This is a genomic window from Nocardia caishijiensis NBRC 108228 (assembly GCF_001612825.1).
Lineage (GTDB): Bacteria > Actinomycetota > Actinomycetes > Mycobacteriales > Mycobacteriaceae > Nocardia > Nocardia caishijiensis.
Genome location: NZ_BDBE01000012.1, coordinates 1 through 115,343, shown reverse-complemented (window position 1 = coordinate 115,343; position 115,343 = coordinate 1). Strand labels below are relative to the sequence as shown.

Here is a 115,343-nt window from a genome sequence, read left to right as displayed (position 1 = left end):
GACCGTGGTCCCCGGTGATGGTCCGCTGGTCACCGATGCTCTTGCTCCGTTGGATGCGATGGTCCTCGAAGTTGTCGGTGGACACCTCAGTTGGAGCATTCTCGACGACCGCCGACTACCCGCGGCTGTGCTCGATGATCCAGAGGGCGCGCTGGACTGGCTGTGGGCGGTCTACGGGGAGAGTGCCGCGCTCGCGGTGGCCGACGGTGTGGACGGGGAGCACGCTGCCGAACCTGCGCGGCCCGATCTGGTTGCTTCTCTGCGGCGACTCGCCTATGCGCACTGGGCTTCTCGCTGGTGGCCTGCCTCGATGGTCGACGGCATACCTGCGCTCGACACGTCCCTGTTGGACGAGGAGATCCGGCAACTCACCGCGATATGCGAGATGGTGCTCGCGGATTCGGAGCTGGTCGGACTCGCGCCTGTCGACCTCGGCCAGGGAGATCCGTCTGCTCGACAGGCCGGTTCAGACCCTGGCGCAGACCAGGCCGACTCAGGTTCCGCAACGAGCCGTCGGCCGGATCAATTCCGGGGTGACTCCTCCGCTCGTGCAGAGGATTACGCCCTCGCCGCAGGCGGGGAACGGCCCGGTGACGGGCTGATCGTCGCACACGGTAGCGGTGACTGGGACTGGCGGCGTTGTCCACCTGGCCTTCTCGACACGGGGGCCGACGCGCTGTCCTGGACGGTCACCCGGACCTCGGGTGTTTCGACGGCGCGGGTCACGGTGGTCGCCGCGCCGAACTGTCCACGGCACGTTCCCGAGCACCTTCGCCCACATGTCCGGCTCGAGGTGGACAACCGAACCGCCGTCACAGCCGAGCTGCAGCTACGGATGGACAACTGGTCGACGGAGGTACAGCTGCCCGGGAGCTCCGAAACCTTCACCGCCCTTTCGATTTTCGTTCCCGGAGTCGGCCCCTCGATCCCATACCCGGACGAGTCCGCCCTGCGTGCACACATCCGCGACTTCGCCCGCGGCCGACTCACCGGTCAGGCGGGCGACCACCTGCTGGCCGCTGAATCCGCAGCCGCCGACTCCGACGACGACTTCTGATGCGCGCAAGCATCCGGGACCACAAGGAGCCGTGACAGTGGCAGCAACCGGTAGAACGTCGGACGGCGACGACGACCAGCTCGCCGCGGGCTACGCCGCCTACCAGCGAGGTGACGTGCTCGGTGCGCTGGAAACCTTCGAGCGCGCCGCCGAGGACGCGCCGCCGAGGCTGCGCAGCGCGGCGCTGATCAATGCCGCCAGCATGGCCGACGAACTGGGTGAGCACAGACGGTCGGTGAGTCTGATGCGGACCGCACTGGCCGTGATGCCACCCGACGCCGCGCATCAGCGACCGGCGGCGCTGGTGAATCTGTCGCAGGCCTACCAGCACCTGGGCGAGCTGGACTCGGCGCAGGAAACGCTGGAAGAGGCCCGGTTGCTGCTCGCCGACGGCACCGAGCAGGGCTTGTTGCCGGTGGCCTGCCTGCTCTCGCTGACGGCTGTCGCACTGCACCGCCAGCAGTGGGCACGGGCCGGTGAACTCGCCGCCGAGTCGCTCGAGGTGACCCGGCGGTTGGCGCCCGAACTGGCCGGTCATCCGTTGATGAACCTGGCGGCCGCCTCGTTCGAGATCGGACGGCGTGCGCTGGCCGTCGACTTCGCGAGCCAGGCGCTGGCCGCGTTCGAGGCGGCGGGCGACACCGCCGCCGTGGCCGAAACCCAGCAGAACCTCGCCATCATGTTGGTGCGGTCGGGCCGATACGACGATGCCGAGGGGCCGCTTCGGGCAAGTCAGCGGTTCTTCGAGGACGCCGAGCTGGCGCATCGCGTCGGTATCGGGGCGAAGACCTACGGCTACCTGGCCGAGAGTCGCGGTGCCTCGGACACCGCCCGAACCCGCTACCAGCAGGCACTCGACTGCTTCGACAAGGCAGGCGCGGTGCTCGACGCGGCCGATGTGCGGCTGCGTCTGGCCACCGTCGCCGCCGCCGAGCACGACCTCGGGCTCGCGGAGGACTTGCTCGCGATGTCGTACGAGGTCTACGCCGGGCACGGTCTCGGAATGCACTGCGCACAGCTGGACTACTGGCACGCCGAACTCCTGCACCGGACCATCGAGGCCGACCCGCATCCCGACCCGGCGATGCTGTCGCGCGCGCTCGCCCTCGCGGTGCCCGCCGCACTGGCCATCGACGCGGTCCGCCACACGCTGCCCAACGGCAACCAGCGCGAACACTGGCACCGCACGGTCGCCGAACCCGCCATGCGCCTGGCCTTTCAATGCGCGGCGCGCACCGGGGACGGGCAATTGGTCACCGATCTGGTCGACAGCCGATGCGCCGGAACATCTCTCGATGTCGACTCGGTGACCCAACCACGCGTGGCCACCCTCGAATTCGAGCTACTCGATCCTCCGGTCGCCGACGAGTCGGGCCCCGCGCTACAGCTCGGCACCGCCCTCGCCGATGTCGCCGCCGCAGCGGGGATCCGCGTCAACCCGCCACCACGATTGTCCGACGGGGGACGAATTATTTTGTCCGACTACATCATTCACGCCGAACAGCGGTACGGACGACTGATCCGCGACGACCGGGTGATCGTCCTGTGATCGCCCCACCCCCGACCGCGGCGAGTGGCGACGTGCGCGTCGAACAACCGACCGCCCTGATCCGGATGGCCGACGCGGGTGACGTCTACGTGTCCTGGCGCTGGGTCGACGACACCTCGGCGCGGGGAGTGGCGATGCTGCCGCGCGACGATGTGCGTGCGGTGCTGCGGCGGTTGGCCGACGCGGTGCCCGACCCCGGCCGTCCGGACGAGTTGCGTCGAGTCATGACCGAGGGCGCACTGGTCGACGCGGCGGCGGAAAACCTTTTGGCACAAGCATTGTCACGCGCGTTGCTGCCGTATGGGCTGGCGGTGCAGCTGTACGAACTGTCGCAGCGCGGCATCCGACCACATCTGCGAATTCAGCCGTCACCCCGGCTCGCGCAGGTTCCGTGGGAGATCATCGCGCCCGATCCGGCGATCCGCCTGCTCGACATCGCCGATGTGAGCCTGCTGGCACCGGTGTCGGTGGTTCGAGCGCCGGATCGCATCGTGCGCCGCTGGCACGAAACGCGTGACCTGCCCGTGGTCGCGGTGCTCGATCCGCGCGTGCCCGGTTTCCGAGCGGACTCCGAACTCGGGTCCGTACTGGGCCGACCGAGCGCGGATTCCGTGGTGACACAACACTTCAGCGCATACAGCGACCGCGTGGTACCGGCGGTGAGCGAACCGTTGGAGCTGTTCCGCCGCACCGACCTGGACCGTGGCTGGCTGTCGCGCACGCTCCGTGCGGGCGCCAGCCGGTTGATCTACGTCGGCCACGTCACCGCGCCCGCCCCGGAGTCCGGGGAAAGCGAGCATGCCCGAATGCACCTGGCGTGCACCGCCGAAACCCGTGGCTTCGCCGCGCCGACTCGCTCACACCGACCGCTCTCGGCCAAGGACCTCCTACTCGGCACTCACACCCTCGACCCCGCACCGCTCCCCGGCCGGGACCTGTGGCCGATGCCGAGCCGCGTGGCACTCATCGCCTGCGAAAGCGGCGGCGACCTGCGCTTCACCGAAGCCCTCGGCCTGACGACCGCCGCCCTGTCGGCAGGCGCCGAACTAGTCACCGCCACCCGCTGGCCCCTCCCCACCGACCACGCCTTCCACACCATCACCGCCACCACCGACCACCCCCTCCAAGCCGCCATCCGCGCCGTGGACACAGCCCACGAATCCGCCGACGCCGTCAAGTCCCTCCTGGACTGGCAACAAACCCGCCTCACAGCCTGGAAAACCACCCCCACCCCAGAAAACTCCCCACTCCTGTGGTCCGCTTTCGCCACCGTCACCGATTGAACGTCGGTCCGAATTCCGCAATCGCCGCAGATTCGTGATCAGCGGGGGTTGTCGCAATATAACATTCATGTTATGAATTGGGGAGAGGTCGAACTCGAGCCCGAAGTTGACGAGTGGTTCGATTCGCTTGTTCAGGACGACCAGGAAACCGCGGTGTTCTACGTTGACCTACTCGCTGAGCACGGCGCACTGCTCGGCGAGCCGTATACCCGTCAGCTTCAAGGAAAGCTACGTGAGCTGCGGTTCTATCTCAGTCGACAAGCCGTGCGTGTCACCTACTGGATCGCGCCGGGACGGCGAATCATCTTGTTGACCGTGTTCCGCAAACAACGCATGCGTGAGCACGCTGAAGTACGTCGCGCGCTACGGGCGATGCAACGGTGTATCGATGAGCAACACACCGTCGAGGAGGTATGAACGTCGTGGTCGAACGAAAAAGCTGGACAGACAAGCGGGCGGAAGTCCTGGGGCGCCCGGGTGCGGGCGCGAGCTATGACGCAACTCGCCTGCGGTTCGAACTCGGTGCCGCAGTGCGTGACCGACGTGAATCGCTCGGAATCACACAGGCCGAATTGGCCGCGCGAGCAGGACTTCGACAACCTGCCATCGCCCGTTTCGAAGCGGGTGGGACCATGCCGACGATCCCACTGCTCGAACGCCTTGCTGCTGCCCTCGAACTGCACCTACGCGTGGAATTCGAGGCCACGGGCTAGGCCCGCGACCGACCGGTCAGTGGTCGTCGTAGTGGCCGTCGTGGGGGGCGTGGCGGTGGCCGTCGTGGATGTAGTCGACGTGGTCCTGGTGGGGGACGGCGACGTGGCCGCAGCCGGGGCCGTGGACGTGGTCGTGGTTGGCGCAGGCGACGTGGGATGCGGGTTCGCACTCGTCGAAGTGGCCCTCGTGTTCGCGATGTAAGTGTCCGTCGTGGACGTAGTCGACGTGGTCCTGGTGCGGGACGGCGACGTGGCCGCAGGTGGGGCCGTGGACGTGGGTGTGCTGCGGATGTTCGGCGTGCGCGGTGGTCATCTGCTCTCCTCCGAGTCGAATCGAGCTTGCAACTCTTCCGACATTAGCAGTTGCGCATGCGTTGCTGCGACCCCTTCGTCCTGGTCAGAGGACCTGATCGAGGAAGCGGCGCAGCCGTTCGGTCTTGGCGTCGTCGAACAGTTCGCCGGGCGCCCCGGTCTCCACGACCTGCCCCTGATCCATGAACACCACGCTGTCGGAGACGCTGCGCGCGAAGCCCATCTCGTGGGTCACCACGATCATCGACATGCCGCCCGCGGCGAGGTCGGCCATGAGCGCGAGCACGCCCTTCACCAGTTCGGGATCGAGCGCCGAGGTGGCCTCGTCGAAGAACATCAGCTCCGGTTTCATCGCGAGCGCGCGGGCGATGGCGACGCGCTGCTGCTGACCACCCGAGAGCGAACCGGGCCGGGCATCCGCCTTGGCGGCCAGGCCGACGATCTCGAGCTGCTCCACCGCGAGCGCTCGCGCCTGCTCGGCCGAGAGTCCGCGCAGTTTGCGCGGTCCGAGCGCGATGTTGTCGGCGACCGTCTTGTGCGGGAAGAGGTTGAACTGCTGGAACACCATGCCGATGCGCTGACGCAGCCGGTCGGGATTGGTCCGCAGCACCGATTCACCGTCGAGCAGGATGTCGCCGGAATCAGGCTCGTGCAGGCGGTTGAGCACGCGCAGCAGGGTCGACTTGCCGGAGCCGGACGGCCCGATGACGGTGGTGGTGCGGCCCGCGTCGACGTGGATGTCGACGCCGCGCAGGATGTGGTTGTTGCCCAGCGTCAGATGCAGGCCGGTACCGGTCAGGGAAGCACTCATCGGGTAACTCCTTCGCATGCGCGGGCGGTCGTTGCGGTCACGCGCCCCGGCCTTCCGTGACGACGGCCTGTTCGAGCGGGTCGACCGGGGGTACCGGCTTTCCGGTACGCATCCGGCGGTCGATGTAGTTCACCAGGTGGGTGAGCGGAATGGTCAGCACCAGGTACATCAGGCCCGCCGCGACCAGCGGCGACAGGTTGCCGGTCTGGGCGTTGAGGTCGCGGCCGACGGCGAACAGTTCACGCTGGGAGGCGAGCAGACCGAGGAAGTAGATGAGCGAGGAATCCTTGATGAGGGCGATGAACTGGTTCATCAGCGCGGGCAGCACCCGGCGCACGCCCTGCGGGATCACGACGAGCGTCATCGCCTGGCGGTATCCGAATCCGATCGCGCGGGCCGCTTCGAGCTGCCCCGCCTCCACCGACTGGATGCCGGACCGGAAGATCTCGCCGATGTAGGCCGCCGCCAGCAGCGCCAGGGCCACCGCGCCGAGCCAGTACGGGTTGCCGCCGGTGATATTGCGGACCACCGGGCCGATGCCGAGGCCGATCAGCAGGATGATGACCACAGCGGGCAGACCGCGGAAGATATCGGTGTACACGCGGGCGGGCCAGCGCAACCAGCGGGTGCGCGAGATGCCCATCACCGCGAGCAGCATGCCGAGCACGGTGCCGAGAACACCGGAAACCACGGCCAGGATCAAGGTGTTCGGCAAACCGGTCTTGATGAGATCGGGGAACGCCTTGGTATAGAGCGACCAGTCGAAGAAGGTGTCCTTCAGCTGCTGAATGGTCGACTTCTGTTGCGCTACTTCGGCTTCACCGGGTTCTTTGCTCGCGGCGATGGCGGCGAAATCCGGAAGCTCCGGCGCCGGTGCGGATTTGGAGCCGGGCTTCCAACCGGGCGGCAGCTCGCGCGGCACCCAGTCGGCGTACAGGCGCGCGTAGGTGCCGTCGGCGATCACCGCGTCCAGGCCCGCGTTGAGCGCGTCGACGAGCGGCTGATTGTTCTTGGCCACCGCATAGCCGACGAAGTTGTCGAGGCTGAAGGTGTTCTCCGAGACCACGATTCCGTCGCCGGGCTTGATCGCGCCCTCGGCTTGGGCCGACGGGGCGACCCAGGCGTCGACCTGGCCGGACTTCAGGTTCGCGTAGGCGGTGTTGTAGTCGGGGAATTTCACCGGGTCCAGGCGCAGCTGGTTCACCACGAACTCGTCCTGCACGGTGCCCTGCACCACGGCGATCCGCGAACCGGAGTTCAGGTCACCGAAGCCCTTGATCGCCGAACCCTGCGGTACGACCAGCGAGAAATAGCCGAAGTCGTAGCCGTTGGTGAAGGCGACGAGTTCACGCCTGGCATCGGTGGTGGTGATGTTGGACGAACCGACATCGAAGCGTTTGCCCGCCACCTGGGCCAACAGCCCGGCGAACTCGGTGCCCGAGAACTCCACCTGCAGGCCGAGTTTCGCGCCGATCTCGCGCAGCAGTTCGTTGTCGAAACCGGTGAAGGTGCCCTGGCCGTTCACACAGATGCTCGGCGGGGCGTCCGACAGGGTGCCGACGCTGAGCTTGCCCGGGCTGAGCAGGCCGAGCTTGCTGGTGTCGATCGACTCGAGCGGCACTGTGGTCGGGGTCGTATAGCGGTCGGTGCCCGCCGTCTCGGAGGCGGCGAGGTTGGTCGGCGCCGCGGCCGCCGCGCTCTGGCCGGGTGGTGAGCACAGGTCACCCGTCGACGTCTCGCCGCCGGAGCCGCCGCATCCGGTGGCGGCGACGCCGACGAGGAGCAACAGCGCGGCTATCCGCGCCCGGGTTCGCACAGCACGCACACCTGCCATGCCGATAGACCCTAATGCCCGTTCGGGCCACCACTCGCCACCCGCGCCACGTGTGGCGCATCCGGGCAGGCCACAGGTTTTATGCGAGGCCTTCGAGTAATTCCGGGTTCACTTCGTCGCGCCATTCGATCGCGCGACGGACCTCGGTGAGGTCGTAGTCGGGGCCGGAGGTGCCGATGGTGAACAGGCTCACGCCCGCCGCGCGCAACTGTTCGGCCTGCTCCCTGCCCCGCCACTGCACCGAGCGCTCGATTCGGGCCTCGTCGGTGCCGACGGCGGCGGCATGCTCGGCCAGCACCTTGTTCTTGTGCGCGAGGGTGTCCACATCGACGAAGGAGTGCCAGATGTCGGCGTACTCGGCGACCAACCGCAGCGTTTTGCGCTCGCCGCCACCGCCGATGAGGATCGGGATATCGCGCACCGGCGCCGGGTTCAGCACGCGCAGGCGGGCGGTGAGCCGGGCCATGTTGTCCTTCAACAGGTTCAGCCTGGTGCCCGCCGTACCGAATTCGTACCCGTATTCGGTGTAGTCACGCTGGAACCAGCCCGCGCCGATGCCGAGGATCAACCGTCCGCCGCTGATCCGGTCGACCGTGCGTGCCATGTCGGCGAGCAGATCGGGGTTGCGGTAGCCACCGCCGGTGACGAGCGCACCCAGCTCGACTCGCTCGGTCTGCTCGGCCCAGGCGCCGAGCATGGTCCAGCACTCGAAATGCGCGCCGTCGGGGTCGCCGGTGAGCGGGAAGAAGTGGTCCCAGTTGAAGACGATGTCCACCCCCGCCTCCTCGGCCCGCGACACCGCGTCCCGAATCAGCCCGGAATCCGGTGCGTGCTGGGGTTGAAGCTGGACTCCGATACGAACTGGACGACTCATACCGTTGGCTCCTCGAGGGATCGGGATCGGCTCCGCGATCGAGGCTACTCGGCGGCCGGGAAGGTCGCACTTGTCCGCGACACGAGTGGCTGTGAGCCCGTGGCACGGGCGGCCGCGACAGCGACGAAAATGGCGTAGAGGCCGACGATCACGACGGCGGCGTAGGGCAGCGAGGCCGCGATCGCCCCCTGGACCGACAACTTCGGGATCAGCCGCGGACTGCCGTCGAGGCTGCTCAGCGCGTCGTCGAAGATGCCGACCGCCATCAACCCGGACGCCCCCATCACCAGCAGCAGCCCGACGACGGTGACGACGATTCCGCTGCGGCGCGGCAACAATGCCAAGCCGAGGAGGGTCGCGCAGAGACCGGGGACGAACGTGGCCATGCCGAGTATCAGCGTGAACACCAGGTACCAGGCGACGTCGGCGCCCGGCCCGGCGACCATGGCGACAACGGCCGCCGCCACGCTCACCAACAGCGGGAACACGATCGGAGATGCCGCCGTCGCGGCCGCCCACATCCTGGCTTTTCGCATGATCGAGGATCGCACGAGCCTGCGCCTCGCCCGCGGTGACGGCAGCGGTTAGTGTGATGGCGCTCGTACCGAAGCACCCGTACTCGGATCGTCCGGCACGTTCCTGCCGGGATGGGAAGAATGATCTACGCATGGCTACCGTGACTTTCGAAGGCGCCACCCGGCTCTACCCCGGCGCGGGCAAACCCGCCGTCGACGCCCTCGACCTCGAAATCGCCGACGGCGAATTCCTCGTCCTCGTCGGCCCCTCCGGCTGTGGCAAGTCGACCTCGCTGCGCATGCTCGCGGGCCTCGAAGAGGTGAACGGCGGACGCATCCTGATCGGCGACAACGACGTGACCCACGCCGAACCCAAGGATCGCGACATCGCGATGGTGTTCCAGAACTACGCGCTGTACCCGCACATGTCGGTCGCCGAGAACATGGGTTTCGCGCTGAAGCTGGCCAAGGTGTCCAAGGCCGAACGCGACGAAAGGGTGCGCGCGGCAGCTCAACTGCTCGACCTCACCGAGTACCTGGACCGCAAGCCCAAGGCGCTCTCGGGCGGCCAGCGCCAGCGCGTGGCGATGGGCCGCGCGATCGTGCGCCAGCCGCAGGTGTTCCTGATGGACGAGCCGCTGTCGAACCTCGACGCCAAGCTGCGCGTGCAGACCCGCACCCAGATCGCCCAGTTGCAGCGGCGCCTCGGCACGACGACGGTGTACGTCACCCACGACCAGGTCGAGGCCATGACCATGGGCGACCGCGTCACCGTACTCAAGGACGGTCTGCTGCAACAGTGCGCGTCGCCGCGTGACCTGTACCGCGATCCGGCGAATGTGTTCGTCGCCGGGTTCATGGGTTCGCCCGCGATGAATCTGTTCACGCTGCCGGTCGCCGACGGCACCGTCACCATCGGCGGTTACCCCGTGCCGGTGCCGCGCGCGGTGGTCGACGCGGGTGAGGGTTCGGTGGTGCTCGGTATCCGTCCCGAACATCTCGAGGTCGGCGGCAACGGCATGCAGATGGAGGTGGACGTGGTGGAGGAACTGGGTTCCGACGCCTATGTCTACGGTCGGGCACTGTCCACCGAGGCCAGCGGCGCGTCCGGGGAAACCCTGGTGGCAAGGGTCGATTGGCGCAACCCACCGGCCAAGGGTGAGCGGCTGTCGCTGTCGACCGACCCGGCCAACTTGTACTTCTTCAGCGCGGAGAACGGTCGGCGGCTGCGCTGAACCCCCGCGTACCAGCGCATCTCACGGCGGAGGCCGCCCGCATCAGCTGACGCGGGCGGCCTCCGTCATCAGGCTTCGGTGTCGTTCGCCGGGCGGGTTTTCTTGCGGGCCCGGAGGTAGTCCGGGTTGACGCGAACGCCGAGCTGTTCGAGTTCGACCGGGGTGCCGGTGGGGGTGGTGAGCTGGGCCCGCACCGGTTCGCCGGTTTCGGTGTCGACGCGCAGCAGCGGCGCGGGGCCCGGCTGGAGGTAGGTGTCGCCCCATTGCCAGAGGGCCACGACCGCCGGGAGCAGATCTCTGCCCATCTCGGTGAGCACGTACTCGTGCCGGGTGCGCTTGCCTTCCTCCTGGTAAGGGCGTTTTTCCAGAATCCCGGCCTCGGTGAGTTTGCGGAGCTGGCTCGCTGCGGCCGCGTCGGTGATGCCGACGCGGCGCGCGAAGCCGTCGAAGCGGGTGGTGCCGTAGTAGGCCTCGCGCAGGATGAGGACCGCCGAGCGGGTGCCGATGAGGTCCATGGCCCTGGCGATCGAACAGCCCTCGGTCTCCCACCTGCTCAGATCGGCCAGGGGTCCTTCCATCACGGCTGCCATGACCGACATCATACCCTCCTCTGACTTGAGCGAGTCATAGCTAGCAAACCGACGGCGCTCTCCACGACGTCCATCCCGTCGACCCGCACCAGCACGGCGCGCGTTACGGCTTGCAGACGATGTGCGAGGCCGGTGGGCTCGCCAACGCCACCATCATCGAAAGGTTGTGAGACACAGCGGCGGTGTCTGGGGTCGTCTTCGGCGGGACGGGGAGGTGGGTGAACCCCCTACGATCGGGATCGTGGACTTCGAGACCTTCGTTTATGCGATTCCGCTGCGTACGCGGTTTCGGGGGATCACCGTGCGCGAGGGGATGCTGATTCGCGGGGAGAACGGGTGGGGGGAGTTCTGCGCGTTTCCCGAATACGACGATCGGGAAGCGGCGGGATGGTTGGCGACCGCTGTCGAACAGGCGACGGTCGGGTGGCCCGTGCCGGTGCGGGAACGCATTGCCGTGAACTGCATCGTGCCTGCGGTCGAACCCGAGCGAGCGGCCCGCATTGTTCGTGAATCAGGTTGCGGCACAGCGAAGGTGAAGGTAGCCGACCATCCCGATTCGCTGGCCGAGGATGTGGCACGAGTAGCGGCCGTGCGGGCGGCGCTCGGGGATTCCGGCTCCGTCCGAGTCGATGCCAATGCGGTGTGGGATGTGGAGACCGCCGTGCGGCACATTCGGGAAATAGATTCAGCGGCAGGGGGTTTGCAGTACGTCGAGCAACCGTGCCGGAGTATCGAAGAGCTCGCGGAGGTACGGGCTCGGGTGTCGGTGCCGATCGCGGCGGACGAGTCGATTCGGCGGGCGGAGGATCCGCTGCGCGTCGCGGTGGCCGGTGCGGCGGATGTGGCGGTGCTGAAGTGCACACCTCTGGGTGGGGTGCGTCGGGCGTTGTCGGTGGCCGAGGCGGCGGGGTTGCCCGCCGTCGTGTCGTCGGCGCTGGAGACCAGTGTCGGGCTGGCGGCTCAGATCGCGCTGGCCGGAACGCTGCCTGATCTCGAATTCGCCTGCGGGCTCGGAACTCTCGCACTGTTCGAAGGCGACCTGGTTGCCGATTCGCTGCGACCGGTGGACGGGTGGTTGACGGTGCCGACCAGTGCGCCTGAGCCCGACCCTGCGGCGATGGATCGGTACCGGCATCCGGACGCCGAGCGAGTGCGGTGGTGGCTGCGACGGTACGAGCGAGTGAGCGCGCTGCTCGGAGACACCCGAGAGAGCCCTCGCGGTGGCCTGTAGGCGTCGGCGTGCGGAGGCCACGGGACGACGATTCGGCGCCCGTGCCGCGCGACCGGGGCTCGCGATCATCGACACATTCCGGCGCAGCAACCCGACCACCGCCCTCGCGGAGAGCTAGCCGTCCTCATGGGATCGACCGATTTGCGCGTGGGTCGCCTTCGACAATTTAGTTGTGCACAACTTAATTGTGCGCTATCGTTATCCTCATGACCGACGGACTCACCCTCGACGAGCAGCTGTGCTTCCCGCTCTACGCGGCGTCGCGAGCGATGACGGCGGCCTACCGTCCGAAGCTGGAACAACTCGGCCTCACCTACCCGCAGTACCTGGTGATGCTGGCGCTGTGGGAACGCGACGGCCGCAGCGTCGGCGAACTCGGCACGGCGCTCGAACTCGACTCCGGCACCTTGTCACCCCTGCTCAAACGTCTGGAGGCGACCGGTTTCGTCCAGCGGCGTCGGGCTGCCGACGACGAACGCCGCGTCGACATCATGCTCACCGAGCACGGGCGGGCCGTCCGTGCCGCCGCCTGTGCCATTCCCACCGAAATGGCGCAGGCGGCGGGCCTGACCGGCGACGAAGCCGTCGCCCTGCGCACCCTGCTCCGCAAATTGACCGACTCCCTCACCGAGAAATGAGACTCCCCATGCAGGTTCTCTACACCGCCGACGCCCTGGCCACCGGCGAAGGCCGCACCGGCTCCGCCCGCACCACCGACGGCAAGCTCGACGTGGTGCTCGCCCCGCCGAAGGAGATGGGCGGCGACGGCGCGGGCACCAACCCCGAGCAGCTGTTCGCGGCCGGTTACGCCGCCTGCTTCCATTCCGCGCTGCGCCTGGTCGGCAAGAAGGCGGGCGCCAATGTCGCCGACTCCGCGGTGGGCGCGCAGGTGTCGATCGGCCCGAACGACAAGGGCGGATTCCAACTCGCCGTCACCCTCGAGGTCACCCTCCCCCACCTCACCCGCGAGGAAGCCCAGCAGTTGGCCGACCAGGCACACCAGGTGTGCCCGTACTCCAACGCGACCCGCGGCAACATCGATGTCGACGTCCAGGTCGCCGAGGACTGATCAGCGATAACGAATGAGGGCCCCACACCGGGGCCTTCATTCATTGTATACAAGCGGCTCTTCAGAATTCATTAGTTCCCTCGCAGCACGATGAACATGTCATCGAGAACAAAGGGGAAACAATGAAGACCACGATCGCCGCCGTGATGATCGCCGCGTTCAGCGTGATGGGGGTCGGCGCCGCCGCTGCCGCGCCGAGCGATACCGCGCAGACGAGTTTCGTCGAGGCCGCCGGGTCGCTCGGCGGTGGCGGCAAGGGCGGCTCGTCGAGCAGTTCGCCCTGTACCGATAGCAAGTCCTGCACGTCTCCCGGTGCGGGTGGCGGTCAGGGGGCAGGCGGACGAGGCAGCGGCCCGGGCAGCAACGGGAACCGGTGACCGACTTCGGGTTTCACCCGAAGCGGACTCCGCAACCGGCGAATGTCGCGCGGATCAGCAGAGCCGCTTCGGGGCCGATCACGCCGTCGGTCAATTCCGCGTAGCGAGTACAGAATTCGGGGCCGTGGGGGGCTTCGTCGGGGGACGGCGCCAGGTGGTGGGCGAGTTCGTGGAGAACGACCAGTTCGCGCAGTGCCCACGCCGTGGCGCCGGTGTGGAGTGGAACAGCGAGTACGGCATCGGACCGTTCGTAATGTGCCGCGCCCGTTCCTGCCCGGATGCGCACCCGCACCGATATCGCGGACCGATCCCATTGCGCCCGCACCCAATTCAGCGCAAGGACCTTGTCGACATAACTCTGCACCGATTCCACCGAAGCGAATCGTCGCTCGACCGGCAAGGTCACCTGCGAACCATAGATATCGACAGTGCGATGCCCGAATTCCTCCGCGCGGTCGAAGGCACCGCGCACCAATTGCTCGGCGTCGTAGACCCGCGCCCGTTGCGTGTCGCGCCGCGGCGCCGGATCAGAGCGGTTCATCGTCCTGTGAGCTTGCCTCGGGCGGCGGGTAGTTCGGTCGAGGGGCCGAGACGGGCATCGCGACCCGCCCGGTCGCCCGCTCGCCTGGCCGCGGCCGAGTGGCCGGTGGAGGTCTGCGGTCCCCGCCAGGTGCCGCGGGCTTCCGAGGTTGCGGTGTAGAAATCGGTGAGGGCGAGTTCCTTGTCGCGCAGGGCGAGTGCGGTTCCGGTCGACTCGACCGCCGACTCCTCGGCGACCACCTCGGCCTTCACCTCGGCCAGCCGCGCGCCGATCCGCGCCGCGAACGCCATCTGGAAATTCAACCGCGCCGTCACCCCGGCGACCGGAGCCCGCACCTCGCGGCGCGCCGTCCGACCGAATCGCTTCTCGGTGACCACCTTGACCACCGTGCCCTCGCGGTAGGCCCCCGATTTGATGTAGTGATCCGAGGCCCGCACCATCTGCACCAGCACACTCGCGTACAACGCCTCGCACGCATCGATATCCGCCTCGAAGCCGTACGCGTACACCTGGGTCGAGGTCCGGGCGACATCGCAGCGCACGTCGTTGGCCGTGGCGATGGCGACGAACAACTGCACGTAGGTGCGCAACCCCTTCCGGCCGGGCTCCCCGATCGGAATGATCCGCTGCACCGGCGTCGACCTGCGCTCACGGCGCGCCACATGCGAGCGCGCCACCGCCAGATCGATCGACGACTTCGTCGCCAGCCGTTGCGCCGCCGCGAGGAATGCCTCGGCCTCGTGCTCGTTGTCGGTGGCCTCGGCCTTGCGCAGCAGACCACCGATCCGGGTGAGCATCCGGTCGGGTGCCGACGGCGAGGGACTGGTCACGGATCGAGCCTAGGACACCGCACCGACGGAGCCGCTCATCGAACTGACCGCAAAGTAGCCGATGTGGCAGGACGATCGGACGCAGCGAGCCGCACCATGTATGTTGACCGGTGCACCGACGCACTGTGCTGCTGCTCACTGTCTCGACCCTGGAGTGTCTGCGATGGCCTTGAAGTTTGTCCCCAGAGCGACGATGGCTGCTGCCTCGATTGCGTTGCTTACCGCATCGTTCACCAGCGCCTGCTCGAGTGACAACGGCGGCAACGCGCTCGACCAGAACCTGACCGGGCGCGGGCCGATCACCTACGTCGAGGGCAAGGACACCACCGAGACCGGTGTGGTCAAGCAGCTCATCGACCGGTGGAACGCCGCGCACCCGAACGAGCAGGTGACGTTCAAGGAGCAGTCGGCCGACGGTACCCAGCAGCACGACGACCTCGCCGAGCACTTCCGCGCCAAGCAGGACGGCTACGACGTCGTCGCCCTTGACGTGAAGGACACCGCCGAGTTCGCCGCGAAGGGCTGGGTGCAGCCGCTCGAGGGCAACTTCGCGATCGACACCGCGCCGCTGCTCGCGCCCACCGTGGCCAGCGCGACCTACAACGGCAAGCTGTACGCGGCCCCGAAGAACACCAACGGCGGCCTGCTGTACTACCGCAAGGACCTGGTTCCCAACCCGCCGCGCACCTGGACCGAGATGCTCGGCATGTGCCAGGTGGCCCGCGACAACAACATCGGCTGCTACGCCGGTCAGCTCGCCCCCTACGAGGGCCTGACCGTGAACACCGCCGAGGTCATCAACGCTTACGGCGGCAGCTTCGTCGGTTCCGACGGCAAGACCCCAACCGTGAACAGCCCGGAGTCCAAGGCCGGTCTGAAGATGCTCGTCGACGCCTACGACCGCGGCGACATCCCCAAGGAAGCCATCACCTTCAAGGAAGGTGAGAGCGCCAGCGCCTTCGAGACGGGCAAGCTGCTGTTCCTGCGCAACTGGCCCTACCTGTACGGCCAGGCCAACGCCGACAGCAGTGTGGTGAAGGACAAGTTCGGCGTGGCCCCGCTGCCCGGCAGCACCGGTATCGGCGCCTCGACCCTCGGTGGTTACAACGCCGCGATCAGCGCGTTCTCCAAGAACAAGGCCACCGCGGCCGACTTCATCCGTTACCTGATCAGCGAAGAGGCCCAGCAGATCATCGCCGCGGGCGCGCTGCCGCCGGTGCGCTCCTCGGTGTACGACGACCCGGCCCTCAACGCCAAGATGCCGTACCTGCCCACGCTGAAGGAATCCATCGCCAACGCGGTGCCCCGTCCGGTCACCCCGTTCTACCCGGCGGTGTCGAAAGCCATCCAGGACAACGCCTATGCTGCCCTGAACAAGACCAAGTCCGTCGACGATGCGGTCGCGGGCATGCAAAAGGGCATCGAGACTGCCGGTTCCGGTTCGTAGCGCAGGCAGCGGACCCGACCAGACCGTAGGAGAGTAGAAACGGTGTCGGATCCTTCGGGAGCCAAGCAGCGCGGGCTAGCGCTGGAACTGCGACGATCCGGCAAGGCGTGGCTGTTCGTCACGCCGGTGATGGTCGCACTGGCGGTGGTCATCGGGTATCCGGTGTTCCAGGCGCTGTGGATGTCGTTCCGCAAGGACGAGGGCATCGACCCCGCCACCGGCATGTTCGTCGAGGGCGGCAGTGCCGGGCTGGACAACTACACGCATTGGCTGCTGCAGCAATGTAATTCGCTGATGGGCACCGGCGCGTGCCCCACCGGCACGCTCGGCTCCCAGTTCTGGGCGGCGGTCGGGGTCACCCTGTTCTTCACCGTGGTGACCGTGACCATCGAGGCCACCCTCGGCCTCGGCATGGCCATGGTGATGGGCAAGACCTTCCGCGGCCGGGCGTTGCTGCGCGCGGCGGTGCTGATTCCGTGGGCCATCCCGACCGCTGTCACGGCGCGGCTGTGGGAGTTCATGTTCCAGTACGACGGCGTGGTGAACCGGGTGCTCGGCACCCACATCCTGTGGACCACGGAGGTGTGGGCCTCGCGCTTCGCGGTGATCGTGGCCGACGTCTGGAAGACGACACCGTTCATGGCGCTGCTGATTCTGGCCGGGCTGCAGGTGATTCCGAACGACGTGTACGAGGCCGCCAAGGTCGACGGCGCGACCGCCTGGCAGCGGTTCATCCACATCACGCTGCCGCTGCTCAAGCCCGCGTTGTTGGTCGCGGTGCTGTTCCGCACCATGGACGCGCTGCGCATGTACGACCTGCCCGCGATCATGACCGGTGCCAACCCGGCCACCGGCACGCTGTCGGTACTGGTGGTCGAACAGGTGCGCCAGGGCCCCAACAGTGCGGCCGCCCTGTCGACGATCACCTTCGTGCTCGTGTTCGCCATCGCCTTCGTGCTGGTGAAGGTGTTGGGCGCCAACGCCGTTCGCACGCAGGAAGAACAGCGGAAGGCGCACTGATGAGCATCTCGATGACCAAAGAGCCCGCCCCCGCCGCACGCAAGGCCCCGGTGGTGGCACCACCCTCGCCGTGGCGGAAGAAGCTCCGCACGGTCCGGCTCTACCTCGGTGTGGCGATCGTGCTGGTGTGGGGCCTCGGTCCCTTCTACTGGATGGCCGTCGTCGCGTTCCGCGACCCTGCCCACACCTTCTCCAGCACCCCGTGGCCAACGCACGTGACGCTGGAGAACTTCCGCAACGCCTTCGACACCAGCCGTGGCAACGACTTCGGCAAGGCGTTGCTCAACAGCGTCATCATCGGCTCGGCCACCACGGCGGTGGCGCTCGCCCTCGGTGTGCTCGCCGCGTACGCGCTGGCCCGGATGACCTTCGCGGGCAAGTACCTGGTGTCGGGGCTGATCCTGTCGGCGTCGATGTTCCCGGCCGTCGTGCTGGTGACGCCACTGTTCCAGCTGTTCACCGATCTCGGCTGGATCGGCGAGTACCAGGCGATGATCATCCCGAACATCTCGTTCGTGCTGCCGTTGACGGTCTACATCCTCGCGTCGTTCTTCGCCGAACTGCCGTGGGAACTCGAGGAAGCCGCGCGCATCGACGGTGCGAGCAAGCTGCAGGCCTTCCGGCTCATCATGCTGCCGCTGGCCGCGCCCGCGGTGTTCACCACCGCCATCCTCGCGTTCATCGCCTCGGTCAACGAGTACCTGCTCGCCCGGCTTCTCTCCGGTGAGCAGACCCGGCCGGTGACCGTCGCCATCGCGAGTTTCTCCGGCAACGACCCGCTGGTGCAGCCGTACGCGGCGATCATGGCCGCCGGTGTGATCGTCACCGTGCCGCTGGTGATCATGGTGCTGATCTTCCAGCGCCGCATCATCTCCGGCCTCACCGCGGGCGGCGTGAAGAGCTGACGGGCGCGCTCCTCCCGGATCTGGGCGGCGACGACGGGTAGAGTCGCCTGCACCGACGGGAGGAGATGGTCGTGGCCGGCAGGCGCGGGCGTTCCGACGAGGACGTGCCGTATACGTCGATCGCAGGCTTCCGGGATCCACTGCGCGAGCAGCGACCGCGCAAGGGAGCGGCCCGGCGAGCCCAGGCTGCCCGGCTGGCGGCCGACGACGACAGTCCACCGCGCCCACCGCGCACCAGGGCGCAGCGGATCCGGCGGTTGGTGTTCGCGCTGTTCGTGATCTTCGTGTGTGTGCCCGCGTTGCTGTTCGTCGCGGTGTACTGGAGTTCGGAGATTCCCGAACCGGGTGAGGTGGCCGTCGAGCAACCGGCGACCGTGCTGGCCGCCGACGGCACCACCGTGCTGGCGAAAATCATTCCGCCGCAAGGAAACCGGATCCCGATTCCGCTCACCGAGGTACCGATGCACGTGCGGGAGGCGGTGCTCGCGGCCGAGGACCGCACCTTCTACACCAACGCCGGGTACTCCACCAGCGGCTTCCTGCGCGCGGCCAGGGACAACCTGGCCGGACACGACAACGCCGGTGGCGGGTCGACGATCACGCAGCAGTACGTGAAGAACGCCTTCCTGAGCTCCGAACGCACCGTCACCCGCAAGATGCGCGAGCTCATCATCGCGGCGAAGATGTCGCGGCAGTGGAGCAAGGACGAGATCCTCGCCGCCTACCTGAACACCATCTACTACGGGCGCGGTGCCTACGGCATCGCGGCGGCGGCCAAGGCCTACTTCGGTAAACCGGTGCCCGAGCTGACCCTCGCCGAGGGGGCGGTGCTGGCCGCCGTGATCCGCTCACCCTCGGTGCTCGATCCCGAGAACCACTTCGACCAGCTGCGCGCCCGCTGGCAGTACGTGCTCGACGGGATGGTCGAGATGCGCGTGCTCGCACCGGGTGACCGTGACGCGACGGTGTTCCCACCGATCCTCGCCCTCGACGACGTGGCGACCGAACCCGTTGCCTCCGGCCCCGAGGGACACATCCGCACCATGGTGTTGCGCGAACTGCGCGCCGCCGGGCTCACCGACGCCGACATCAACACCGGTGCCCTGCAGATCACCACGACGATCGACCCGGTCGCGCAAGCGGGCGCCGTCGACAGCGTGCGCGCCCGAACCGCCTGGCAGCCACCGGAATTGCGGGCGGCGGTGGTGTCGGTCGACCCGCGCAGCGGTGCGGTGCGGGCCTACTACGGCGGCGAGGACGGCACCGGCTTCGACTTCGCCCAGGCGCCGCTGCAAACCGGTTCCGCCTTCAAGGTTTTCGCACTCGTCGCCGCCCAGATGCAGGGCATCCCGGTGACGCGGGCGATCGACAGTTCCCCGATCACCGATCGAGGCACGACCATCACCAACGCCGACGGCGATTCGTGTGGGCGGTGTTCACTGGCCGAGGCGCTGAAACGCTCGCTCAACACCAGTTTCTACCGGCTCACCATGACCATGGGTGACGGACCACGCTCGATCGCCCAGGCAGCGCATCTTGCGGGCATCCCCGAGCACATCCCGGGGGTGGACGGCGAGTCCCTCACCGAGGGCGGCGAGCCACCGCTCAACGGAATCGTGTTGGGGCAGTATCAGGTTCGGCCGATCGACATGGCGTCGGCGTATGCCACGCTCGCCGCGTCGGGTGTGTATCGGCAGCCGTACTTCGTGCAGCGGGTGACCACCGGGAACGGCCAGGTGCTGCTCGATCGCGGCGCGCCGGAAACCCGAAGGGGCAAACAACTTCCGGAGCCGGAGCAGCGGATCAGTCCGGCCATCGCCGACACGACGACGCGGGCGATGGAACCGATCGCGAACTACTCCAACGGGCACGGGCTGGCCGGGGGCAGGCCGTCGGCCAGCAAGACCGGGACCACCCAGCTGGGTGAGACCAAGGCGAACAAGGACGCCTGGATGGTCGGGTACACCCCGTCGCTGTCGACGGCGGTCTGGGTGGGCACCGAGCATCCGCAGCCGTTGCGCGACGGCCGAGGCAACCCGATCTGGGGGTCGGGCCTGCCCGCCGACATCTGGAAGCAGACGATGGACAGCGCGCTCGCCGGGTCGCCCGCGGAGGAGTTCCCGACGCCGCCGCTTGGCGGCAGCGGGTCACTGGTGCCCGCGCCGCCGCCCGCGTCCGGTGGAGGCGGTGGTGGTGGCGGATTCGACATTCTCAATCCGCCGAGCGACACACCACGCAATCCGGCCCCGATCATCATCATCCCGCCCGCACCGAGCCCGAGTACGCCCGGCGAATGGTTCCCCGGACTGGGTGGTGACGCGCCGCGATAGATCACGGATTGGACAGGCGTGACCACACATCAACACGGACATGGCAACATCGTTGGCCAGGGCGCATCCAGAGGTCGGGCGCCGGCGCAATCCCGGCGCGCAACCTGTCGTATCCATACGGGAAGATGTGCGCTCGAGCGACGACGAGACTAGACATAGGGGCTACGCAGGTGGATTTCAATGTCGTTGACCGTCCCGAGATGCTGATCGCGGGCACTGTGCTGCGCAGTCCGGCGCTCGCTGTGGAGGGGCCGCGACGCGCCAAGGTGGTGGAAGCGTGGCAGCGGCTGCGGGCACGACAGGACTTACCCGGACCGTTCGCGACGGGGTACGTCGACTTCGCGCCCGAGATCAACTCCTACCTCACCCACATTGTCGGCTACGAGTGCAAAACCCTGGCCGACCTGCAGGTGGGCGACGTACTCGCCCGCATTCCGGCGGGCCGCTACGCGCGCTTCGTCGCGCACGGCGACGAGATCGGCGACACCATCGTGGCGCTGTGGCGGCAGGTGTGGGACGCCGAGGCGGCGGGCGAGTTCGTGCGCGCCTACACCGGCGACTGCGAGCAGTACCCCGACGAACGCACCGTCGAGATCTTCGTTTCCTTGACCGACGCGCAGAGCGGGGAATAGCCGATGACCGCCGACTTCGAGATCGTCACCCTGGACAACAGCCTGATCGCCGGACTCACCGTCCCGCTGGCCGGTCGCGAGGTCACCGCCCGCGATCTCGACCTGGTGAACTTCACCTGGGACCGCTACCTGTCGCGCGAGAAGCCGGTGACCCGGACCGCCGCCTACATCGGCCAGAACGACCACGCCGTCGCGGTCCTCGGCTACGAGGTCGCGGACCTCGACGACGTAGACGAAGGCGACGTCCTCGCCCGCATCCCCGCGGGCCGCTACGCCAAGTTCGTCGTCTCCGACAAGCCCTACGACCTGCTGCGCACCGCCTGGGCCCAGGTGATCAAAGCCGAGAACGCCGGAACCATCACCCGCTCCCACACTGCGGAACTGGAGCGCTACACCGGGCCCACCTCGGTCGAGGTGTACGTCTCGCTGGATTGAATCGAACCCTGGCCGACTTCGGGTGATTCGACGCACTCTAGCCAAGGGCCTGCCGATTCCAGTGGTGCTAAAGTGGTGCCATGGCGAATCTGAACCTCCGGTTGCCTGACGACCTGCACGCTGCTGCTGTTACCGAAGCCGAGACATCGCACACGTCGCTCAACAGCGCGATTTGTGACGCCCTGCGAGATTGGGTCGCGATGCGCGCGCTGAGCCGCAAGGAAGATCTGATCCTGGATCAGGTGATGCGCGAGGACACCGATCTCCTCGCGCTGATTCGCGAAGCCGAGTAGTGCGTCCGGAAGCACTCATCAAGTGCAATCAGCGAGTGACCGAGGGGCGCGGTGCCATTCGGGATCTGGGCCTGGTTGCCGCGGCCGCGACTCGGCCGGACCAGATCGTGCTCGGACAGCAGGCCTACCCGACACCGGAGTTGAAGAGCGCTGCGGTCTTTCAATCGGTCATCCGTGACCGGCCGTTCATCGAGGGCAACCAGATGACCGCATGGGTCGCGGTCCGGCTCCTACTCGGCTGTTATGGCCTTGCGCCCGGCGTCACCGGCGATGCCCTGGTCGCGCTCATCGACACCATCGCCTCGGAGCAGACCGAAGTGGCTTGGCTCGCGTCGCAACTCGAGGTCGAGCCACGCCCCGAGTAGTCCGCGATGGCACCGGGGCACGTCTCCCCGGAACAGAAAAGCCGGTGTCACACAAAAGTTGTTGTGACACCGGCTTTTTCGTTCAGAGATTAATCCGCGCCGATGATGAACGCCTCGAGCTGGGTGCGCGCGACGTCGTCGGCGATCTGCTCCGGCGGGGACTTCATCAGGTAGGCCGAGGCCGGGATGACGGGCCCGCCGATGCCCCGGTCCTTGGCGATCTTGGCCGCGCGGACCGCGTCGATGATGATGCCCGCCGAGTTCGGCGAGTCCCACACCTCGAGCTTGTACTCCAGGTTCAGCGGGGCGTCACCGAAGGCACGGCCCTCGAGGCGCACGTAGGCCCACTTGCGGTCGTCGAGCCACTCCACGTAGTCCGAGGGACCGATGTGGACGTTGCGGTCGTGCACCTTGCCCGCCAGCGAACCGGTGAGGTTCGAGGTGACGGCCTGGGTCTTGGAGACCTTCTTCGACTCCAGCCGGTCGCGCTCGAGCATGTTCTTGAAGTCCATGTTGCCGCCGACATTGAGCTGGTAGGTGCGGTCGAGCACCACGCCGCGATCCTCGAACAGCTTGGCCATCACGCGGTGGGTGATGGTCGCGCCGACCTGGGACTTGATGTCGTCGCCGACGATCGGGACACCGGCGTCGGTGAACTTCTTGGCCCACACCGGGTCGGAGGCGATGAACACCGGCAGCGCGTTGACGAACGCGACATTCGCGTCGATGGCGCACTGGGCGTAGAACTTGTCGGCCTCTTCGGAGCCGACCGGCAGGTAGGAGACCAGGACGTCGACCTTGGCATCCTTCAGGGCCTTGACCACGTCGACCGCCGGGGCCTCGGACTGCTCGATGGTCTGCGCGTAGTACTTGCCGATGCCGTCGAGGGTCGGACCACGCAGCACCGTCACGTCGGTGGGGGGCACGTCGGAGATCTTGATGGTGTTGTTCTCGCTGGCGAAGATGGCCTCGGCCAGGTCGAAGCCGACCTTCTTGGCGTCGACGTCGAACGCGGCGACGAACTTCACGTCCTTGACGTGGTAGGGACCGAACTTGACGTGCATGAGGCCGGGAACGGTCGCGCTCTCGTCGGCGTCCTTGTAGTACTGCACGCCCTGCACCAGCGACGATGCGCAGTTGCCCACACCGACGATCGCGACGCGTACTTCGCCGGATCCAACCTTGTTGACATCACTCATGGCCGCTCTTTCCCTCTTTCTGTGGTGCCGCCTTCGTCGATTGCTCCGCCGCAATCAACTCGTTGAGCCAGCGCACTTCGCGCTCGCTTGATTCCAATCCGAGCTGGTGGAGCTGGCGGGTGTAGCGATCCAGCGAGCCGCTGGCCTTCTTGATCGCTTCCCGCAGACCCTCTCGGCGCTCCTCGACCTGGCGTCGCCTGCCCTCCAGGATCCGCATCCTCGCCTCGGCGGGGGTGCGGCTGAAAAAGGCCAGGTGAACACCGAAGCCGTCATCGGTGTAGTTCTGCGGACCGGTATCGGCGAGGAGTTCTTTGAACCGTTCCCGCCCGACCGGCGTGAGCCGGTAGACGCGGCGCGCACGGCGCGCGGTCGCGCCCTCCGGTATCTCCTCGGCGATCAACCCGTCGGTCTGCATCCGGCGCAGCGTCGGGTAGAGCGAACCGTAGGAGAAGGCCCGGAACGCCCCGAGCAGGCCCGTCAACCGCTTGCGCAGCTCGTAACCGTGCATGGGCGCGTCGAGGAGCAGGCCGAGAATCGCCAACTCGAGCATGCCGACCTCACTCCCTGACTATGACGGCCTGACAGGCCGAACGGACCTAACCGATGGATGCGACTTCCCACTATATCGGAGCGATACATCTGGGCGCAGTCGTATCCCTCACAGGAGCGGGGGAACGACCGCCGGATACCGACGTATCAGCAGGTCAGGAGTCTTCCGGGTACACCGCGATCGGTTCGCCGTCGAGCCGGATCTTCAGATATCCGCTCTGTTCGGCCTCGTTCTCGACGTAGATGCTGATCTCGGGTTCGGCATCCTTGGCGCCGCCCGGCGGGAACCGGACGAGGACGTGCGACACCCAGCCGCCGGGCACCCGGGTGGTCTGTGGGGCGCCGGACATCAGCCGGGCGTACTTCGCCAGATCCACCTCACCCAGGTCGAACGACCGCGTGCCGGGCGAGCGCGAACCGGGCGAACCCCACCGCTCGAAATCGCCGCGATATTGCAGCTCGTCCTGCTTGCCCGGCTTGCCGGAATCCCGCTCGACCAGCGCGTACTCCGGGTACAGCGTCAACTCGTCGGCGAGGGTGCTGCCGTATTCGGCGCGATAGTCGGCCAGAAAGTGGGCGAAACCGTTGCCGGTGGTCAGGTCCGGCAGCGGCGGACCGAGGACGGCGTCGCCGACGGTGCGCCCGGCCAGACCGGCACCCGCACCGAGCAGACCGGCGAGCACCACCGCGCCGACCGGGATCCACCAGCGGCGCGGCGCGCGCGGCGCACCGCGCGCGACGGGGGTGGCGGCCAGTTCGCCGGGGACCTGCAGATCGTCGACGAGACGGTCGAGGGCGCCGAAGGTCTCGGCGCGCATGGCCGTCGCGGTGCGTTTGCCGTGCTCGGCCTCGGTGAGCTGGCCGTCGGCCAGGGCGGCGTCGAGCAGGGCGCACACGTCGGCGCGGTCGGCGTCGCGGGCCCGCAGGGTTTTCGCCGGGGAGGTGGTCTTCATGACGTCACCTTTCGTACGGGTTGGTCTCGAGCACCTCGCCCGAAAGCGCGAGGACCAGATGTCCGGACTGGGAGACCTCGTTGCGCACGAACACAGTGATCGCGGGTCGGCCGACCCAGCTGGTGTCGGCGATCCGCAGGTGCGTGACCACGCCGTCACGGACGTTGAGCGTGGCGGCTGCGGTGTTCAGCACCGCGCCGAGGGCGTCGGTGTTCACCTGGGCGAGGTCGATGTCGACGGCATCGCGCTTGCGGGTGGTGACCTGCGAATTCGAGCGGTCGAAACCGCCGCGGTAGGTGTAGTCGACCGTCCAGTCACCGTTGTCCGGCGCGCGGCGGACCGCGGAGGCATGCTCGTCGTGCAGGACCGCCTCGTCGACGAGGGTGTCACCGAATTTGGCGCGGTAATCGTCGCGGAACTGGATGAAGCCGACGACCGTGTCGAGTTTCGGCGTCGGGATGACCAGCGGTGGGGCGGCGTTGTAGTTGATCGTCGTCTCGGGTGCCGGTGCGGCGGGTTCGTCGGCGCGGATCGTCCAGGCGAAACCGCCCACGGCCGCCAGCGCGACGGCGGCGCTGGTGACGATGCGGAAGGTGTTGCGCGCCTTCGGTTTCACCGGCGCCGCCGGACGCTGCTGCAATTCGGCGACGAGGGTGGACAGTTCGCCGAGGGTACGGGCTTCGGCCGCCAGTTCCGCCATGGCGGTGTGCTCGTCGGCGTCGAGCTGCCCGTCGGCGCGGGCGGCGTCGAGCGCGGCGACGGTGCGGGCGCGGTCGCCGTCGCGTGCCTTCGTCCTGGCGGGATACTCACCGGAATGCCTGCGGCCGAACCGCTTCCGCTCGGCAGGCGGGCCGAACACGGCGGGTGACTGCAGATCGGCGGTCAGGCCGCCCAGTTCCCCGAGCGTGCGCGCCGAACCGGCACGTCGCACCCGGTCGTGATACTCGTCGGCACCGAGCTGACCCTCCGCGTAGGCCGCGTCAAGCACGGTCGACACCTCGGCGCGATCGATATCACGCGCCCTCGTCCGGGAATCGGCGACCGAACGCGCCGGTGGCGAATCTGCCATTTGCTTGCCATGCCTCACCTGCGAAAAGACCCGGAACCAACCCGGTATCGGGAGTGTACGGCCGACGAGGAGAACAAGCGGTGGCACCGGCGGTGGAAATCAAACCCGGCTACTCTGGTGATCGTGCGAATTCAGCGGCAGGTGGTGGACTATGCGCTCCGGCGCAGGTCGCTGCTCGCCGATGTCTACGCCGGGCGGGTCGGCGTCGCCGAGGTGTGCGATGCCAATCCCTACCTGCTGCGGGCCGCGAAGTTCCACGGCCGCGGCAGCGAGGTGACCTGCCCGATCTGCCGAAAAGAGCAGCTGACGTTGGTGTCGTGGGTCTTCGGCGACGGGCTCGGCCAGGCCGCCGGGTCGGCGCGCACACCCGACGAGTTGACGCGGATGGCAGAGTCGAACGAGGAATTCTCGGTGCACGTCGTCGAGGTGTGCCGCTCGTGCAGCTGGAACCACCTGGTGCAGTCGTACGTGCTCGGGTCGGCGCCCGCGCCCGCCCGCCGCCGGGCGGGGCCGAGAGCGGGACGTCGCTCTGCAGCCGAATGACGGCGGCCGCATGATGCGCCGCAGTTCGGGGTGCACGACATCCGCGCCGGTTCGCCGGCGCGGATGTCGTGTGCCGGTCGAACCTAACGAGTTATGGAGATCTGGTCAGTGAGTTCGCCCTACGAGCCCTCCCCCTACGGTGACGACCCGCGCGGCGGCCGACCGTCGCGGGGCGCACAGCCAGGTCCGCAGTCCGGTGATCGTCCCGGCGGTCCGCCGCGTCGGCCCGCGCCGAACGCCGGGCCGCCGCGCCCGCAGGGCGGTCCCGTGCCGGGTGGGCGTCCACCCGCGCCGAGCGGACGTGGGCCCGCGCCGGGCGCGCGTGGTCCGCAGCCACAGAACCGGCAGCCCGCGCCGCCGCCGGGTGGGCTGCCGCCGCGTCGGCCGGGTCAGCCGGGTCAGCGTCCCGGAGCACCGCAGGAGCGTCCGGGTGCGCCGCAGGGCAGGCCTGGAGCGGGTCGTCCGCCTGCCGCGGGCGGGGCTGCCGGGGCTACGCAGAAACTTCCACGTCCCGGTGTCGACGAGTCGACGGTGCGGGCGAGTCATCCGGGTCGGACCGTGCGCGACGAGACGACGCGGGGTCCGCGCACCGGCGGTACCCCCGTCGCCGCGCGCCCCGGTGCGGGCCGTCGGCCGGGCGGACCGACCACCGGCGAGCGCCGCGCCACCGGAACCGGCGGCACACCTCCGCCGGTCGGGCCGCGCAACCGCCGCGACGGTGGCGGGGGCGACGACGGCTCCGGTAGGGATGGGGCGGTGACCAAGAAATCGCCGTGGCGCGCCGTGCGCCGGACACTGTATGTCCTGATGGCCTTGGCCATCGTCGTGCCGAGTGCCGTTTTCCTCGTCGCCTACACCGCTGTCTCGGTGCCCAAGCCGGAAGACCTCGAGACAAATCAGGTCGCCATGATCTACGCCGCCGACGGAACGAGCGTGATCAGCAAGGTGGTGCCGCCGCAGGGCAACCGCACCGAGGTCTCCATCGACCAGATCCCGCCGCACGTGCGCAACGCGGTGATCGCGGCCGAGGACCGCGACTTCTACACCAACCCGGGCTTCTCGGTGTCGGGCTTCGCCCGCGCCGCCCGCGACAACATCCTCGGCAAGGAAAGCGCCGGTGGTGGTTCGACCATCACCCAGCAGTACGTGAAGAACGCGCTCGTCGGTGACGAGCGCTCGATGACCCGCAAGATGCACGAGCTGGTGATTTCGGCCAAGATGGCCCGCCAGTGGAGCAAGGAGGAGATCCTTGCCGCCTACCTGAACACCATCTACTTCGGTCGCGGCGCGTATGGCATCGACGCCGCCGCCAAGGCCTACTTCGGCAAGCCGGTGCAGGAGCTGACCGTGTCCGAGGGTGCCGTCCTCGCCGCGACCATCCAGCTGCCCTCGCTGCTCGACCCGGAGAAGAACCCCACCGGCGCGAAGTCGCGCTGGAACTACGTGCTCGACGGCATGGTCTCGGGCGGCAACCTCGCCGCCGCCGAACGTCAGTCGATGCAGTACCCGGCCGTGGTGCCCATCGCCTCGCTCGGCGAGAACAGCCTGGACTCCGGGCCCGAGGGGCACGTGAAGAACCGGGTGCTCGAGGAGCTGTCGGCCGCGGGGATCAGCGAGCAGCAGCTCAACACCGAGGGCTTGCAGATCACCACGACCATCGACCCGAAGGCGCAGGAGGCGGCGGTGAACGCCGCGCGCAACAAGCTCGACGGCGAACCCGAGAACCTGCGCACCGCGGTCGTGTCCATCGACCCGCGCACCGGTGCCGTCCGCGCCTACTACGGCGGTGAGGACGGTCAGGGCTTCGACTTCGCCAACGCGGGCCTGCCGACCGGTTCGTCGTTCAAGGTGATCGGCCTGGCCGCCAACCTCGAGCTGGGTATCCCGCTGTCGCAGATGTACGACAGCTCGCCGCTGAAGGTCAACGGCATCGAGATCGGCAATGTCGAAGGTCAGTCCTGCGGCATGTGCACGATCGCGGAATCGCTGAAGCGCTCGCTCAACACCAGCTTCTACCGGATGCAGCTCGACATGCAGAACGGTCCGCAGAAGATCGCCGACATGGGTCACAAGCTCGGCATCGCCAAGGAGCTGCCCGGCGTCGGTCCCACCCTCACCGAACCCAACGGAGCGGGCCCCAACAACGGCATCATCCTCGGCCAGTACCAGTCGCGGCCGCTCGACATGGCCTCGGCCTACGCCACGCTGGCCGCCTCCGGCATGTACCACGCGCCGCATTTCGTGCAGCGCGTCGTCACCGCCGACGGGCAGGTGCTGCTCGATCGCGGCGAACCGGCCGGTGAGCAGCGAGTGAGCGCGGCCGTCGCCGACAACGTCACCGCCGCGATGAAGCCGATCGCGGCCTACTCCAACAACCACAACCTGGCCGGTGGCCGGGAGTCGGCGGCCAAGACCGGTACCCATCAGCTCGGTGACACCGGCAACAACCGCGACGCCTGGATGGTGGGGTACACGCCGTCGCTGTCGACCGCGGTGTGGGTCGGTACCGAGCAGGGTGACCCGCTGAAGAACTACGGCGGTTCGCACATCTACGGTTCCGGTCTGCCGTCCGACATCTGGAAGGCCACGATGGACGGCGCGCTGTCGGGCACCCCGACCGAGACGTTCCCCAAGCCTGCCGCGATCAAGGGCCAGGCCGGTGTGCCGGAATGGTCGGCGCCCTACACGGCGCCGGAGACCACCGCGCCGACCGTCGCGCCGCCGGTGATCGTGCCGTCCCAGGTGGAGATCCTGCCCGGTATCCGCATCCCCGTGCCCGGTGTGCAGCAGCCCGCCGTGCAGGCGCCGCAGCAGGCCGAGCCGACCACCGGCCCGCTGCCCGGTCAGCCGACCGCGACGCCGGGCGAGTCACCCGGCAACGGCAACGGCAACGGCAGGCCTGGTGGTGGCGGCAACGACGACGAGGAGAGCGGCGGCGCGGGAGCCACACCGACGCGCTCCCGGTAGCCACCGGTAGCCTCGGATGTCGTGACCGATCAGCAACTCGCGGACCAGCCGACGCCGAGTGACACCTGGCCCGGCCGCGAGCCGAGGTACGTGTCGCCCGCGCCGCTGGCGCCGGACCTGCGTTCGATCGACGCGCGAGACCGCCCGAGCCGCAACGATTCCCTCACCTCGCAACTGTCGACGGTGATCGGCGGCCCGGTCGGCGCGCACGCGCTGATCGGGCAGGTCCGTTTCTGGACTCCGCTACGGGTGTTGTTCGCCTTCACCGTCGTGTTCCTCGCGCTCGGCTGGGCGACGAAGGCGAGCTGCATCCAGCAGACCGACGACGGCGCGGGCGGGCTGACGCTCGACTGGAACAACGGCCGCCAGTACGTGGCCATGTGCTACTCCGACACGGTGCCCCTCTACGGTGCCGAACGGCTCAACGAGGGCGCGTTCCCGTACAAGAAGTACTGGATCGAGTCGACGCCCGAGGGCGGCACCGAGGTCAGATACATGGAGTACCCGGTGCTTTCGGGGCTCTACCAGTACGCGGCCATGCAGATCGGCAATGTGTGGGATCACCTACCGCTGCCCGGTGCGCTGTCGGTGGTCGTGTACTTCAATGTGGTCGCGCTCGGACTGTCGGTCGGCTGGTTGATCACGGTGTGGGCGTCGTCGCGACTAGCCGGGCGCCGGGTGTGGGATGCCGCGTTGATCGCGGTGTCGCCGTTGGTGATCGTGCACATCTTCACCAATTTCGACGCCCTCGCAACGGCTTTCGCGGCTACCGGCCTGCTGGCGTGGGCGCGGCGGCGGCCGGTGCTCGCCGGAGTACTGCTCGGTCTCGGCGGCGCCGCGAAGTTGTACCCGCTGCTCTTGCTCGGCCCGATCGTGGTGTTGTGCCTGCGCGCCGACCCGATGCGACGCACCCCCGCCGCCGAGGTCGGTCTGCGATTACGCGATATCGACAGTCTCGCCTCGGCTCGTACCTGGTTGCGTGGAACACCCGCGCGGACAACCGTGTTCGCCCAGCGGCCGCTCGGTTCGGCCGCGCTCGCCGTCACCGCGGCGCTCGCCACGTGGGGTGCGGTGAACCTGCCCATCGCGGCATTGTTCCCGAACGGTTGGCGAGAGTTCTTCCGCCTCAACACCACCCGGCACGCCGACCCCGACTCGGTCTACAACGTGATCGCCTCGTTCACCGGCTGGGAGGGTTTCGACGGTCCGCTGGCGCACGGTGAACCCCCGGCCATCCTGAACTCGGTCTCCCTGCTGCTATTCGTGCTGGCCTGCGCGGGCATCGCCTACCTGGCACTCACCGCCAACCGCCGCCCTCGCCTCGCCCAACTGTGCTTCCTCGTGGTCGCGGCATTCCTCCTGACCAACAAGGTGTGGAGCCCGCAGTACTCCCTGTGGTTGGTCCCGCTGGCCGTGCTGGCGTTGCCGCACCGCCGAATCCTGTTGGCCTGGATGACAATCGACGCCCTGGTCTGGGTGCCACGCATGTTCTACTACCTCGGCGAGGACAACAAGGGCCTGTCCGAACAGTGGTTCACCGGCACGGTGGTCCTGCGCGACCTGGCCGTCCTCGGCCTGTGCGCACTGATCATCTACCAAATCCTGCGCCCCGAAGCCGACCTGGTCCGCCGCGACGATGTCGACGACCCCGCGGGCGGCATCCTCGACCGCACCCCGGACCCCCTCCTCCCCTGGCTCCCCGACTTCCTACAACCACGCAGGAGCTGGACCGACGCTGTCCATCCGGACGCGGTCCGCGCGGACGCGGGACCTCCGCGCACCCCCTGAGGCTACATCCGCAGGTAGCGGGCCTGGAGTTCAGGCTCGAGAGGGAGCATGTCGAGGTCGAGTTCCCAGGCGTTGCCGGTCCAGGGGTCGAAGAGGGGGGTGCCGGGGAGGGTGGGGAGGTGGCGGCAGGATTGGGAGAGGAGGGTGGCGGGGGCGTCGGCGGCGTCGGGGGTGGCGGTACCGACGATGAGGAGGGAGAGGCCGATGAGGTCGCCGCGGACCATGAGCTGGCCGAGGCGGACTACGTCGGCGGCCTGGTAGCCGTGGGGGAAGTCCGCCGCGACGAGGATGCGGTGTTCGCGCGGGGGCGCCACTTCACCTGCGTGGTAAGCGATTTCGGCCAGTTCGGCGGCGTTGGCGAGTTCGGCCAGGCGCGGGGAGATGTCGAGGTGGTCGGCGATCACCGGGCCCGCGAGCAGCGGAGACAGGGGGGTGGCCAGGCCGCGCAGGCCGCCGGTGAGGTCGATCAGGTCGATGCGGGTGGGGCGCTCGGGGATGGCGGCGACGAGGCGAGCCAGCAGGGCGCCGACCACGCGGGAGGCGGCGGCGCTGGACTCCGTCTCGACCCACAGCGGCCGATTCAGTGGTACTGGAACGCAATACGGGACGCGCAGGTCGCCCCGGTCGGGTGCGTAGAGCTCACCGAGGCGGATGCCGTCGCTGGCGGCGGCGCGGGTGGTCCACGCGGGGGCGAGCCAGGAGGCCAGTGCCGCGGGCATCACGGCGTCGGCCTCGGCGATCTCGCGGGCGAGCATGTCGCTGTCGCGACGGTGGTCGGCATCGGCGGTCGCGACGAGTTCGTCGTGGCGGCGTTGCGCTGCCTGGCGAGCGGCGTCGGCGGCGGGGGTGTTACGGGTGGCCGGGTTCGAAACCGCTTCCGACAGTTCCTGATCCAACCGCTTGGCGGCATAGTCGCGGGCCGAGACGAGAGCAGCCGCCGAACGCGCGGCGTCTTCGAAGATCATCCACATGCGCTGGAGGCCGTGGTCGACTTCGAGCGGGATGCCGGGCGAGGGTGTCGGTTGGGTGTGTGATTCGGTGGGGACGCCTGCCCCCGAACCCTGGCCCGCCGACGCAGCTGTCCCATAACCAGGCGAAACGGGGACGGACCCACCCTGGTGCGCTGCGCCGCCCTGGGCGCCGACGCCCGGGGCACCACTGCCGGCGAGACCGCCCTGCCCAACACCGTGGCCGCTACCGCCGCCATACGCAGAACCCGGCGCACCACCCTGAGCAGCACCCGCGACACTGCCCTGGCCGGTACCGCCGAGGGACGCGCCCTGCGCGAACCCGCCGGACTGCGCACCGTCCGCGGTGTGGTCCCCGAAAGCAGCAGGGCCACTGCCGCTTCGGTTGGGCACGCCGTGGGTGCTCAACAGTTGAGCAGCACCACCGGCATACCCCTGACCCAGCGCACGCAACTTCCAGCCGGTTCCCCGGCGATACACCTCGAGGCAGATCAGCGAACTCTCCCCCGCCGTCGGCGCGATGACGAATTCCGCTGCGGGGACACCGTTCTCGGCGAGCGAAGCGGTCACCGGCGCGAGCACGTGACCGGCGGCGACGAACAACAGCACAGCGTGCGCGTCTGAACGCACCTGGGACAGGGCGAGTTCCACCGAACCGCCGTCGAACCGAACGCCCGGAGCCGAGGGCCGCGACGCGCACACATGATCGTGTTCGTCGCGTACCCGCAGATCCTCGCCGACCACGAGCGCGCCGAGTTCGACGGTGCCCGTGGTCTGCGCGGTGAAGCGCACGGCGTCGGCGGTCAGTGCGGTGTTCTGCCCTGCCTTCAGGTGAATCACTGTGTCTGCCTTGCTGTGTGGATCAGTCGCGGCCGAGGAAACGGCCGAGCTGCGGGACGGCCTCGCCGGGGTGCTTGGCCTGGAATCCCTCGCCGAGCGCCTGCATCTTCCAGTCACCACCGACGCGGTACACCTTCGCCATCGCCATCGCGGTGAACGGCATGCCGCCCGCGAGGGTGTAGCGGGCGAGTTCACCGTTGGTCGTGCCGTCGATCAGGCGGCAGAAGGCGTTCTGCACCTGCTCGAAGGTGTGGCCCTTGTAGGAGGTGACGATGAACAGCAGCGTCGAGATGTGCGCCGGGATGCGGGTGAGGTCGACGAGGATCATCTCGTCGTCGCCTTCACCCTCACCGGTGAGGTTGTCGCCCTGGTGGCGTACCGAGCCGTCCTTGGACGACAGCTGACCGTAGTAGGCCACGTCGACCAGATTCTGGTCGGCGAACAGGCACACCGAGGCGTCGAGGTCGATGTCGACCGTGCGGTTGCCGAACATGCCACGGGTGCGCACCGGGTCCCAGCCGAGTCCCATCTTCACGAAGGTGAGCGCGGTGCCCTCCTTGCGCAGGGTGACCCGCTGCCCCTTCTGCAGGCTGACCGGCCGATCCTTGCTCAGGCTGACCTCGCCGGTCGGCTGCGGCGGCGCGGCCGGGGCGGCGGGCGGCGGGTAGGCCCCACCGGGCGGCGGCGGGTAACCACCCTGCTGCGGCGGCGGATAGCCACCGCCGGTCGGGGGCTGCTGCGGCGGCGCGGGGGGCGGATAACCCCCGCCGGGCGGCGCGTACGCGGGGGCGGGCTGCTGGTAACTCGGCGCGGGCGGCGGTGGCGGGGCGGCCTGCTGCGGGGCGGCGGCGGGCTGCGCGGGCGAATCATCCACCTGCACACCGTGATCGGTGACCAAGGCGGCGAACCCACCGGCATACCCCTGGCCGACGGCGCGCACCTTCCAGCCGCCCTGACGGCGGTACAGCTCCAACGCGATCACGATCGACTCGGCGTCGAGGCCCTCGATGAGATACGAGTACAGCTGGTTGCCCGAGGCGTCGGAAATGATCGCCGTCGGCGGCGCGGAACGACCGAAATTGCTGTTCGCGTCGTCGAGCGTGATGACCGCGCGGATCTGGTCGATGTCGGCGGGCACGGCGGGCAGCGACACCGCGAGGGAGGCGGGCTGCCCGGCCGGACCGGGCCGCAGGTCGACCCCAGGACCGCTCGGCTGGTTGTAGAACACGAAATCGGCGTCGGTGCGGACCTTGCCCGCCTCGGTGACGAGCAGCGCGGACAGATCGGCCGGTGCCGTGAGCTGGAGTGAGATCACCACGTCACTGACGGCCAGCGGACCGTTCTGACCTTTGGCGAGTGTTGCAGACAAGTTCGACCCTTCGCTTGTCGGTGCGGTCTTGTTGTCACTGTACGAGAAACCGGGCCCGGGCGTTCAGCCTCCCGATCGGTTAGGGTGACGCTGCTGTCGGATCGGGGCGTCGCACCCGCCTTTCAAAGGGGCCAGGAATGGCGCAGTTGTTCGAACAATCGAAGAAGGTGATCGAGGCGCATCTCGCGGGGACGAGCATCCGCGCGATCGCCGGATCGATGGTTGCCTACGAGGGCAATGTGCAGTTCAAGTCCGCCGGGTTCGGCGGCGGCGAGGGCGTACTCAACGGCCTCAAGCGCCGCGCGACCGGCGAGAAGTTGTCGCTGATGGAATGCACCGGCAACGGCCGGGTGTTCTTCGCGGTCAACGGCCAGAACGTCACCGTGGTGAACCTGAACAACGACACCCTGCAGGTCGAGTCGCAGCAGTTGCTCGCCTTCGCGGGCAATCTGCGCACCGACGTCCGGTTCGCCGGTGTCGGCGGAATGTCTTCGGGCAGTGGACTTTTCACCACCACGGTAAGCGGCCAGGGCCAGGTGGCGCTGCTGTCGGCCGGTGGTCCGCTGATCCACCTCGAGGTGTCGCCGCAGTATCCGCTGATCGTGGATCCCGACGCGTTCGTCGCGGCGCGCGGCAACCTCAACCAGTCGTTCGTCACCGACGTCTCCTGGCGAACCATGGTCGGCCAGGACGCGGGTGAGGCCTTCTCGCTGCGGTGGGACGGCCAGGGCGTCGTGCTGATCCAGCCCGCGGAACGGTAAGGGAAGCGACGATGTTCGAGAAGGTCAACAGCAAGGTCGTCAAGGCCGACATCGCCCAGGCGGGCGGGGTGGTCGGGCGCACCGGCGCGATGCTGTTCTACACCGGTCAGGTGCAGTTCTCCCCGCACCAGATTCCCGGCGCGGGCGGCGGCATGGGCGGCGGCGGGCTGATGCGCATGGCGGGCGCCATGATGGCGGGCGAGCACGAACGAACGATGCTCGCGCGCGGCAACGGCGTCGTGCATTACGGCTTCGCCGGTCTCGAGGTGCACGTCGTGCAGATGCAACCCGGGGCCGTGCTGCGGGTGGAGGCCTCGCGTCTGTTGGCCAACACGGCCGGATTGCAGGCCTCGGTGGTGTCGGTGGCCAGCTCCGGTGGTGGCGGCGGTGGCGGTCTGATGGGTGCGTTGCGCGGTGCCGCCGCCGGTGTGGCGACCGGGCAGGGCATGTTCACCACGCAGTTGAGCGGTCAGGGCTCGGCGGTGCTGCTCGCGCACGGCGGGTTCCTGGAACTGCAGGTGGGCGGGCCGAATCCGGTGGTCGTCGACCCGCAGGCGTTCGTCGCGGCGTACGGCAACGTGCAGACCGAATTGAAGGCGGCGATGAGCTGGCGCGACGCGGTGGGTCGCGGCTCGGGCGAGGCGATGCAATTGCATTGCCACGGTCAGGGTGTCGTGTACGTGCAGGCCTCCGAAGAGAAGTTGTGAGTCATGAGCGAAATTCTGTCCCCCATGAATCTCGGCGCCAGCGACAATATTCCGGGCAACAGCTACGCCTACAGCATCGATCTGACCGGGCCGTGGTTCATGCGCAAGGGCGCCATGATCGCCTACTACGGGCAGATCAATTTCCAGCTGCTCACGCACGGTCTGCAGGGGCATCTCACCCAGATGGTGAGCAGCCAGTTCTCGGCGCCGCTGTTCGCCGGTGAGTACGTGGTGGCCGAGGGCCACGGCAAGCTCATCATCGGCGACCGCGGCTACGACATCAATTCCTACGATCTCGAAGACGGCAACCTGACGATCCGCGGGGCCAACCTGCTCGCCTTCGAGCCCGGCCTGGCGCTCAAGCAGTCGATCGTGCCCGGCTTCCTCACTCTCATCGGCACCGGCAAGTTCCTCGCCTCGTCCAACGGACCGGTGATGTTCGCCGAGCCGCCGCTGCGCGTCGACCCGGAGGCGCTGGTCGGCTGGGCCGACTGCCCCTCCCCGAGCCACCACTACGACCAGGGCTGGATCACCGGTTTCCTGTCAGCGGGCGCGGCCGCGATGGGCGCGACCTCCGGCGAGGAACGTCAGTTCGACTTCACCGGCGCGGGCACCGTCCTCATCCAGTCCTCGGAGAAGGTGATGAGCGACAACGCCCTGGTCCGCACCATCGAGGGCCAGCTGCAGAGCGGCGTGAGCGTGGGCGGCCTGCAACGCATCCAGGCCGTCGTCACCCAGAAACTCGCCGGTCAGCAGCAGTACTGAGCTGGGCATTCCGCGGTCCGACCTGGTCGAATCACCAGAATTCAGATCCTCGAATACTCAGACCAAACAGCCACCCGGCACGCGCAACTGCTCGCGCATGTACGCCGGACCGGAAGGCCGAGCGGCGCACGCGACCTCATCATCGCGGCGCATGCGGCGGAATCCGGCCGGACTGTCGTATCCCTCGATGTGAAGGCAAAATTCGGTGACCTACCAGGCGTTTCCGCAGTGAGCGCGTAGGAAGGTCAGACCGGGTCGGCGAGGGGGAGGGCGGCGTGGAACCAGGCGAGGATCTCCGCGCCCGCCAGGATGCCGCTCGACTCGGTGACGGTGAGGTTGGGGGCGGTGAAGGCGAGTTCCTCGAGTTCGCCGTGGCGGGGGCGGATGGCGGCGTCGGCGGCTTTCAGCATCTGCGCGTCGAGGGCGCCGTCGCCTGCGGCGAAAAGGTGTGCGCCTTCGCGTAGTTCGCCGGATTCGGTCAGGCGGCGGCGGACTTCGGCGACCGCGAGGCTTTTGCAGACCGCGTCGGGCATGGTGTAGATCTTGCGGCCCTGCTGGGAGGCCGACCAGCCGTTGGCGCGGCACCAGGTGTCCCATTCGGCGAGGAAGCCCGAGGGAACGGCCTCGGGTCGGACGACGAGGTAGCAGAACAATTCGTCGGCCTCGCGGTACTTGCTGACCCAGGAACCGTCGATGCGCGAACGCAATTCGGCACCGACGGAGGCGAGCGTCGCGCCGGTCGCGTTCACCTGTTCGTCGATGGACAGCCGCCACGCCGGATCGGGGATACCGTCGACGAGGATGTTGCCGCCGTTGCTGGTGATGGCGAAAGGCCACGGCGCACCGGGTAGGTGGATGCGCTGGAACTGCTCGATGGTGCGGGTGGTCGTGGGGATCACCGGCGCGATCGCGGCCAACTCCCGTAATCGGGCGACGGCGGTGGTGGTCATGTACGACAGGGGTTCGCCCTCGTAGTACTCCACGCACTCCTTCTCGACGGCGTCGGCGCCGTGGAAGGCGTTGCGCGAGAAGATCATCGTGCGATCCAGGTCGGTGGCGAACAGGGCGGTCACTGCGCTAGCTCCTTGATCAGACCCATGCAGGAGTAGGCCAGATCCGGCACCACCTCCACCGGGACATTGCGTGCGGCGGCGAGCAGGCGGATGTGGGCGTGCTCGGGTGCGTCGGCTTCCCGCACCAGCACTCGCCACGGTACGCGACGCAGCAGCACCCGGGTGGTCTCGCCGACACCGGGCTTCACGTAATTCACTGTGCTGATGCCGTATTCGGCACGCACCTTCTCCACCGACGCCCAGCCCGACCAGTCGGGGGTTCGGTCGGAATCCCGGATCGCGGCGACGGCGGCGGGCACCTTGTCACGAATGGATTCGAAGGCGGCGGTGACGGTGTCGATCAGTTTGTTCGACACGTCGTCGGCGGCCAGTTCGCGATAGAACTTGGCGCCGTGGAAGTCACGGGGACCGATCAGCTTCTCGTTCAGCACCGTGCGTGAGACCAGGCCGGAGACAGTCGAATTCAGGCAAGCCGAGGCGATGAGGAAATCGTCACGGGTGCCGAAGGTTCGCACACAATTGGCCGGGTCGGCCAGCACGACGAGTTCGTCGTCGAACCTGGCACCACCCGCCGCGTGATAGGCGTTCAGGGCGGCGGTGAGTTCATGGGTGATGGCGCCCTTGCCGGTCCAGCCGTCGACGAACACAATTGCGGACGGATCATGGTGGTGGGCAAGGTAATCCAGGGCTACCGAGTCGATACCACGATCACGGACGATGGATACGGCGTAGTGCGGCACGGCCAAAGCCGGGCGCCCGATACCGCTGGCCAACCAGCGTCGCATCAGCACACCGATCGGCGTACCGGCGCGGGCCAACGACACGAGCACGATGTTCTCGCCGCGTTCGGCGACGACCAGTTCGGCAACCGTCGCCACGGCCAGGGCAAGCCGCTCGGCGCTCTCGGCGAGCACGCGGTCGAACAGTTCGCGGTAGGCGGCGTCGGGCTGGTACTCCACCGGCAGCGACTCGGCGTAATGGGCTTTACCTGCCTGAATGCGCCGTTCGCGTTCGGCCACATCGGCTTCCAGGTCGACGTCGGAGAGGTCCGTGAGCAGCCACGAGACATCCTCGCGCGCGTACGAGCCGAAGTCCGGGCCGTGCAGCGGAGCAGGGAAGTCGTTCGGCCCGACAGCGAGCTCACCGGTACCGCGCGACTGTCCGACCCAGTGATCCTCTTCCCGACCACGGGCATCGCGCGGCGCGCTCTCGTCCGACGCTTGCGCAAGGCGAGAGGCGTGCAGTTCACGGGGATCGGCGCCCGGGACGACGGCGACCAGAACATCGGCACCCGACGCGGTGAGCACATCGACCAGACCGCCGGGGGCGACAAGTTCGGGCGTGTCGGCGGGCGGGTCGATGACGACCAGCAGGACCGGGTTCTCACCCTCCCACTGCGCGTTGTAGAGGTAGCGCTGGGCGGTCGGGTCGGGTTCGGGCGCGGTGAAGCGGAAACCTCGGCGCAGCGGGTAGCCAGGTTCGTCGAGAACGTAAGCCGGTGAGCGGGTGGTGGTTTGGAAGCGAGCGGGGATACCCGCGTCGGCCAGCCCGGCGGCCAGGCGCACCGGCAGGTACATGAGTTCTTCGTGGCCGAGCACGATCACCGGACGTCCGTTGAACTCGGCATCCAGTCGTGCACGCACCTCGTCGACGACACCGTTCACCGCATCGTCGAAAGCCGCCTTGTCCGTGCGCAGAATCCCGTGCCGACCACCCTCGGGAACATCGCTGCGCCACGACACTTCGAGACGCGTGAAGGAACCAGGCCGCGCCGCTTGCGGATTGAGTCGCGGCTCCGGCAGCGCCGCCACCGCGTCGACCAGACCGACGGGCAGGTACACCAGACCCGTTGCCAGACAGACGGTATCGATTCGCGCACCCAGCTCGGCGGCGAACTTCTCGAACTTGTCGCGGTCGGCGGGTGTCCGCAGGTCGACCAGCGAGGCGAGTACGTAGTGCGAACGCGGTGCGAACTCGTGCAGGGCCCGCACGGCGTCGATAGCCGTATCGCCGGTGGAGATTTCGTCATCGACGAGGACCAGCGGCAGCTCGTTGGCGAAGATGTCGGCCGGTGCCGGTTGCAGCAGGTGCGAGGTGGCATGGGAATGCCCCTCCTCGAAACCGGTGAGCGTGGTTGCCCTCGGTTCGTGGCGACGGGTGGAATGCAGGTAGCACCCCGCGTCGAGGCGCGCGGCCACGCAATGCCCGAGACCTGTTGCCGTCTCCGCGAATCCGAGGACAACGGCCGCACGCCCGCCGAGCTTGTCCGCGACCAGATCGGCCAGGTGATTGCCCGCCCCGATCACCACGTGGGGGTCGGTCGGCAGGTGCTTGCCCAGAACGGTGGACACCAGCAGATGAGCGCGCCGCGGGTTGCGGCGCAGACCCGGACGCACCAGGTCATCGATCGACGGCTCACGCGACACTTCGGCACCCGGCTCGGCAGGCAGCCGACCCGCGGCGGAGGAGTCCACCCGCGTGGCCGAGTCGCGCGCGTCCGACCCGGCGTCGACAGCGGTCACTTCCTGGGACGCGAAGGACTCCCCGTGCTGCAGGCAAATCCCGAGATGCTCGGTGGCCCAAGGTATTTCGACGGCATCCACCGCGTTCATTCCGCGACCATCGCCGTCAGCAGATCCACGAAGGACACTCCCTTGTTCGCCACCCCGAACGCGCGAGCCCGGACCAGCGTCTGGCGGGCCCAACTGCGGTGGGGGCGCATCTCGTTCATCTTGTTGCGGTATTCGGAGGCAGCCACCCCGCCGACATCGGCCTCCATGATGTGCAGGGCGTCGGCGTACTCCTCGTGCGTGACCACCGACAGCGCGTGGACGGCGGCCACATGCGACGGATGGATCACCGTTTTGCCCTGGATGCCGTTGGCGCGGTCGAGGGTGATCTCGCGCAGCAGCCCGTCGAGGTCGCGACTCACGAGGTACTGGCGGAACGGTACGGCGTCGGATTCCTCGAACGGGGCCGTGCGCAGCAGCGGACGGAACATGCGTTCGTGATCGGCGAAGTACTCCCACACCGGGCCGGTGATGATGAAACCGGTGCCGTCGGCGCGACCGAGGTAGTTGACGATGTCGGCGATCACGTCGGCGATCACCCGCACGTCGTAGATCGTGAGATCGCGGTCGCGGCGGATGCCGAAGGTCGAGCACATGTCGGTGGCGCCGATGCGCACCGCGAGCAACCGGTGCCGGTGCTCGGTGAGCATGTCGGCGATGCGCGAGAGCTGTTCGTCGCGGGTCTGGCGGTGCACGAGGTTCGCCGATTCGAGCACCGGCATCCCGTAGACGGGGCGGCCGAGGCGGTCACCGGCCGCTTCGAGCGCGGCGAGGTAGGCGGGTCCGGTGACGGCGTCGAACTTGGGGAAGACGAAACCGGTGAGCACCTCGGCGCCGGGGCCGAGGCGGTCGACCAACTCGGTGACGGTCTGCGCGTCACGCACGCGCACGAACAGCATCGGCACCGGGTCCTCGCACTTGGCGAGCAGGTCGAGGGTGTCGACCGCGTGTTCCTTCGCGGCCTCCACCTGGTGGTCGGCGACGGCGTCCTCGAGGTCGATCACCATCGAGCACACGCCGCGTGCGGCGCGACGCAGAATGGTCGCGGCCAGGTCGGGGCGCGTGGCGGGCACGTACAGGGTGGCCCCGAGCGCGGTCGCGAGGAGTTCGCGGTCGGCGGTCCCGGGAATCGGTTCCGGTTCGACCAGGAACAGCTCCCGGCTGCGCGGGCCCTGCAGATGCTGGAAGTGGCGGAGCGGGACCTGCTTTCGCAGGTTCACCTCCGGTGCGATGGCGTAGCCTGCGGTCATTCCCCCCACCTCATTCGTCGACCCGTGTCATTTCTCTTGTGGTCCTAAGTACTGTCGGTTCCTACGGTTTTTCGCATGCGATCGACTACTCCGGCGATGAACTCCGCGACGGTTCGCAGTTCAGAAACATACGCCCAATAGTCTGGATGACGACCGCTCAGTCCGGCCGTTATGCGATCGAGGCGTTCGGCTTGCGCATCGAGCACCGAACCCCACTCGCCGACCAGTCCTCGATCGACGGCGAGCATCTGCGCGTCTCGCAGCCGGAATCGTACGGTGCGCAGCTGCGCTTCGGGGTCCGCACGTACCTCGCGCAACAACTCCAGCCGTCGAGTGACGGCATCGACGAGCTGTTCGGACTCGGCGAGGTGTTCGCGCGCGGTTGCGGTCAGATCAAGGGCGGTCTCCGGGTCGCGATCGGCAGCCGCGACACGCGCGCGAACCAGCGCCGCGTCCGCGGCCTCGATACCGCGTCGGCTTTCGCGTTCATTGTTGGTCAGATCCGCCGAACTCGCAGCGTTGAACTCGCGGAGCAAGGCCGAGTAGGCGGGCCCGAGCGCGTCGGCGCGGTTGCGCACCGCCGCCAGTCGGGTGGTCACCGAGGCCAACGCATTGGTCGCGGCGGTCGCACGAGAAGGCGCCTGCGCCAACGCTTCCCGCAATTCCAGACACGCCTGCCTGACCTCCGTCGCGGCCTCCCGCGCGGCCGCGACAGCGGTGCCAGGATCGACCGCAGCGGCTGTGACCAGTACCTCATTCAATTTCCGCACCCCCGAAGCCACCGAAGGGTAGGAGGCGTACTCCGAGGACTCGGCGGTAGCGAGCTCCTCGGCGGCCTCGGTTCGCACCTGCGTGAGCAACTGCGGCACCGACGCCCGGACGCTCGCCGCGTGCTCGAGTCCCGCCCGATGCGCGTGATAGAACTCGTCGACCCCGCGCGCGGCGTCGGCGAGCTGACGGACCAGGGCGTCGGCCCTGGCCGGACCGTCGGTGATCGCGGTGCCTGCGGCCTCGGCGCTGTCGAGTTCGTCGGTGAAGCTCAGGTACGCGCCCGAGGCGGCGTAGCACCGCGCGCGGACCGGCTCCCACACGGCGCCGACGTGGCGCTCGGGGAACACCTGCTCGCTCGCCGCCACACCCGCCTCCGCCGCCGTCTGCCTGCGATCCATGTCGAGGAAGGCGGAGGCCGTCGCGGCCCGCGCCCCACCGATCCACGCATTGTCCGCCCCCGACCTGAACCATCCGCGTCTGCGAGGTGTCACCGGCGTATCCCCTTTCCGAACCACGCAGCGGTCACCCGCCCGCTGTCCCGATCGTAGGAGATTCGCCCTCGCTACCAGGGCTCTCGGTTGTTCCTACGCAAGTTCGCCGAAACCTATTACTGTCGTAGCGGTACCCGGCGATTCGGACATGCTGGGAAACGACACACCGGACTAACCGAAGGGATTCCCGCATGGGTGTCAGTCTGTCCAAGGGCGGCAATGTCTCGCTGACCAAAGAGGCCCCGAACCTGACCGCGGTCGCGGTCGGCCTCGGCTGGGACGTGCGCACCACCACCGGCACCGACTTCGACCTCGACGCCAGCGCCATCGCGACCGGCGCCGACAAGAAGGTCGTGTCCGACAAGCACTTCGTGTTCTTCAACAACCTGAAGTCCCCCGAAGGCGCCATCGAGCACGCCGGTGACAACACCACCGGTGAGGGCGAGGGCGACGACGAGGTCATCAACGTCGACCTGGCCAACACCCCGCCCACCATCGAGAGCATCTTCTTCCCGGTCTCGATCTACGACGCGGAGACCCGCCAGCAGTCGTTCGGCCAGGTGCGCAACGCCTACATCCGCGTGGTCGACCGCGCCAACGGCACCGAGCTCGCCCGCTACGACCTGTCCGAGGACGCCTCCACCGAGACGGCTATGGTCTTCGGTGAGCTGTACCGCAACGGTGCCGAATGGAAGTTCCGCGCCATCGGTCAGGGCTACGCCTCCGGCCTGGCCGGTATCGCCCGCGACTACGGCGTCAACGTCTAGTCACCATTGCGAACAGGGGGCTCGGTGATCACCGGTCCCCCTGTTCGTGTGACACAGAAAGGTCCCTCCGCGTGATTACGCGCATCTTCGGCCTGTCCATCATCGTGACGGTGATCTCGCTGGTCGTGGCCTATCTCTACGGCGGCATGACCGCACTGCTGCTGTGTGCGATCCTCGGCATCCTCGAGGTGTCGCTGTCGTTCGACAACGCCGTCATCAACGCCACCGTGCTCGAGCGGATGAGCGAGTTCTGGCAGCGGATCTTCCTGACGGTCGGCATCCTCATCGCCGTGTTCGGTATGCGTCTGGTGTTCCCGCTGGCCATCGTGTGGGTCACCGCCGGACTCAACCCGATCGAGGCGTTCGACCTGGCACTGAACCCGCCCCCGAACGACGCCCCGTACTTCGACAACGACCCGAGCCGTCCCAGTTACGAGACCCTGCTCACCGACGCCCACCCGCAGATCGCGGCGTTCGGCGGCATGTTCCTGGCGCTGCTGTTCCTGAACTTCATCTTCGAAGAGCGTGAGATCACCTGGCTGAGCTGGCTGGAGAAGCCCCTGGCCAAGGCGGGCAAGCTCGACATGCTCTCCGTGGTCGTCGCGGGCACCGGCCTGGTGCTGGTCGCGGAGTTCCTCGCCGCCGACGACGACCGCTCGACCGTGCTGGTGGCGGGTCTGCTCGGCATGATCGTCTACATCCTCGTCGACGGACTCGGTTCGATGTTCCACACCGAGGAGTTCGAAGAGGGTCCGCAGGGTGGCCCGTCCACGCTGGTCAAGGCGACCGGTAAGGCCGCGTTCTTCCTGTTCCTCTACCTGGAAGTGCTCGACGCGTCGTTCTCCTTCGACGGCGTGATCGGCGCGTTCGCCATCACCTCCGACCCGATCATCATCGCGCTCGGCCTCGGCCTCATCGGCGCGATGTTCGTCCGGTCGATCACGGTGTACCTGGTCCGCCAGGGCACGCTCGGCGACTACGTGTACCTCGAGCACGGCGCGCACTGGGCCATCGGCGCGCTGGCGGCGATCCTGCTCGTGTCGATCGGTGTGCACGTCAACGAGGTCATCACCGGCCTGGTCGGCGTGGCGTTCATCGGCGCGGCGTTCATCAGCTCGCTGCTGCGCAACCGCAAGGGCGAGCCGGACGCGATCGAAGACAGCAAGGAACCCGCGTCGGTCTAGGCGCGGTGTCCCAGTGGCGGCGGATCCCCGACGGATCCGCCGCCACTGTTGTTTTCGGGTCGGGCAGAGCAAATGGCCCGCAGCAGAACCGGCACGAGACCGACTTCCGACCGGACACCGAACATTCCTTCAGATCCACTGGCACGAGGAAGTCGGTGGCTACGATCTGACGACCTTGGTTCCCTCCGAGGTGGAGGCTTTGGATCTGCTGGCCGAGGTCGCGAGGTCCGGGGTGGAGAGACTGGCCGACTGACCGGCCGACCGTCGTGGCGGTACCCACAGGAACACGAAGAACAGGACCGTGAGCAGCACGACGCGAGTCCACACGCCGAACTGGACGATGCCCTCCATGAGGTGCACGTTCTCCCCCGCGCCCATGGCGGCGAAGTAGCGGAAGACGCCGACGCCGACCGCGATGTCGGCGATCAGGTATCCGGCGATCAGCGTCCACGGGACCTCGAGCAGGACGAGGAAGGGAATTATCCACAGGGTGTACTGGGGTGAGTGCACCTTGTGGAAAAGCAGGAAACCGGCGAGCATCGCGCCGCTCACGCCCACCCAGGGGAAGGCCGAGGCCGGGGTCCAGCGGCGGTAACCGAGCCACAGGGCCAGCACGAACGACGCGAAGATCAGCAGCGGTGAGACCGCCGAGACCATGGTGTGCCAGCTCGCCGAGGTGTCGGCGGTCCGACCGAACAACGCCTGATGACCCCAGTACCAGATCGAATTGGTGGTGATGTCGGCCTGGCGCATCTGCTGGAAGGTGATCGAGGCGCGCCAGCCCTCCACGCCCGCGACGACGAACGGCAGGTTCACCGCGACCACCGTCGCCATCGCCGCGAGCAACGTCTGCGACGCACCGGCCACATCGAGTTCACGCAACCGGCGCCCGTCGCGCGGCGCACCTTCGGTGAGGACGTAGCAGGCCAGGGGCAGCACGAAGATCCCGGGATAGATCTTCAGGCAGAAGCCGAGCGCGAGCAGGACCGCGGCGATGATGCCCCTGGTCCGCACCGACAAGCCGGTCAGCATCGTGGTCACGTAGATCGCCGCCACCGCCGTGCACACCACCGGCAGTTCCCAGTTGTGGAAGGCGTAGAGCACCAGCGGCGGCCCGATCGCCCACAGCAGGGCCGCCGGACCTGCCATGCGCGCCAGCATCCAGGCGGTGAGCAGGGCGAACGGGGTGAGCAGCAGCGCCGAATGCCACAGGAAGTCGGCGTCGTTGGTGACGCCGATCGCGCCCGCCCACATCAGCAGGCCGCTCAGCACCGGGTACTCGACGGCGCCACCGGTGAGCGCGCCGTCCTCGGTGATCGCACCGTCGACATACGGGAAAACGTGATTGTCGATATCGCGGCCGAGCCACAGGAATTGGATATCCGAATAACAGACCGCGGTGTCCTTGCGTTCCTCGAAGACGAGGCTGCGGCCCGACTCGTCGATCGCCCCGCCCGCGCAGCGCGCCTTGTTGGCGTAGGCCAGGGCGAGGGTGAGCCCGCACAACAGCACGATGAGGAAGGTCAGCGCCGTGGCGGTCGCCGCACGGCGTGCCGAATGCTGCTGCGGTACGGCCGTGGTCATGCCGACCACATTAAGGGGAACCGGCGCCGGAACCCGGCGACCGCTCGCCGCGCCGACCGGTTTCGTCCGCCCTCGGGGGCTCATGTAGCCTTGTCGGGTTGCTGACGCAACGAACCCTCCTGCCACGGAAAGTCCGTGGCCGTTTACCAGTCCACAGGAGGTGATTGGTCCGTGCGTCAATATGAAGTGATGGTCATCCTCGACCCCAGCCTGGACGAGCGCATCGTCGGGCAGTCCCTGGATAATCTGTTCTCGGTCGTGAAGACCGAGGGCGGCAAGCTCGACAAGGTCGACATCTGGGGCCGCCGTCGGCTCGCCTACGAAATCGCCAAGCAGGCCGAAGGCATCTACGCGATCGTCAACCTGACCGCGACCCCGGCCACCGTGAGCGAGCTCGACCGCCAGCTGGGCCTGAACGAGACGGTGCTGCGCACCAAGGTTCTGCGCAACGACAAGTAGTTCACCTCCTTTGTGTCGGAGCCTGGCTTTAGGCTCAGCGCAAATCCCGGAAGTGGACTGCACCCCCGAGCAGGAGGAACCCCATGGCAGGCGACACGGTCATCACCGTCATCGGAAACTTGACGGCAGACCCCGAGCTTCGTTTCACGCCCGCGGGCGCAGCGGTGGCCAATTTCACCGTCGCTTCGACTCCCCGTGTGTTCGATCGCAATTCGAACGAATGGAAAGACGGCGAGGCGCTGTTTCTGCGCTGCAACATCTGGCGCGAAGCAGCGGAGAACGTCGCCGAAAGCCTGACCCGAGGCGCTCGTGTGATCGTGAGCGGACGGCTCAAGCAGCGCTCCTACGAAACCCGCGAGGGTGAGAAGCGCACGGTCGTCGAACTCGAGGTCGACGAGGTCGGCCCGTCGCTGCGGTACGCGACCGCGAAGGTCTCCAAGGCCGGTCGTGGTGGCGGAGGCGGTGGCTTCGGTGGTGGTTCCGGTAATGCCGGTGGTGGAAGCGCAGGCGGCTACAACGCCAACAGTGGTGGCGGACGCCCGGCAGGCAATGCCGGGGACGACGACCCGTGGGGTAGCGCGCCCGCGGCCGGTTCCTTCGGGGGCGGCGGCCGCATGGATGACGAACCGCCGTTCTGATCGAACGGCACTCATAGTACGGAGAGAAAACCATGCCTAAAGCGCCCGCGCGCGAAAAGGTACTGAAGAAGAAGGCCTGCGCTTTCTGCAAGGAAAGCAAGTCCGGAATCGTCAATATCGATTACAAGGACACCACGCTGCTGCGTAAGTACGTGAGCGATCGCGGCAAGATCCGCGCCCGCCGCGTCACCGGCAACTGCGTGCAGCACCAGCGTGACATCGCCGTTGCCGTCAAGAACTCGCGTGAGGTGGCTCTGCTGCCTTACGTGTCGACTGCTCGCTGAGAAAGGGAGTCGGACAGATGAAGCTCATCCTCACTGCTGATGTCGACAATCTCGGCGCCCCCGGCGACCTTGTCGAGGTCAAGGACGGCTACGGCCGCAACTTCCTGCTGCCTCGCGGCCTGGCCATCCCGGCCACCCGTGGCGCCCAGAAGCAGGTCGAAGGCATCCGCCGCGCCCAGGACGCCCGCAAGGTGCGCGACCTGGATCACGCCAACGAGCTGAAGCAGGCCATCGAAGGCCTGACCGGTGTCTCGCTGGCCGTGAAGACCGCCGACAGTGGCAAGCTGTTCGGTTCGGTCACCACCGCCGACGTGGCCTCGGCCATCAAGGCCGCCGGTGGCCCCGTGGTCGACAAGCGCAGCATCGAGCTGCCGAAGTCGCACATCAAGGCGACCGGCAAGCACGGCATCGCGGTGCACCTGCACCCCGATGTGGTTGCCAAGTTCGACCTCGAGGTCGCTGCGAACTAGTTTCGCCGGAAACCACCCCCGTGTTGTCGCGGGGGTGGTTTCTGCTGCCCTCTCGCAGGGTGATTTTCCGATAGCTGGCGAGTAGCCGATGTTCCGGTCCGTTGCGGTCGGGTAATCCAGCCCACAGTCGGCAACTGCCTGACCTCCTGTTATTCAGCCTGTGGATGACCGAGGAAACCGACCGGCAGAATTGTGATGCCGGTCATAACGTGAACTCCCGCTGTTTACCCAACACGCCCGGTTGTTCACGTTCGACGACACGCCGCAACTTCTTTAATCCACAGGGCCGAAGTCTGGTAAAGCACGATCTATCAGGGCGTTCTACCGCACTGACCTGGGTTTTCCCCACGTTTTCCACAGGCCCTGCACAACAACAGGTGAACTACCCCCAAGTTATCCACAGTTGTGTGCACATGTCGGTTTGGCGTGGCTCGAAAACGTCGCCTAGGTTCGTCGCAACGCCGGTGCACGCGCCCCCGGGAACCGTGCAGGGAACCGATTGCTGGCGCTCGTGTCGGTGCCCGGGAGTACAACGAGTACATCGATGTGAAACCCCCGGTTCTGCGGGCAGAGAGGACGGTCGACTCAGGTGACTACCACCGGTGACCGCGCGCATACCGAGTTTCCCCCCGAGCCCCCCGGCGAGGACTTCGGCCGTCAGCCCCCGCACGACATGGCCGCCGAACAGTCCGTCCTCGGCGGCATGCTGCTCAGCAAGGACGCCATCGCCGACGTGGTCGAGGTGCTGCGCCCCGGCGACTTCTACCGGCCCGCCCACCAGGCCGTCTACGACACCATCCTTGACCTCTACGGCCGAGGCGAACCCGCCGACCCGGTCACCGTCGCCGCCGGTCTCGACCGCCGAGGCGAACTCAAGCGCATCGGCGGACCCGCCTACCTGGTCACCCTCACCCAAACCGTCCCCACCGCCGCCAACGCGGGCTTCTACGCCGAGATCGTCGCCGAGAAGGCCATCCTGCGCCGCCTCGTCGAAGCAGGCACCCGCATCGTCCAGTTCGGCTACGCGGGCGCCGACGGCCAAGACGTCGCCGAGGTCGTCGACCGCGCCCAGGCCGAGATCTACGAGGTCACCGAACGCCGGACCACCGAGGACTTCACCCCCCTCGAGGAACTCCTCCAGCCGACAATGGACGAAATCGACTCCATCGCCTCCCGAGGCGGAATCTCCCTCGGCGTCCCCACCGGCTTCACCGAACTGGACGAACTCACCAACGGGTTGCACCCGGGTCAGATGATCATCGTGGCCGCGCGACCAGGCGTGGGTAAGGCGCTGGCGCTCGATACGCCGCTGCCGACCCCCAGCGGGTGGACCACGATGGACGAGGTCCGCGTTGGCGACGAATTGCTCGATGCGCAGGGGAATCCGACGCGCGTCGTCGCGGCGACCGAAGTCATGACCGACCGTCCCTGCTACGAGGTCGAGTTCTCCGACGGCACCGTCCTCATCGCGGACGAACAGCACCAGTGGCTTACCGAAACCCGTGCTTCACGACGTTCCGCGCGAGAGGCAGCGCGAGGCGGCACCCAGCGGACCTTCGCCGCGGTCCGCACCACGGCCGAGATCGCGCGAACACTGCGCTGCGACACCGCGGACCGGCGGATCAACCACTCGATCACGAACGCGGCACCGTTGCAACTCCCCGCAAGAAACCTGCTCGTCCCGCCGTACACCCTCGGCGCATGGTTGGGCGACGGAACCGCAGCTGCGGCACAGATCACCAGCGTCGACCCCGAAATCGTCGCGCGCATCGAAGCCGAGGGCATCGTCGCGGTCCCGTCCCAGTCGGCACGATGGCGCTTCCAGTTGACGTTGCCCGCAGATGAGCCCGTCGCGCCGCGCGAGTGCGTGGTGTGTGGCACCGAATTCGTCCCGTTCACCAGTGAAGTTCGCACCTGCGGGCGCTCCTGCGGTGGTAAGGCGCGGTTCATCTCCGCGCCCGTTCCGGCACCCACCTGTGCGAACTGCGGTGGCCCTTCCATCGGTCTGCGTTTGTGCCAGGCGTGCCGCAACACCGTCGGTAGTGTGCAGGCCCGCCTGCGGACGCTCGGTGTCTTGGGCGACAAGCACATTCCGATGTCCTATCTGCGTGCGTCGGAGGGCCAGCGCCGAGCCCTGCTGGCCGGTCTGCTCGACACCGACGGCACCGTCACCCATGGCGGTTCGGTGCAGTTCGCGGTCACCAGCGAACGACTGTTCCGTGATGTGCAGGAACTCGTCGTCGGGCTGGGCTACCGCTGCGGTGTATCGACCAAGCGTGTTCGCGGACGGTCGGAAGAGTCGTCGACGTGCTTCACCCTCACTTTCGCCACCGAGGACGAGGTCTTCGGGCTGTACCGGAAAGCCCTGCTACACAAGGAACGTCGTGCGGCTCGCAACGCCGCCCGCTCGAATTCCCGTTATATCATCGATGTGCGTCGCATCGATTCCGTTCCGGTCCGATGCGTGGAAGTCGACAATGCCGACCATCTCTATCTGGCCGGTCGCTCCATGGTCCCGACTCACAACTCGACGCTGGGCATGGATTTCATGCGCAGTTGCTCGATCAAGCACGGCATGGCCAGTGTTATTTTCTCGCTCGAGATGAGCCGGACCGAGATTGTCATGCGTCTGCTCTCGGCCGAGGCGAAAATCAAGCTGGGCGATATGCGTTCGGGGCGGATGAGTGATGACGACTGGACGAAGCTGGCTCGGCGGATGAGTGAGATCAGTGAGGCGCCGCTGTTCGTCGACGATTCACCGAACTTGACGATGATGGAGATCCGGGCCAAGGCGCGGCGGCTCAAGCAGCGCCATGACCTGAAACTTGTTGTGGTGGACTACCTGCAGCTGATGAGTTCGGGTAAGAAGGTCGAATCCCGTCAGCAGGAAGTCTCGGAATTCTCGCGACACCTCAAGCTGCTCGCGAAGGAACTCGAAGTTCCCGTTATCGCTATTTCGCAGCTGAACCGTGGTCCCGAACAGCGAACGGACAAGCGTCCGATGGTGTCCGACCTCCGCGAGTCCGGTTCGCTCGAGCAGGACGCCGACATGGTCATCCTGCTGCACCGCCCCGATGCCTTCGAACGCGACGACCCGCGCGGCGGCGAGGCCGACCTCATCGTCGGCAAGCACCGTAACGGCCCGACCGCGACGATCACCGTTGCCCACCAGCTGCATTTGAGCCGGTTCGTGGATATGGCCCGCGGCTGAGTCGGACGAGGTCGGGGCCGACATCCGCGATGCTGCGGAGACCGGCGAGGGCCATCGCATCGGTCAGTTCGTCGAGCACGATCCGCAGCACGTCGGTTACGCCTCGGCTCCCGTCGACAGCGAGGCCATGCAGGATCGGACGGCCGAGCAGGACCGCGTCGGCGCCGAGCGCCAGCGCGGCGAGCACGTCTCGGCCACGTCGAATGCCGCCGTCGAGCAGGACCGGGACGCGCCCCGACACCGCGTCGGCAATCTCGGGCAGCACGGCGAGAGTCGCGGGTACGCCGTCGAGTTGTCGGCCGCCGTGGTTGGACACGATGATCCCGTCCGCTCCCGCGTCGACCGCCCGGACGGCGTCGATGTCGGTCATGACGCCTTTGAGCAGAATCGGCAGCGGGCTGACCGAGCGCAACCAGTCGACCACGGACCAATCGAGTCCATGATCGAACTCAGCCTTCGCATGCTCGGCTGGATTCGCGAAATCGGCGCCGGTGAGGTTCGCCGGACGCACACCGATCGGCAGGCGGAAACCATTGCGCAGATCGCGCAGCCGCCGACCCATGTGCGGGGTGTCGACGGTCAACACGAGAGCCGCGAACCCGGCGTCCACCGCGCGTTCGATGAGTCGACGCGTAATCGCGCGTTCGCGCAGGCAGTAGACCTGGAGCCACAGTTCCCCGCCGATCCCCGCGAGTTCATCTATACCGCGTCCGGCGAAAGTACTGATCACCACTGGCACGTCGGCCGCGGCGGCGATCCCACGCACCGTCGCGAGCTCACCATCCGCGTGCGCGAGCGTCTGGTAGGCGAGGGGCGCCACCGCGACCGGTGCGTCCCATCGGCGACCGAGAATCGTGGTCGCGGTCTCCGGACGACCGACCCCGCGCAGGACGAGCGGCCGCAGCCACAGTCGGTCGAAGGCATCCACGTTGGCCGCCAACGTCCGCTCCTCGCCTGCACCGCCCTCGAAGAAGTCCCACACCTCGGGCGCGAGCACCGCTTCGGCCGACGACGCGAAGTCGCTGAGGGTCAGCCTCATCGCGGCTCCCGCGCTCCGAGTTCAGGTTCGGTCGTCCGCTGACGTTCCACTGCCGCGTAGAGGGCATGGATGTTGTTGCTGCCGAAGCTGTGCGCGCCCCGCCGATCGATGAGTTCGTAGAACAGCGTGCGCCGCGAGTGCCACGACTCGGTGAAGATCTGGAGCACTATGCCCGAATGGTCACGATCGGCCAAAACGTTGAGTTCGCGGAGATGATCGACCGGAGTGTCGAGCGGCCCGACGCGTTGAGTGAGCATGTCGTAATAGGTCGACGGAGTGGCGAGGAAACGCACGCCTCGGGCAGTACTCGTCGGCACCGCCTCCAGAATATCGTCGGTGAGGAACGCGATGTGCTGTACGCCCGCGCCTCCGTGGGCCGTGATGAACGAGTCGATCTGGCCTGGGTCGCGGGTGATATCGGGCTCGAGGATGGTGAGCGTCAACCGTTCGGAGGCGCTCTGGACGACCGCCGAGTTCATGGCTTGCGACCCGACGCTGATCCGCTCCTCGAATATCTGCCGCAACCCGAAGATCTCCTGGTATCGCAGGACCACATCGGCGAGGGCGCCGGCAGGCACGCATATGGCGAGGTGATCGATTCGGGTGAACAACGCATCGTCCCCGCGTTCCCTGGCTGACTCCTCGATCGCGGGAACGAAGGGGCCATCGGGGAGATCGCGGGAGACGAAGCGGTGTTCCACGTCGCCGAAGCCGATCACCGACGCGAAAGTGACGGCGGCACCCGCCGGACCGAACGTCGCCGCAGGGGCTACCGGGACAGCGCCGTGCTCGACTGCTGCCGCGAAGGCGGCTCGCGCGTCGTCGACCCGTACCGCGATCACGCCGACGCCGTCACCATGCCGTTCGACGTACTCTGCCGCACGATGGTCGGGGCTGGTGGCGGCGGTGATCAGCAGTGCGATCTCCCCTTGGCGCAGCAGCACCGTCACGCAACCGCGCAGACCGGTTGTCGCGTCACCGCGACCGGCCACGACGAAGCCCAAGCGGTCGCACAGCAGCGCGGCTGCCGCCTCCGCATCGGCGACGAACAACTCGACATGATCGATCGATCGGATCTCCATGTGCGGAACCCCCATAGTGCTTCTCCAGCGTACGGAGTCAGCCGAGTCGCGTGCTTGCGACTTCTGACTCGATGAAATCGGCGAGTCGATGTAGTCCTTCGTCCACGTTCGCCGGCGTCAGATAGCTCGTCGAGAGCCGGATGGCGCGTTCGCCCCCGCCATCCGGGTGGAAGTAGGTCATCGGTGTCCAAATGACGGCGAAGTCGCGCGCGGACCGATCGAGCGCGGCGTTGTCCGCGCGGAACGGCACCCGCAGGGTGAGGAAGAAGCCGCCGCTCGGCGCATTCCACGTGACGCCGAGCCGGGCTCTCCGCTCGGCGGGAAAGATGGATTCGAGGCCGTCCAGGGTTGCCCGCATCATGTCGCCGTAATGCTCGGCGGTCTCGGTGTTCAGTTGAGAGACCCGGCCGCCGGTGGCCAGCAGCGCACCGGCGACCGCGGCTTGACTCAGCGCCGAGGTGTTCACGGTGACCATGCTCTTGATCTTGGCCAGTTCGTCGGCCAGCAGGCCTGCGCCGCCCCCGTCCCTCAGCACCGGCTGGTCGGCCACGGCATAACCGACCCTGGCACCTGGAAACAGGCTCTTGGCGTATGAGCCGAGGTGAACGACTCGGCGGTGCCGGTCGAGCGACTTCAATGTGGGCAGTTGAACGCCGGGGCTGACCAGCCGATACGGGCTGTCCTCCAGGATGATCAGGTCGAGCTGGTCGGCCAGGGCGAGCAATTCGTCGCGTGCGGGGCGGGACATGGTCGTGCCCGATGGGTTGGCGTGGTCGGGCATCACGTAGACGACGCGGGCACGCCGTCCTCGCCTACGTAGGTCCGAGATCGTGGTCGCCAAGTCCGCGCACGCGAGCCCGCCCGCGCGTTCGGGGACTGCGACCACGTCGACATCGAGCAGCTTGGCCGCTCCGATGATCCCCATGTAGCACGGGCTGGAAACCACCAGCACGTCGTCGGGATCGCGCATCAGCGCGCGCACGGTGATGAACATCGCCTCCTGGCACCCCACGGTCACCACGATCGACTCGGGCGCGACCACCATGCCTTCATCGATGGCGAGCGAGTCGGCGATGAGTTCGCGAATCACCCCGGCGGATGGTCCGTACTGGAACATCGCGCCGCGAACCTGCTCGGGTGACCAACCACGCGCAGCGAGATGATCGAGGTAGCGGCGAATATGGGTGAAGAACTGTTCGGTGTCGAAGAATCCGTCATACGGCCGTCCAGGAGCGAACGAGATGGCATCGGGGTGACTCGCGGTCACCTCGTTGAGGAAGTTCATCGTGTCCAGCACCGGGTCGGCGACGCTGCCATGCAGATCGGACAGACGCAGGGCTGCTCCCACACCCACGCCAGCGGACGGCGGCATCAGGTGACCCTCGCGGCCTGCGCTGCCGGGGTTGCCTCGATGAGACTGAAGATGCCGACCGGCAGCACCCGGGTGCGCATCAGTCCGGCGGCGGCGAACAGCTTGTCGAAATCGGACAGGCCGCGTTCCCGGCCGCCGAGCAGCATGAGCATGCCGAGGTCGCTCCAGTGCGCGGGATCGGGTTCACCCGTCTCCGGCAGGATGAGCTCACAAACCAGCACACGCCCGCCTGGCGGGAGTGCCCGTGCACTCGCGCGCAGTATGTCCTCGGCCTTGTCGTCGTCCCAGTCGTGCAGAACACTGCACAGCAAATGGGTGTCGGCGTTTTCTGGAAGCTCTTCGAAGAAGCTGCCGGTCACCAGTGCGCATCTGGCTCGGACCTGGTCGAGTGGGGATCGCGTCGCCGCCAGGTCGATCACCGGGTCGAGATCGAACAATATGCCGTTCAGGTGGGGCTGGGCACACAGGACTGCCGCGAGCACAGTGCCGGTACCACCGCCGATGTCCAACACGGTGTGCGCGTCACCCCACACCGGCAACTTGGCCACGCCGCTGTACAGGCGCTCGCTCCGTTCTCGCATTCGAGTGCTGAAAGCCTGCTGCGACTCTCGGGTCTGTGCCTTGTCGGAGAAGAAGGCTTCCCCCGACGCTGCGGGCAGTGCTCGGCCGTCCCCCACCGCGTCCACCGCGCGCAACCAAGCCCGGTAGGTGTCGACATTGGACAGGGTCGCCCGCATGGACACCGCCGACCGCGCGCCAAGGACCGCTCCCAACTCCGTGCAGGTGAAACGGCCACGATCGTCGCGCGCGAAGAACCCTGCCCCGGCGAGGGCCGCCATGAGACTCGTCAGCGGTTCGACGTCGAATCCGGTGGCGTCCGCGAGTTCAGCCACCGTCGAGCCATCGGAGGCGCACGCATCGGCGAGGTCGAGCCGCGCCGCGATGGCCAGCGCGTAGGGCAGCACCGCCACGATACTGTCGTCGGCCATCGAGAGATACTGCCGCACAACGGGATCAGCTACCCGGCCCACCAGCCGTTCCAATTCGGTCAAGACACCCCCTCATGTCGACGTCATCGCCGGATTGCCCGATGCGATGACCACGTCCCCGCCGACCTTTATACCCCAATGGGGCGGATTCCGAGCAGAACTGATCTTCATCGCCGCATCGAGTTCGCCTGCGCCGCAGACGCCTCGACGACCGCACCGAGAGCGCCGAAACGAAAAACGCAGTGGGGTAGTCCTTTACGCTCACCTCTGCTACGCTCGCGCATGAAGGGTTCAGAGATCGGGGGGTTGCACTAAGTGCTGTCTTTTTGTGTGATCAGTCAGGCCAGTGCGTGAGCATCGAGGGGGGCCATGATGCGTATTCTGTTGCCCAGGACCAGTTTTGGGGATCAGTCCACAGCAAACTTGCGGACTTGCACGAAAAATATGCGTGCGAGCGTTACAATTCCGCCGCCTCGTTGGTCGACCTGCCGAATACACGGGTGCCGCGACTGAACGAAGTATCGAACACGCTCACGAGGTTGACCGGATTCGAGTTGACCGCGGCCGAAGCCGCGACGAGCGGCAGAGACTTCTTCTGCGCCTTCGCCGACGGAATATTTCACGCGAGCACCGGCCTGCGACCGGCTGATTCTCCCGATTACACGTCGGAACCAGACCTCGTCCACGACCTGATCGGTCACGCCGCCATTCTCGGCGACCCATTGATCGCCCAGCTGTATCGCAGCTTCGGCAAGGCAGCGAGCCGAACCGAATCCGATACCGAGTTCACCCGGATCGCGAGCCTGTTCTGGTTCACCATGGAGACCGGGTTGATCATCGAGAACGGCGGCGTGCGCGCCTACGGCGCCGCGGTGCTTTCCTCGGCGACCGAGATGCGATCGTTCGACAACGCCGAACATCGCACCTTCGATGTAGCCGACATCTTATCGCAGCAGATCAATGACAAAACTTGTCAATCATTTTACTACGTTGCCGAATCATTCGAACACATCGAAACCGAAGTGCGTTCGTGCTTGGACCGATTTTAACGTAGTGCAAACTAATTCTCGAGGGACGGGTAAATAGTGCGCATACAGGTCGAGGTCACCGAGCGAGTTCAGGACTACGTTCGCGAGGTCTCGCTACGTGAACCACAAATACTGCGGGAAATCCGAACGGAAACATCCGCACGGCCCGACCGGAACATGCAGGTGTCGCCGGAAGAAGGCCAGTTCATCAATCTGATCGCCCGCGCCGTGAATTGCCGAAGAGCGCTCGAGATCGGTGTATACACCGGCTACAGTCTGCTCTCCATCGCACTGGCCGTTCCCGCCGACGGACTGGTCATCGGCTGTGAGGTCGATCCCGAATTCGCGGCCGTCGCCCGCACCTACTGCGAGCGGGCAGGACTGTCGGACCGGGTCGACATCCGAATCGATGATGCCCGTGCGACCCTTGCCTCGCTCCTCACGGACGAGCAAGCCGCAGGCACGTTCGATCTCGCGTTCATCGACGCCGACAAGCCCGGGTACATCGACTACTACGAGGCGGTGCTCGAGCTACTGCGACCAGGCGGTCTCCTGTTGGTCGACAACGTCCTGTGGTCGGGGAAGGTGGCCGACGAAGGAGGTACGGCCGATGCCGACACCGTCGCGTTGCGCGATTTCAATCGCCATATCGGCGCCGACGATCGCGTCTGGCTGAGCATGCTCCCCTTCGCCGACGGCATCACCTTCGCAGTGAAGCGGTAACGCCATGGTCGAACAGGAATTTCCGCTCACACCGCAGCAGTACGGCGTTTGGCTCGCCCAAAAACTCGACCCGGAAATCCCCTTCAATGTTGCCGCCTACATGGACTTCTACGGCGATATCGACCTGGATGTCCTCGCCGATTGCATGGCCGCGATGGGGCCGGAGCTGCGCGCCGGAATCGTCAATTTCACGGTCGCCGACGATCACGTGTACCAGTTCAGGCGCGAAGTGAGCGATTGGCGGCCGGGGTTCACCGATATCAGCGAACGGCCGGACCGCGAAACCTATGTCACGCAGCTCATGACCGAGATATCGGCGGTGCCGTTCGACTTGGAGCGTGATGCGCTCGCACGCGTCGAGTTGATCAAGTACTCCGAGCAGCGGATCCTGCTACTACTGGTGTTTCATCACATCGTGTCCGATGCGGCGGGTTGCCTGATGTCGGCGTATCGCGTGCTCGAGCACTACAGGAGCCGTGTCGACGGCACCGAACTCCCGCCGACGAAATTCGTCGATCTCGACGTGATACTCGCGGAAAGCGATCGGTATCGACAATCCCCACGTTTCGAGAAGGACCGACGTTTCTGGAGTGACTTCCTTGATCCGAGTGTCGAGGGACTACGAATCCAGGGCACGCCGACTCCGGGTCCGACACGCATCATCGCCGCGGGCAGTGATATCTCGGCCGAGACCATCCAAAACCTCGGCCGAGCGGCCGATGGACTCGGCGTCTCACTCCCGGTACTGCTGATATCGTCGCTCGTCATCGGACTGCACGGCTTGTCCGATACCGATGAGTTCCTGGTGCAGTTGGCAGTGGCCAATCGCGTCGGCCGCTGCCGATCGACACCATGTCTACTCGCGAACGCCGTTCCGGTCAGGCTGTCGCCCGAGCCGGACGACGAATTCAAGTCCTTCGGATCCGAGATCGTCGCGCAGGTTTCCGCCGCCATGCGGCACGGAAAGTTCGACGTGACGAGCATCCGCAGTCTGGCCGTCGAGAAAGGGATGCAGGGCAGCTTCGGCCCGATGGTGAATATCATCCCGTTCCTCGGCGTCGAGGAGTTCCCCGGCGGTCATGTCGAATTCCGACATATCATGAATCCCACTGCCGACCTCTCGATCTCCGTGGTCTATGACCCCGATCAGGCCGCAGGTGGTCGTATCGAATTCGGCGCCGATAGTCGCGAGTACTCGGAATCGGATCTCGCCGCATACTTGGACACTGTCCTCAGCGTGATCGATCAGGTCATCGCCGAACCGGATATGCGACTGATGGATGTCGGGATCGTCGACCCCGTCGAAGAACAACGAATACTGCGATCCTGGAACGAGACAACCACCGGGATCGACCGGGGCCGCACCGTTGTCGACCTGTTCGAACTCCAGGTCGCGCAGACACCGAAGGCGATCGCGGTGGTCGGGGACGGCGGCCAGAAGTCCTACGAGGAGCTGAATTCGGCCGCCAACGTCTTGGCGCGCAGTTTGATCGACGTCGGTGTCGGTCCCGATGAGCTGGTCGCCATCGCGGTCGAGCGATCCATCGACATGGTGGTCGCGGTGTTCGCGGTGCTGAAGGCCGGTGGAGCCTACCTCGCGATCGACCTCACCCATTCGGGCGAACGACTCGCCTACATCCTGTCCGACACAGCCCCTGCCGCGTTCATCGCGACGCCGACGGCGCTGGCGACGCTGCCCGACATCGACGACGTCCCCGTCATCGACCCAGTCGTGACGCACGCAGAGGAACAAGCTGACGCGAACATCACCGACGGGGATCGCAGAGGCGCGCTGCGACCGGACAATCTCGCCTACCTCATCTACACCTCGGGCTCGACCGGCCGCCCGAAAGCCGTCGCCGTCCATCATCGCGGCATCGCCAACCTCGTCGCCACCGAGCGGCTGCTCGTACCGGGTGATCGAGTGCTGTTCAGCACCTCCGTCTCGTTCGACGTCTCAGTGTGGGAACTACTCGCCCCGCTGTGCGCGGGCGCGACCCTCGTCGTCGTCCGCGATCTGCTCGCCGTTACCGAACCCCTGGCGGACAGCTGCCAGGTGATCTGCGCCGCGCCGTCGGCTATCGGCGAATTGCTCACCCAGGAGCCGGTTCCTCGGGTGCTCGCCGAGGCCGAGACCTTGGTGTTCGGCGGGGAGGCGATCCCCCGACGCATGATCGAACAGGCTCGCGAGGCGATCCGAGGCGTTCGCATCGTCAACTGGTACGGGCCGTCCGAGGCGACGATCTACGCGACATCGGCGATGCTGCACCCCGGCGCCGAGTTCGACGGCGCCGCGTTCACGATCGGTGGCCCGATCGACAATGTGACGGTTTACGTCCTCGATACTTGGCTGCGGCCGGTCCCGATCGGCGTCGCCGGTGAGCTGTACATCGGCGGCACCGGCGTTTCGCGCGGGTACCGCAATCGCCCGGGATTGACGGCCGGCCGCTTCATCGCCGATCCACGGGGAGCGAGCGGAGCGCGGCTCTACCGGACCGGCGATATCGTCCGTTGGACGTCAGGCGGCGAATTGGAGTTCGTCGGCAGAGCCGATGACCAGGTGAAGGTACGCGGCTTCCGCGTCGAGCCGGGTGAGGTCGAATCGGCGTTGGCCGCGCACCCCGGCGTCGGCCGCGCGGTGGTTGTCGTCGGCGAATCGACGGGGGGACACGGAAAGCAGCTCATCGGTTACGTCGTGCCGACCGGCGGCGGTGCGGATGCACACCAGATTCGAGCGTTCGTCGCCGCACGCTTGCCTGGCTACATGGTTCCCGCGGCGATCGTCGTGATCGACCGCCTGCCGCTGACCGCGAGCGGGAAGTTGGATCGCGCCGCGCTGCCCGAACCCGTGTTCACCGGCGTCGGGGCCTATCGGGAACCGTCGGGTCGGGTCGAACTCGCCGTGTCCGCGATCTTCGCCGAGGTCCTCGGCGTCGAACGGGTCGGCGCCGACGACTCGTTCTTCGACCTGGGCGGCCACTCGCTGTCCGCCATGCGGTTGATCGCCCTTGTCAGGTCCGAACTCGATGCCGAACTGGCGATACGCGCGGTCTTCGAGTCCCCAACGGTCGCTGGCATCGCCGCGGCGGTGGGACGCGCGGGAAAGGCCAGGCCCGCGCTGTGCCGGTACGAGCGACCGGCGATCTTGCCGTTGTCGTTCGCTCAACAGCGCCTGTGGTTCCTGTTCCGGTTGCTCGGGCCATCCGCGATCTACAACATCCCGATGGCGGTTCGGCTCATCGGTCCGGTCGATGTCGAGGCGCTGCGCGCGGCGGTCACCGATGTCGCGATCCGACACGAGGCGTTGCGAACGATGTTCGGCGAGGTGGACGGGCTCGCCACACAACAGATCGTCGACGACGCCGAGGTCCCGGTGCGCATCGGCGAGTTCAGTGCGGACGCGGTCGACGAGCTCGCCCGCCATGCCTTCGACCTCACCCGCGAGATCCCGATTCGCGCCGGTGTTCTGCGCGACCTCTCGGCGTCGGACGAACAGTGGGTGGTGGTGCTCGTTGTCCATCACATAGCCGCTGACGGCGCATCGATGGCGCCGCTGGCGCGCGACATCCTGGTCGCCTATGCGGCCAGATGTCGTGGCGGCATGCCGGACTGGGCTGAACCGGTGGTGCAGTACGCCGACTACACGCTGTGGCAACGCGATCTCCTCGGCGACCTCGGCGATCCCGACTCGCTCGCGGCCGAGCAGTTCGCCTACTGGGAGGACGAGCTGGCGGGGGTGCCCCCCGTGATCGCGCTACCGACTGACCGGCCGCGCCCGCCGATCGCGTCACACCGAGGCGACGTCGTCGATTTCGCTATCTCACCCGCAACGCGCGCACGCATCGACGAGCTCGCACGGGCGAGCAGCGCCACCGCCTCGATGGTCCTGCAGACGGCCCTGGCGATGCTGCTCACCCGCTTGGGAGCGGGAACCGACATCGTGCTCGGGGCGCCGATCGCGGGGCGTACCGACGAAGCCGTCGCCGAACTCGTCGGCTACTTCGCCAATACCTGGGTGTTGCGTGTCGACACCAGCGGCAACCCCGGGTTCGACGCACTGCTCGAACGCGTGCGCGACAAGGCCATCGAGGCGTACACCCGGCAGGATCTGCCATTCGAGACCTTGGTCGAGCAGTTGAATCCGATGCGATCGGGCTCGTATCACCCGCTGTTCCAGGTGGCGCTGGCTTTCCAGAACAATCCGCTGCCCGACCCTACGCTCGCGCGTGCTCTGGTACGTGAACTGACGGTCGCGCGGTTCCCGGTGACCACCGGCACCGCCCGCTTCGACCTGTCTTTCACCATCGGCGAGCCCGTCGCCGGTGATGCGGAATTCACCGGATCGGTCGAATTCGCGACCGATCTGTTCGACCGGCCGACCGTCGAGCGGATGACGGCAGCGTTCGTCCGGGTCGTCGAACAAGTCGTCGCCGATCCCACAGTGCGGTTGGCAGAGCTGGAGATCCTCGCCGAGGACGAGCGGAACCAGATTCTGCTCGCATGGAACGCGGCGGAGGCTCATCTCGAACCCCAACTGACCGTCGTCGATCTCTTCGACCACGTGGTCGCCGCCACGCCGGACGCGGTCGCGGTCATGTGCGCGGGGAAAGAGTACTCATACCGCCGGTTGCATGCCGAGGCCGACGCACTCGCCCGGACACTGGTAGCGACCGGCGTCGGGCCGGATGGAGTGGTGGCGGTCGCCATCGAGCGTTCGTTCGAGCTGGTGGTCGCCGCCGTCGGGGTGCTCAAGGCCGGGGGCGTCTATCTGCCGATCGACCTCGCACACGCAAGCGAACGAGTAGCCCGGATCCTCGCTCAGGCCACGCCAGTTGCTCTGGTCGTACACGGCGGCATCCGCGACCTTCCTGGCGTGGGCGGACTTCCGGTCATCGATCTCGACACCATCGCGACGGACTCGCCGGGCCGACTTCCCTCGGCGGCGCGCTTGGACGACCTCGCTTACACCGTCTACACCTCGGGCTCCACCGGACAGCCCAAGGGCGTAGCACTCACCCATCGCAATCTGGCCGGCCTCGTCGGGCAGCGGTGGCGGGTCGGGCGCGGCGAACGCGCGCTCGTGCACTCGTCAGTCGGGTTCGACGCGTCCGTCGCCGAGATTTGGCCAGCGCTTGTCGGTGGGGGCAGCTTGGTCATCGCGAGCCGAGCGGAAAGCACCGATCCGGGCAGGCTACTCGCGTTGATCAGCACGAGCGGGGTCGATCGGCTGCTGATCACCCCGCTGCTGCTCGCGGCGTTGCTCGAGCATCCTGACGCGAGCGCCGCGTTGGCGCGCGTATCGCGCATGGCGGTCGGCGCCGACGTGGTTACGGCGGATCTGGTACGCGACCTGGCAAGCATCGCACCCGGTGTGCGTGCCGAGATCTGGTACGGGCCGACCGAAGTCGCGGTCTACGCCACCCGATACGTTGTCGAATCCGCGCTGACCACTGTGCCGATCGGCGCCCCGATCACGAATACCTGTGTCTACGTGCTCGATCACTGGCTGTGCCCGGTGCCTGCAGGCGTTGCCGGTGAGTTGTACATCGGCGGCACTGGAGTGGCGCGCGGCTATCAGCGTGAACCGGGTTTGACCGCAGCCCGTTTCGTCGCCGATCCGTTCGGTGCCACCGGCGGTCGGCTCTACCGGACCGGCGACCTGGCGCGGTGGACGTCTGCCGGGCTGCTCGAGTTCGTCGGCCGATCCGACGATCAGGTGAAGATCCGTGGATTCCGCGTCGAGCCAGGCGAGGTCGTCGCGGCACTGACTCGGCATCCCGACATCACACGGGCACTTGTGGTCGCCAAGGAGTCGACCGGGGGTAGCCGACTGGTCGGCTACGTCGTGGCGAACGCCGATGTCGATCCGGCCGAGGTGCGCCGATTCCTGGCCACGCGTGTGCCGGAGTACATGGTGCCGACGGCGATCGTCGTGCTCGACCGGCTGCCGCTGACCGTGAACGGGAAGCCGGACGCGGCCGCGCTGCCCGAACCGGTGTTCATCGATGTCGAGCAATATCTGGAGCCGACCGGGCCCGTCGAGACGACCATCGCGACGATCTTCTCCGAAGTACTCGGGGTCGAGCGGGTCGGCGCGGCCGACTCGTTCTTCGACCTCGGCGGCCACTCCCTGTCCGCCATGCGCTTGATCGCTCGTGTGCGCACCGAACTCCGCGTCGAGCTGACGGTCAGGATGATCTTCGACGCACCGACGGTTTCCGGCCTGGCCGCGACGCTGGATCGCGGAACGCGGGTGCGCGCCCCGCTCACTGTTCGCGAACGACCGGCGGTTGTGCCGTTGTCGTACGCGCAGCGACGGCTCTGGTTCCTGTTCCGACTGCAGGGTCCGGCACCGACCTACAACGTTCCACTCGGCGTGCGGCTGAGTGGACCGGTCGACGTCGCGGCGTTGCGCTGTGCGATCAACGATGTCGTGGCCAGGCACGAGGCGCTGCGAACGATCTTCGTCGAGGTCGACGGGGTCGGCGCACAACGCGTACTCGAGTCCGCGGGTGTGCCGGTCGAGGTCGGCGAGTTCAGCGTTGAAGCGGCCGGTGACTTGGCGCGGCACGCATTCGATCTCGCGAACGAGATCCCCATTCGCGCTGGCATTTTCGCCGTCGACGCCGATCACTCGGTAGTTCTGCTCGTCATGCACCACATCGCGTGTGACGGCGCCTCAGTGGCTCCGCTCGCACGAGATCTGTTGTTGGCATACAGCTCTCGACGTCGGGGCAGCGAGCCGAGCTGGGAAGCGCTTCCGGTCCAGTACGTCGATTACACACTGTGGCAACGTGATTCGCTCGGCGATCAGCAGGATCCAGCCTCGTTGATGGCGCGGCAGATGGATTACTGGCGCACCGAGCTGGCCGGTATTCCCGAAGTCATCGAGCTGCCGACCGATCGGCCGCGCCCGACGATCGCCTCCTATCGCGGTGCGACGGTCGACTTCACGGTCGCGCCTGAGCCGCGAGCGCGGATAACCGAGCTGGCGCGCGCCGGTGGCGCGACGGTCTCGATGGTCCTGCAGGCCGCCTTGGCTGCTCTCTTGACCAGGCTCGGTGCGGGAACCGACATCGTGCTCGGCGCGCCTGTCTCGGGCCGCACCGACGACGCGATGACCGACCTCGTCGGCTTCTTCGTCAACACCTGGGTGCTGCGAGTCGACACCGGCGGCAATCCGACGTTCACCGAGTTGCTCGCTCGCGTCAGGGCCAAGGCGCTCGACGCCTATACGCATCAGGATCTGCCCTTCGAAAGCCTGGTCGAGCAGCTGAGCCCGGCTCGTTCGACCGCGTATCACCCACTCTTCCAGGTGGCGCTCGCGTTCCAGAACAATCCGCTCCCGGATCCGAGCATGGCGCGGGCACTCGTTCCGGAGCTCATCGTCGAGCAGTTCCCCGCCACCAGCGCGGCGGCTCGCTACGACCTGTGGTTCACCGTCGGCGACGACCTCAGCGGTTCGGTCGAGTTCGCGACCGACCTGTTCGATCGCACATCGGTCGAAAGCCTGGTCGCCCGTTATGTCCGACTGCTCGAGCAGATCGCGACGGATCCTGGCATGCGGTTGACCGATGTCGCGATCATGGATCACGCCGAACGAGATCTGATTCTGCGGCACTGGCACACGACAGCGGCGCCGGTCGATCCGATGGTCACCGTGAACGATCTGTTCGAGCGACGGGTCGCGATGTCGCCGGAGGCGACCGCCGTCGTGTTCGACGGAGTCGAATACACCTACGGCCAGTTGTCCGCCAGGGCCGATGCCATCGCTGCCGCGCTCATCTCGATCGGAGTCGAACCCGACGACATCGTCGCGGTGGCTGTGGAGCGATCTTTCGACCTCGTCGCCGCCATGGTCGGGGTCCTCACGGCCGGTGGCGCGTACTTGCCGATCGATCCCGCGCACGCGAGCGAGCGCCTCGCCTACACCCTGGCCGACGCGCGACCGAGCGCGCTGGTCAGCGCGGGCGCGGTTCTCCCGATACCCGAGGACCTGCCCGTCATCGACCTCGACACCACCGAATCCGTCGAGCGCACTGCGGTGCGTCGCCGCGAGCCCCGCCCGGACCACATCGCCTACGTCATCTACACCTCGGGCTCGACCGGACGGCCGAAGGGCGTCGCCGTCACCCACCGCAACGTGGTCAATCTCCTCGCCGACATCGGGCGACAGCTCACGCTGGACGCAGCCGACGTCTGGGCCATGGTTCACTCCCCCGCGTTCGACTTCTCCGTGTGGGAAGTGTGGGGCGCGCTGTCGACCGGCGGCTCGGTCGTGATCGCGCCCTCGACGACAGTGCGCTCACCTGAATCGTTGGCCGCCTTGCTCGTCGAGCGCGGTGTGACGGTACTGAGTCAAACCCCGACGGCCTGGTACACGCTCGCCGAGACCGGCGTACACCACGATCCACGTTCGGCACTGCGGCTCGTGGTCTTCGGCGGCGAAGCGCTCGACCCGAGCAGGCTCGGCGACGCCGACCCACGCGACCCGGTGTTCGTGAACATGTACGGGATCACGGAGAACACCGTTCACGCCACCGCGCTGCTACTCGCGCCCGAGCATCGGGTATCGAGTCGCAGTCCGATCGGTACGCCGCTGCCCAATGTCGAGGTGTTCGTGCTCGACGGATCGTTGCGGCCGGTACCTGTCGGGGTGCCGGGCGAGCTGTACCTCGGCGGCGCCGGAGTGACGCGCGGCTATCGGCACCGCGCGGGGCTGACCGCGGCGAGATTCGTCGCGCACCCGTTCGGGCGGGCAGGACAGCGCGTATATCGAACCGGCGACATGGTGCGGTGGACCGGCGACGGCGCGCTCGAGTACCTGGGCCGCGCCGACGCGCAGGTGAAGGTGCGCGGCTTCCGGGTCGAGCCTGGCGAGATCGAGGCGGTCCTGCTGGGCCACCCCGGGGTCGCGCGTGCCGCGGTGATCGCGCGTGAGACAGCCGGTACGCGGCAGCTGCTCGGTTATGTCGTGCCGGATCGGCGGCACACCGCGCTCGACGGGCGCGAAGTTCGCGAGTTCGCGGATGAACGGTTGCCGGAGTTCATGGTTCCGTCGGCGATCATGGTTCTCGACGAACTGCCGACGACGGTCAACGGCAAGCTCGACCGGGAAGCGTTGCCGACCCCGGTCTTCACCAGTACCGCCGCGTTCCGACCAGCGAACACCCCGACCGAGTCCACTATCGCATCGGTCTTCGCCGAGCTCCTCGATGTGGCGGTGGTCGGGGTCGACGATTCCTTCTTCGATCTCGGTGGCGACAGCATCATCGCGATCCAGTTGGTCTCGCGCGCCAAGTCGCACGGTGTGGAGTTCTCGGTGCGTGACGTATTCGAATGCCGGACGCCCGCGCAACTGGCCAGGCGCGCCGACGCCGCCGAGCCGAGGGTCGTCCTCGCCGAGCTGCCCGGCGGCGGGCTGGGGGAGCTACCGCTGCTCCCCATCGCGCGGCGGCTTCTCGACGGCGACCACGGCTTCGATCGTTTCAACCAGAGCATGGTCTTGACGCTGCCGGTCGGCATCGACCGCGCGGGCTTGGTCACGGTGATGACCACGTTGCTCGACCATCACGACATGCTGCGCGCTCGGCTGGTCGTCGACGCGGCAGGCGGCAAACGTCTGGTAGTTGCCGAACCGGGGTCGGTCGATGTCGATGAGCTGTTGGTGACCATCGCCGCCGACGATCCGACACCCGACATCGCGGCGGCGGCACTGGATACCGCGGCGGCGCGCCTGCGCCCGCTCGCGGGCGCAGTCGTCGCCGCGGTATGGCTGGATCGCGGACGCGACGTCCCCGGCCGGTTGGTGTTGGCGATCCATCATCTGGCGGTCGACGCGGTCTCCTGGCGGATCATCATCGCCGACCTGATGACCGCGTGGGCCGCCGTCACTCGTGGTGCGGTCCCGGAACTGCCTGCGACCGGGACGTCGATGCGACGGTGGTCGCACGCCCTCACCGAACTCGGTGCTTCGGGCGCGCGCTCGCTCGAGCTGGATAGGTGGAAAGCGCTCGGCCGTCACGCTGATCCGTTGCTCGGTGCGCGGCCCTTCGATCCGGCGATCGATACCAGGTCGACGACCGAGTCGGTGCGGGTGACGGTCGCTCCTGAGCTGACCGATTCGTTGCTCACCGGCCTGCCTGCCAAGTACCGAGCGACGGTCGAAGAGGGTGTCATCGCGGGCATCGCGCTCGCGCTCGCGCAGTGGCGTGCCCAGCGCGGGTGCGACGCGACCGCGACGGTGATCGATGTCGAGCGGCACGGCCGCACCGAGGACGTCGTCGCGGGCGCCGACCTGTCCCGAACGGTCGGCTGGTTCACCGCCATGTCGCCGGTCCGCATCGATCTCGCCGACCTCGACCGATCCACTGAGGCAGCGATCGGGGACGTCATCCAGCTGGTCAAGGAGCGGGTTCGGGCGATCCCCGACCGAGGCATCGGATTCGGGGTCCTCCGCTACCTCGACCCGACGAACGGCACCGAGTTGGCGGATATCAGGCCACAACTCAGCCTCAACTATCTCGGCAGCGTGGCGACGCCGCCGGAGGCCGACTGGACGCCGGATGCGAGCTTGTCGTTTCTGACCTCTCGGCCCGACCCCGACATGCCGATGCTCTCGGCGGTCGAGGTGAGCGCGATCATCGTCGACGGCCAACTGGCAGCCGACTTCGCGTTCCCATCCCAACTCCTGTCCACGAGTGATGTCGCCGCCCTCGCGCAACTCTGGGTCGAAGCGGTGACCACCATCGCCGTGCATCTCGATACAGTGCCCTTCCGACGTGCGACGCCGTCCGACTTCGACCCGACGACGGCGACGAAGCGCGACATCGACACGTGGGAAGCGACTTTCGGTGAGCTCGCCGACGTACTGCCGCTCACCCCACTGCAATCCGGGCTGTACTTCCACGCCGCGCTCGCCGACCAGCGTCTCGATGTGTACACAGCGCAGATCGACCTCGCGTTCACCGGCGCCGCCGATGAGGCTCGATGGCGAGTGGCGGCGGGCGCACTGCTCGCGCGGCAAGCCAGCCTGCGCGCGGCATTCCGCAGCGCCGGTGACGGCTCCACCTACCAGGTGATTCCCTCCGAGGTCGAACTGCCTTGGCGTACAGTCGAATTGGTCGGGCACACCCCGGACGAGCTCGCGCGCGTTCGCGCCGAGCTACGCGACGCTGACCGATGCGCCCCGTTCGACCTCGCCGACGCGGCGAATCTGCGCTTCACTCTCGTCCGATTCGGCGATGCGGAGTTCTCCCGCATCGTGACCATCCACCACATCCTGGTCGACGGCTGGTCCATGCCGTTGCTGGTGCGCGAGTTGCTCACCCTGTACGTGACCAGGGGTGACGGAACGGTACTCGGCCCCCGCCCGGACTTCGGCCAATATCCGCGCTGGATCGCACGCGGTGATGCCGCCGCGACCCTGGCGGCTTGGCAAGCCGAGTTGGCCGGGGTTTCCGAAGCCACGCTCCTCGCACCGGCCCACCGTGCCGCGCACGCCGTGCCGCGCGAATTCTCGCTGATGGCGGGCGCAGAACTCACCGCGGCGATCAAGGCGGTGGCGACTGGTCTCGGTGTCACCCCGAACACGGTCATGCAACTGGCCTGGGCAACCGTGCTCGCGGCCGCTACCGGCCGCGAGGATGTCGTCTTCGCGACGACGGTCTCCGGCAGACCGCCTAGCCTTCCGAACGTCGAGTCGATCATCGGGCTCTTCATCAACACGCTGCCGGTCCGCGTCCGGCTCGCACCGACCGATACCGTCGCAGCTACTCTCGTCGACCTGCAGCGACGGCAGGTCGAGCTGATGGATCACCACCATTTCGTCGGCCTGGCCGAGATCCAGCGGGCGGTCGGCGCAGGCGCGGTGATGGACACGATCCTGGCCTTCGAGTCCTACCCGGTCGATCTCGACCGACTGCGCGAACAGGCGGAGAACCTCGACGGGCTCACCGTCGTCGGCGTCGAACTCACCGACGCGTCGCACTACCCCCTCGCCCTGACCGTCAGATTCACCGATAGCGACCTCTACCTCGAGGTCGGATACCAGTCGGCGCTCTTCGATGACGCCCACGTCCGCGGCATCGTCGACCAGTTGTTGCGAGTGCTGGAACAGATCGCGGAGCGACCTCCGATGCGGTTGTCGGAGCTGACGGTGCTGTCGGCCGACCAGCGCGAGCTGGTGGCTGGGCAGCGTGCGGTGGTCTCCGCCGGTGCCACGACGGTCGTCGACCTGTTCGAACAGCAAGTGGTCAGGTCGCCGGACGCGGTCGCGGTGCTCTCCGGCGGCGACGCGTACACCTATCGCCAGTTGAACACGCGAGCGGATGCGCTTGCCGGGACGTTGGTGTCGGCGGGAATCGGACCCGACGACGTAGTCGCTGTCGGGATCGACCGGTCGTTCGAGTTCGTCGTCGCGGTGGTCGGTGTGCTGAAGGCGGGCGGATCGTATCTGGCGATCGACACGGCGCATTCCGGCGAACGACTCCACTCTGTGTTGACCGATGCAAAACCCGCCGCGCTCGTCACCACCAGCACGGCGCAAACCGGCCTACCTGCGATCACCGGCTTGACGCCGATCCGGCTCGACACGCTCGACACCGCCGCCGTCTCACGAGTCGGTCGCGGACGACCGCCGCTCGACGCCATGGCCTACGTCGTGTACACATCGGGTTCGACCGGCCGCCCCAAGGGCGTCGCGGTCACCCACCGCGGCCTCGCGGACCTCACGCGGCAGCGCTGGCGGGTCGGCCCGGGCGACCGGGCGCTCGTGCACTCATCGGTCGGGTTCGACGCTTCGGTGGCTGAGATATGGCCCGCCTTGGTCGGCGGCGGCACGCTGGTCATCGCGGATCGCCACCGCACCGGCTCCCTGACGGAACTGCTGCGGATGATCCACGACTCGGGCGTCACTCGGCTCTTCGCGACTCCGCTGTTGCTCGCGGCGCTGCTCGAGGATCCGGGCGCGCCCAACGCCCTGCGCGGGGTGGAGCGGATCGCGGTGGGGGCCGACGCGGTGCACGGCAGCCTCGTCGGCCGACTCGCCGGCGTCGCGCCTTCGATCGAACTCATCAACTGGTATGGACCATCCGAGGCGACGGTCTACGCCACCGAGTACGTCGTCGACGCTGGATTCGACGGCGACTGGGTCCCGATCGGTCGCCCGACCGCGAACACCCGAGCCTATGTATTGGATGGGTGGTTGCGCCCTGTCCCGGTCGGTGCGGTCGGCGAGTTGTACCTCGGCGGTCCGGGTTTGGCGCGTGGGTATCGCGACCGGTCGGGGCTGTCGGCAGCACGGTTCGTCGCCGATCCCTTCGGCGCACCGGGCGAGCGGCTCTACCGAACCGGCGATGTCGTGCGCTGGTCGACGACGCGAGAGCTCGAGTTCGTCGGCCGTTCCGATGATCAAGTGAAGATTCGTGGGTTCCGGGTCGAGCCAGGCGAAGTCGAAGCGGCCTTGCTCGCCCATCACGACGTGCGGCAGGCGGTTGTTCTCGGCGTCGAATCACCGAGCGGAGACAAACAACTCGTTGCCTACGCGGTCGCCGATCACACAGATCACGCGCCGTTGCGGGCGTTCGTCGCCGAACGGCTGCCGGACTTCATGGTGCCGACGCACATCGTGCAGCTCGCCGAGCTGCCACTGACCAGTAGCGGCAAGGTCGACAGAGCTGCCTTGCCCGCGCCGGTCTTCGCTGATTCGACCGCGTATCGACCGCCTTCCGGCCCGGTCGAGATCACCCTGGCCGGGCTCTTCGCCGAGATCCTCGGGGTCAGCCACGTCGGAGCCGACGACTCGTTCTTCGCGCTGGGAGGTCATTCACTGTCGGCGATGCGGTTGATCGCACGGACCCGCACCGAACTCGGTGTGGAACTGCCGATCAGAGCCGTCTTCGATGCCCCGACCGTCGCGGGTCTGGCAGCCGCGCTCGATCGCGGTGTAGCGGTCCGGACGGCGGTGCGCGTCTTCGAGCGACCAGCTGTCGTGCCGCTGTCGTTCGCGCAGCAGCGGTTGTGGTTCCTCTTCCGACTCGAAGGCCCGTCCCCGACCTACAACATCCCGTTGGGCGTGAAGCTGACCGGTCCTGTCGATGTCGATGCGCTGCACGCCGCGATCGACGACGTCGTTGCCAGGCACGAGGCGCTGCGGACGAGGTTCGTCGAGATCGACGGCGTCGGCACCCAGCAGGTCGCTCCCGTGGCCGACGTGCCGGTGGCGGTCGGTGAGCTCACCGCCGACGCGGTCATCGACACGGTCGGCCACGCCTTCGACCTGACCCGTGAGATTCCGATCCGCGCCGGGATATTCCGCGCGGCCGAGGCCGGACCAGATCACTGGGTCGTCGTGCTCGTCGTGCACCATATCGCCGGTGACGGCGCGTCATTGGTGCCGCTCGCCCGTGACATCCTGATCGCGTACGCGGCTCGTCGGGTCGGTGCCGTGCCCGAGTGGGGGCCGCTTCCGGTGCAGTACGTCGACTACACACTCTGGCAACGTGAGCTCCTCGGCGACCCCGATGACGCCGAATCCGTCATCGCACGCCAATTCGCCTACTGGAAGCGGGAACTCGCCGGGATCCCCGAGGTGTCGAAGCTGCGCACCGATCGGCCGCGCCCAGCGGTCGCCTCCTACCGGGGCGGCGAGGTGAATTTCACCATTCGCCCGGATCTACGGGCACGGCTGGAGGGTCTGGCCATGGCGAACGGTGCGACCGTCTCCATGGTGTTGCAGGCGAGTCTCTCGGTGCTGCTCACTCGCCTGGGTGCAGGCACCGACGTGGTGATCGGTTCCCCGGTGGCCGGTCGGACCGACGAGGCGCTGGCCGAGCTGGTCGGCTTCTTCGTCAACACCTGGGTCCTGCGCGTCGACACCTCGGGAAATCCCGAGTTCGTCGAGATCCTCGGCCGAGTCAGGGCGAAGGCGCTCGACGCGTACGCACACCAGGACCTACCGTTCGACACCCTGGTCGAACGGTTGAATCCCGCCCGGTCGGCGTCGCATCACCCGCTGTTCCAGGTAGCACTGGTATTCCAGAACAATCCGATGCCCGACCCCGAGCTGGCACGGACCTTGGTCCCGGAACTGACGGTCGAATCGTTCCCGACCGCCACCGGCGCCGCCAGGTTCGATTTCTGGTTCAACATAGGCGATCACGTCGATCACACGAGCGACGCTCCCGACGGCTTCGCCGGGTCGGTCGAGTACGCGGCGGATCTGTTCGAACGGGAGACCGTCGAGCGCATCGTTGCCGGGTATCTGCGAGTGCTGGAGCAAGTCGCGGCGAATCACGTGATTCGAGTGGCCGAGGTGGAGATCATCGATCGCGCCGAGAGAGACCTGCTGTTGCGGCTCGGTGGAGCAGCTGAACCGATGGACGGCATCGTCGTCGCGACCACCTTCGCACCCGCGCGAATCCCGGAACTGCTCACACGCGCGCTCGGGCAAGGGGAACGGGTCAACGGCGTGGGGCTGGCTGAGCTCCTCGATGATCCGAAGCGACTCGTCGGCGCCACGGCCACCTGCGTGCTGATCCTGGTCCGCGCTGCCGATCAGGTCGGTCCCACCGATCTCGCGGCCCTCGCCCAGACGTACCTGCGGGCGATCGCGGTCCTCGCCGAGCAGATCCCCGTCGTCATCGGCGTGGCCCCCACCCAGCTCGCTCGCCAGGACCTGACCAGCTGGGAGGACGATCTGCTCGACGCGGCGCGGCGTGTACCGAATGTCGCGGTCGTGCGGCGTACTTCGTGGACGAGCCAGCACGCGGTAGCGAGCGAGTTCGACGGGGACTCGTTCTCCCTCGAGTTCCAGGCTGCCATGGCCCTCACCGCCGCGCGGACGCTGCGCGCGATCACCGCGGTACGACCGAGGCTGATCGTGGTGGAGCCGAGCGTCATCAGCAATGCCGAGGTCACCGCGCGCCTGCTCGAATGGCATTCGGCTGGTACGCGACTCGTACTCGCCACCGCCTCCGACGCAGTGAGCTCGCCGCCGGTAGCGAGTCATTTCACCGTGATCGAGACCGACGGGCAACCGCTGTCCGACGTCCTCGAGTCGCTCGCTCACCGATTCGGGGTCGACCTGCCCGAGTTGGTGTACCTCGACCACGACGCGAGCGTCGTCGCGGAACTGCGCACGACGTTCCCCGACCTGCTCGCCATCACCTGGCCGGCCGCCGAAGAGATCCCCGCCTTCCTCGACCGGCTCTGGCCGTTCCGTCCTATCGCGAAAGTGACCACGTGAGCCGCAACGAATCAGACTGGCTGTCAGCCGAATTCATCGAATCCGGTAGCGGCGGCCTGAGTGTTGCCGACCTGCTCGGCGGTGCGGGAGAAACGACGGCTCGGCAACCGACGGTGGTCGACCTGTTCGAAAGTCGGGTGGCGGCCACCCCGAACGCCGTCGCCGTGATCCACGCCGGAGAGGAGTACCTCTACCACCAGCTCGATGCCTCGGCGAACCGACTGGCGCGTGCTCTGGCCGCCGAAGGGGCGGGCCATGACCGGGTGGTCGCCGTCGCGGTCGACCGCTCCTACCAGCTCGTGGTCGCCCTGCTGGCTGTGCTCAAGGCGGGCGCGGCATATCTTCCGCTCGACCTCGCGCACGCAGGCGAGCGACTCGACTATGTGCTCGCCGACGCCGATCCGGTCGTCGTGGTGACCACGAGCGAGATCCGTGCCGTGGTGCCGAGCATCGGATCCTGGCCGACAATCCTCGTCGACGCGGGCGTCGAACCGCACCGAGACGAAATCGCCGACCATGCGCGCGGCGGTCGCCAGCGGCCGGACAACCTCGCCTATGTCATCTACACCTCGGGTTCGACCGGCCGTCCGAAGGGCGTCGCGATCACCCACCGCAACCTCACGCATCTGCTCGACCAGGACCTCACCGTCGGACCGGGCGACCGCATGCTCGTGCATTCATCACTGGCCTTCGATGCCTCCGTCTTCGAGTTGTGGCCCGCGTTGCTCGGGGGCGGGGGTGTCGTGCTGGCGACCGACGCGGCGTTCGACGCGGGCCAGCTGACCAAATGGGTCGCCGAGAGTTCCGTCTCGGCGGTGTTCGTGACACCCGGTCTGCTCGATGTGCTCATCGAACAGTTGACTTCGATCGACCGCGGCGGGCTCGTCGGCCTCGAGCGACTGACCGTCGGCGGTGATGTCCTCACCGGCTCGGCTGCCAACCGTGTCAGAGCGGCGTTGCCGGGCGTGCGCGTCAGCAACGCGTATGGGCCGACAGAGGCCACGGTCTGCAGTACCGCATACGTGGTGCCCGACGAGGTCGACGCCGCAGGCACCGTGCCGATCGGTTCGCCGATCGCGAACACGCGCGCCTACGTGCTCGATGAGTGGCTGCGCCCCATGCCGGTCGGAGCGGCCGGTGAGCTGTATCTCGGCGGTCCCGGCCTGGCGCGCGGATACCTCGGCCGCGCCGGATTGACCGCGTCGCGGTTCGTCGCCGACCCCTTCGGACCAGCGGGCGAGCGGCTGTATCGAACCGGTGACGTGGTGCGCTGGCGCAAGACCGGCGATCTGGAGTACGTGGAGCGCGCCGACAGCCAGGTCAAGATTCGCGGGTTCCGCATCGAACTCGGTGAGGTGGAGTCAACCCTGCTGCGTCATCCAGGCGTCGGTCAGGCCGTGGCCACCTCATGGGAGACGGCGACGGGAAGCAGACTGGTCGCCTATGTGGTGGCGGGGGGATCGGCGAGCGAGCGTGATGCCGACCGCGAAGACGAGATCGTCGCCGAGTGGCGAGCGGCCTATGAGACCCTCTACGCCGATCCGGGCAACGCCTTCGACGCGAATGCCTCGACCTCGACGAGCTTCGGGGCGGACTTCAGCGGCTGGAACAGCAGTTACACCGGTTCGCCCATCCCCATCGCCGAGATGCTCGAATGGCGGGCGGAGACGGTCGCGGCGATCCTGCGGTTGCGGCCGAAACGCATCCTGGAGATCGGGGTCGGATCCGGGCTCGTGCTGGCCGAGGTAGCACCTCACGTCGAGGAATACCACGGAACCGACATCTCGCACTCGGCCATCACCGCGCTGACCGACGCGTTGAGCGAGCTGGACGCGCCATGGGTGGCGAACGTACGCCTGACGACCGGTGCCGCGCACGAGCAGGCTGCGTTCACACCCGGGTACTTCGATGTGATCGTGCTGAACTCCGTCGCGCAATACTTTCCCAACGCGCGCTATCTGCTCGAGGTCATCGCGGGCGCGATGCGCCTGCTCACCGACGACGGCGCGATATTCGTCGGTGACATTCGCAATGCGTCGACTCAGCGTCTCTTCCACACCGGCATCGCGCGGGCTCGGCATCCGGAATACGACGGCACGAAATTGCGTGACGTGGTCGAGCGGGCGCTCGGCGCCGAGCGGGAACTGACGGTAGCACCGGAGTTCTTCGCAGGCATCGGCGGCGCGATCGCCGATGTCGCCGGGGTCAGAATCGAATTGAAGCACGGCTCGTACGACAACGAGCTGAGCCGATATCGGTATGACGTCGTGCTCACCAAACGCCGTTCCCACTCGGTCGCCGACGCGCCGTCGTTCGCCTACGCCGGGCTGGCCGATCTGATGAACCGCATCGGTACCGCGACCACAGCCGTTCGTGTGACCGATATTCCTCGAGACGGCCTCATCGACGACCTGCGATACGCGATCACCATCGGCAGCGTCGGACGAACGGCGAGCACACCGGACGCCCACGGCCTCAGCCCGACCCGGCTGCGCGAGCTGGGCGCCGAGCTCGGTATGACCGTCTTCGTCACCTGGTCGCACACCGCTGGCTGTATGGACGCGGTCTTCGTCGCGAACCACGCGCAGCCGATCACCGATGTCTACCGCGCGCGCGACAGCCTGATGGCGCCGACCGCGTACACCAACAACCCGGCTGGTGCGCTCGACGCGAACCAGCTTCGCCGGTTCGTCGCCGCGCGGTTGCCCGAGTTCATGGTCCCCGCGACCATCGTCGTCCTCGATCGACTGCCGCTGACCACGTCGGGCAAGGTCGACCGAACCGCACTGCCCGAGCCGGTGATCGCGGCTTCGGGGGCGTATCGGGAGCCGTCCGATGAGTCCGAGCGCGCGATCGCGGCGATCTTCGCCGAGGTCCTCGGCGTCGACCGGGTCGGCGCCGACGACTCGTTCTTCGACCTCGGCGGACATTCGCTCTCGGCGATGCGACTGATCGCCAGAGTCCGCTCGGTGCTCGGGATCGAGCTACCGATCACGACGGTGTTCGAGGCACCGACGGTCGCCGACCTGGCGGCCGCGCTCGACCGTGGCGCTCGGGTGCGGCCGCCGATGCGCGTCTTCGACCGGCCGACGGTGGTGCCGCTCTCGTTCGCGCAGCAGCGAATGTGGTTCCTGTTCCGCGTGAATGGGCCGTCGCCGACCTACAACATTCCGTTCGCCGTGCGGCTGACCGGACCGGTGGACGTGGCGGCGGTGCGAGCGGCGATCGGCGATGTCGTGGGCAGGCACGAAGCATTACGGACGCTGTTTCCCGAGGTCGATGGGGTCGGCGCGCAACAAGTGCTCGACCACGCCGACATTCCGATCACAGTCACCGACTTCAGCGAGTCGGCCGCTGTCGCCCTCGCGACGCACAGCTTCGATCTGAGCCACGAGATTCCATTGCGCGCGGGCATATTCGAGGTCACTGCGCAACAGTGGATCGTGGTGCTCGTCATGCATCACATCGCCGGTGACGGCGGTTCGGTGGCGCCGCTTGCCCGTGACCTCCTGGTCGCGTACGCGGCTCGTCGGCACGGAAACGCGCCGAGTTGGCCCGCGCTCGCGTGGCAATACGTGGACTACACACTCTGGCAGCGCGAACTACTAGGCGACCCAGCTGATCCGACGTCGCTGCTCAGCCGCCAATCGGCGTACTGGGAAACAGAACTCGCAGGCATTCCGGACGCGATGGAACTGCCGAGCGATCGACCGCGCCCCGCCGTCGCCTCCCATCGTGGGGACGCCATCGAGTTCGGCATCTCCGCGCCGGTGCGCGAACGATTGGTCGAGCTGGCGCGGTCGAGCCGGTCGACAGTGTCGATGGTGCTGCAAGCCGCCCTCTCCATGCTGCTGAGCAGGATGGGCGCGGGCACCGACATCGTGCTCGGCGCCCCAGCAGCCGGGCGCACCGACGACGCGTTGACCGACTTGGTCGGATTCTTCGTCAACACCTGGGTGCTGCGTGTGGACACGACCGGCGATCCGAGCTTCCTCGAACTGCTCGACCGGGTGCGAGAAAAGGCCGTCGCCGCCTACGCGAATCAGGACCTACCGTTCGAAACCCTTGTCGAACGGTTGAATCCGACGCGAACGGCGGCGCATCACCCGGTGTTCCAGGTGGCTTTGGCGTTCCAGAACAATCCACTGCCCGACACCGAGCTGGCGCGGACACTGATTCCAGAGCTCACCGTCGAGCCGTTGCCCGCCGCGACGGGAGTCGCCCGGTTCGACCTCTGGTTCAACATCGGCGAAGTCCCCGACGGCCTCGCCGGGTCCGTCGAGTTCGCTACCGACCTGTTCGATCGGGTGACCGTCGAGGCGATCGCGGCCCGGTTCGTCCGCACCATCGAACAAGTCGCCGCCGACGCGACGATCCGCCTTCGCGATATCGAGCTGCTCGATCACGGCGAACGAGAACTGATCCTGCGCACGTGGAATGACACCGCGGTCCCGATCGATCCGCGCATGACGATCGTCGACGCCTTCGAACGCCAGGTCGCCGCGTCCCCGGATGCGGTCGCGGTCGTGTGCGCTGACGTCGACTACACCTATCGGCGGTTGGACTCGGACGCGAACGCACTCGCGGACCGACTCAGCGCGGCCGGGGTCGGTCCCGACGACCTGGTGGCCGTCGCGATCCGACGTTCTTTCGAGCTCATCGTCGCCTTGGTCGGCGTACTCAAGGCCGGGGCGGCGTATCTGCCGATCGATCCGGCGGATACGAGCGAACGCGTCGATCTCATCCTGGCCGACGCTGGGCCGGTCGTCCTCGTCACCTGCCAGTCCACCGTCACCTGCTCCGACGAACTTCCGGTCATCGACCTCGGCGCCGTACTCGACGCGCCCCACCCCGGCGCGACGCGCGCGCGTCCGCGTGCGGACAATCTCGCCTACGTCGTCTACACCTCGGGCTCGACGGGCGAACCGAAGGGTGTCGCGGTGCGCCACGCGAGCCTGAACGCCTTCGCGAGGAGTCCGATGTGGGACGGGGAGCGCGACTTCCTGGTGCGATCATCGATGGCTTTCGACGCCTCCATATATGAGATCTGGGTGCCGTTGGCCAACGGCGGCAGGCTCGTCGTCGTCGACGAGCCGACCAGCGGTCACACCGCGACCGATGTCTTCCTCACGACACAACTGTTCGAGACGCTGGTCGAGCTGGATTCCGACTTCTTCGACGACGTCACAGAGGCGTGGGTCGGCGGTGAGAAGGCGCGCGCCGACGTATTCGCGCGGGCGGTGCGGCGCTGGCCGAACACCCGCTTCGTGCACGCGTACGGCCCGACCGAGACCACCGTGTTCGCGACCGCCTACCGGGCAGAATCAACTGTGGGCGAAGCCATTCCGATCGGCAAGCCGATCCCGAACGCACGGGTCTACGTGCTGGACTGCTGGCTGCGGCCGGTTCCGGTCGGCGTCACCGGTGAGTTGTACATCGGCGGCGCGGGTGTGGCTCGCGGCTATCACTGTCGCCCCGGTCCGACCGCGTCGCGATTCATCGCCGACCCGTTCGACGAACTCGGCGGCCGCCTGTATCGATCGGGAGACCTGGTTCGGTGGACGCGCGCCGGGGATCTCGAATTCGTCGGCAGGTCCGACGATCAGGTGAAGATTCGTGGATTCCGGGTGGAACCGGGCGAGGTCGTCGCGGCCTTGCTACGACACGAGAACGTGGCACGAGCAGCGGTGCTCGCCCGAGAGCCCGCCGGAGGCGGGGCCAAGCAGCTCATCGGGTACGTCGTGCCATCGTCGTCCGGCCTCGACACCGGCGAGATCAAGGCATTCCTGGCCACCCAGTTGCCGGACTTCCTGGTTCCGGCGGCGATCGTCACCCTCGACCGGTTGCCGCTCACCACGAGCGGGAAGTTGGACCGTGCCGGCTTGCCGATCCCGGCCTTCGCCAGCGGACACGGCTATCGGGAGCCGACCGGCTCGGTCGAACAGTGCATCGCCACCCTTTTCGCCGAGGTCCTCGCTGTTGATCGGGTCGGAGCCGACGACTCGTTCTTCGAGCTCGGCGGTCATTCGCTCGCCGCGATGCGGTTGATCGCCCGCGTGCGCACCGAACTCGCTGTCGAACTGCCGATCCGGGTGATCTTCGAAGCACCGACCGTCGCGCGCCTGGCCGCCGCCCTGGATCGAGGCGTCCCCGTACGGTCGCCGCTGCGCGTCGTCGACCGACCCGACGCGGTGCCGTTGTCGTTCGCTCAGCAGCGGCTGTGGTTCCTCTTCCGCTTGCATGGGCCGTCCGCGACCTACAACATTCCGATGGCGGTACGCCTCATCGGACCGGTCGAGCTACCCGCGCTCCGGTCAGCGATCAACGACGTCGTCGCCAGGCACGAAGCGCTACGGACAGTGTTCGTCGAGGTGGACGGCGTTGCCGCGCAACGCGTTGTCGACCGAGCCGAGGTACCGGTACTGATCACCGAGCTCACCGCTGACGCGGTGATCGACACGGTCGACCACCGGTTCGATCTCACCGGTGAGATCCCGATTCGGGCCGCGCTGCTCAGAAACGGCTCGGACACCGAATGGGTCGTCGTGCTCGTCGTGCATCACATCGCGGGCGACGGAGCCTCGTTGGTTCCGCTCGGCCGCGACCTCCTCGTCGCCTACGAATCCCGCCGTCGCGGTGCGGTTCCCGAATGGCCGCCACTACCGGTGCAATACATCGACTACAGCCTGTGGCAGCGTGAATTGCTGGGCGACCCAGCCGATCCCACATCGTTGATCAGCCGACAGTCCGCCTATTGGGCGACCGAGCTGGCGGGCATTCCCGAGGTTTCGCCCCTACCGACCGATCGCCCCCGACCAGCCGCGGCCTCCTTCCGCGGCGACACCGTCGAGTTCTCGGTGTCGCCGGACACCCGTGACCGCCTGGCGGAGTTGGCGCGATCGCGCACCGCGACGGTGTCGATGGTGCTGCAAGCGGCCTTGTCGTTGCTGCTGACCCGGATGGGCGCGGGTGTCGACATCGTGCTCGGTGCCCCCGTTGCCGGGCGCACCGACGAAGCCCTGACAGACCTGGTCGGCTACTTCGCCAACACCTGGGTGCTGCGGGTCGACACCTCGGGCAATCCAGAGTTCGTCGAGCTGCTCGACCGGGTCGCCGACAAGGCGATCAATGCCTACGCCCAGCAGGATCTGCCCTTCGAGAGCCTGGTGGAGCGACTGAACCCGGACCGTTCGACCGCACACCACCCGCTCTTTCAAACCGCCCTGATCCTGCAGCACGATCCTCTCCCCGACCCTGATCTCGCGCAGGCGACGATTCAGGAACTTCGCATCGAACCATTCCCCACGAGCACGGGCACCGCGCGTTTCGACCTGTCGTTCACCCTCACCGAGCACCGAGGCGGTCTCGACGGCTCGATCGAGTACGCAACCGATCTCTTCGACCGAGAAACAGTCGAGCGCATGGCCGCCCGATTCACCCGAGTGCTCGAGCTGATCGCCATCGACCCGACCGCGCGGCTCGCCGAGATCGATCTCATCGACCACGCGGAGAAGGCGCTGCTACTGCGCTTGAACGACACCGAAGTCCCGAGTGAGCCTGGATTGACGGTCGTCGAGTTGTTCGACCGGCGGGTGGCCGCGACGCCGGACGCCGTCGCGGTGGTCTGTGACGGCGTCGCCTACACCTACCGACGGCTGGCCGCTGATGCGACGGCACTGGCCGGGGCACTCGCCGCGCATGGCGTCGGACCCGATGATGTCGTCGCGGTCGCGACAGAGCGGTCGTTCACGCTCGTTGTCGCCCTGGTCGGCGTGATACGTGCGGGTGCCGCTTATCTGTCGATCGACCTCACCCACACGAGTGAACGGCTCGCCGACATCCTGGCCGATGCGCGACCGAGTGTGCTGGTCACCACGACAACTGCCCGCGCCGGGCTGTCGGAATCCACCGTGCCGGTCATCGCCCTCGATGAACCGATCACCCCCAGCGCGGGAGCGACAGAGCCGCGCAAGCCGCGCCGGGACAATCTCGCGTATGTGATCTACACATCCGGCTCGACCGGCCGACCGAAGGCCGTCGCGCTGACCCACGGCAACCTGGTCGACTTGGTGGCCAAGGACAATCCGCTCGGGTCGGGCAGGATGCTCGCGCATTCTTCGGTGGCATTCGACGCTTCGGTCTACGAGTTGTGGCCCGCCCTGCTCGGCGGTGGCGGCGTCGTGCTCGCGACCGAGCTCACGCTGAGCGTCACCGCCCTCACTCACTGGGTGAACACGTGGGGTGTTTCATCGATCTTCGTCACGCCGAGTGTGCTCGATGTCCTGATCGAACAACTGGACTCGATCGAGCCAGCGGCACTCGCCGGGCTCGAATGGCTCGCGCTCGGCGGCGAGCCGTTCTTCTCGACGGCCGCCAACCGGGTGCGCGGGGCGCTGCCCGCGGTGCGGATGCTGAACGGCTACGGCCCGTCGGAGGCCACCGTCTACGCGACCGCCCATGTGGTGGACGCCGGTGTGCTGGTCGGCGGCCGGTCCGTGCCGGTCGGGAGACCGATCGCGAATGTGCGCGCGTACGTCCTCGATGATCGGCTGCAGCAGGCGCCGGTCGGGGTCGCGGGCGAGATCTACCTCGGCGGACCAGGAATCGCCCGTGGCTATCGCGATCAGCCCGGTTTGACAGCGGCCCGGTTCGTGGCCGACCCATTCGGGCCCGCCGGTCAGCGTTTGTACCGCACCGGGGACATGGTTCGGCTCACCTCGGCGCACGAACTCGAGTTCGTCGGGCGGACCGACGAACAGCTCAAGATCAGAGGATTTCGGGTGGAGCCGGGCGAGGTGGCGGCGACGGTGGCCGCGCACCCCGGTGTCACCGGAGTCGCGGTCACGACGGCTGAGTTCGCGGCCGGGGAGCACCTCGTCGCGTACGTCGTCGGCGCTGGTGTCGAGGCGGACGCGGTGCGTGAATTCACGCGCACGCGCCTACCGGAGTTCATGGTCCCTCGGGCGGTGATGGTCGTCGACCACATTCCGATGACGGCGAACGGAAAACTCGAAAGGGCGGCGCTGCCGGCTCCGGTCCTCGCCGCGGCACAGGAGTATCGGGCACCGGAGGGGGCTCGCGAACGCGCGATGGCCGCACTGTTCGCCGAAGTGCTGCACACCGATCGGATCGGCGCTGACGACTCCTTCTTCGAACTCGGCGGGCATTCCCTGTCCGCCTTGCGTCTCACCGCGAGAATTCGCGCGGAGTTCGAGGTCGAGCTGCCGATCAGAGTGATATTCGAAGCGCCGACGGTCGCCAAGCTGGTCGCCCGACTCGATGAGCGCCACGATACCGCCGATCCGTTCGACGTCGTCCTGCCGTTGCGGGCGACCGGAACACGACAGCCCATCTGGTGCGTCCATCCGGGCGGCGGCAGCAGCTGGTGCTATTCGGCGTTGGCCGCTCACCTCGATGAGCATCCGATATACGGGTTGCAGGCCCGTGGCATCGACGGACTCGCCCAGCCTGCGCAGTCCATGGCGGAGATGGTCGCCGACTACCTGACCCAGATCACGAGGGTGCAACCGACGGGACCGTATGTGCTCCTCGGTTATTCGTTCGGTGGCGTGGTCGCGCACGCGCTCGCGGTGGCGATGCGGCACCGTGGCCTCACCGTTGACATGCTCATAGTCATCGACACGCTGCCCGAATTCGTGGTCGATGAGCCGGGTGTGTGGGAGCGGCTCGCCGAGGACGGGCTGCGGGAGTCACGGCGCGCGGTCCGCGATGTCGTCGGGAACCTGATCGACACGGACTTCATCGATACGGAATCGGTTGTCGAGCACATGGGTACCGCGTTGCAGGCGGTCTTCCTCAACAACGCCCGCCTGGCGACCGCGCACACGCCGACCGTCTTCGACGGCGACGCCATCCTCTTCCGATCGAGACCTGCCGACGGGGGCCAACCCGGTGCGACCCTGACCGACGCGTGGCGCGGTCTGATCACCGGAAGTATCCACGAGTTCGAGATTCCTGCCGTTCATGCGGCGATGGTCGATCGAGAGCCATCGGCCATGATCGGTGCGATCATCGCGCGAAATTCGCGATGAGGAGCTGGAAAGCGCTGCGACACCGCCCTTCTGAACCGCCGTGACACCGTGGGTCCAGTGGTGTCAGTGAGCTGTCAGGGCGCTATCAGCGCGGCTTCCGATAGTGGTTCTCGTAACGGCGAGGGCTAGTGGAAGGTGGACGGTGATGACCGCTCAGGGAACGACTCGAAACGGTGTGTGGAGCGGCATGGTTGCCGTGGAGGACACAGCGTTGGCGGTGACCGATACCGGTGGGGACGGGGTGCCGGTGGTCTATTTGAACGGGCAGTTCGCTACGCAGGGTTATTGGAAGAAGACCATCGCGGAATTGGGTGGTGGGTTCCGGCACATCACGTTCGACGAGCGGGGGCGGGGGCGTAAGTCGGGGACTTCGGCGGATTACTCGTTCGAGGCCGCGGTGCGGGATGTGGATGCGGTGCTCGCGGCCAGGGGTGTGGAGCGGGCCGTGGTGGTCGGGTGGTCCTACGGGGCGGTGGTCGGAGCGCATTGGGCGCGGCGGAATCCGGAGCGGACCATCGGGGCGGTGTTGGTGGACGGCGCTTTTCCGTACGACTGGCTCGACGACGCCATGGAGAAGCGGATTCGGACGTTGTTCAGGCGGTTGAACCTGGTGATGCCGTTGCTGCGGCCGACAGGGCTGACGCCGCGGTTGTCGGCGGCCGAGCAGGCGGAGAGCAATATCGAGCTCGGGAAGCTGTCGCGGGAGAGTGAGCTGGGTCCAGTGCTTGACGCGATCACGGTTCCGGTGCGGTACGTGGTCGCTTCGGGAACCTCGTTCGGCAGCAAGCAGGACGAGCAGGAGAAGATCCGGAAGGGGTTGGATTCGGCGATCGCCCGCAACGAGAACATCCGGCTCGGAGCGAAGGTGGCGAGCAATCACGGTGCGATTCTGCGGAAGGATTTCCGGGCGATCGCGGATTCGGTGCGGGAACTCGCACAGTGACGCGGCGTCGGCCGGGAAGCTACGCGCTTCCCGGCCGGGCCGGTCAGGAGTTGATGCGCTCGGTGGCGTCGGAATCGTCGTCGGGCGAAGGCTTGCGGCGCATCCGCTTGACCACTTCGACGACGATGGGCAGCACGGAGACGGCGACGATCAGCAGGAAGATGAGGTCGACGTTGTCACGGACGAACGCGATCTGGCCGAGGAGGAATCCCAGGTAGGTGACGCCAGCGCCCCACGCGACACCGCCGACCACGTTGTAGACGAGGAACGTCCGGTACCGCATCCCGGACGCACCGGCGACGACGGGAGCGAAGGTCCGCACGATCGGGACGAAGCGGGCGAGGACGATGGTGATCGGCCCGTGCTTTTCGAAGAACGCATGCGACTCGTCGATGTAGCGCTTCTTGAAGAACCGGGCGTCGTTGCTCTTGAACAACGCGGTGCCGCCGCGCGCACCGATCACATACCCGACCTGGTCACCGAGGATCGCGGCGACGGGGATCAGCACGAGCAGCAGCCAGATCGGCGCGAACGGCTCGATCTCGGTCGACTTCGACGCCGCGATCAACCCGGCGGTGAACAGGAGTGAATCGCCGGGCAGCAGCGGGAACAGCAACCCGGACTCGATGAACACCACCAGCAGCAGCCCGGCGAGCATCCAGGTGCCGAAGGAGTTGAGCAGATTCACCGGGTCGAGGAAGCCGGGGAGCAGCGCGAGATTCGCGGTGTCGGCCGTGAGATGCGATGTCATGTGGTTGGCGCCTACCTGGGGGTCAACGGGGGTCGGTTCACGTCGCAATTGTTCCATTCGGACGCTAGCACCCGGCCCGTGCCATCGCCTCTTCGGCGATAGCGAGCCGACATGACCACGGAATCAGGGGCATTCGGCTCCGTACGCCGCAGTAACGATCTTGCAGGTGAGGGCGACATGGTTCGTGACATGCGGCCCGTCGGGGGGCCTGCCCACCTGTAGGTCGTTCGAACGGGATCAACATATGAATCTGCGTGCGTTTCTCGCGAAACATCGCATCGCTTCTGCTGTTGCCGCGCCTGCGGCGTTGGGGGTCGCGGCCATCGTCGCCGCGTCGTTCGCGGTGACATCGAAGCCCGCCTCCCCCGAATACACCCTCACCACGTCGGTGACCGAGTGCCGCGAGATGGTGACCATCTCGGTGGCCGGGCGCAACGACACCCCGGTCGCGGGCACCACCGCCATGCTGCTCGACGCCGACGGCAACCCGCTGCCCGCGGCGTTGTCGGGCGATCACAGCAGCGTGTGGGTGGATCCGGTGGTGAACGCGCCACGTGACGATCTGGCCGAAGGACAGTACGCGGCGGTGTACATCGCCTATCCGGCGGACATGTCGACCTACGAGGACGCGGTGAACGCGGGTGTCGCCAACACCCAGCAGGTGATGCGCGAGATCTCGGCGGCCTGCCCGGACACCAAGTTCTCCATCGTCGGCTACAGCGAGGGTGCCGACGTAGTTCGCCGCGTCGCCGAGGGCATCGGCAACGACGACCCAGCGGACGGCTACGGAGTGGTCGACCCCGACGACGTGCTCGGCGTGGTGATGTTCGCCGATGCCGGTCGCGGTGCGGGCGATGGCCCGTTCATCGGCGCCGAGGACCCGTTCGCCAACCCGGACGGTTTCGACCAGAAGTACCAGGACGGCACGAAGCCGATCTCCGGCAAGGGCGTCACCACGGGCGGCGACTTCGGCGCACTCAACGGCAAGATCGCCTCGTTCTGCTCCGAGGGCGACCTGACGTGTGCCGCGCCGGAGAACATTTCGCTGCTGCAATTGGCCGCCAATGTGGGCAGGCAGATCAATGTCGACGATCTGCAGCGCGACGGTCTCACCCCGGCGACGGGCCAGGACATGGCGTTCACCCTCGGTCGGATCGCGATGGCCGCCTTCTCCGATATCGCCGCCAACCCGAATTGGATGGCCAGCGACGAGACCTTCCTCGATGTGCTGCTGAAGGTGTCGGACCCGGATTACAAGCCGGGTGAGTCGAAGGCGCCCGCGAAGGCGGACACGATCGCGGCCGAGAAGGTCTCGCCACTGGCGTACCTGCCGCAGAAGGTGTTCAACGAGATCGTCGGGCTGATCGTGACGAACCAGAACACCATTCCGGTGGCGCTGAGCGATCCGTACCAGCTCACCCTCGGCCCGAACGGCACCGGTCACCACTTCGACTACTGGCGGGATTCCGATGCGGCCAACGGTAAGCCGTTGACCTCGGCGGAGTACGCGGCCGCCTGGCTGACGCACCTGGCCAAGCAGGCGCAGGCGGGCGAAACGGTCGACGCGAAGTCGGCACCGGAGGACGCCGATGTGACGGCCGCGCTCGCCGCGCCGACCAAGCCCGCGACCACGACCACCTCGGCGCCACCGAGCACCTCCAGGGCCGTCGCGTCGTCCTCGAGCACGTCGAAGGCACCGGCGACGAGTACGGCGAAGCCGACGACCACCGTCGCGCCGTCGACCACGACCGATGCCACGTCCACCACGACGGTCCCGCCGAGCACCACCGAGGAACCGGCGACCAACCAGGCCGCCGCCCCGGAGACCACCACCCCGGCGCCCGCGTCGAGCACCACGGTGGCCCCGACGACGGTCGCGCCGACGACCACTGTCGAGCCGACGGTGACCGCGACGAACTGATCGCCTACCGAAAATGCCCGGTGTGACCTCGTGTCGCACCGGGTTTTTCGTGTCCGCTCGGGCCGAGGACGCACCGACATCGAGGTCCGACGCGCCGATCATGATGACTGTGACGGGCCTCGGTGCAATGATCGGCGGGTGACTCAGTGGCTCCCCCTCCTCGGCTCGCTCCCCGTCGCCGGCGCAGTTCTGGTCGGCGTGTTCGCCAACAACCGAACCCACCGCGATGCGATCGCGGCCGCCGACGAGCGTGGCAGGCAGGCGCTCGACGCCGCGCAGCGCCATGTCGAGCTGTCGAACATGGTCGGTGACCAGCGCGATCACGAGTCGTGGCGGCGCGAAGCCGTGCTCGCCGGGGTCGCCTCGATTCTGGAGACCTCGGCGTCGGTGCGCGCCGATCTGGCCAGCTGCGGCGATTGGGAACTGCTCACCGTCGAGGAGATCGACAACGCGGGCGCGCAAATCCACAAGCTGATCTGGGGTGGCCCGAGCGGCATGCTCACCCGGTTGCGGGTGGTGGCGCATCGCCGCATCCCCAACAAATGTGAAGACCTGTTGCGCACGCTCACCGTCGCCCAGCACATCACCATGCAGCGCCTGAAGCTGCACATCGATGTGGAGGCGACGGTGGAGGAGCTCGAGGAGATGGCGTCGCTGTGGCAGAAGGCGATGCGTCATGCGGCCGAGCAGGAGCGGGCGCTGGTGGAGACCACGCGGATCGAGTTGGGGATCGAGATCGCCTCGAAAACAGCGGGGGCCGAGCCGGTTCCGGCACCTGCCCGCCCGGTCACCGAAACCGTCTCGGCGGCAGAGGAGTCCGAGGTGACCGCACCGGAGGAACCTCAGCCCGCCCCAACCCAGCAGCCGCAACCCGCCGACACCGCGCCCACGCAGGAGGCACCGCAGGTCCAGCAGGCGGCCGATACTCAGCCGTTCGCACAGGAACCGATCGAAGCCGCCGACCCACGCGAAGCCGAGACGATCAGAGCCTGACCGCCCGAGCGGAATTACTTGTAGGCGAACAGGTATGCCAACTTGCCCGGCTTCTCGTCGGTGAACGGCTTGGCCAGCTTGGCGAATTCCTTCTCGTCGAACGCGGGCAGCTTGCCCAGCTCGCCCGCCGTCTTGCCGTCGCTCACCACGGCATTCGGGTCGAGCGCGACCATCGCGGTGGCGATGTTGCGGATCAGCGTGAGGTAGGCGCCGTGGTCGGCGATGTTCGCGCCTTCGGGCCGCAGGGCGGGGTCGGTCTGCGCGCGCAGCCAACGGCCCCAGTAGAACTCCTGGAACGCCGGGCCACCGTCCTGCGTGTAGCCGATGTCGCGGGCGAAGTAGAGGGCGGCCCGGTAGGGGTCGTTGCCGAAGTGCGACAGGCCGAGCTCCGCGGGCAACTGCTGCGGGTTGATCGGTTGATCGGCCGCGTTGCGCAGCCAGGTCCAGCCGCGCTGCTGCATGGTCTGCCAGAACATGGCCGGGTTCTGGTCCGACAGGTTGCCGGTGATCCGCACCCGGATGCGCGTATCCGGACCCGCGCCAGGTGTTTCCGCGTACGCGCTGAACGAGTGATGACCGTCGGTGAGGTACAGGTCGCCGCGCGGTCCGACGACGGCGGTCTTCATCTTCGCGATAGTGGCCGGGGTTTCGGCGCCGACCGGGACCTTGCAGGTGAACGACGCCGGATCCGACAGCCGCGCACCGGGTGCGACCGATGCCGCTTCCTTCTGTCCGTTGTCCTCACACCAGTCGTCGAACTGCTTGTTGATCGCGTCCTTGCCGAGGGTGTAGCGACCGAGCTTGTAGAACACCTCGTCGTGACCGAGCGACGGCTGCGTCGGACGCAGGTCGGCGAGCGCGACCTCGACCAGCTGGTCGACCTTCGCGTCGCAGTAGTTCACCGGGTTGCTGTTGCCGGGTGCGCAGGGAAAATCGCCGGGCGCGGCCTGGGACAGCATGGTGGACGATCCGATCAGACCGGCCGTCACGGCGACCGTGGTCACCGTGCGGCGCAGAGTGGTGTGCATACGACGTGAACTCCTACAACAGCGAAACATCACCGCTTCCGAGCGGGAGCGGCCCGCTGTGTCTAATCAGCGCGGACGTCCGGCAGGGCTCCAAAAACTGAACATCCGGCGAACACCATGGGGTTCACCATGGTTGACGGCGTTCGGCTGACGTGGTCCCGAGCACCGGGTAGCGTGGATATACGGCACGCAGGGGTGCCGAATCCGACAGCGTGGTCGAACATCTGAAGTCTTTGCACATCACCACTGCCGTCAGGGGGCGATCTCGCATGGATCTCATAGCGCCGTTGGACGCGCTGTTCCTGCTCGCGGAATCTCGTGAACACCCGATGCACGTCGGGTCGCTGCAATTGTTCGAACCGCCCGAGGACGCCGGGCCCGATTATCTTCGCGACTTCCGCGAAACTCTGTTGGCCGACAACACCGTTCGGCCCACTTTCAGCAAGCGACCCGCCACCTGGCTCGGTGCGCCACAGCTGGCGTGGACCCAGGACGACGAGGTCGACCTGGATTATCACGTGCGACGCAGCGCGCTGCCCGCTCCGGGCAGGCTCGATCAGCTGCTCGACCACACCTCGACGCTGCACAGCGCGCTGCTCGACCGGCATCACCCGATGTGGGAGATGCACTTCATCGAGGGTCTGGCCGACGGCCGCTTCGCGCTGTACTCGAAGATGCACCACGCGCTGATCGACGGTGTGTCCGCGCAGCGAATCATGCAGCGCACCCTCACCACCGACCCGTTCACGACCGAGGTCGTGGCCCCGTGGAACCTGCCGCGCAAGGAGCGCACACCTCGGCCCGCGCGGCCCGCGCCGGGATGGTTCTCGGCATTGTCGTCGGCCAGTTCCTCGGCGGCCGCGTTGCTGAAGGCCACCCGAACCGGGTTGCTCGAGCAGCAGCTCACCCTGCCGTTCGAAGCGCCGCGCACCCTGTTCAACGCGCCGATCGGTGGCGCCCGCAAGTGTGCGGTGCGCAGCTGGTCGCTCGAGCGGCTGAAGCAGGTGAAGAAGGCCACCGGGACCACGCTCAACGATGTGGTGCTCGCGATGTCGGCCGGTGCGCTGCGCGCGTATCTGGTCGAGCACAACGCATTACCGGACAAGCCGCTGATCGCGATGGTTCCGGTGTCGTTGCGCGACGAGGACGACACCGACACCCAGGGCGTGAAAGTGGCCGCGCTGCTGTGCAATCTCGGTACCGATATCGAGGACCCGGCGCAACGCCTTCGGGCGGTGAGTGATTCGATGCGGCGCAACAAGCGGGTGTATCAGGGTCTCGGTCCGTTGCAGACGCTCGCCGTGTCCGGCGCGGTGGTGAGTCCGATGGCGGCGATGCTGCTGCCGGGCTTCGCGTCGATGACCGCGCCGCCGTTCAACATCGTCATCTCCAATGTGCCCGGTCCGCGCGAATCGCTGTACTGGAACGGCGCGCGCCTGGACGCGGTGTTCCCGCTGTCCATCCCGATGGACAGCCAGGCCGTGAACATCACCCTCACCTCCCATGCCGACAATCTCGATTTCGGCCTGGTCGGTTGCCGCCGCACCCTCCCGGACCTGCACCGATTACTCGATCACCTGGAGGATTCCCTGTCGGCACTGGAGGACGCCACGCTCTAGAAATTGGGCATTCTCCACCAAACTAGAACGTGTTACAGTTCGGTATGCGTACCGAATTCTGCGAACAGCTCGGCATCGAATTCCCGATCTTCGCCTTCACTCACTGCCGCGATGTCGTGGCGGCGGTGAGCAACGCGGGCGGCCTCGGGGTGCTCGGCGCGGTCGGCTTCACCGCCGAACAGCTCGAGGTTGAGCTGGCTTGGCTCGATGAACACGTCAACGGCATCTACGGCGTCGACCTGGTGATCCCCTCGAAATACGAGGGCAAGGGCGTCGACGGGCTCACCCCCGAACAGCTGGAAAAGCAGTTGGCGCAGATGGTTCCGCAGGGCCACCGCGACTTCGCCCAGCAGATCCTGTCCGACCACCACGTGCCGCCACTGCCCGACGGCGAACACCACAACGAGCTGCTCGGCTGGACGGCGACCACGGCGGGCCCGCAGGTCGACGTGATCCTGAACCACCCCAAGGCCAAGCTCGTCGCCAACGCCCTCGGCACCCCGCCCGACGACGTGATCAAGCGCATCCAGGACTCGGGCCGGGTGATCGGCGCGCTCTGCGGTTCGGTGAAGCACGCGATGAACCACAAGGCGGCGGGCCTGGACTTCGTGGTGTGCCAGGGCACCGAGGGCGGCGGGCACTGTGGCGAGGTGTCCTCGCTGGTGCTGTGGCCGCAGGTGATCGAGGCGATCGGTGACACCCCGGTACTCGCGGCCGGTGGCATCGGCAACGGCGCGCAGGTCGCGGCGGCGCTGGCGATGGGCGCGGCGGGCGCGTGGACGGGCTCGCTGTGGCTCACCGTGGAGGAGGCCAATGTGCCGCCCGCGCAGATGGACACCTACCTCGAGGCCGACAGCCACTCCACCATCCGCTCGCGGTCGTGGACCGGCAAGCCGTGCCGCATGCTGCGCAACGACTGGACCGACGCCTGGGAATCGGCCGACACCCCCGACCCGCTGCCGATGCCGCTGCAGATGATGGTCGCGCTCGACGGCGTCAAGCGCGGACACCGCTACCCCGAGGCCGCCAAGGACGTGAACTTCAATCCGGTCGGTCAGGTGGTCGGCATGATGAACAAGGTGGAGCGCAGTGCCGATGTCATCGAGCGACTGGTGAACGAGTACGTCACCGCGTGTGATCGGCTCAGCACCCTCAACTCCTGAGCGTTGCCGATCGGTTGCCGCCGCCACACCACGTCACCGTCACTGCTCGCCTAGACTCGCGGTATCTCACCCAGGTGCACGGTGCCCAACGTTCGCGGACGGCGGTGACATGGCTTCCGAACACAGGATCAGCACGTGGGCGGCGGCGCGTAAGCGGGTCGCCGATGCCGTCGCGACCACCCGCGCGCAGTACCCGCGGCGTCCGGTGCCGGTGGCCGAACCACCGGTACCCGCCGACCTGCTGAATCTGCTGTGTCGGCTCGGTGTCGCGCTGGTCGGCTCGGGCGAGACGTCGCAGGGGGTGCAGGAGATCCTCGACCGGCTGTCGAAGCGGTACGCCACCGACAACATCCACTTCATGGTGCTGCCGACGGCGGTGTTCGTGCGTGTCCGCACCAAGGAGGGGTCCGCGGTCGACATGCTCGACGCGCGGGTCGGCACGCTGCCGCTCGACCAGATCGCCGGGCTCTACCGGCTCATCGACAAGATCGAGCAGGACGCGCCGCCGCCAGCACTGGCCTCCGACGAGCTCGACAAGATCCTCTCGGCGAAGCCGGGCAGCCCGCCGCTGGTGATCCTGCTCGGTCACACGGTGCTGACCGTCGGCATCGGCATGATGCTCAATCCCGGGGCGCGGGCACTGGTTGGGTACGTGGTGCTCGGACTGATCGTCGGGCTGCTCACCCAGCTCGCCGACCGGTTCCGGCTGTTGAAGTCGTCGCTGCCGGTGGTTGCGGCGGCAGTGGTGGCGATGCTGTCGTTCGGGTTCCCCGGAGCGCTCGCCGGTGGTCAACCACAGCAGTTGCTGATTCCGGCCGTGGCCACGCTGCTACCAGGGGCGATGCTCACCAACGGCACCATCGAGCTGTCGACCGGGTCGATGGTGGCCGGGGCCAGTCGGTTGGTCTACGGCATCAACATGCTGTTCCTGCTGGCGTTCGGGCTGTTCGTCGGTATCAGTCTGCTCGGGCAGTTGCAGACGGTTCCGGTGAGTTCTACCCAATTGGGGTGGTGGGCACCGCTGCTCGGGGTGCTGCTGATCGGGTACGGGCATTCGTGGCGGTCGAGCGCGCCGCAGAATTCGGTCGGCTGGCTGCTGCTCGTCCTCTACGTCACCTATCTGGCGCAGTTCGCGGGCAAGGCGCTGTCGGGCCCGCTGACCGGCACCTTTCTCGGCGGTCTCGTCGCCGTGCCCGCGGCCTACCTGATCCAGAACCGCAAGAACGCCCCGCCGACGCAGGTGGCGTTCCTGCCCGCGTTCTGGATGCTGGTGCCCGGCGGCATCAGCCTGACCGGTATCTCTGAACTGGTGTTGCGCACGCACGGCGGCGCCGCCAGCGGTGGCCTGGAGGTGATCGCCTCGGCGTTGCTGTCGGTGATGTCGATCGCGCTCGGCGTGATGGTCGGCTCGGGTCTGCGGGCCTCGTACCCGCCGCACGTCGGGCCGATCCTCGATTCGATCGTGCCGAAGGCACATCTGCCGTGGCATCACACGATCGACGCGCGGCACTCCGCGCGCACCCACCGCGACCACGACAGCTCAGGCTGATTCGGCCTCGGCCACGGGGGCGGTGATGCCGAGCAGATCGTCGAACCGGGCGATCACCTTCTCGTGGTACAGCGCGAAAAGGTCGGCGAACAGGGCCGATTGCGCGTCGGTCGGCGCGGATTCGGACTCCCACACCGCGAGCAGCGCCCGCCAGACGAGCACGTGCAGGTCGGCGGCCACGGCGAAGTAGGCGGTGACCGCCTCGGGTACTTCGGTGACCATGTCACCGATCGTGTTGAGCACCGCGCGCTGCATGCTCATGCCGAGCGCGCCGAGTACGTCGCGGAGCAGGGCGATCTCGGTGGCGAGGATGCGCGGGTAGTCGGGCACGGCATGCCTGGCCAGCGCCTCGAGTTCGTCGACGGTCGCGGCGAGTGCGCGGTGATCGAGCGTTTCGGGAGCGCCGGTGTAGGCCAGCAGCGCCTCGAGCACGATGCCGCGTTCCACCTCGACGATGTCGGCGAACATCTCCGCCGCGATCTCGGGTGCCGACAGCGAGAAGCGGAACAGGTGCCGGTAGGCGTCCATGCCGCCCTCGGAGCGCACGTCACGAATGGTGAAGCCCTTGCCCCGGCGCGCTTCGACGAAGCCGTAGGACTCGAGTCTGCCGAGGGTGAGCTGGGCAGTGGCCCGGTTCATCCCGAATTCGTCGGCGACCTGGCGCACCGAGGGCATCAGCGCGCCCGGCCGGTACTCGCCCGTGGCGACACGGCGGGCCAGCTCGTCGGCGACGTCGGCGACCACCGTCCGGGATCCCATCGCAGCAACACCTCTCGGTCATGATCCGGCTACGTCCCAGACAGCTTAGGCGCTGGACAGGATGCTTGGCACGGTCGGCAATCCTCGTGGTGATTCCCCGCCGAGGCCGATCAGCAAACCGATCCGACCGACCGGCATGTTCAGCGATCGATGAGCAATCAGGAATTCGGCCAGCGAGAATTCCCGATTCGCCCGCGCGCGGATCAGACAGCGCTGCGGCGCATCGTGATTGAATGCGCGAAATATCGGCGGTACCCCACCTCTGGAGGACGCGTTGAAGCAGAACCATGTCGTCGTGCACGCCATCGCCGCGCTCACCGTGATCGCCGGGCTCTCCGGTTGCGGTGACGACACCGGCAACCACTCCGCACACCCGAGCAGCACCGCCGCGCCGACGACATCAGCCCAGGTCGTGGCGCCGACGAGCGAGATGGCCGAACCGACCAGGGAATCGGCGACCAGCACGGCCAGGGCGACTACCCGCACGACGAGCACGACACCCGACGAGCCCGTGGCGGATGTGGACTGCGGACCGGTCACCGATGCCGTCGGCGGCACCCGCACGGTGATCGCCGTCGGCTCCCCGGACGGCAGACCCGGCTGCACCGAGGCGATCGACGTCGCGTCCACCTATGTGACGACGATCCAGCCCTCCGACGAGCTCGAGGTCGACGGCTGGGACTGCCACGCCCAACCCGATCCGGCCGTCCCGTCGATCTGCGAGAAGGACGGGCTGACCATCGCGCTGCGGGCGAACTAGATCATGTTCTTCTCGCCCATCCAGCGCATGATCGGCCAGCCGAGCGCGACGGGAATCCAGCAGGTGAGCACGCGATAGAGCAGCACGGCGGGCACCGCGATCTCGGCGGGCACACCGAATGCCGCCAGACCACCGATCAGCGCCGCTTCCACCGCGCCCACCCCACCGGGAGTCGGGGCGGCCGAGGCGAGCGTGCCGCCGATCATGGTGACGATGGTGACGGCGACGAAATCGGTTCCGCCGCCGAACGCCTCGACGCTCACCCACAGCGCGAGCGCTTTGCCGAGCGTGATCACCGCCGACCCGCCGACGATCACGGAGAACCGCTTCGGGTTGCGGGCCAGCGCGACCACCTCGCCGACCACCTCCCGGATCTGCGGCCACACCGAATGATTCACCCAGCGGCGCAGTTTCGGCACGAACATGAACGCGCCGATCAAGCCGACACCCACCCCGGCCGCCAGGTACAGCACGGTGGCGTCGGGCACGATGTGGGCGAGATTGGTCGAGGTGCCCGCGACGACGCTGAACACCACGAGCAGCACCAGGTGGGTGAGCACCTGCATGGATTGCTGCAGGGCGACGGCGCCGGTGGCCCGCGCGGTCGACATGCCCGCCTGGACGAGGAAGCGCACGCTCAGGGCGAGCCCACCGACACCGGCCGGGGTGGTGGTGGCGACGAAGGTGTTGGCGAACTGTTCGAGGAACAGGTCGCGCACGCGCACCAGCCCGTCGGCACAGGCACCGAGGGCGGCCGCCGCGCCGACATAGGTGAACGCGGTGATCACCAGGCCGAGCAGCGCCCACCACCAGTTGAGGGTGCGCAGCTGGCTGAAGAACGTGGGCACCTGGCTGAAGAACGGGTAGGCCACGTAGACGAGCGCGACGAGCAGCACCAGCTGGATCACCTGATTGCGGGTGAAGCGGGTGAGCTGTTCGGAGCCGATCCGGTCGTGACCGGTCTGCTCGCGCACTTCCTCGCGCGCGGTGGCCATCACCTTGGTCCACTGCGGAACGGTCTTGCGGATCCCGGCGGGCATGGCGGATTTGGTGAGCCTGCGGGCGGCGGTGACCACGGCGCTCTCCCCGAGCACGCCGACGGCGGCCGAGACGGCCTCGTGCTTGCCGAACAGCGCGGTGGTCGACACGAGCAGCTGGGCGATGTCGGTCTGTCGTTGGGCGTCCGACGCGCCGAATTCGGCGGCGGCGAAACCGTTGAACAAGGTGTCGCCCTGGCACACCCGCACATGGTCGGGGCGCAGATCGCCGTGACTGATCTGGTTGTCGTGCAACCGGACCAGCGATCGCCACACCCCGGGCAGTACCTGTGCCGAGAGCTTGCGCAGCGGGGTACCGCGAGGGACGGTGTGCGCGTACAGCATCCAGCCGCGGTTCAGGCTCGCCACCGCGATCTGATGCGCCGAGGCCATGCCGAGGTCGCCGATGGCGATGCCGAGCAGCGCCCGATGTTCCACCGCGCGGTGCAGCGAACCGTGCAGTGGCGCGGTCTCACTCGATCGGAAGGTGAGCCAGCGCCACAGCTGACGGATGGCGCCGAAGCTGCGCTGGTTCTTGCCGTACAGCTCGACGACGAGCTCGGATTCGGGACCGTCGACGGCGGTGGCCAGCAGCAGCGGGCCGCGCCCGGCGGGCCGGACCACCCGGAACGATCGCACCGTGTGCCCGCGTTCGGACAGCACCCGCACGGCGGCGTCGAGGGGCACCTCGAGCGCTGGCGTGCCGACCAGCCAGACGATCACCGCGCCGACCAGCCAACCGACCACGAGACCGAGCATCGCCCGGGCGGGCACCACCGAGCTCACCACCAGATGGATCGGGGCGAACATCAACAGCAGGAACCACATCCAGCGCCTCGGCCGCACCGGCAACCACGGACTCGACACCGTGAGCATGGCGGCGAGCATCGCGATCCAGCGCGGGTCGTCGAGGAACTGCGCGAGAAAGGTGTCGAATCGTTCGGGCACCGGCAGATGCCATTTGGGGGTGGAGATGCCGGACCCGGTGATCGACAGGGCGAGCACCGCGAGCAGCCCCGCCGTACCGTAGCCGAACAGCAGCTTCCACTGTCGGCGCAGGACGAGTTCGATGAAGATGGCGAATGGCAACGCCAGGATGAGCATCCCGTAGATCAGATAGACCAGGGTGGACTGATCGGGGCTGAGGAAGTCGACGATCTTGGCGACGGACCGTTCCAGGGCCAGCCACTCGGGCCGGGTGATGAGCGAACCAGCCACCACGATGCCGACGCCGGTCGCCGCCGCGACCACGCGGACGATGTCACTCGTCCGCCTGATCCTCGGCTGCAGGAGACTCCCCGTAACCGGGATCTCCCGCCCGTCGACTCGCATGAGCCGCACGATACACACCGACACGCCGTGGAACCGCCGTGACATCACCCAATCTCGTGACCAGCGTGAACCGGGTCACAGGCCGTCACATCGCGGCGCCGCGTCCCGTCCGAGAAGCAGGGAAGTATCTCACCGGAAGGAACGATCATGCAGGTTCTGCTCGCCGGGGCGACCGGTGCCATCGGCCGCCCTCTGATCCGCGCGCTCACCGCCGACGGACATTCCGTCCTCGCCATCGTGCGCAACCCGGCCAACCACGGGCTGGTGCGCGAACTCGGTGCCGAACCCGTCACCGCCGATGTCCTCGACCACGACGGACTGCTGCGCGCCCTGGACGGAATGCGCGCCGACGCCGTGATCCACCAGGCGACCGCGCTGCGTGACGCCAAGCCGCAGCGCCGCATCCCCGCCGACGATCCGACCGGGCTGTTGCGCACGGTCGGATCGGCCAATCTGCTCGACGCGGCCGAGCTCGTCGGCGCGCGACGCTTTCTCACCCAGTCGCTGATCCTCGGTTACGGCTACCGCGATCACGGCACGGTCCCGCTCACCGAACGCGACCCCTTCGGGGTGTACGACGGCGGCGTGGCCGACGAAGTGGTGCGGGCGTGCGTGTCGGCCGAAGAGCAGGCGTTCGCCGCGTCCGGGCTGGAGGCGGTCGCGTTGCGTTACGGGTTGTTCTACGGCCCCGGCGCGTTCAGCGATCTGTTCGGCGACATGATGCGCAAGCACCAGCCGGTGGGGCCGCGCGGGGAGGGCGGGGTGAACAGCTGGCTGCACGTCGACGATGCCGCCGCCGCGACGGTGGCCGCGCTGGAACGCGGGGTCGCCGGTCGCGCGTACAACCTGGCCGACGACACCCCGATCAGCTGGGGCGAGTTCTTCCGTCTGGTGCGCGACAGCAAGCAGGCACCGCGTCCGATCCGATTGCCGCTGTGGCTGGTTCGGCTCGGTGTGCCCTATATCGCCGCGCTGATGGGTGATACGACGATGCGCATCTCGAGCGACCTGGCTCGTGCGGAATTGGGTTGGCAGCCGAGGTATTCCAGTGTGGCCGAGGGACTCGCGGCGGGCTGAGCGGCTCAGGTCGCGGTGACGCGGGCGGTGACGGCGGCGCGGTCGTGGGCGGGGATCACTTCGATCTCCGGGGGCAGGGCGTGCAAACGGTGGATGGTCTCGAAGGCCACGGTGCGATCGTGGTCGGCGAATTCGCCAGGGATGGGCGCCTTCTCACGGATCAGTTCGATCTGACGGCGGCTCCACACCGCGTCGCCCGCCAGCAGGACGCGGGTGCCGTCGTCGACGGCGAGCAGCACGCCGATGCTGCCCGGCGTGTGCCCGGCCAGGTCGACGAGCAGCACCGAACCGTCGCCGAACAGGTCGTGGCTGCGACGGAAGGTGAGCACCGGTGGGCCGTCGAGTTCGTACAGGTCGAACACCCGGCCGCGCAGGGGCCCACGGGCCACGGCGAACGGGGTACCGGAATCGCCCATCGCCCAGCGGTATTCGACGCCGGGCACGCGGATCGGCACCCACCCGGGTAGTTCGTAGAGCCCGGATACGTGATCCCAGTGCAGGTGGGTCGGCAGCACGAAGTCGACGTCGGCACCGGTGAGATGGTGGTCGGCGAGTGCCTCGCTCAGCCCGCGCACCGGGTCGTCGAGGGCGACCACGTGGGCGATGGGGAAGGCGAGTTCGGGCAGCACCCGCTGGTGCACTCCGGCGCAGAGGGCGGGGTCGACCAGGAAGGTGGCCTCGGGGTGGCGGATCAGGAAGGTCGAGATGGTGAGTGGCGTGCACCCCAACGTCCGCGCACCCTCCACGACCGCCGCGGTCGGTGCCGACAACTCGGCCTGAGTGAGCGCGGTGAGCGACACGGTGTGCTGCGCCGGTGGCAGCGGCGCCTGCTCGAGGGCGGCGAGGAATCGGGTGTCGGCGCCACGCGGCCACAGCAGGCGTGGGCCCGAGGCGATCACGGCGACACCACAGGTGAGAAGCGTCGACAACATAGCTCTGTGCTCACCCATGAATGCCACCGTAGGCGATGGCGCCGAGGACCGACCACCGCAATGATCGGGCATCCACATCCAGCGAATACCGGGCTATCAGTCGGTGCGTCCCATCAGCCGATCCGTTTCGCGGCGTTCACGTTTGGTCGGTCGGCCCGCACCTCGGTCACGGCGCGGCAGGGTGGCGAGAATTTCCTTCGGCGGTGGTGGTGGGCTGCGGTCGATCAGGCACTGGGCGGCCACCGGCGGGCCGACGCGCTTGTGGATGATCTGCTCGACGACGACGATGCGCTCGATCCCGGCGTGCCGGATCCTGACCTCGTCACCGCGCCGCACCGGCTGTGCCGGTTTCACCGTCACCCCGTTGACGCGCACATGTCCGGCACGGCAGGCCTCGGCGGCCGCGGACCGGGTCTTGAACAGACGAACCGACCAGGTCCACGCATCGACGCGGGCCTGGTCGGGTGATCGTTGTTCGCTGGGGGACACCCCTAGACGATACGGCGTGCCGTCACGACGTCGTCGGCCGAAAGCTGGGTGTAGGACACCGGGGTGCCCGACTGCACGGCGTTCAGCAGCTGACCGTTACCGGCGTAGATGCCGACGTGACCGCCACCGTTGGTGATGACGATGTCACCGGCCTGCAGGTTGTCGAAGGACACGGGAGCGCCCACGTGGGACTGTTCGAAGCTGGTGCGGGGCAGCTCGACACCGGCCTGGCGGTAGGCCCACTGCACGAGACCGGAGCAGTCGAAGCTCGACGGGCCCGCGGCACCCCAGTTGTAGGAGGCACCGAGCTTGGAGCGCGCGGCGTCGAGGGCGATGTTGCCCGCGGACTGCTGCTGCTGCTCGAAGGGGTTGTCGAACTGCACGCTGGGGAGCTGCGGCGCGGCCTGGCCCTGGGGGGCGATCATGGACTGCAGCTGCTTTTCCACCTGCTGGGCGGGCTGCTCGAGCTCGGGCGGCAGATCGAAGTTGCCCAGGCCCGGGATGTTGATCGTGGCGGCCTGCGAAATCGCTGGCATCGCACCGGTTGTGGCGGCCACCGCACCCATGACGAGTGCACCCTTGACGGAATTCGGCAGACGAGAATCCCGCTGCAAGCTGTGTTTACCCACCGAGACGAGTCTCCGATCTTGCTGCTCACCCGCCGCGGCAGCTGTGTTCGCTTGGGAACGACAACTATTCGGCGGTGACCTGTGGCGCCGCTTCTCTGACGAAGCGACAGACTCCACTAAGTCACGAGAAGATTACGGCCTGTGATCCACGGTGTCCAGCGGTGCCCGCAAGTTGTTTTTCCACGCCAGACAACGCCCTGTTCAGGGGCACTGCCACGGCGTGTCGAGAGGGATGACGTTCGGATTTCCCCGAGCCGTTACAGATCGTCACGTTCGCGCAGTGCCTGCTCGAGTTCGGCGATGCGGGCGCGAGCATCGGCGAGTTCGACCTCGAGGCTGCCCAGCGCGGCGACGACCGGTCCGATGGCGACGTGGGCGATGGCCTCCACCGGGTTCATGTCGCCGGTGCCCGCCTCGAGAAAGGCGAGCACGCCCCGCTTGATGGTGTCGGCCCGGTGCGCGCCGGGCGGCACCCGCCACCCGGCGACGACGTGAGCGGGCGTGAACTCCACCCGTGCGGTGATGTCCTCGTCGCGCGATGGTTGCGCCGAGCTTGGCTCCTCGAACATCGGGCTCCGTTCTTTCTCGGGTTCGCTAGCAGTATCTAGGACACGGCACAGAGTTGCCGAGATTCTGCCGTGCACACGCGCTACGGTTGCCAGGCATGGACCCCGTGCGCAATCCCTATGCTCCCGGCGCCGGTCAGCGTCCGCCCGAATTGGCCGGGCGCGACAAGCAACTCGCCGCCTTCGACATCGTCCTGGAACGGGTGGCGCGCGGGCGACCCGAGCGCAGCGTGATGCTCACCGGATTGCGCGGAGTGGGAAAGACCGTGCTGCTCAACCAGCTTCGGTCGGCCGCCGTGTCACGCGGCTGGGGTACCGGCAAGATCGAGGCGCGGCCCGATCAGGATCTGCGCAGGCCGCTGTCCTCGGCGCTGCACATGGCGGTGCGCGCGATCGCGATGGCGCATCGCAACCCCGAACACGTCGACGATTTCCTCGGCATCCTCAAGGCTTTCGCGTTGCGCGCCACCGCCGACAAGGGCATGCGCGAACGCTGGCAGCCCGGCATCGATGTGCCCGCGGTGACCGGCCGGGCCGATTCCGGCGACATCGAGATCGACCTGATCGAGCTGTTCAAGGAGGCCGCCGCCCTCGCCGCCGCGATCGGGGTCGGTATCGGCATATTCATCGACGAGATGCAAGATCTCGGGCCCGCCGATGTGTCGGCGATCTGCGGCGCCTGCCACGAATTGAGCCAGGACGCGGCGCCGCTGATCGTGGTCGGTGCAGGCCTGCCGCACCTGCCCGCGGTGCTGTCGGCGTCGAAGAGTTATTCCGAGCGTCTTTTCAGCTATCACCGGATCGACCGGCTCGATCGCGAGTCGGCGGACCAGGCGCTCATCGCGCCCGCCGAGCGCGAGGAGGTGAAGTTCACCTCCGAGGCGCTCGATTCGCTGTACCAGCGGGCCGACGGTTACCCGTATTTCGTGCAGGCCTACGGCAAGGCCGCCTGGGATCAGGCGCCCGAGAGCCCGATCACGGCCGAGGACGTTGCCGTGGCCGCCCCGGCCGCCGAAGAGGAACTCGCGGTCGGCTTCTTCGGCTCGCGCTACGAGCGCGCGACGCCCGCGGAACGCGAGTACATGCGGGCCATGGCCGATCTCGCCGGTGACGACGGTCCGGTCGCGACGGCCGCAGTCGCGGCGGAGCTGGGTCGCAAGCCCGCCTCGGTCTCCCCCGCTCGCGACGGGCTCATCAAGAAGGGTCTGATCTACTCCGCCGAGCGCGGCACGATCGGTTTCACGGTCCCGCACTTCGGGCGCTATCTGCGCAGCGTATAGAAATCTCGCATTTTCTAGCTCATCAGCTAGATAGGAATACAGAACCCTCGCGATCGCGACTCGACCACTCTCTGCATATTTCTAGTGTGAAGCTTAGATTGGCGTAGATCTTTCTGTCATCACGAGAACCGGCGCACCGGGATCGTTTGCGCATCGGCTGAGTAACGCGAGGCATGGCCGGTTAACGGCAGGGCTACCTAGGTCGAAACACCAGCACAGCCCGCGTAAACACGTCGACCAGGAGGCCCGCCCATGACCGCCATTACGGCCGAGGCCCGCCGCTGCACCGTCGTCGCCGACGACGGCACGCCGATCGCCACCCGCACCTACGGCTCCCCCGACGCGCCGATGACCGTCGTCTTCGTGCACGGCCACTGCCTGCACACCGAATCGTGGGCCCACCTGCGCGAACAGCTGCACTCCCTGTGGCGTTCCGATACCAAGATGGTCTTCTACGACCACCGAGGTCACGGCGAATCCGGTCACGCCCACCACGACACCTACACCATCGACCAGCTCGCCGCCGACCTCGACGCAGTGCTGCGCACGATCGCACCGGCCGGGCCGGTAGTGCTGGTCGGGCACTCGATGGGCGCGATGGTGCTGCTCGCGTACGCCCGGCTGTATCCGGAGACCATCGGTACGCGCGTCACCGGCGTCGGCCTCATCGCGGGCGCGGCGGGCGGGCTCACCGAACTGGGCCTCGGCCGACTGCTCAACCGGCACGCCGTCGCCTCCCTGCAGCGCGCGGTCATCCACGCGCCACGGGTGATGCAGGCCTCCAAGCGCCTGTCCCGCTGGGTGTTCGGACCCCTGATCCGCGAGGGCCGGGAGCGCACCCGGACGACGGCGATCGCCACGGCGATCCTCAACGAGACCGCGCTGCTCACGATGGCGGGCTTCCTGAACTCGCTGCTCACCTTCGACGAGGCACACACCCTGCGCCACTTCGGCGACCTGCCCGCGCTGGTTCTCGCCGGATCGGCGGATCTGATGGTGCCGTTCACGCATTCGATCGCACTGGCCTCGCAACTGGCCGGTGCCGAACTGGTCCGGATCGAAGGCGCCGGGCACAGCGTGATCGGCGAACACCCCGAGGAGGTTGCGCAGTCCATCGCCGCGCTGGTCGAGCGGGCTGGTGTGAGCGTTCACAACCGCTTCGCGATCGCGGGCTGACATCCAACAGTTATCCAGCGGCAACCGCCGGATCCCCAGCAACTTCGGGCGTAAACCGAAAAGATCAGCTACTGTGGTGGAGATCACGTTGTGTGGTGAGTCACACAGCTCGGTGCAGCGCGGCCCGGGAGCTTTTCGGGCGTGCCCGTGATCCGGCGAGTCGGTATGCCCGCCAAATACCCAGGAGGTAACGATGACACGCAGCGATATCGCGGAACTGCGCTACGCGGTCGGCCAACTCCGGCAATCGATCGGCGCCCTGCGCTCCAACTACGGCGACGCGGCCACCGTGCGCCGACTGGAGAACGACCTCGAGCGGCTCGTCATCGACGCCGAGGACTTCGAGCAGGCGCCACCGCCGGAGCTGGCCGTCCCCCGTCGGGCGGAACCGATCTACGTCCCCGACAGCAAATCCGACGAGGCCGCCTGGATGGGCGCACAGGACGAGGGCCTCGGCTTCCACTCGCGGCCGAGGACCAAGTAGGAGCACGATCTCGGCGCGGCAGCCTCCGGGTTGCCGCGCCGACCCCTGTCAGCGATGCGCGGGCCGAGCGTACGCCCGCCCCACCGTTCAGGCGCGGTGCCGACCCAGCCGACGACCGCTGCGGACACCGTGGAACCGGGCACCACGCGGAGTCTCCACGGGCTCGTCCGACTCGGCGGATTCGAACAGTGCGGCGATGCCGTGGTCGTGGCCGAGGGCGATGGCCTCGAGGCCGAATCGTCCCCCGGTGCGACCCAGTTCGTGCAGCATCGTGGTCATGATCCGCAGGCCGGTGGCGCCGACCGGGTGGCCGAGGGCGATGTCGGAGCCGTTCACATTGAGGCGGTCGAGCGGGTCGAGTTCCCAGGCGGTGGCCAGGGCAAGCACCTCAACCGCGTAGCCCTCGTTGATCTCGAGCAGGTCGACATCGTCGAGCGTGTGACCGGTGCGGCCGAGCAGTTTGGCCACCGCGGGAGCGGCGCCGAGGGCCGGGCCCGAGGTGTCGCAGCCCGCGGCGGCCCAGCCCGCGAGGAAGGCCATCGGGGTGAGACCGAGCGAGGTCAGCCGGTCCTCGGCAACCACCAGGCAGGCCGACGCGCCGAGCCGATGGCTGCTCATGTTCCCCACCGTCACCACGCCGTGGGGCAGCAGCGGCCGCAGACCGGCGAGGGTGTGGGTCGACAGGTCGTCGCGCACGCCTTCGTCCCGGCTGATCTGGTGACCACCGTGTCCCGGCCCGACGTCGACCGGAACCACTTCCGCCCCGAACGCACCCTGGCGCCAGGCGCGCGCGGCCTTGCGATGACTGGCCACGGCGAATTCGTCGGCGGCGGTGCGGTCGATGCCGTAGTAGCCCGCGAGCCGCTCGGCATTGCGCAGCCCGTCGACGCCCCCGGGTAGCCCGGCCGGGGTGGTCACGCATTCCACTCCCCCGGCCACGACCACGTCGGCGGCGCCGGTCTGCACCATCATGGCGGCGGTGATCACGGCCTGCAGCCCGCTGCCGCCGTGCCGGTCGGTGAGAAAACCGGGCACCGCGAACGGAAGTCCCGCGCCACGCGCGGCCAGGGCGCCGACGGCGGGCACGTCGGCCAGGCCGCCGTCGACGCAGGCCATCGCGACGTCCTCGATGCGTAGCGGGTCGATACCTGACCGCTCGATCACCGCCGACAGGACCGTCGTCGCCAGCCATTCGGCGGGCATTCCCGAGAGCGCTCCGCCCTCCACCCCGCTCGGGGTGCGGACCGGCGCCACGATCGCGGCTCTTCTCATGGCCATAGAGCACCACACGTTTGTTGCACCGGCATGACGCGCGATCACAGGCGTCGCGCTGTGATGGAGATCACCGCCATACCGGTCGAATGAGTGCGTGCGACCCGGCTCTAGCGGCCGGAACACAGGCGTATGGTGCTCCACATCACAGTCCACAGCGGTGGGGAATGATTGCCGCCGCACACCTGCAGAGCAGCGAGGCATCGACCGTGAGTGCCGCACCGACCACCCCCGATACGAGGACCGGCGTCTTCAGCCGGACCAGGGCCCGAATCGCCGCGCGCACGTTGCGCACCGACCGATGGTGGCTGCCGCCGGCGCTCACCGCACTCGGCCTGACCGCGTTCGTCGTCTACGCGACGGTCAGATCCTATGTGCGCACGGCCTATTGGGTGCCGGAGTACCACTACCTGACGCCGTTCTACTCCCCCTGCCTCAGCGACTCGTGCGTGCCGGGGTCGAGCCATTTCGGAACCCCGTTCCCCGAGTTGCCGATGTGGATTCCGCTCGGGTTCGTGGTGCTGCCGTTCCTGCTCGGCTTCCGACTCACCTGCTACTACTATCGCAAGGCCTACTACCGGTCGATGTGGATGTCGCCGCCCGCGTGCGCGGTGGCCGAACCGCACGCCCGCTACAGCGGTGAGACGCGGTTGCCGCTCATCATCCAGAACGCTCACCGCTATTTCTTCTATGTGGCGGTGGTCGTTTCGCTGATCAACACCTATGACGCGCTGTCGGCGTTCCACGGCAGCGGTGGCGGTTTCGGTTTCGGCCTCGGCAATGTGGTGCTGCTGGTGAACGTGGTCCTGCTGTGGGCGTACACGCTGTCGTGTCATTCGTGCAGGCACATCGCCGGTGGCAGGCTCAAGCACTTCTCGGCCCACCCGGTGCGGTACTGGTTCTGGACCCAGGTGTCCAAGCTCAACACCCGCCACATGGCGCTGGCCTGGACCACGCTCGGCACCCTCGTCCTCACCGACTTCTACGTGATGTTGGTTGCCAGCCACACCATTTCGGATCTGCGGTTCGTGCACTGAACCGCGACAACGCGAGGAGCTTTCTTTCGATGCCAGAGGTGGAACGGCACGACTACGACGTCGTGGTGATCGGGGCGGGCGGCGCGGGTCTGCGAGCCGTGATCGAGGCGCGCGAGCAGGGCTTTTCGGTGGCGGTGGTGTGCAAGTCGTTGTTCGGCAAGGCACACACCGTGATGGCCGAGGGTGGGTGCGCGGCCTCGATGGGCAATGCCAACGAGAAGGACAATTGGCAGACCCATTTCAAGGACACGATGCGCGGCGGCAAGTTCCTCAACAACTGGCGGATGGCCGAACTGCACGCCCGCGAGGCACCCGATCGGGTGTGGGAGCTCGAAACCTATGGGGCGCTGTTCGATCGGACGCCGGACGGCCGGATCTCCCAGCGCAATTTCGGCGGGCACACCTATCCCCGCTTGGCACACGTGGGCGACCGGACCGGTCTGGAACTGATCCGGACGATGCAGCAGAAGATCGTGTCGCTGCAGCAGGAGGACTACGCGGCCACCGGGGACTACGAGTCGCGCATCAAGGTTTTCGCCGAGTGCACGATCACCGAGCTGCTCACCGATGCGGGCAGGATCGCCGGTGCCTTCGGCTACTACCGTGAGTCAGGGCAATTCGTGCTGTTCCGAGCACCCGCGGTGGTGCTCGCGACCGGTGGCATCGGCAAGTCCTACAAGGTCACGTCGAATTCGTGGGAGTACACCGGCGACGGGCACGCGCTCGCCCTGCGCGCCGGTGCGACGCTCATCAATATGGAGTTCCTGCAATTCCATCCGACGGGCATGGTGTGGCCGCCGAGCGTCAAGGGCATCCTCGTCACCGAGGGCGTGCGCGGTGACGGTGGCGTGCTGAAGAACTCCGAGGGCAAGCGGTTCATGTTCGACTACATCCCGCCGGTGTTCAAGGGGCAGTATGCCGAAACCGAGGACGAGGCCGATCAGTGGTTGCGCGACAACGATTCCGCGCGTCGCACCCCGGACCTGCTCCCCCGCGACGAGGTCGCACGCGCGATCAACGAAGAGGTGAAAGCGGGGCGCGGCACCGAACACGGTGGGGTGTACCTGGATATCGCTTCCCGGATGCCCGCCGAGGAGATCGTGCGGCGATTGCCGTCGATGCATCACCAGTTCAAGGAACTGGCCGATGTCGACATCACCGCCGAGCCGATGGAGGTGGGCCCGACCTGCCACTACGTGATGGGCGGAATCGAGGTCGATCCCGATTCCGGTGCGGCGGTCGTGCCCGGATTGTTCGCCGCCGGTGAGTGTTCCGGTGGTATGCACGGTTCCAATCGGCTCGGCGGCAATTCGCTGTCGGACCTGCTCGTGTTCGGCAGACGGGCCGGGCTCGGCGCCGCCGCGTACGTCGGTGCGCTGACGCGGCGGCCGACACCCGTCGAAGCCGATGTCGAAGCGGCGGCGACCACCGCGCTCGCGCCGTTCGATCCGGCGGAGGCCGGGGAGAACCCGTACACCCTGCACGCCGAACTGCAGGAGACGATGAACGACCTCGTCGGAATCATCCGCAAGGAGCACGAGGTGCGCGAGGCCATCGACAAACTGGCCGACCTGCGCGCCCGATACGCGCACGTCACCGTGGCGGGCAACCGGCATTTCAACCCTGGTTGGCACCTGGCGCTCGACCTGGCCAACATGCTGGTGGTGAGCGAGTGCGTCGCGCAGGCGGCGCTGTTGCGCACCGAGAGCCGCGGCGGACACACCCGTGACGACCACCCCGGCATGGATCCGGCCTGGCGCAATTCGCTGCTGGTCTGTGCGCTCGATCCCGCGCGCGCGGACGACCTGGTTCCCGGCGTCACCGTCACGCGCGTGGAACAGACTCCCATGCGCGACGACCTGCTGGCCTTGTTCGAACTCACCGAGCTCGAAAAGTACTACACCGAGCAAGAATTGGTGGCCCACCCGGCCGTCGAAGGGAAGGCGTGACCATGGGATACGACGCTCGTTTCCGGGTCTGGCGCGGTGACATCGACGGCGGCGGACTGCAGGACTACACCGTCGCCGTGAACGAGGGCGAGGTGGTGCTCGACATCATCCACCGCCTGCAGGCCACCCAGACACCCGATCTGGCGGTGCGCTGGAATTGCAAAGCGGGCAAGTGTGGTTCGTGTTCGGCCGAGGTGAACGGGCGGCCGCGGCTGCTGTGCATGACGCGCATGTCGACGTTCACGCCCGACGAGGTCATCACGGTCACCCCGATGCGCACCTTCCCGGTGGTCAAGGATCTCGTCACGGATGTGTCGTTCAACTACGAGAAGGCAAGGGAGATACCCTCTTTCGCGCCGCCCGCGCTCGGCCCCGGTGAGTACCGGATGAAGCAGGTCGACGTGGAACGCTCGCAGGAGTTCCGCAAGTGCATCGAGTGTTTCCTCTGCCAGAACACCTGTCACGTGGTGCGTGACCACGAGGAGAACAAGCAGGAGTTCGCCGGACCGCGCTACCTGATGCGTATCGCGGAACTGGAGATGCATCCGCTCGATACGGCGGACCGACGCGAATTGGCCCAGAACGACGCGGGTCTGGGCTATTGCAATATCACCAAATGCTGCACCGAGGTGTGCCCGGAACACATCAAGATCACCGACAATGCGCTGATTCCGCTCAAGGAGCGAGTGGTCGACCGCAAATTCGATCCCATCGTCTGGCTCGGTAACGCATTGTTCCGGCGATGAGGCCGTGGCTGTCCGTCACAGGACAGCCACGGTTCCCACCGCTACCGATCCGACCAGTACTCCGATGAACAGCGCCGCGAGCAACGATCCGGTGAGTACGAAGATCCCGACCGCCGATACCGCGAAAAGCAGAATCACGATCAGGCGCTCCACCCCGTCCTCAGGCGCCAGCCTCCGGTACCGGGGTGCAGTTTTCTTCAACCCTCGGTCCATGAAGAAGGATTACCCGGTGGGGGCATCCGCAAACCCTCGATCTTTGCCGAACCCTTATCGTTTCGTGATCACGGGCGATCGAACTCGCCGTCGTGGACACCCGCGGTGAATGCCGCCCATTCGCTCGGGGTGAAGATGAGCACCGGGCCGTCGGGGTTCTTGCCGTCACGCAGGGCGACATTGCCCGCGTCCAGCATGGCCACCTCGACACTCGCGTCGGCGCCGTCGCCCGCGCGCTGCCAGGTGGCGTCGCTGAGATCGATATCGCGTTTGCTGTTCACGCCAGGACCCCGGCGTCGATGCTCCGGGTGAAGGCATCCCAGCTCGGTCCGTCGAAGACCAGTGCGGGACCGGCCGGATTCTTGCTGTCACGCACGCCGACGCGCCCGCCGAACAGGAAAGCAACTTCCACGCAATCCTTGTTCGCACTGCTGCGGGTGCTCTTGAACCAGTGTGCGTCGACGAGATCGAAACTCATGCCACATACTCCTTCGCGACCCGCCGGAGCAGGTCTCTACTCGGTTGACTATCCAGCGCATGGCGCCGGAGGCACTCGTGAGCCCGGCCGTACCGTGTGACATCCGCGCGTCGTTCCAGGTAGAGGTCGCCGGTGAAGCCTTCGGCGTACACCACCGGTGGTTCGACCGGTTTACCGCTGCCATCGGTGCCGAACTCGAGAACCGTGAAAGGTCCGGTGGAGACTCCGAGCGGAACACCGGCGGCAAACGGCAGGATACGCAGTGTGACATTGCCTCTGGTACCGAAATCGGCAAGATGGCGCAACTGCGCAGCCATCACCTTGGCATCACCGACGACGCGACGCAAGACCGACTCGTGCACAACGACATCGAGTTCGGCCGGTTCGTGCTCGCGCCCGATCAGGGTCTGCCGTTGCAGCCGCAGGGCTACCCGGCGTTCGAGCTCGGCGGATGAATCAGCAGGGCAGGCAAGCTGATTCAACGTGCGCACGTAGTCCGCGGTCTGTAACAGGCCGGGGACGAGCTCGGACTGGTAGGTCTGTAGTCGGCGGGCGGAGGCTTCCAATCCGATGTAGATGTCGAAGTTCTCGGGAATGAGGTCGCCGTAGGCGTGCCACCAGCTCTTGACGGCGGCCTGCTGGGCCAGCCCGGCCAACCCGTCGGTGACCTCGCGGGGGACACCGTAGATGCGGCAGAGTTCGTTGATGTCGAGGGTGCGGATGCGGTCGGCGTGGCCTTTTTCCAGGCGTTGCAGGGTGCTCGCGCCCCATTCCATCTGTTTGGCCGCCTCGGCGATGGTCAGGCCCGCCTTGGTCCGCCATTCCCGCAGATGGCGGCCGAGTTGACGGCGCGGCAGCGTTGACGCCGCCGGAGTTCGGGTAGATGCGTTCGCCACAGCCGTGCTCCTTCGATTCGCGCTGTGGGGAATCCTGCACGCTCCCTCGGGTCCCGTGCAGTGGATTGGGAGCGATCGATCAGTGGTCGCGGTGATCGGTGACGGGAGTGCGCGGGCCGAATTTGGGTTTGTGGGCCTGCCCGCTGAGCATGAGTAGGCGCACAGCGCGATACCGGTGTGGGCGAAGAGGTTCCAGGTAGGCGACCATGGCGTCGTCGTCGATGGGGCGACCGAGCAGGCTCCAACCGACGGTGGCCGCCAGGTGGTAGTCGCCGACGGAGAGTGCGTCGGCGTCGCCGAAGGCGCGCTGCGCGGTCTCGGCCACGGTCCAGACGCCGATGCCGGGAATGCTGCGTAGCCGAGTCGCCGCCTCCCGTGGATCGACGTGGGCGGTGCGTTCGATGGCGTCGGCCACCCTGGCCGCGCGCACGATCGTCTGCGCGCGCTGTGGGCCCACATTGGCGCGATGGAATTTCCACGACGGGATCCGGCGCCAGGTGTCGGCATCCGGCGCGATCATGAGGTCGACCGGGCCGGGTGCCTTGGTGCCGAACTCGCGCACGAGCGCGCGGTACGCCGCGAACGACGACTTGGTGTGCACCTTCTGCTCGAGAATCGCCGGAATCAGCGATTCGAGCACCAGACCGGTGCGCAGCATCCGCAGGCCGGGGACGCGGCGGTGCGCCTCGACGAGCTTGGGATGTTCGGGGGCGAAATCGTCGACGTTCTCCTCGAGACACAGCATCCGCTCGAGGCCGGTGAGGAATTCCTCGGCGCCGGGGCCCCAGGCGCGGGCGTGCACCCCGTCGCGGCCGTCCTGGCTGAGCCGGTAGGTGACCGGGCCGCTCGGTAGGCGGGAGGCGTGCCAGTGCGAACCGTCGGGGTCGGTGCGATGGCAGGGATCGCCCATGCCCCGGCGCAGCGGCGCGACCGTGAGCCCCACGTCGAAGGGCCTGCTCGACCGGACCGTCCGCGACAGCCCGACCGACTCGGGGTTCAGGGTCTGGTCACGCACCGACCCATTGTGCGCCCCCGGGCCCCGCCGCCGCCATTTCGTAATATCGCCCACACCTCCGACGATGAAACACAGGTCGGCAAACAGTCGGCATCCCTCGTCACAGGAGGCAACGGATGATCACGGACGCGCTCAACTGGCTGCTCGCCGCATGGGGCAACATCTTCGCGGGCAGCTCCGGCTACCAGATCCCGCCGGGCACCCTTCCCTTCGGCAGCTGAGCTTCGATCACCGTTCCAGCAGGTATTCGGCCAGGTGCAGGCCGGGTCTGCGGGCCAGCTGGGCGGCCTGGGTGCGACAGGAGAAGCCGTCGGCCAGGAAGATCGCGTCCGGTGCGAGCGTTTCCAGCGCCGGGAGCAAGGCGTTGTTCGCCACCGCGACGGACAGGTCGTAGTGGCCCCGCTGCATGCCGAAGTTTCCCGCGAGCCCACAGCAACCGGACAGTTCCCGCACCGTCACGCCGGTAGCCGCCAGGATGGTTCGATCGGCGGTGAAGCCGCCGACCGCGTGCTGATGGCAGTGGGGTTGGACCACGACCGTGCCCGCCCGGGCGGGTGGCCGCCAGTCGGGATGCGCGAGCAGGAATTCGGCGAGCGTCCGGACCGAGGCCGCCACCCGTGCGGCGCGCGGGTCGTCGGGGAGCAGTTCGGGGAGGTCGGCGCGCAGCGTGGCGGTGCACGACGGTTCGAGGCCGACGACCAGGCCGCCGTCGGCCACGTGGGCGGCCAGTGCGTCGACGGTCGCGCGCAGGCGGGAACGGGCACCGTCGAGCTGGCCGGTGCTGATCCAGGTGAGACCGCAGCAGACGCGGGCGCCGGGGATGATGACGCGGTAGCCGAGGCCCTCGAGAAGGTGGACCGCGGCCAGCGCGTTGTCGGGGTCGAAGGTGTCGGTGAAGGTGTCGATCCAGAGCATGACCGTGCCCTGCTCGCCTGGTCGGCGGCTGTGCTCGGGCGCAGACCCCGGGCGCGGCAGCGGCTCGGTGCGCCGGTTGCCGCCGAGAGCCGACCATCGTCGGCGAAACGACGTCGGCGCGAGGACCGGCATCTCGCGACGCGGGTCGATGCCGGACAGTCGCATACCCGTTCGTCGCAGTTCCGGGCGGGCGGCGAGGGCGTTGACCAGGCGGGGCGCGCGCTGGGCGACCGCGAGCCAGCGGGGGAGCCTACCGAGGACGTAGTGGTCCACCGGGCGAGGACGCCCGCGATACCGGCGGTAGAGGGCTTCGGATTTGTAGGTGGCCATGTCGACACCTGCCGGGCAGTCCGACGCGCAGGCTTTGCACGACAGGCACAGGTCGAGCGACTCCTCGACTTCCGGTGCCCGCCAGTCCATTTCGCCGCGCACGACTTCCTGGAGGACGCGGGCGCGGCCACGGGTGGTGTCCTTCTCGTCGCCGGTGGCCAGGTACGACGGACACATGAAACCACCCGATGAGCCGGTGTCGGCTCGGCACTTGCCGATTCCTACACATCTGTGCACAGCTGTGGACAGATCACCGGCGTCGGCGTGCAATGCGAATCCGCGTGCCGGAACAGGGCTCAGACCGACCACACGCAGGTCCGCGTCGACCGGACGCGGGGCGACCAGGACGCCCGGGTTCATGATGTCGTCCGGATCGAACAGGGCCTTGAACCCCACGAAGGCGGCGCGGGCGGCCGGTGAGTACATGACCTCGAGCAGTTCCGACCGCGCGCGCCCGTCACCGTGCTCGCCCGACAGCGAACCGCCGTGGCGCACGACCAGCTCCGCCGCGTCGAAGAGGAACGCGCGGAATCGGCGCGGAGCGTCGGCGATGGGGAAGTCAAGGCGGACATGGATGCAGCCGTCACCGATATGGCCGTACAGCAGGCCGCTCACCTCGTAACTGTCCGTCAGCGAAGCGAATTCACGCAGATAGGTGCCCAGGTTCTCCGGTGGGACGGCGGCGTCCTCCCACCCCGGCCAGGCCGGTCGGCCGTCGGGGGAGCGACCGGCCAGCCCGGCACCGTCGGCCCGGATACGCCAGAGTGCCGCTGTCGCAGCGGGATCGGTGACGATGCGGTGGTCGACGGCATCGGCTTCGCGCGCGAGTCGGCGTGCGACGGCCAGTGCCTCGGCCGGTGTGGCGCCCGCGGTTTCGACGAACAGCCAACCGCGACCGCGTGGGAGCGCGGGGACCGTGCCTCGGTGCGCACGCACGACGTCGACCAGACCGGCATCGATGCCCTCCACCGCGATCGGCGCGCAGCCCATGACGGCCGCGATATCGTCTGCGGCCGAGGCGATATCGGGGTAGCCGAGCACGGTGAGAACCGTCGCGCCCGGCAGAGGCGCCAGCTCGACTTCGGCCTCGAGCAGCAGACCGCACGTCCCCTCCGAGCCGACGAGCGCCTTCGCGACCGACGAACCGCGTTCCGGGAGCAGGTGTTCTAGGTTGTAGCCGGAAGCCTGCCTGTCGAACCGGCCGAGTTCTGTCCGCAGCACCGCGAGGTTGTCGCGGGTGAACTCCGCCAGACCAGGCATCGCGGAAAGCCCTGGCGGAAAGGGCGTTCGGAGCTCGCCGCCCGGAATCGCGCTGTTGTCCCGTGCCGGGACCGAAGAGTTGCCGAAGCGACGTTCGGTGGCCGTCCCGTCGAGCAGGCGCAGTGCGCGGACGGTGTCGGAGGTCCGGCCCCACGCGAGGGCGTGCGGGCCGCAGGCGTTGTTGCCGATCATGCCGCCGAGGGTGCAGCGGTCCTGGGTGGAAGGGTCGGGGCCGAAGCGCAGGCCGTGGGGGCGCAGGTGGGCTTGGAGGTCGGACAGGACCACACCTGGCTGGACGCGGGCGGTCGCTGCCGCCACGTCGACGGCGCGCACGGCATTCATGTGGCGGCTGAAATCGAGGACGATGCCGGGGCCGATCGCGTTTCCGGCGACCGAGGTGCCCGCGCCGCGTGGGGTCACCGAGAGGCCGTTGTCGCGGGCGAAACGGAGGGTCGCGGCTACGTCGTCGTCGGCTCGGGGGAAGACGACCATGGTGGGGCGGACGCGGTAGTTGGAGGCGTCGGAGGAGTACTCGGTCAGTCGGCGGGGGGATATGTCGACTGGGCAGTCGACGTGCGCTCGCAAGGCATCGGCTGTTCGCTCTGTGTTCAGGCGCCTTGTCACGAGTCCAGCCTATTCCCGGGGTTGCCTTGCCTTGGGGTGCGGCCTCGCTCGCGGCCGGGAGGAACCACCTCGGTGTTTTGTGCACCACAAAGGTATTGGGCGGTGTTTGTT

Annotated in this window: 87 protein-coding genes (1 of these 87 running past the window's edge); 49 read left to right on the top strand and 38 right to left on the bottom strand. The window is 67.5% G+C overall.

The window, feature by feature from the left end:
* The 5 genes from NC7_RS02895 to NC7_RS02875 all read left to right on the top strand — a co-directional run.
* Nucleotides 1–1,057: the 3' portion of a hypothetical protein gene (locus NC7_RS02895; RefSeq protein WP_067978314.1), read on the top strand. 32 nt of this gene lie to the left of the window's left edge; only the last 1,057 of its 1,089 coding nucleotides appear in the window; the start codon falls outside the window, past its left edge; the stop codon is at nt 1,055–1,057.
* A gap of 37 nt (nt 1,058–1,094) precedes the next feature.
* Nucleotides 1,095–2,606: a tetratricopeptide repeat protein gene (locus tag NC7_RS29960; RefSeq protein WP_067978312.1), complete on the top strand. Its 1,512-nt coding sequence runs from the start codon at nt 1,095–1,097 to the stop codon at nt 2,604–2,606.
* A 65-nt stretch (nt 2,607–2,671) separates the two neighbouring features.
* Entirely contained in the window at nt 2,672–3,889 is a 1,218-nt protein-coding gene (locus NC7_RS02885; RefSeq protein WP_067978582.1) for a CHAT domain-containing protein, read from the top strand.
* Nucleotides 3,890–3,961: 72 nt separating this feature from the next.
* Entirely contained in the window at nt 3,962–4,306 is a 345-nt protein-coding gene (locus NC7_RS02880; RefSeq protein WP_067978311.1) for a type II toxin-antitoxin system RelE/ParE family toxin, read from the top strand.
* Complete coding sequence (locus tag NC7_RS02875) at nt 4,303–4,602, top strand: helix-turn-helix domain-containing protein (protein ID WP_236573161.1); 300 nt, start codon at nt 4,303–4,305, stop codon at nt 4,600–4,602. The genes NC7_RS02880 and NC7_RS02875 overlap by 4 nt, the downstream gene beginning before the upstream one ends.
* 16 nt (nt 4,603–4,618) lie before the next feature.
* Here the strand turns inward: NC7_RS02875 and NC7_RS02870 are convergent, their stop codons facing one another.
* The 5 genes from NC7_RS02870 to NC7_RS02850 form a co-directional block, all read right to left on the bottom strand.
* Nucleotides 4,619–4,915 (bottom strand): hypothetical protein, encoded by a 297-nt coding sequence (locus NC7_RS02870; protein ID WP_067978309.1) that lies wholly within the window; start codon nt 4,913–4,915, stop codon nt 4,619–4,621.
* An 84-nt stretch (nt 4,916–4,999) separates the two neighbouring features.
* A complete protein-coding gene (locus NC7_RS02865) occupies nt 5,000–5,725 on the bottom strand; it encodes an amino acid ABC transporter ATP-binding protein (RefSeq protein ID WP_067978307.1) in 726 nt (241 codons plus the stop codon).
* Nucleotides 5,726–5,762: 37 nt separating this feature from the next.
* Nucleotides 5,763–7,559 (bottom strand): ABC transporter substrate-binding protein/permease, encoded by a 1,797-nt coding sequence (locus NC7_RS02860; protein WP_067978306.1) that lies wholly within the window; start codon nt 7,557–7,559, stop codon nt 5,763–5,765.
* Nucleotides 7,560–7,638: 79 nt separating this feature from the next.
* Nucleotides 7,639–8,433, bottom strand: coding sequence for an LLM class F420-dependent oxidoreductase (locus tag NC7_RS02855; protein ID WP_067978304.1), 795 nt, complete (start codon nt 8,431–8,433; stop codon nt 7,639–7,641).
* A gap of 44 nt (nt 8,434–8,477) precedes the next feature.
* Entirely contained in the window at nt 8,478–8,984 is a 507-nt protein-coding gene (locus tag NC7_RS02850; protein WP_159372836.1) for a hypothetical protein, read from the bottom strand.
* A 116-nt stretch (nt 8,985–9,100) separates the two neighbouring features.
* Here NC7_RS02850 and NC7_RS02845 point away from each other — a divergent pair, with 116 nt between their 5' ends.
* Complete coding sequence (locus tag NC7_RS02845) at nt 9,101–10,183, top strand: ABC transporter ATP-binding protein (protein WP_067978300.1); 1,083 nt, start codon at nt 9,101–9,103, stop codon at nt 10,181–10,183.
* A gap of 68 nt (nt 10,184–10,251) precedes the next feature.
* Here NC7_RS02845 and NC7_RS02840 read toward each other — a convergent pair whose 3' ends face one another.
* Complete coding sequence (locus tag NC7_RS02840) at nt 10,252–10,785, bottom strand: winged helix-turn-helix transcriptional regulator (RefSeq protein WP_067978299.1); 534 nt, start codon at nt 10,783–10,785, stop codon at nt 10,252–10,254.
* A gap of 226 nt (nt 10,786–11,011) precedes the next feature.
* Here NC7_RS02840 and NC7_RS02835 point away from each other — a divergent pair, with 226 nt between their 5' ends.
* From NC7_RS02835 to NC7_RS02820, 4 genes are all read left to right on the top strand, one after another.
* Complete coding sequence (locus tag NC7_RS02835; protein ID WP_067978577.1) at nt 11,012–12,004, top strand: o-succinylbenzoate synthase; 993 nt, start codon at nt 11,012–11,014, stop codon at nt 12,002–12,004.
* Between the two features lie 206 nt (nt 12,005–12,210).
* Nucleotides 12,211–12,642, top strand: coding sequence for a MarR family winged helix-turn-helix transcriptional regulator (locus NC7_RS02830; RefSeq protein WP_067978297.1), 432 nt, complete (start codon nt 12,211–12,213; stop codon nt 12,640–12,642).
* 8 nt (nt 12,643–12,650) lie between these two features.
* The gene (locus NC7_RS02825; RefSeq protein ID WP_067978295.1) at nt 12,651–13,073 is read left to right on the top strand and encodes an organic hydroperoxide resistance protein; all 423 of its coding nucleotides are present in this window, start codon (nt 12,651–12,653) and stop codon (nt 13,071–13,073) included.
* Nucleotides 13,074–13,195: 122 nt separating this feature from the next.
* Complete coding sequence (locus NC7_RS02820; RefSeq protein WP_067978293.1) at nt 13,196–13,450, top strand: hypothetical protein; 255 nt, start codon at nt 13,196–13,198, stop codon at nt 13,448–13,450.
* A 13-nt stretch (nt 13,451–13,463) separates the two neighbouring features.
* On the opposite strand, the gene NC7_RS02815 is transcribed toward NC7_RS02820, so the two are convergent.
* Nucleotides 13,464–13,991, bottom strand: coding sequence for a TIGR04338 family metallohydrolase (locus tag NC7_RS02815; protein WP_067978292.1), 528 nt, complete (start codon nt 13,989–13,991; stop codon nt 13,464–13,466).
* On the bottom strand, nt 13,988–14,788 hold the full coding sequence (locus NC7_RS02810; protein WP_067978575.1) for a DUF2786 domain-containing protein: 801 nt from the start codon (nt 14,786–14,788) through the stop codon (nt 13,988–13,990). The genes NC7_RS02815 and NC7_RS02810 overlap by 4 nt, the downstream gene beginning before the upstream one ends.
* A gap of 196 nt (nt 14,789–14,984) precedes the next feature.
* Between NC7_RS02810 and NC7_RS02805 the strand changes: the two genes are divergently transcribed.
* From NC7_RS02805 to NC7_RS02770, 8 genes are all read left to right on the top strand, one after another.
* Nucleotides 14,985–16,268 carry an ABC transporter substrate-binding protein gene (locus tag NC7_RS02805; RefSeq protein ID WP_067978290.1) on the top strand — a complete coding sequence of 428 codons (1,284 nt, stop codon included), beginning with the start codon at nt 14,985–14,987 and terminating at the stop codon, nt 16,266–16,268.
* Nucleotides 16,269–16,310: 42 nt separating this feature from the next.
* Nucleotides 16,311–17,288, top strand: a complete 978-nt coding sequence (locus NC7_RS02800) for a carbohydrate ABC transporter permease (protein WP_067978288.1) — start codon at nt 16,311–16,313, stop codon at nt 17,286–17,288.
* Nucleotides 17,288–18,193: a carbohydrate ABC transporter permease gene (locus NC7_RS02795; protein WP_307613590.1), complete on the top strand. Its 906-nt coding sequence runs from the start codon at nt 17,288–17,290 to the stop codon at nt 18,191–18,193. Before NC7_RS02800 ends, NC7_RS02795 begins: the two co-directional genes overlap by 1 nt.
* A 65-nt stretch (nt 18,194–18,258) precedes the next feature.
* The gene (locus NC7_RS02790) at nt 18,259–20,523 is read left to right on the top strand and encodes a transglycosylase domain-containing protein (RefSeq protein ID WP_067978287.1); all 2,265 of its coding nucleotides are present in this window, start codon (nt 18,259–18,261) and stop codon (nt 20,521–20,523) included.
* A gap of 170 nt (nt 20,524–20,693) precedes the next feature.
* Complete coding sequence (locus tag NC7_RS02785; protein ID WP_067978285.1) at nt 20,694–21,155, top strand: GyrI-like domain-containing protein; 462 nt, start codon at nt 20,694–20,696, stop codon at nt 21,153–21,155.
* Nucleotides 21,156–21,158: 3 nt separating this feature from the next.
* The gene (locus NC7_RS02780) at nt 21,159–21,590 is read left to right on the top strand and encodes a GyrI-like domain-containing protein (protein WP_067978284.1); all 432 of its coding nucleotides are present in this window, start codon (nt 21,159–21,161) and stop codon (nt 21,588–21,590) included.
* Nucleotides 21,591–21,670: 80 nt separating this feature from the next.
* Nucleotides 21,671–21,883, top strand: a complete 213-nt coding sequence (locus tag NC7_RS02775; protein WP_067978282.1) for a toxin-antitoxin system HicB family antitoxin — start codon at nt 21,671–21,673, stop codon at nt 21,881–21,883.
* Nucleotides 21,883–22,248 (top strand): type II toxin-antitoxin system death-on-curing family toxin, encoded by a 366-nt coding sequence (locus tag NC7_RS02770; RefSeq protein WP_067978281.1) that lies wholly within the window; start codon nt 21,883–21,885, stop codon nt 22,246–22,248. Before NC7_RS02775 ends, NC7_RS02770 begins: the two co-directional genes overlap by 1 nt.
* A gap of 89 nt (nt 22,249–22,337) precedes the next feature.
* Here the strand turns inward: NC7_RS02770 and NC7_RS02765 are convergent, their stop codons facing one another.
* From NC7_RS02765 to NC7_RS29460, 4 genes are all read right to left on the bottom strand, one after another.
* Complete coding sequence (locus NC7_RS02765) at nt 22,338–23,447, bottom strand: inositol-3-phosphate synthase (RefSeq protein ID WP_067978279.1); 1,110 nt, start codon at nt 23,445–23,447, stop codon at nt 22,338–22,340.
* Nucleotides 23,440–23,997 carry a PadR family transcriptional regulator gene (locus NC7_RS02760; protein WP_067978277.1) on the bottom strand — a complete coding sequence of 186 codons (558 nt, stop codon included), beginning with the start codon at nt 23,995–23,997 and terminating at the stop codon, nt 23,440–23,442. The genes NC7_RS02765 and NC7_RS02760 overlap by 8 nt, the downstream gene beginning before the upstream one ends.
* A gap of 154 nt (nt 23,998–24,151) precedes the next feature.
* The gene (locus NC7_RS02755) at nt 24,152–24,949 is read right to left on the bottom strand and encodes a DUF1707 SHOCT-like domain-containing protein (protein ID WP_067978275.1); all 798 of its coding nucleotides are present in this window, start codon (nt 24,947–24,949) and stop codon (nt 24,152–24,154) included.
* Nucleotides 24,950–24,953: 4 nt separating this feature from the next.
* Nucleotides 24,954–26,018, bottom strand: a complete 1,065-nt coding sequence (locus NC7_RS29460; protein ID WP_067978273.1) for a DUF1707 SHOCT-like domain-containing protein — start codon at nt 26,016–26,018, stop codon at nt 24,954–24,956.
* A 123-nt stretch (nt 26,019–26,141) separates the two neighbouring features.
* On the opposite strand from NC7_RS29460, the gene NC7_RS02745 reads away from it, so the two are divergent.
* The 3 genes from NC7_RS02745 to NC7_RS02735 all read left to right on the top strand — a co-directional run bounded on the left by NC7_RS02745 (nt 26,142) and on the right by NC7_RS02735 (nt 31,316).
* On the top strand, nt 26,142–26,561 hold the full coding sequence (locus NC7_RS02745) for a DUF5318 domain-containing protein (RefSeq protein ID WP_159372838.1): 420 nt from the start codon (nt 26,142–26,144) through the stop codon (nt 26,559–26,561).
* Nucleotides 26,562–27,368: 807 nt separating this feature from the next.
* Nucleotides 27,369–29,528, top strand: coding sequence for a transglycosylase domain-containing protein (locus tag NC7_RS02740; protein WP_307613592.1), 2,160 nt, complete (start codon nt 27,369–27,371; stop codon nt 29,526–29,528).
* A 90-nt stretch (nt 29,529–29,618) separates the two neighbouring features.
* Complete coding sequence (locus NC7_RS02735; protein ID WP_236573225.1) at nt 29,619–31,316, top strand: glycosyltransferase family 87 protein; 1,698 nt, start codon at nt 29,619–29,621, stop codon at nt 31,314–31,316.
* A gap of 2 nt (nt 31,317–31,318) precedes the next feature.
* On the opposite strand, the gene NC7_RS29955 is transcribed toward NC7_RS02735, so the two are convergent.
* Both NC7_RS29955 and NC7_RS02725 read right to left on the bottom strand, forming a co-directional pair.
* Nucleotides 31,319–33,124, bottom strand: a complete 1,806-nt coding sequence (locus tag NC7_RS29955) for a TerD family protein (RefSeq protein WP_236573164.1) — start codon at nt 33,122–33,124, stop codon at nt 31,319–31,321.
* A 22-nt stretch (nt 33,125–33,146) separates the two neighbouring features.
* Entirely contained in the window at nt 33,147–34,493 is a 1,347-nt protein-coding gene (locus tag NC7_RS02725) for a TerD family protein (RefSeq protein ID WP_067978270.1), read from the bottom strand.
* A gap of 137 nt (nt 34,494–34,630) precedes the next feature.
* On the opposite strand from NC7_RS02725, the gene NC7_RS02720 reads away from it, so the two are divergent.
* From NC7_RS02720 to NC7_RS02710, 3 genes are read left to right on the top strand one after another with little or no spacing between them, the layout of a single operon-like run.
* Nucleotides 34,631–35,254: an AIM24 family protein gene (locus NC7_RS02720; RefSeq protein WP_067497217.1), complete on the top strand. Its 624-nt coding sequence runs from the start codon at nt 34,631–34,633 to the stop codon at nt 35,252–35,254.
* 11 nt (nt 35,255–35,265) lie between these two features.
* Nucleotides 35,266–35,961, top strand: a complete 696-nt coding sequence (locus NC7_RS02715) for an AIM24 family protein (RefSeq protein WP_067978268.1) — start codon at nt 35,266–35,268, stop codon at nt 35,959–35,961.
* Nucleotides 35,962–35,964: 3 nt separating this feature from the next.
* A complete protein-coding gene (locus NC7_RS02710) occupies nt 35,965–36,726 on the top strand; it encodes an AIM24 family protein (RefSeq protein ID WP_067978267.1) in 762 nt (253 codons plus the stop codon).
* Nucleotides 36,727–36,971: 245 nt separating this feature from the next.
* Here the strand turns inward: NC7_RS02710 and NC7_RS02705 are convergent, their stop codons facing one another.
* From NC7_RS02705 to NC7_RS02690, 4 genes are read right to left on the bottom strand one after another with little or no spacing between them, the layout of a single operon-like run.
* Entirely contained in the window at nt 36,972–37,799 is an 828-nt protein-coding gene (locus tag NC7_RS02705; RefSeq protein WP_067978265.1) for an HAD family hydrolase, read from the bottom strand.
* Nucleotides 37,796–40,411, bottom strand: coding sequence for a phosphoribosyltransferase (locus NC7_RS02700; RefSeq protein ID WP_157101811.1), 2,616 nt, complete (start codon nt 40,409–40,411; stop codon nt 37,796–37,798). Before NC7_RS02700 ends, NC7_RS02705 begins: the two co-directional genes overlap by 4 nt.
* Complete coding sequence (locus tag NC7_RS02695) at nt 40,408–41,619, bottom strand: HpcH/HpaI aldolase/citrate lyase family protein (RefSeq protein ID WP_067978263.1); 1,212 nt, start codon at nt 41,617–41,619, stop codon at nt 40,408–40,410. The genes NC7_RS02700 and NC7_RS02695 overlap by 4 nt, the downstream gene beginning before the upstream one ends.
* A 44-nt stretch (nt 41,620–41,663) precedes the next feature.
* Nucleotides 41,664–42,881, bottom strand: a complete 1,218-nt coding sequence (locus NC7_RS02690) for a hypothetical protein (RefSeq protein ID WP_236573166.1) — start codon at nt 42,879–42,881, stop codon at nt 41,664–41,666.
* Nucleotides 42,882–43,072: 191 nt separating this feature from the next.
* On the opposite strand from NC7_RS02690, the gene NC7_RS02685 reads away from it, so the two are divergent.
* Both NC7_RS02685 and NC7_RS02680 read left to right on the top strand, forming a co-directional pair.
* The gene (locus NC7_RS02685; protein ID WP_067497229.1) at nt 43,073–43,648 is read left to right on the top strand and encodes a TerD family protein; all 576 of its coding nucleotides are present in this window, start codon (nt 43,073–43,075) and stop codon (nt 43,646–43,648) included.
* A gap of 71 nt (nt 43,649–43,719) precedes the next feature.
* Nucleotides 43,720–44,832 carry a DUF475 domain-containing protein gene (locus NC7_RS02680; RefSeq protein ID WP_067978260.1) on the top strand — a complete coding sequence of 371 codons (1,113 nt, stop codon included), beginning with the start codon at nt 43,720–43,722 and terminating at the stop codon, nt 44,830–44,832.
* A 159-nt stretch (nt 44,833–44,991) separates the two neighbouring features.
* On the opposite strand, the gene NC7_RS02675 is transcribed toward NC7_RS02680, so the two are convergent.
* On the bottom strand, nt 44,992–46,416 hold the full coding sequence (locus NC7_RS02675) for a glycosyltransferase family 87 protein (protein WP_157101810.1): 1,425 nt from the start codon (nt 46,414–46,416) through the stop codon (nt 44,992–44,994).
* A gap of 171 nt (nt 46,417–46,587) precedes the next feature.
* Here NC7_RS02675 and rpsF point away from each other — a divergent pair, with 171 nt between their 5' ends.
* The 5 genes from rpsF to dnaB all read left to right on the top strand — a co-directional run bounded on the left by rpsF (nt 46,588) and on the right by dnaB (nt 51,478).
* On the top strand, nt 46,588–46,875 hold the full coding sequence (rpsF, locus tag NC7_RS02670; protein WP_067497234.1) for a 30S ribosomal protein S6: 288 nt from the start codon (nt 46,588–46,590) through the stop codon (nt 46,873–46,875).
* A gap of 83 nt (nt 46,876–46,958) precedes the next feature.
* Nucleotides 46,959–47,513 carry a single-stranded DNA-binding protein gene (locus NC7_RS02665; RefSeq protein WP_067978258.1) on the top strand — a complete coding sequence of 185 codons (555 nt, stop codon included), beginning with the start codon at nt 46,959–46,961 and terminating at the stop codon, nt 47,511–47,513.
* 32 nt (nt 47,514–47,545) lie between these two features.
* Nucleotides 47,546–47,797, top strand: coding sequence for a 30S ribosomal protein S18 (gene rpsR, locus NC7_RS02660; RefSeq protein WP_067497238.1), 252 nt, complete (start codon nt 47,546–47,548; stop codon nt 47,795–47,797).
* 17 nt (nt 47,798–47,814) lie between these two features.
* On the top strand, nt 47,815–48,267 hold the full coding sequence (rplI, locus tag NC7_RS02655) for a 50S ribosomal protein L9 (RefSeq protein WP_067978256.1): 453 nt from the start codon (nt 47,815–47,817) through the stop codon (nt 48,265–48,267).
* Nucleotides 48,268–48,856: 589 nt separating this feature from the next.
* On the top strand, nt 48,857–51,478 hold the full coding sequence (dnaB, locus tag NC7_RS02650; RefSeq protein ID WP_067978254.1) for a replicative DNA helicase: 2,622 nt from the start codon (nt 48,857–48,859) through the stop codon (nt 51,476–51,478).
* Here the strand turns inward: dnaB and NC7_RS02645 are convergent.
* The 4 genes from NC7_RS02645 to NC7_RS02630 all read right to left on the bottom strand — a co-directional run bounded on the left by NC7_RS02645 (nt 51,423) and on the right by NC7_RS02630 (nt 55,960).
* Complete coding sequence (locus NC7_RS02645) at nt 51,423–52,517, bottom strand: alpha-hydroxy acid oxidase (RefSeq protein ID WP_067978253.1); 1,095 nt, start codon at nt 52,515–52,517, stop codon at nt 51,423–51,425. The two genes, dnaB and NC7_RS02645, sit on opposite strands and share 56 nt — an antisense overlap.
* Nucleotides 52,514–53,599, bottom strand: a complete 1,086-nt coding sequence (gene hppD / locus NC7_RS02640; protein WP_067978251.1) for a 4-hydroxyphenylpyruvate dioxygenase — start codon at nt 53,597–53,599, stop codon at nt 52,514–52,516. Before hppD ends, NC7_RS02645 begins: the two co-directional genes overlap by 4 nt.
* A gap of 37 nt (nt 53,600–53,636) precedes the next feature.
* Nucleotides 53,637–54,716: an aminotransferase class I/II-fold pyridoxal phosphate-dependent enzyme gene (locus NC7_RS02635; protein ID WP_201449846.1), complete on the bottom strand. Its 1,080-nt coding sequence runs from the start codon at nt 54,714–54,716 to the stop codon at nt 53,637–53,639.
* Nucleotides 54,717–54,970: 254 nt separating this feature from the next.
* Nucleotides 54,971–55,960 carry a methyltransferase gene (locus tag NC7_RS02630; protein WP_157101809.1) on the bottom strand — a complete coding sequence of 330 codons (990 nt, stop codon included), beginning with the start codon at nt 55,958–55,960 and terminating at the stop codon, nt 54,971–54,973.
* 350 nt (nt 55,961–56,310) lie between these two features.
* On the opposite strand from NC7_RS02630, the gene NC7_RS02625 reads away from it, so the two are divergent.
* The 5 genes from NC7_RS02625 to NC7_RS02605 all read left to right on the top strand — a co-directional run bounded on the left by NC7_RS02625 (nt 56,311) and on the right by NC7_RS02605 (nt 84,952).
* Nucleotides 56,311–57,009: an amino acid hydroxylase gene (locus NC7_RS02625; protein WP_159372839.1), complete on the top strand. Its 699-nt coding sequence runs from the start codon at nt 56,311–56,313 to the stop codon at nt 57,007–57,009.
* Nucleotides 57,010–57,045: 36 nt separating this feature from the next.
* Nucleotides 57,046–57,711: an O-methyltransferase gene (locus NC7_RS02620; protein ID WP_067978244.1), complete on the top strand. Its 666-nt coding sequence runs from the start codon at nt 57,046–57,048 to the stop codon at nt 57,709–57,711.
* Nucleotides 57,712–57,715: 4 nt separating this feature from the next.
* Entirely contained in the window at nt 57,716–73,957 is a 16,242-nt protein-coding gene (locus NC7_RS02615) for a non-ribosomal peptide synthetase (RefSeq protein WP_067978242.1), read from the top strand.
* Entirely contained in the window at nt 73,954–84,009 is a 10,056-nt protein-coding gene (locus NC7_RS02610) for a non-ribosomal peptide synthetase (protein ID WP_067978241.1), read from the top strand. Before NC7_RS02615 ends, NC7_RS02610 begins: the two co-directional genes overlap by 4 nt.
* A 145-nt stretch (nt 84,010–84,154) precedes the next feature.
* The gene (locus tag NC7_RS02605) at nt 84,155–84,952 is read left to right on the top strand and encodes an alpha/beta fold hydrolase (protein WP_067978556.1); all 798 of its coding nucleotides are present in this window, start codon (nt 84,155–84,157) and stop codon (nt 84,950–84,952) included.
* A gap of 43 nt (nt 84,953–84,995) precedes the next feature.
* On the opposite strand, the gene NC7_RS02600 is transcribed toward NC7_RS02605, so the two are convergent.
* On the bottom strand, nt 84,996–85,703 hold the full coding sequence (locus tag NC7_RS02600) for a VTT domain-containing protein (protein WP_067978239.1): 708 nt from the start codon (nt 85,701–85,703) through the stop codon (nt 84,996–84,998).
* Nucleotides 85,704–85,947: 244 nt separating this feature from the next.
* Between NC7_RS02600 and NC7_RS02595 the strand changes: the two genes are divergently transcribed.
* Together NC7_RS02595 and NC7_RS02590 are read left to right on the top strand one after the other, a co-directional pair.
* Nucleotides 85,948–87,624: a cutinase family protein gene (locus NC7_RS02595; protein WP_067978238.1), complete on the top strand. Its 1,677-nt coding sequence runs from the start codon at nt 85,948–85,950 to the stop codon at nt 87,622–87,624.
* A gap of 138 nt (nt 87,625–87,762) precedes the next feature.
* Nucleotides 87,763–88,617, top strand: coding sequence for a hypothetical protein (locus NC7_RS02590; protein ID WP_067978236.1), 855 nt, complete (start codon nt 87,763–87,765; stop codon nt 88,615–88,617).
* Nucleotides 88,618–88,631: 14 nt separating this feature from the next.
* Here NC7_RS02590 and NC7_RS02585 read toward each other — a convergent pair whose 3' ends face one another.
* On the bottom strand, nt 88,632–89,645 hold the full coding sequence (locus NC7_RS02585) for a ParB/Srx family N-terminal domain-containing protein (RefSeq protein WP_067978235.1): 1,014 nt from the start codon (nt 89,643–89,645) through the stop codon (nt 88,632–88,634).
* Between the two features lie 269 nt (nt 89,646–89,914).
* On the opposite strand from NC7_RS02585, the gene NC7_RS02580 reads away from it, so the two are divergent.
* The 3 genes from NC7_RS02580 to NC7_RS02570 all read left to right on the top strand — a co-directional run bounded on the left by NC7_RS02580 (nt 89,915) and on the right by NC7_RS02570 (nt 93,976).
* Entirely contained in the window at nt 89,915–91,264 is a 1,350-nt protein-coding gene (locus NC7_RS02580; protein WP_067978233.1) for a WS/DGAT/MGAT family O-acyltransferase, read from the top strand.
* 44 nt (nt 91,265–91,308) lie between these two features.
* Nucleotides 91,309–92,427 carry an NAD(P)H-dependent flavin oxidoreductase gene (locus NC7_RS02575; protein ID WP_067978232.1) on the top strand — a complete coding sequence of 373 codons (1,119 nt, stop codon included), beginning with the start codon at nt 91,309–91,311 and terminating at the stop codon, nt 92,425–92,427.
* Nucleotides 92,428–92,536: 109 nt separating this feature from the next.
* Nucleotides 92,537–93,976 (top strand): threonine/serine exporter family protein, encoded by a 1,440-nt coding sequence (locus tag NC7_RS02570; protein ID WP_067978230.1) that lies wholly within the window; start codon nt 92,537–92,539, stop codon nt 93,974–93,976.
* Here NC7_RS02570 and NC7_RS02565 read toward each other — a convergent pair.
* Nucleotides 93,968–94,735, bottom strand: coding sequence for a GntR family transcriptional regulator (locus NC7_RS02565; RefSeq protein ID WP_067978229.1), 768 nt, complete (start codon nt 94,733–94,735; stop codon nt 93,968–93,970). The two genes, NC7_RS02570 and NC7_RS02565, sit on opposite strands and share 9 nt — an antisense overlap.
* Nucleotides 94,736–95,009: 274 nt before the next feature.
* On the opposite strand from NC7_RS02565, the gene NC7_RS28865 reads away from it, so the two are divergent.
* Nucleotides 95,010–95,495 (top strand): hypothetical protein, encoded by a 486-nt coding sequence (locus tag NC7_RS28865; protein WP_157101808.1) that lies wholly within the window; start codon nt 95,010–95,012, stop codon nt 95,493–95,495.
* On the opposite strand, the gene NC7_RS02550 is transcribed toward NC7_RS28865, so the two are convergent.
* Complete coding sequence (locus NC7_RS02550; protein ID WP_067978553.1) at nt 95,492–97,864, bottom strand: lysylphosphatidylglycerol synthase transmembrane domain-containing protein; 2,373 nt, start codon at nt 97,862–97,864, stop codon at nt 95,492–95,494. The two genes, NC7_RS28865 and NC7_RS02550, sit on opposite strands and share 4 nt — an antisense overlap.
* Before the next feature lie 147 nt (nt 97,865–98,011).
* On the opposite strand from NC7_RS02550, the gene NC7_RS02545 reads away from it, so the two are divergent.
* Complete coding sequence (locus tag NC7_RS02545; RefSeq protein ID WP_067978224.1) at nt 98,012–98,941, top strand: NAD-dependent epimerase/dehydratase family protein; 930 nt, start codon at nt 98,012–98,014, stop codon at nt 98,939–98,941.
* Nucleotides 98,942–98,946: 5 nt separating this feature from the next.
* Here the strand turns inward: NC7_RS02545 and NC7_RS02540 are convergent, their stop codons facing one another.
* The 4 genes from NC7_RS02540 to NC7_RS02525 all read right to left on the bottom strand — a co-directional run bounded on the left by NC7_RS02540 (nt 98,947) and on the right by NC7_RS02525 (nt 101,560).
* Complete coding sequence (locus NC7_RS02540; protein ID WP_236573168.1) at nt 98,947–99,891, bottom strand: MBL fold metallo-hydrolase; 945 nt, start codon at nt 99,889–99,891, stop codon at nt 98,947–98,949.
* Nucleotides 99,892–99,969: 78 nt separating this feature from the next.
* Entirely contained in the window at nt 99,970–100,362 is a 393-nt protein-coding gene (locus NC7_RS02535) for an RNA-binding S4 domain-containing protein (RefSeq protein WP_067978220.1), read from the bottom strand.
* 2 nt (nt 100,363–100,364) lie between these two features.
* Nucleotides 100,365–100,928, bottom strand: a complete 564-nt coding sequence (locus NC7_RS02530) for a C40 family peptidase (RefSeq protein ID WP_067978219.1) — start codon at nt 100,926–100,928, stop codon at nt 100,365–100,367.
* A gap of 320 nt (nt 100,929–101,248) precedes the next feature.
* Nucleotides 101,249–101,560: a hypothetical protein gene (locus tag NC7_RS02525; RefSeq protein ID WP_157101807.1), complete on the bottom strand. Its 312-nt coding sequence runs from the start codon at nt 101,558–101,560 to the stop codon at nt 101,249–101,251.
* 95 nt (nt 101,561–101,655) lie between these two features.
* Here NC7_RS02525 and NC7_RS02520 point away from each other — a divergent pair, with 95 nt between their 5' ends.
* The 3 genes from NC7_RS02520 (at nt 101,656) to NC7_RS02510 (ending at nt 104,497) form a co-directional block, all read left to right on the top strand.
* Nucleotides 101,656–102,837: a DUF8462 domain-containing protein gene (locus NC7_RS02520; RefSeq protein ID WP_067978216.1), complete on the top strand. Its 1,182-nt coding sequence runs from the start codon at nt 101,656–101,658 to the stop codon at nt 102,835–102,837.
* A 252-nt stretch (nt 102,838–103,089) separates the two neighbouring features.
* On the top strand, nt 103,090–104,013 hold the full coding sequence (locus tag NC7_RS02515; protein ID WP_067978214.1) for an alpha/beta fold hydrolase: 924 nt from the start codon (nt 103,090–103,092) through the stop codon (nt 104,011–104,013).
* A gap of 193 nt (nt 104,014–104,206) precedes the next feature.
* A complete protein-coding gene (locus NC7_RS02510; protein ID WP_067497270.1) occupies nt 104,207–104,497 on the top strand; it encodes an Rv0250c family protein in 291 nt (96 codons plus the stop codon).
* A gap of 87 nt (nt 104,498–104,584) precedes the next feature.
* Here NC7_RS02510 and NC7_RS02505 read toward each other — a convergent pair whose 3' ends face one another.
* The gene (locus NC7_RS02505; protein ID WP_084457881.1) at nt 104,585–105,769 is read right to left on the bottom strand and encodes a thiolase family protein; all 1,185 of its coding nucleotides are present in this window, start codon (nt 105,767–105,769) and stop codon (nt 104,585–104,587) included.
* Between the two features lie 167 nt (nt 105,770–105,936).
* Here NC7_RS02505 and sdhC point away from each other — a divergent pair, with 167 nt between their 5' ends.
* The 3 genes from sdhC to NC7_RS02490 are packed head-to-tail and all read left to right on the top strand — an operon-like array spanning nt 105,937 to nt 109,501.
* Entirely contained in the window at nt 105,937–106,806 is an 870-nt protein-coding gene (gene sdhC, locus NC7_RS02500) for a succinate dehydrogenase subunit SdhC (RefSeq protein ID WP_373861218.1), read from the top strand.
* A gap of 29 nt (nt 106,807–106,835) precedes the next feature.
* On the top strand, nt 106,836–108,755 hold the full coding sequence (locus tag NC7_RS02495; protein WP_067978210.1) for a fumarate reductase/succinate dehydrogenase flavoprotein subunit: 1,920 nt from the start codon (nt 106,836–106,838) through the stop codon (nt 108,753–108,755).
* A gap of 2 nt (nt 108,756–108,757) precedes the next feature.
* Complete coding sequence (locus NC7_RS02490; RefSeq protein ID WP_067978209.1) at nt 108,758–109,501, top strand: succinate dehydrogenase/fumarate reductase iron-sulfur subunit; 744 nt, start codon at nt 108,758–108,760, stop codon at nt 109,499–109,501.
* A gap of 15 nt (nt 109,502–109,516) precedes the next feature.
* On the opposite strand, the gene NC7_RS29950 is transcribed toward NC7_RS02490, so the two are convergent.
* The 6 genes from NC7_RS29950 to NC7_RS02460 form a co-directional block, all read right to left on the bottom strand.
* Nucleotides 109,517–109,639 carry a hypothetical protein gene (locus NC7_RS29950; RefSeq protein ID WP_255285035.1) on the bottom strand — a complete coding sequence of 41 codons (123 nt, stop codon included), beginning with the start codon at nt 109,637–109,639 and terminating at the stop codon, nt 109,517–109,519.
* Between the two features lie 143 nt (nt 109,640–109,782).
* Nucleotides 109,783–109,995, bottom strand: coding sequence for a DUF397 domain-containing protein (locus tag NC7_RS02480; protein ID WP_067978205.1), 213 nt, complete (start codon nt 109,993–109,995; stop codon nt 109,783–109,785).
* A complete protein-coding gene (locus tag NC7_RS02475; protein ID WP_067978203.1) occupies nt 109,992–110,192 on the bottom strand; it encodes a DUF397 domain-containing protein in 201 nt (66 codons plus the stop codon). The genes NC7_RS02480 and NC7_RS02475 overlap by 4 nt, the downstream gene beginning before the upstream one ends.
* Entirely contained in the window at nt 110,189–111,088 is a 900-nt protein-coding gene (locus NC7_RS02470) for a helix-turn-helix domain-containing protein (protein ID WP_067978201.1), read from the bottom strand. Before NC7_RS02470 ends, NC7_RS02475 begins: the two co-directional genes overlap by 4 nt.
* Before the next feature lie 79 nt (nt 111,089–111,167).
* Nucleotides 111,168–112,103, bottom strand: a complete 936-nt coding sequence (locus NC7_RS02465; RefSeq protein WP_067978199.1) for a DNA-3-methyladenine glycosylase family protein — start codon at nt 112,101–112,103, stop codon at nt 111,168–111,170.
* 228 nt (nt 112,104–112,331) lie between these two features.
* Complete coding sequence (locus NC7_RS02460; protein WP_084457858.1) at nt 112,332–115,232, bottom strand: FAD-binding and (Fe-S)-binding domain-containing protein; 2,901 nt, start codon at nt 115,230–115,232, stop codon at nt 112,332–112,334.
* Nucleotides 115,233–115,343: the final 111 nt, after the last annotated feature.

Coding starts and splice junctions, on each gene's coding strand:
- NC7_RS02885 (WP_067978582.1), top strand. CDS start 2,672: ATGGCCGACGCGGGTGACGTCTACGTGTCCTGGCGCTGGGTCGACGAC.
- NC7_RS02880 (WP_067978311.1), top strand. CDS start 3,962: ATGAATTGGGGAGAGGTCGAACTCGAGCCCGAAGTTGACGAGTGGTTC.
- NC7_RS02875 (WP_236573161.1), top strand. CDS start 4,303: ATGAACGTCGTGGTCGAACGAAAAAGCTGGACAGACAAGCGGGCGGAA.
- NC7_RS02870 (WP_067978309.1), bottom strand. CDS start 4,915: ATGACCACCGCGCACGCCGAACATCCGCAGCACACCCACGTCCACGGC.
- NC7_RS02865 (WP_067978307.1), bottom strand. CDS start 5,725: ATGAGTGCTTCCCTGACCGGTACCGGCCTGCATCTGACGCTGGGCAAC.
- NC7_RS02860 (WP_067978306.1), bottom strand. CDS start 7,559: ATGGCAGGTGTGCGTGCTGTGCGAACCCGGGCGCGGATAGCCGCGCTG.
- NC7_RS02855 (WP_067978304.1), bottom strand. CDS start 8,433: ATGAGTCGTCCAGTTCGTATCGGAGTCCAGCTTCAACCCCAGCACGCA.
- NC7_RS02845 (WP_067978300.1), top strand. CDS start 9,101: ATGGCTACCGTGACTTTCGAAGGCGCCACCCGGCTCTACCCCGGCGCG.
- NC7_RS02840 (WP_067978299.1), bottom strand. CDS start 10,785: ATGATGTCGGTCATGGCAGCCGTGATGGAAGGACCCCTGGCCGATCTG.
- NC7_RS02830 (WP_067978297.1), top strand. CDS start 12,211: ATGACCGACGGACTCACCCTCGACGAGCAGCTGTGCTTCCCGCTCTAC.
- NC7_RS02825 (WP_067978295.1), top strand. CDS start 12,651: ATGCAGGTTCTCTACACCGCCGACGCCCTGGCCACCGGCGAAGGCCGC.
- NC7_RS02820 (WP_067978293.1), top strand. CDS start 13,196: ATGAAGACCACGATCGCCGCCGTGATGATCGCCGCGTTCAGCGTGATG.
- NC7_RS02815 (WP_067978292.1), bottom strand. CDS start 13,991: ATGAACCGCTCTGATCCGGCGCCGCGGCGCGACACGCAACGGGCGCGG.
- NC7_RS02810 (WP_067978575.1), bottom strand. CDS start 14,788: ATGCTCACCCGGATCGGTGGTCTGCTGCGCAAGGCCGAGGCCACCGAC.
- NC7_RS02805 (WP_067978290.1), top strand. CDS start 14,985: ATGGCCTTGAAGTTTGTCCCCAGAGCGACGATGGCTGCTGCCTCGATT.
- NC7_RS02795 (WP_307613590.1), top strand. CDS start 17,288: ATGAGCATCTCGATGACCAAAGAGCCCGCCCCCGCCGCACGCAAGGCC.
- NC7_RS02790 (WP_067978287.1), top strand. CDS start 18,259: ATGGTCGTGGCCGGCAGGCGCGGGCGTTCCGACGAGGACGTGCCGTAT.
- NC7_RS02780 (WP_067978284.1), top strand. CDS start 21,159: ATGACCGCCGACTTCGAGATCGTCACCCTGGACAACAGCCTGATCGCC.
- NC7_RS02775 (WP_067978282.1), top strand. CDS start 21,671: ATGGCGAATCTGAACCTCCGGTTGCCTGACGACCTGCACGCTGCTGCT.
- NC7_RS02765 (WP_067978279.1), bottom strand. CDS start 23,447: ATGAGTGATGTCAACAAGGTTGGATCCGGCGAAGTACGCGTCGCGATC.
- NC7_RS02760 (WP_067978277.1), bottom strand. CDS start 23,997: ATGCTCGAGTTGGCGATTCTCGGCCTGCTCCTCGACGCGCCCATGCAC.
- NC7_RS02755 (WP_067978275.1), bottom strand. CDS start 24,949: ATGAAGACCACCTCCCCGGCGAAAACCCTGCGGGCCCGCGACGCCGAC.
- NC7_RS29460 (WP_067978273.1), bottom strand. CDS start 26,018: ATGGCAGATTCGCCACCGGCGCGTTCGGTCGCCGATTCCCGGACGAGG.
- NC7_RS02740 (WP_307613592.1), top strand. CDS start 27,369: ATGGCCTTGGCCATCGTCGTGCCGAGTGCCGTTTTCCTCGTCGCCTAC.
- NC7_RS02720 (WP_067497217.1), top strand. CDS start 34,631: ATGGCGCAGTTGTTCGAACAATCGAAGAAGGTGATCGAGGCGCATCTC.
- NC7_RS02715 (WP_067978268.1), top strand. CDS start 35,266: ATGTTCGAGAAGGTCAACAGCAAGGTCGTCAAGGCCGACATCGCCCAG.
- NC7_RS02710 (WP_067978267.1), top strand. CDS start 35,965: ATGAGCGAAATTCTGTCCCCCATGAATCTCGGCGCCAGCGACAATATT.
- NC7_RS02700 (WP_157101811.1), bottom strand. CDS start 40,411: ATGAACGCGGTGGATGCCGTCGAAATACCTTGGGCCACCGAGCATCTC.
- NC7_RS02695 (WP_067978263.1), bottom strand. CDS start 41,619: ATGACCGCAGGCTACGCCATCGCACCGGAGGTGAACCTGCGAAAGCAG.
- NC7_RS02685 (WP_067497229.1), top strand. CDS start 43,073: ATGGGTGTCAGTCTGTCCAAGGGCGGCAATGTCTCGCTGACCAAAGAG.
- NC7_RS02675 (WP_157101810.1), bottom strand. CDS start 46,416: ATGACCACGGCCGTACCGCAGCAGCATTCGGCACGCCGTGCGGCGACC.
- NC7_RS02665 (WP_067978258.1), top strand. CDS start 46,959: ATGGCAGGCGACACGGTCATCACCGTCATCGGAAACTTGACGGCAGAC.
- rpsR (WP_067497238.1), top strand. CDS start 47,546: ATGCCTAAAGCGCCCGCGCGCGAAAAGGTACTGAAGAAGAAGGCCTGC.
- rplI (WP_067978256.1), top strand. CDS start 47,815: ATGAAGCTCATCCTCACTGCTGATGTCGACAATCTCGGCGCCCCCGGC.
- NC7_RS02645 (WP_067978253.1), bottom strand. CDS start 52,517: ATGAGGCTGACCCTCAGCGACTTCGCGTCGTCGGCCGAAGCGGTGCTC.
- hppD (WP_067978251.1), bottom strand. CDS start 53,599: ATGGAGATCCGATCGATCGATCATGTCGAGTTGTTCGTCGCCGATGCG.
- NC7_RS02635 (WP_201449846.1), bottom strand. CDS start 54,716: ATGTTCCAGTACGGACCATCCGCCGGGGTGATTCGCGAACTCATCGCC.
- NC7_RS02630 (WP_157101809.1), bottom strand. CDS start 55,960: ATGGCCGACGACAGTATCGTGGCGGTGCTGCCCTACGCGCTGGCCATC.
- NC7_RS02615 (WP_067978242.1), top strand. CDS start 57,716: ATGGTCGAACAGGAATTTCCGCTCACACCGCAGCAGTACGGCGTTTGG.
- NC7_RS02605 (WP_067978556.1), top strand. CDS start 84,155: ATGACCGCTCAGGGAACGACTCGAAACGGTGTGTGGAGCGGCATGGTT.
- NC7_RS02600 (WP_067978239.1), bottom strand. CDS start 85,703: ATGACATCGCATCTCACGGCCGACACCGCGAATCTCGCGCTGCTCCCC.
- NC7_RS02595 (WP_067978238.1), top strand. CDS start 85,948: ATGAATCTGCGTGCGTTTCTCGCGAAACATCGCATCGCTTCTGCTGTT.
- NC7_RS02585 (WP_067978235.1), bottom strand. CDS start 89,645: ATGCACACCACTCTGCGCCGCACGGTGACCACGGTCGCCGTGACGGCC.
- NC7_RS02580 (WP_067978233.1), top strand. CDS start 89,915: ATGGATCTCATAGCGCCGTTGGACGCGCTGTTCCTGCTCGCGGAATCT.
- NC7_RS02575 (WP_067978232.1), top strand. CDS start 91,309: ATGCGTACCGAATTCTGCGAACAGCTCGGCATCGAATTCCCGATCTTC.
- NC7_RS02570 (WP_067978230.1), top strand. CDS start 92,537: ATGGCTTCCGAACACAGGATCAGCACGTGGGCGGCGGCGCGTAAGCGG.
- NC7_RS02565 (WP_067978229.1), bottom strand. CDS start 94,735: ATGGGATCCCGGACGGTGGTCGCCGACGTCGCCGACGAGCTGGCCCGC.
- NC7_RS02550 (WP_067978553.1), bottom strand. CDS start 97,864: ATGCGAGTCGACGGGCGGGAGATCCCGGTTACGGGGAGTCTCCTGCAG.
- NC7_RS02545 (WP_067978224.1), top strand. CDS start 98,012: ATGCAGGTTCTGCTCGCCGGGGCGACCGGTGCCATCGGCCGCCCTCTG.
- NC7_RS02540 (WP_236573168.1), bottom strand. CDS start 99,891: ATGGGTGAGCACAGAGCTATGTTGTCGACGCTTCTCACCTGTGGTGTC.
- NC7_RS02530 (WP_067978219.1), bottom strand. CDS start 100,928: ATGGGTGCGGTGGCCGCCACAACCGGTGCGATGCCAGCGATTTCGCAG.
- NC7_RS02525 (WP_157101807.1), bottom strand. CDS start 101,560: ATGTTCGAGGAGCCAAGCTCGGCGCAACCATCGCGCGACGAGGACATC.
- NC7_RS02520 (WP_067978216.1), top strand. CDS start 101,656: ATGGACCCCGTGCGCAATCCCTATGCTCCCGGCGCCGGTCAGCGTCCG.
- NC7_RS02515 (WP_067978214.1), top strand. CDS start 103,090: ATGACCGCCATTACGGCCGAGGCCCGCCGCTGCACCGTCGTCGCCGAC.
- NC7_RS02510 (WP_067497270.1), top strand. CDS start 104,207: ATGACACGCAGCGATATCGCGGAACTGCGCTACGCGGTCGGCCAACTC.
- NC7_RS02505 (WP_084457881.1), bottom strand. CDS start 105,769: ATGAGAAGAGCCGCGATCGTGGCGCCGGTCCGCACCCCGAGCGGGGTG.
- sdhC (WP_373861218.1), top strand. CDS start 105,937: ATGATTGCCGCCGCACACCTGCAGAGCAGCGAGGCATCGACCGTGAGT.
- NC7_RS02495 (WP_067978210.1), top strand. CDS start 106,836: ATGCCAGAGGTGGAACGGCACGACTACGACGTCGTGGTGATCGGGGCG.
- NC7_RS02490 (WP_067978209.1), top strand. CDS start 108,758: ATGGGATACGACGCTCGTTTCCGGGTCTGGCGCGGTGACATCGACGGC.
- NC7_RS02475 (WP_067978203.1), bottom strand. CDS start 110,192: ATGAGTTTCGATCTCGTCGACGCACACTGGTTCAAGAGCACCCGCAGC.